A 115,343-nucleotide genomic window follows, 5' to 3' on the forward strand; every position below is an offset into this window, starting at 1 on the left:
GGTCGCAGGCTTGGGTGTTTTTTCCAGGGTCAGACGCGGCGTTGCCGGCGTGACGGTGGCTGGCGGCACCGAAGACTCAGGTTGCAGCGCAATGGGTTGCGGATCCGGTTCGACTGCCGGGGCGTCGCGATTGAGCACGTCTTCGTTGGGCGGCGAGAACAGCTTGCGGGCTTCTTCTTCCAGCGACAGGATGTGCTCGTTGTGCAGTTGCCGGCGAATCTCGTCGGCACCGATTTCACGTTCCACTTCCTGCTTGATGGCATTGAAGCTGCGCCGCAGACGACCTATCCACAGCCCGGCGGTACGCGCGGCTCCCGGCAGGCGCTCGGGACCCAGTACCAGCAGGGCCACCAGGCCGATCAGCAGCAGTTCGGAAAAGCTGATACCAAACATGGATCAGACCTGGTCCTTGCGCACCGGATCCTGCACCCTTTGCGCCTGGGCATCGATGGTGTGCGGCGGTTGGGGTTGCGGGTTATGCGCCGTGCTCTGGGCCGGCTGCGGTTGTGGCTGCGGCTGGGCCGTTGGGTTGGGCTCGGCCGGCTTTTCATCGTCGTGCATGGCCTTGCGAAAGCCCTTGATCGATTCGCCGACATCACTGCCCAGGCCCTTGAGCTTCTTGGTGCCGAATACCAGCACCACGACGATCAGGATAACGAGCCAGTGTTTCCAGTCAAAAATACCCATGGAGCAATCCTCTTGAAGTTCGGGCGCGGACTCAGGCCTGGCCTGGGGTCCGGGCAGCTTTTTCCGCATGACCGGACAGGCCGAAGCGGCGGTCCAGTTCGTCGAGTACCGCCTGTGGGTGCTGGCCCAGGGCTGCGAGCATCACCAGGCTGTGGAACCACAGGTCGGCGGTTTCATAGATGACATCGCTGCAGTCACCACTGACAGCGGCGTCCTTGGCGGCAATGATGGTTTCGACCGACTCTTCGCCGACCTTTTCCAGGATCTTGTTCAGGCCCTTGTGATACAGGCTGGCCACATAGGAGCTGTCGGCTGCCGCGCCCTTGCGCGATTCAAGCACTTCGGCCAGTCGGGTCAGGGTATCGGTCATGTTCAGTGTCCTGAGGAGTAGATGGCGTCGGGGTCCTTGAGCACCGGGTCGACGGTTTTCCAGTCGCCGTTCTCGAAGACCCGGTAGAAGCAGCTTTGCCGGCCGGTGTGGCAGGCGATGCCGCCCAGTTGCTCGACCATCAGGATGACGACGTCGGCGTCGCAGTCCAGGCGCAATTCATGGAGCTTTTGCACATGGCCGGACTCTTCACCCTTGCGCCACAGCTTGCCGCGCGAGCGCGACCAGTAGATGGCGCGGTTTTCGGCTGCCGTCAGGGCCAGTGCCTCGCGGTTCATCCAGGCCATCATCAATACGCGGCCGGTCTTGTGGTCCTGAGCGATTGCAGGCACCAGACCGTCGCTGTTCCAGTGAATCTCGTCCAGCCAGTCTTTCATATCTACTCCGGCTGCCAGGGTTGTCGCCCGGCGGGTTGAATAGTGTGCCAGCGCCTCGGGCTGCTGGCTATCGACGAACGATCAGATACAGCCCTGCCACCAGCATGATGCCGGCCGGTACGCCGGTCAGTCCCGGCAGTGCCGTGCCGGCCGAACTCAGCGCCCAGGTCTGGATTGCGCCGCCGGTCAGCAAGGCCGCGCCCAGCAGGCGCAAGGCCCAGTTGTCGTTGCGGTCGTGCCAGGGCTTCGGCGGGTCGTTGGCGTGCGGTCGCGACATGCGCTCCAGCAGGTCACGGGTCATACCAGCAATATGCGGTAACTGTTCGACCTGCGATTGCAGGTTGCCCAGCAACGTTTTCGGGCTGACCCGCTCACGCATCCAGCGCTCCAGAAACGGCTGCGCCGTGCTCCACAGGTCCAGGTCGGGGTACAACTGGCGACCCAGGCCCTCGATGTTGAGCAGGGTCTTCTGCAACAGCACCAGTTGCGGCTGCACTTCCATGTTGAAGCGCCGTGCGGTCTGGAACAGGCGCATCAGCACCTGGCCGAAGGAAATGTCCTTGAGCGGCTTCTCGAAGATCGGCTCGCACACCGTGCGGATCGCTGCCTCGAACTCGTTGAGCTTGGTTTCTGCCGGCACCCAGCCTGAATCGATGTGCAACTGCGCCACCCGGCGATAATCGCGCTTGAAGAAGGCAAACAGGTTACGGGCCAGATAATCCTGGTCTTCGGGGGTCAGGCTGCCGACGATGCCGCAGTCGATGGCGATGTATTGCGGGGTCCAGGGGTTGACCGTGCTGACGAAGATATTGCCCGGGTGCATGTCGGCGTGGAAAAAGCTGTCGCGAAACACCTGGGTGAAGAAGATCTCCACACCGCGCTCGGCCAGCAGCTTCATGTCGGTGCGCTGATCGGCCAGGGTCGCAAGATCGGTGACCTGGACGCCGTAGATGCGCTCCATCACCAGCACCTTGGGCCGGCACCAGTCCCAGTAGACCTGCGGCACGTACAAAAGGTCGGACCCTTCGAAGTTGCGCCGCAACTGGCTGGAGTTGGCCGCCTCGCGCAGCAGGTCCAGCTCGTCGTAGATGGTCTTTTCGTAGTCGCTGACCACTTGCACCGGGTGCAGCAGGCGCGCGTCGGCCGACAGCCGCTCGGCGATGCGCGCCAGAATGAACAGCCAGGCCATGTCCTGGGTGATGATCGGCCGCAGGCCCGGCCGTACCACCTTGACCACCACTTCTTCGCCGGTCTTGAGGCGTGCGGCATGCACCTGGGCCACCGAGGCCGAAGCCAGTGGCTCGACGTCGAAGCGGCTGAACACCTCGCTGATGCGTGCGCCCAGCTGTGATTCGATCAGTTGCACCGACAGTTTCGGGTCGAACGGCGGTACCCGGTCCTGCAGCAGCATCAGCGCGTCGGCGATGTCTTCGGGCAGCAGGTCGCGGCGGGTCGAGAGCAACTGGCCGAACTTGATGAAGATCGGTCCCAGGTCCTGCAACGCCAGGCGCAGGCGCGTGCCGCGGTCCAGTTCCGAGGGCTTGCGCGGCAGCCAGCGCCACGGCAGCACGAAGCGTACCGCCAGCAGCCACCAGGGCAGCGGCAGGGCGAACAGCAGGTCATCGAGGCGGTAACGGATTACGACACGCTGGATGCGAAACAGGCGGCGGACGGCAAGCAACTTCATTCGAGATCGCTATGGCTTGGGGTCAGGGAGGAAGAGAGGCGGGCAACCCGGGCTTCGAGGCGTTCCAGATCGAGCTTGATCCGGTCCAGCTCGCTGAACTGCGCCTCGGCTTCGTGTGTGCCGACCAGGGTGCGGGACTCTTCACTCAGGTAGTCGGCCAGGTTCTGGCCCAGGCTGGCCAGCGCGCCCCGGGTCCAGCGTGCGCGGCTGCGCAGGTGGCTGCCCAGCAACTGGCTGGCCACAGGGCCCAGCCAGCGCGACAGTTCGTATTCCCAGTCCAGCTCGAGGTCTTGCAGGATGCCACTCAGCGCCAGCAGCACGCCACTGTCGCCGTCCAGCTCGACGTCCGGGCCGTGCAGCACGGCACTCTTGTCCTGGCTCAGGGCCAGGCGCACCAGTGTGGCGGCCGGGGCGCGCAGCGTACAGTCGGCATCGGCGGCCCAGTCGGCGGCCAGGAACAGGCCTTCATCACCGGGAAGGATGAACAGCTTCAGGGCCGGATCCCGGCAGTCGATGGCGATCACGGTCCCGGCCAGCGCACTCAGGCGCGGCAGGGCCGTGGCGTCCAGGCGCAGCACCCGGTTGATGCCATGCTCGACGCTGGCCAGCAAGCCTCGCAGCAGCATCAGGGCTTGATGCCCCGGTGCAGGGCCACGATACCGCTGGTCATGTTGTGATAGGTCACGCGGTCGAAACCGGCCTGCACCATCATCGACTTCAGGGTTTCCTGATTGGGGTGCATGCGGATCGATTCGGCCAGGTAGCGGTAGCTTTCCGAATCGTTGGTCACCAGCTTGCCCATCAACGGCATGAAGGCGAACGAATAGGCGTCATAGGCCTTGGACATCAGCGCGTTGGTCGGCTTGGAGAACTCCAGCACCAGCAGGCGACCACCAGGCTTGAGCACGCGCAGCATCGAGCGCAGGGCGTCTTCCTTGTTGGTCACGTTGCGCAAGCCGAAGGCGATGGTCACGCAGTCGAAGTGGTTGTCCGGGAACGGCAGCTTCTCGGCGTCGGCCTGGACGAATTCGATGTTGCCCGACACGCCTTTATCGAGCAGGCGGTCGCGGCCGACCTTGAGCATCGAGGCGTTGATGTCGGCCAGGACCACATGCCCGGTCGGGCCGACCAGTTGCGAGAACTTGCGCGCCAGGTCGCCTGTGCCGCCGGCGATGTCCAGCACCCGGTTGCCGGGGCGCACGCCCGACAGCTCGATGGTGAAGCGCTTCCAGAGCCGGTGCATGCCACCGGACAGCAGGTCGTTCATCAGGTCGTATTTGGCGGCTACCGAGTGAAACACCTCAGCAACCTTTTCCGCCTTCTGGCTTTGCGGCACATTCTTGTAGCCGAAGTGGGTGGTGGGTTCGGCATCGCTGCCTTTGCGCTGATCGGTCATATCGCTGTCACCGGAATAGAATGCTGCCATTCTAATCATCAGGGCTGACTTTGTCTTGACAACGCGCATGGCCGGTACGGCCCGCTGTTATAGTTCGGCCACGATTCACCTTTTAACGAGGACCATTGGCATGTCGAAAATCATCGTTGAACGCCCGCACGAACTGGGCCACGAGCAGGCTCGCGCCAAGGCCGAGCACCTGGTGCAAAAGCTGTCGACCAAGTACGGCCTGGCGCATGAGTGGGACGGCGACAGCGTGTCGCTGCACGGCAAGGGCGCCAAGGGCCGGGTCGACGTCGAAGCGGCGCTGATCCGCATCAGCATCGAACTCAGCTTCTTTCTCTCGGCGATGAGCGGCACGATCAAGAGCGAAATCGAACGGGTGCTGGACCGCGAGCTGGCGGCCTGACCTGCAGGACCCTCTCATCAAATACAAAATAAATGACTGGCTCTGCCAGGTTTTAAATTCGCCGCTGTAGGAGCGCGCTTGCCCGCGACCGGCTGCGTTAGCAGTCGTAAATTTGTGGCGTTTCATAGATCCCGGACTGGGTAGCAGTCGTAAATGTGTGGCGTTTCGCAGATTTCTGAATGCGTTCACTATGAGTGTGTGGCGTTTCATCAATTTTGCGAGCGCTACGCACTCGGTCGCGGGCAAGCGCGCTCCTACCCGGCAGGTGTGTTGTTAGGGTGTCGATTCTAATTTTTCTGCTTACTTTGGCCTGACTGTCCCTGAAGGGGGCGTTCCCTTCAACCTTCAAGCGTGAGGTGAACCATGGCCAAAGTCAGTGTAAGAAGAAAAATCGAAGTCGACCTCGAACAGGACGGCAAGCTTGCCGACGTCAAGCATTACGCCCGCAAGATCTGGCTGGCGGGCCTGGGCGTCTATACCCGGGTCAATGAAGAAGGCAGCGAGTACGTCAAGGAGCTGATCCGCGCCGGTGAGCGGGCCGAGAAGGAAGCGAAAAAGACCATCGACCAGAAGGTTGAAGCCGCCAACAGTGAGATCGACTCGATCAAGGGCGAGGCCACCGAAGTCAAGAATCGCTTCGAAGCCCAACTGGACAAAATCGAAGGCCTGTTAGACCGGCGCATCGCCAAGGGCCTGCATCGTATCGGCATTCCGTCGCGCCATGACGTCGAGGCGCTCTCTGCTAAGCTCGATGAACTGACCGCCTTGCTGGAGCGTGTCGGCAATCGCAAGCTTGACCGTCCTGAGCCCAAGAAGCTTGAACGCGTCGAGTCGGATCAATAAGGAGAGCGGGATGGCAGGCAAGAAAAAAACCGAAAAGCAAGGCAGCTCCTGGATTGGCGAGATCGAGAAGTACTCGCGCCAGATCTGGCTGGCGGGTCTGGGGGCTTACTCCAAGATCAGCAATGACGGCAGCAAGCTGTTCGAAACTTTGGTAAAGGATGGCGAGCAGGCCGAGAAGCAGACGCAGGCCCAGGCCGAGCAAAAGCTTGAAGAGGTCAAGGACGGTGTCAGGGCCGGCAAGTCCCGGGTGGGCGATGTGAAGGACCTGGCGCTTGGCAAGTGGAGCGAACTCGAAGGCGCCTTCGACAAACGCCTCAATAGCGCCATTTCGCGCCTGGGCGTGCCCAGCCGCAGTGAAGTCGAGTCGTTGCACGACAAGGTTGACCGGTTGACCCGGCAGATCGAGCAGTTGACCGGCGAGCAGGTCCAGCCGGTGACCACCACCCGCGCCGCCTCTCGGCCGGCCTCCGGCAGTACCGCCAAGCCATTGATCAAGTCGGCTGCCAAAACGGTCGCCAAGACCGCCGACAAGGTGGCCAGCAAGGCAGATGCGGCCAAGCCGGCAGTGAAGAAGGCGGCGGCCAAACCGGTCGATGCGGCCAGCAAGGCCGCGTCGGCGACTGCCAGCAGCGCACGCTCAGCGGCGGCGTCGGCCGACACCAAGCCGGCCAAAAAGCCGGCACCCCGCAAGCGTGTTGCCAAACCGGCGGCCAAGCCTGCGGCAGAAAAAGAGCCGGCAAGCGCGGCTCCCGCCAGCCCGGCGACCGAGGCCGACACCGGCGCTTCCGCCAGCCAGTCCTGACCGGACCGCAAGGCCCGATCGGCTCCGGCAGATCGGGCAGGCTTTGAACGGCCCTGTCCTGTTCAGCGCTCCAGGTAATGCAGGGCCAGTTGCTCCACGCTCTGGCGCGAGGGCGCGACCAGGTGCGGGGCGACCAGCATCATGATCTGGTAGACCACCACCCGTACCTCGCCTTCGCGGCCGAGGATGCGCTGGTAATCCAGCGAAAACAGCAACGTCAATGTCACCTGCTCGACCAGATGCCCCAGGGCCTGGGTGTCGCTGACCAGTTGCTCCCGGGATTTGAGGTGCGCCAGCAATGACGCCAGGGTGCGCTTGAGCACATTGAGCAGGTTGCGAATGCCACGCGCCAGCTTGGGCAGGCGCCCGGCCAGGTTCGACAGGTCCTGGAACAGAAAGCGGTAACAGGCCAGTCGCTCGACGATCAGGTGCAGGAACAGCCAGTAGTCCTCGGCATCCAGCCGCGCATGGGCCGGCGGGTCCAGCAGGGGCGCAAGCTCGGCCTGAAAGCGCTCGAACAGGTTCAGTACCAGCGGCTCCTTGCCGTGGAAGTGGTAGTACAGGTTGCCCGGGCTGATGCCCAGTTCATTGGCGATTTCCAGAGTCGAGACATTGGGCTCGCCGTGTCGATTGAACAGTTCCAGGGCACATTCGAGTATTCGGTCGCGGGTTTTCATCCAGTCCTCTTGCCGGGTGCATGGGCACAGGTGCCGGTGTCAGCCAGGTATTCAACGCACATGCACATAGGTGCCCGGCGCCGCCTCCATGGGCGGGTAAGCGTCATTGCCCAGGCTCATGCGGGTTTCGTGCAGGGCGCCCGAGCGTGCCTGGATCCAGGCCAGCCAGGTCGGCCACCAACTGCCTTGCTGGACCTTGGCGTCGTAATACCAGGCGCGCGGGTCACTGCTGAGCTGGCTGCTCTCGACGAAGGTGGCCTTGAGGTTGCCCGGCGGGTTGAGAATGCTCTGCACATGACCGCTGCTGGACAGCACAAAACGCCGCTCGCCGCCCAGCAGCAGGGTCGAGCGATACACCGCATCCCAGGGCGTGATGTGGTCGTTGATGCCGGCAATGCTGAAACTGTCGACCGTGACCTTTTGCAGGTCGATGGGCGTGCCGCACACTTCGAGGCCGCCAGGATGCGTCAGCGGGTTGTGCTTGAAGAAATCCAGCAGGTCGCCGTGCAAGGCCGCCGGCAGGCGTGTGGTGTCGTTGTTCCAGTACAGAATGTCGAAGGCCGGCGGCGCCTTGCCCAGCAGGTAATTGTTGATCCAGTAGTTCCAGATCAGGTCGTTGGGCCGCATCCAGGCAAACACCCGGCCCATCTCGCTGCCTTCGAGCACGCCGCGCTGGTAGGAGCGGCGCTTGGCCGCCTCCAGCGCTTCTTCATCGATGAACAGCGTGGCCGGGCTTTCGATCTGACTGTCGAGCAGGCTGACCATGTAGGTGGCGCTGGCCACCCGGCGTAGCTGGCGCTTGGCCTGCAAGTGACCCTGCAGGGCGGCAATGGTCAGGCCGCCGGCGCAGGCGCCCAGCAGGTTGACCTCCCGGGCTCCGCTGATGGTCCGGCAGATGTTCAGGGCCTGTTCGGTGGCTTCGACGTAACTGGACAGCCCCCACTCGCGATGCCGTACATCCGGGTTGCGCCAACTGATGGCAAAGGTCTGCAAGCCGTTTTTCAAGGCGTATTGCACAAAGCTGTTGGTCGGGCTCAGGTCGAAGACATAAAACTTGTTGATTTGCGGCGGGACGATCAGTACGGGCCGGCTGTACTGCTTTTCGCTCATGGGCTTGTACTGGATCAGCTCCAGCAGTTCATTGCGAAACACCACTGCGCCCGAGGTGGTGGCCAGGGTGCGGCCGATCTCGAACGCATCCTTGGTGGTCTGGCTGGGCAGGCCATTGTTGTGCAGCAGGTCATTGGCCATGTGGCTCAGGCCCTTGATCAGGCTGGTGCCGCCGGAATTGAACAGCTCCTTGACCGCCATCGGGTTGAGCAGGGTGTTGGTCGGCGACAGTGCGTCGTTGATCAGGCTGAACAGAAAGTGCGCCCGGGCCCGGTCATCGCCGCTCAGGTCGCTTTCATCGATCCACTGCTTGAGCTGGTGCTGCCAGCTCAGGTACGCCTGCAGGCCGCGCCGGTACAGCGGGTTGAGGCTCCAGGTCGGGTCGTCGAAACGGCTGTCGCGCGGGTTGGGGCTGTGCGGCGTTTCGCCCAGGATGATCACCCGGCCCAACTGATTGCCCAGGGCCAGGGCGTGGCGGGCGCTGCGCAGCGGGTGCCGCCAGCTCTGGCTGGCGACATTGCGCAAGGTGGCAAGCAGGTCACGTCCGCGCAGGCCGGTGATGGCGCTCTGCGCGTTGATGTAGGTGGCCGGGAGGGTCTCGGCACGCTTCACGGGTTTTTCTCGCATCAGGCAACACTCCTTCGTCAAGCCATCAGTCACTACTCGGGCGCAGGTGTACTGCGTCGTTCTGCGCGGTTCGACGGTCCTGTCAGGGCGCACAGCAAGGTCAAGCGGATTTACAACGCAAGCGTTCCCGGCCGCTGGCGGCCAGGCTCAATGCGTGTTGGATGTGGGGTGCGGATGCATGACTGCACGCTGACGTTCCTGCTGCAGGAAACTCATGATGATGGGCGCCACGGCTTCGGCCCGGGTAATCAGGAACAAATGACCGTCATCAATTATGTGTAGCTGGGCATTGGGTATACGCCAGGCCAACAGGCGCATATTGACCAGGGGAATCAGCGGGTCGTCGTCGCCGGCCAGCACCAGGGTCGGCTGGCGGATCTTGTGCAGCCAGTGGATGCTGGTCCAGCCCATGCCGGCAAACAGTTGCCAGTAGTAACCCAGCTTGCCTGAAGAACGCACCTTGGCCGCATGACTGGCGGCCAGGTACGGGTCGCGGCGAAACGCCCCGCCGTAGATTTCCGGCGCGATGCGGATCACGTGCGAGGGCTGGATATAACGCCTCGGGCTGGCCATCAGCATCAGCACCCGGGGTTTGCCCGGGACCATGGCCATGCCCGCTGCAGTCGCCGCCAGCACCAGTTTCTTGCAGCGCTCGGGGTAGTCGTGGGCAAACTGCTGGGCCAGCGCCCCGCCCCAGGACACGCCAATGGCATTGACCTGCCCGTAGTCCAGGTAATCGAGCATGCGCGCGGCCAGTCTGGCCAGCCCCGGAAAGCGGTACGGGCGCCTGGGGGTCGACGACCCGCCGACGCCCGGCACATCGAAGGCAATGACCTCCATGTCCGGGTCCAGGGCGTCGACGAACGGAAACACCAGCTCCAGGTTGGCCCCGATACCGTTGAAGATCAGCAGCGGCGTCATATGGCTTTTGCCGGGCCGTACGGCGGTGCGAATGGTGTGGCCGTCCAGGTCAATGGTACGAAATACAAACGGATGCGGCATGCCGGAGCCCTGTTGGTTAATACGCTGGAAAGCGGTCCTGTGCCTTTTCCAGAAAGACCGAGGCATGGCCTCTTGCATGATCAATTGCCCAGCGATCGCTGCCAGTACGTCCCTGATGCCCTGGCCGCACTGTCATACAGCTTAGCGTTCATGCACATAGGTGCCCGGTGAGGCCTCGGCGGCCGGGTAGGCCTTGTTGCCCAGGTTGGCCGGGGCTTTTTTCAGTGTTCCAGAGCGTTCGCCCAGCCAGGCCTGCCAGTGCAGCCACCAGGAATCGGTGTGCTTGGTGGCGTTTTCCTGCCAGACGGTCGGGTCGGCTGGCAGTTCGCTATTGGTCATGTAGCGCGCCTTGGGGTTGCCCGGCGGGTTGAGGATGCTCTGGATGTGGCCGCTGTTCGACAGCACGAACTCGGTCTTGCCGCCGAACAGGCGCGCCGACTTGTAGCACGACAGCCAGGGGGTGATGTGGTCGTTGGTGCCGGCCAGGCAGAACACGTCATTGGTGACCTGCTTGAGGTCGATCGAAGTGCCGCACACTTCCAGGGCATTGGGACGGGTCAACGGGTTGTTCTTGAACATTTCGATCAGGTCGCCATGAAAAGCGGCCGGCAGGCGCGTGGTGTCGTTGTTCCAGAACAGGATGTCGAACGCTGGCGGCTCGTTGCCCAGCAGGTAGTTATTGACCCAGTAGTTCCAGATCAGGTCGTTGGGCCGCATCCAGGCGAACACCTTGGCCATGTCGCGGCCTTCGAGCACGCCAGACTGATAGGAATGGCGCTTGGCCGACTCCAGGGTCTGCTCGTCGACGAACAGCGCCACTTCGTTGTCCAGGGTGGTGTCGAGCACGCTGACCATCAGGGTCATGGCGTTGATCTTGCTCTCGCCCAGGGCCGCATAGTGGCCCAGCAGCGCGGTGCAGGTGATGCCGCCGGAACAGGCGCCGAGGATGTTGAGGTCCTTGCTGCCGGTGATGGCGCAGACCACATCCACCGCTTCCTTGAGCGCCTCGATGTAGGTCGACAGGCCCCACTCGCGCTGGGCCTTGGTGGGGTTGCGCCAGCTGACGATGAAGGTCTGCACCTTGCTGTTCAGGCAAAAGCGCGCCAGGCTCTTTTCCGGGCTCAGGTCGAAGACATAGAACTTGTTGATCTGCGGCGGGATCACCAGCAACGGCCGCTGGTAGGTCTGCTCGGTAATGGGCTTGTACTGGATCAGCTCCAGCACCTCGTTGCGAAACACCACCGCGCCTTCGGTGATGCCCAGGTTCTTGCCGACCTCGAAGGCGTCCATATTCACCTGGCTGGGCATGCCGCCGTTGTGCACCAGATCCTTGGCCAGGTGCGACAGGCCGTCGAGCAGGCTCTTGCCACCGGTTTCGAAGAAGCGTTTGACCGCGGCCGGATTGGCGGCACTGTTGGTCGGCGCCATGGCCTCGGTCATCAGGTTGATGACGAAGTGGCCGCGGCTGATGTCCAGCGGGGTCAGGTGGCTGCCGTCGAGCCAGTCGTGCAGCTCCTTGCGCCAGGCCAGGTACACGCCCAGGTAGCGTCGGTACAGTGGGTTCTGGCTCCAGGCCGGGTCCTGGAAGCGGCGGTCGTCGCCGGCCGGCTGCAATTGCGAGCGGCCCAGCATCACGTTTTTCAGTTCAAGGCCCAGGTGCGCGACATGCTTGAGGCTGTGGATCGGGTGCCTGACTGCCAGGCGCATGACCATGCGCGCCGTGGTCAGTAAATCCTTGCGACGCAGGCCTACCACCGGGTTCAGCCCCAGTGTGTGTTCAGACGCCTGGCGCGGCAATTCATCGTTGTTCTTGCTACTCATTTACGACGCTCCGTTGTCTTGAGGCTCGTGTGACCGATGATGGCGGGTTGGCCGATTCCCAAGGAATGCCCGATGGCACGAAGGCGTCTGAACTGCTGCGCTTGAGCCACGGTTGACTGGCATTGCCCATTTGCTGCTGCACCTGAACGATGCAGTTAACTTGCCAGAATCATTGGCTGCACGAGATTGCAAAAATATGGCAGGCAGCATCATGCACAGGCCGCTGCGCGGCACATTGAAACAAAACGAATTAGAAACCGCTTACTAAAACGGCAAGCGGTGGGAGGGAGGATAGCTGCTGTTTGTGAAGGTGCGAGGAGGGTGGATCAGTTCAGAGCATCAGGCGCACGATTTGCTCGTTCGGGTCGCGGCTCTTGCCGGCTTTTTTCAGTTCCTGCAGGTAGTCATCCCACAGGTCGGGCTGGCGCTGGCACAACTGGTACAGGTAGTCCCAGGTGAACAGGCCGCTGTCGTGACCGTCGTCGAAGGTCAGCTTCAAGGCGTACTGACCGGCGGCCTCGACCTTGCTCAGGCCGACGCCCAGCTTGCCGAATTGCAGGATCGGCTTGCCATGGCCCTGAACCTCGGCCGAAGGCGAATGCACACGCAGGAACTCGGCGGGCAAATCATACTGCTCACCGGGTGCATACGTGAGCGTCAGGGTTTTCGAGGCTTTGTGCAGCTCGATGGCAGTCGGTAGCTTGGTCATGGTCCGCACTATAACGTAGGCCGGTGGTGTAGGAGCGCGCTTGCCGGGATGCCGGACCACCGCGACCGAGTGCGCAGCGCTCGCAAAATTTGTGCAACGCCACAAATGCTGGACAGTGGACGCCTTCAAGATCTATGAAACGCCACCATTTTACGACTGCTAACGCAGCCGGTCGCGGGCAAGCGCGCTCCTACCGATTACAGAATGTAGCGCGACAGGTCTTCGTCGTTGGCCAGTTCGCCCAGGTGGCTGTTGACGTAGTCGGTGTCGATGCTGATCGGTTGCGCATCCGGGCTGCCGGCCAGGTCGCCGGCGCTGAACGACACTTCCTCAAGCAGGCGCTCAAGCAGGGTGTGCAGGCGACGGGCACCGATGTTCTCGGTCTTTTCGTTGACCTGCCAGGCGATCTCGGCCAGGCGCTTGATGCCGTCGGGCTTGAACTCGATGGCCAGGCCCTCGGTCTTGAGCAACTCGCGGTACTGCTCGGTCAGCGACGCGTGCGGCTCGCTCAGGATACGCTCGAAGTCCTGCGGCGACAGGGCCTTGAGTTCCACGCGGATCGGCAGGCGGCCTTGCAGCTCCGGCACCAGGTCGCTCGGCTTGCTCAGGTGGAAGGCACCGGAGGCAATGAACAGGATGTGGTCGGTCTTGACCATGCCCAGCTTGGTGTTGACCGTGCAGCCTTCGATCAGCGGCAGCAGGTCGCGCTGCACGCCTTCACGCGAGACATCGGCGCCGCCGACATTGCCGCGCTTGGCGACCTTGTCGATTTCGTCGATGAACACGATACCGTGCTGTTCGACCGCTTCCAGGGCCTTGGCCTTGAGCTCGTCGTCATTGACCAGGCGGCCGGCTTCTTCCTCGCGAACCATCTTCAGCGCGTCCTTGACCTTGAGCTTGCGCGCCTTGCGCCGGCCCTTGCCCATGTTGGCGAACAGGTTCTGCAACTGGCTGGTCATTTCTTCCATGCCCGGTGGCGCGGCAATGTCGACGCCCACGGTTTCGTTGACCTCGATCTCGATTTCCTTGTCGTCGAGCTGGCCTTCGCGCAGGCGCTTGCGAAACAGCTGGCGGGTATTGGAATCGCTGGTCGACACCGGTTCTTCGTTGAAACCGCTGCGTGCCGGTGGCAGCAGGGCATCGAGGATGCGGTCTTCGGCGGCGTCTTCGGCGCGATGACGCACCTTGACGATCTCCTGCTCGCGCAGCAGCTTCATGGCGGCATCGGCCAGATCACGGATGATCGACTCGACGTCGCGGCCCACATAGCCCACTTCAGTGAACTTGGTCGCCTCGACCTTGATGAACGGGGCATTGGCCAGCTTGGCCAGGCGCCGGGCGATTTCGGTCTTGCCGACGCCGGTCGGGCCGATCATCAGGATATTCTTGGGCGTGACCTCGACGCGCAGCTCTTCGGGCAGTTGCATGCGCCGCCAGCGGTTACGCAGGGCGATGGCGACGGCGCGCTTGGCGTCGTCCTGGCCGATGATGTGGCGGTTGAGTTCGTGGACGATTTCGCGGGGAGTCATGGACATGGTGATCAACGGTCCTCAGGTCGAATAGCCGCAAGCGGCTTACTCGGCGAGGTCCTGCTCCTCAATGGTGATGTTGTGGTTGGTGAACACGCAGATGTCGCCCGCGATGTGCAATGCGGTCTCGGCGATCTCGCGTGCCGACAGGTCGGTCTTCTGCAACAGGGCGCGCGCAGCGGCCTGGGCGAAGGCACCGCCGGAACCCATGGCGATCAGGCCGTCCTCGGGCTCCACGACATCGCCGTTACCAGTGATGATCAGGGAGGCGTCCTTGTTGGCGACCGCCAGCATGGCCTCAAGGCGGCTCAGGGAGCGGTCGGTGCGCCAGTCCTTGGCCAGCTCGACGGCGGCGCGGACCAGGTGCCCCTGGTGTTTTTCCAGTTGCGCTTCGAAGCGTTCGAACAGCGTGAAGGCGTCGGCGGTGGCGCCGGCAAAGCCTGCGATGACTTGACCGTGGTACAGGCGGCGCACTTTCTTGGCGTTGCCTTTCATCACGGTGTTGCCCAGGGAAACCTGGCCGTCACCGGCCATGACGACTTTGCCGTGGCGGCGGACTGAAACGATGGTGGTCAAGGGAAGAGTCTCCACGCAGCGGGGCGAAAATGCCCAATGGAGACAGATATGGGGATGGCGGAACCGATTTCAACCTTGGTTGATAAATGCCGCAGGACCGGCCGGGCGGCCGGTCCTGCGCGGGAAGGCCGCACAGCGGTGGTGCGGTCTGTCAGCGTTTCTGGCGCTGTTGCAGCAACAGGTTGCTGAAGCCGCCGCCCGACAGTTGCTTCTGGGCGATGGTCAACTGGTCACGGTTGCTGAACGGGCCGACCAGCACGCGGTACCAGGTTTCTTCCTTGACGGTTCCTGACTCCACGGTGGCAGCCTGGCCCAACAGGATGATCTGCGCACGGACCTTCTCGGCGTCGGCCTGCTTGCGGAACGAACCCGCCTGCAGGAAGAACTGCGTCACCGGCGCAGGCTTGGTCGGCGTGGCCGCGACCGGGGGCGCGGGTGGCGGGGTCATGCCACTCAGGGCGGCCTGGGCGCGGGCGGTATCGATCTTCGCCGCCTGCTCGGCCGTCACCGGTGCCACCGGGGCGACAGGCGCAACGGCAGGCGCTGGCGGGGTCTTCTCCGGTACGGCTTCCTTGGGCACGATGACTTCCGATTCCGGCAGCAGCGTGTAGAAGTCGTACTTGGGCTTGACCACGGCCGGACTGGGCGGTGTCTTGTTCGCCTCGACGATCTTGGCGGCGGCCTTGGCATCAGCCTTTTCACGCTTGATGTCGTCGCCGCCGGGCTCCAGTTTCATCAGAAAGACAATGAAGGCGCCGACCGTCAGGCCGACCGCCAGCCATACCCATCCTGGGATCGGCTTCTTCGCCGGTGCCTGATAACGGCTGGCACCACGCTTGGGAGCCGCTTTCTTTTTCGCAACTGCCAACTTACATGCGCTCCAGAGTGTCCAGGCCCAGCAAATCCAGGCCTTGCTTGAGGGTACGGCCGGTCAGCGCGGTCAGGCGCAGGCGGCTCTGTTGCTGATCGGGGGTTTCGGCCCCCAGGATCGGGCAGTTTTCGTAGAAGCTGGAAAACAGGCCCGCCAGATCATAGACATAGGCGCACAGTACGTGCGGCGTGCCTTTTTCGGCAACCGTGTTGAGGACTTCGCCGAACTGCGCCAGGCGTGCGGCCAGCTCCTGCTCCTGCGCGGCCTCCAGCACGATGCGGCCCTGGCTGGCGTCGAAGGGGGTGCCCAGCTTGCGGAACACCCCGGCAATGCGCGTGTAGGCGTACAGCAGGTACGGCGCGGTATTGCCCTCGAAGCTGATCATCTGGTCGAAGTTGAAGCTGTAGTCGCTGGTGCGGTGCTTGGACAGGTCGGCGTATTTCACCGCACTGATGCCCACGGCCTTGGCGATGCTGCGCAGCTCGGCCTCTTCCAGGGTCGGGTTCTTTTCCTTGACCAGGCTGTAGGCGCGCGCTTCGGCCTCATCGAGCAGGTCGATCAGCTTGACGGTGCCGCCGTCGCGGGTCTTGAACGGACGGCCGTCGGGGCCGTTCATGGTGCCGAAGCCCATGTGCTCCAGTTGCATGCCGGCATGGGTGAAGCCGGCGCGACGGGCCACTTCGAACACCTGTTGGAAGTGCAGGGCCTGGCGCTGGTCAACGAAGTACAGCACGCGGTCGGCGTGCAGCACCTTGCTGCGGTAGCGGATGGCGGCCAGGTCGGTGGTGGCGTACAGGTAGCCGCCACCGGCTTTCTGCACGATCACCGGCAGCGGGGTGTCGTCGGCGGTGCGGAATTCTTCGAGGAACACGCACTGGGCGCCTTCGCTTTCGACCAGCAGGCCGCTGCCTTTCAGGTCGCTGACCACATTGGCCAGGTCGTCGTTGTAGGCACTCTCGCCCTTGACGTCGGCCGGGGTCAGGTTGACGTTGAGGCGCTCGTAGGTCTTCTGGCAGTGCGACAGCGAGATGTCGTTGAACCGCTGCCACAGTGCCAGGCATTCGGCATCGCCGGCCTGCAGCTTGACCACCAGGCTGCGGGCGCGGTCGGCAAACTCGGGCGATTCGTCGAAGCGCTGCTTGGCGGCGCGGTAGAAATGCTCAAGGTCCGACAGCTCGTCGCTGGTGGTGGGCTTTTCCTGCAGGTAGGCCAGCAGCATGCCGAACTGGGTGCCCCAGTCGCCGACGTGGTTCTGGCGGATCACGGTGTCGCCCAGCCAGGTCAAGACATTGGCCACCGCATCGCCAATGATGGTCGAGCGCAGGTGGCCGACGTGCATTTCCTTGGCCAGGTTGGGGGCCGACAGGTCGACCACCACGCGCTGGGCCGGGCCGCCGCGTTGTACGGATAACCGTTCGTCGGCCAGTGCCGCGTCGAGGCGTGCGGCCAGGGCCTGGGTGTTCTGGAAGAAGTTGAGAAAGCCGGGACCGGCAATCTCGACCTTGCTGACCTGAGCGTCGGCCGGCAGGGCGGCAATCAGTTTTTCGGCCAGGTCGCGCGGCTTCATGCCGGCCGGCTTGGCCAGCATCATGGCAATGTTGCTGGCGAAGTCGCCGTGGGTCTTATCCCGGGCGTTCTCGACCTGGATCGCCGGCGTCAGCCCTGGCGGCAAGACGCCCTCGGTCTCGAGGCGGGTCAGGGCGTGTTGAATCAGCTGGCGGATCGTGTCTTTCATGGGGTTCTCTTCAACCGCAAGCGCGGTGGCGCCTGGATGCGCGGGTGGAAAAACTGCACATTATCCGTGGCCGGGGCGAGCTTGCCAACCTTGACGGCCATGGGTGTCGGTATCGCGTCAATACAGGTCGACCGGGTCGACATCCAGCGACCAGCGCACCTGACGGCCGCTGGGCAGTTGCTCGATGACCAGCAGCCAGGCGCTCAGCAGGCGGTGCAACGGTGCCCGGGCGCTGGCCTGCAGCAGCAGTTGCGCCCGGTAGCGGCCGGCGCGCCGTTCCATGGGAGCCGGGACCGGGCCCAGAAGTTCGATGCCGCCCTGGCCGAGTTGCTCCAGGAGGATGTCCGCCTCGGCGCAGGCCTCGTCCAGAAACTGCTCGGCCTGGCCCGGCTTGTGCGCTTCGGCCCGCAGCAGCGCCAAGTGCGCAAAGGGTGGCAGGCCCGCCGCCCGGCGCTCGCTCAGGGCTTGTTCGGCAAAGGCGAAGTAGCCCTGTTCGGTCAACTGGATCAGCAACGGATGGTCGGCCAGGTGGGTCTGGATGATCACCCGCCCGGGTTCTTCGGCGCGTCCGGCACGGCCGGCGACCTGCACGATCAACTGGGCCATGCGCTCGCTGGCGCGAAAGTCGCCGGAAAACAGCCCGCCATCGGCATCCAGGATCGACACCAGGGTCACCCGTGGAAAGTGGTGACCCTTGGCCAGCATCTGGGTGCCGACCAGAATGCACGGCTGGCCGCGCTGGATGGTGGCGAACAACTGATTCATGGCGTCCTTGCGCGAGGTGCTGTCCCGGTCGACGCGCAGCACCGGAAAGTCCGGAAACAGAATCCCCAGGCGCTCTTCGGCGCGCTCGGTGCCCGCGCCGACCGGACGCAGGTCAACCTGCCCGCACGACGGGCACTGACGCGGCACGCGCTCGACATGCCCGCAGTGATGGCAGCGCAGTTCGCCCGAGCGCTGGTGCACGGTCATGCGCGCATCGCAGCGCACGCAGCCCGACATCCAGCCGCAGTCATGGCACAACAGGGTCGGGGCAAAGCCGCGACGGTTGAGAAATACCAGCACCTGCTGGCCGGCGGCCAGGGTCTGGGCGATGGCCTGTTGCATCGGCCCGGAAATACCGCTGTCCAGTGGCCGACTCTTGACGTCCAGGCGCAGAAAGCGCGGTTGCTGGGCACCGCCGGCGCGCTGGGTCAGGCGCAGCAGGCCGTAGCGGCCGGTGTAGGCGTTGTGCAGGCTTTCCAGCGAGGGCGTGGCCGAGCCCAGCACGATCGGCACGTTTTCCTGGCGGGCGCGCACGATGGCCAGGTCGCGGGCGTGGTAGCGCAAGCCTTCCTGCTGTTTATAGGAGCCGTCATGTTCTTCGTCGATGATGATCAGGCCAGGGTTTTTCATCGGCGTGAACAGCGCCGAGCGCGTGCCGATGATGATGTCGGCATCGCCGTCGCGGGCCGCCAGCCAGTGGTCGAGGCGTTCGCGGTCGTTGACCGCCGAGTGCAGCAGGGCGATACGGGCATTGAAGCGCTGCTCGAAGCGCGCCAGGGTCTGTGGGCCCAGGTTGATTTCCGGGATCAGCACCAGCGCCTGCTTGCCGGCTTCGAGCACCTGGCGAATCAGTTGCAGGTAGACCTCGGTCTTGCCACTGCCGGTCACCCCGGCCAGCAGAAAGGCATGAAAGCTGCCCAGGCCCGCCTGGATCGCCTCGCAGGCGGCGCGTTGCTCGCTGTTGAGTGGCAGCTCGGGCTGGGCCAGCCAGTGCTCGTGGCGGGCGCCCGGCGCCTGGCTGCGCACTTCGACCTGCACCAGCTCCTTGGCCAGCAGCAGGTTGAGGCTGTCCTTGTTGAGCATCAGCTTGCTCAGCACCTGGTGGGCCACCCCGTGCGGGTGCTGGGCCAGGGTGGCCAGCGCCTCGCGCTGCTTGGGCGCGCGGGCGATGCGCGGGTCTTGCAGGCTGGCGCCGGGCGTCACCTGCCAGAAGCGCTCCTGACGCGGCTCGGCCAGCTCGCCCTGGCGCAACAGCACCGGCAAGGCCCAGCTCAAGGTGTCACCCAGACTGTGCTGATAATACTGGGCCGTCCACAGGCACAGCTTGAACAGCGCAGGCGGCAGGGGCGTATGGCTGTCGAGCAGGGCAATGGCCGGTCGCAGTTTGTCGGCCGGCACCTCGCTGTGGTCGCAGACTTCGATCAGGATGCCGATCATTTCCCGGCGTCCGAACGGCACCCTCAGGCGCATGCCGGGTTGCAGTGCATGGCGCGGCACGCCGGCCGGGACGCGGTAGTCGAACAGGCGACGCAGTGGCGAGGGCAGCGCAAGGCGCAAAATGACATCAGACACGCGGTGGCTTTCCCTGTAAGGCGAGCAGGATAACGAGCGGCGATCTTAGCAGACCCCTTGTCCGGGCAGACGACCGGCATGCGGGTGCATTTGCGTAATGGCAATTGTCTGGTAACATCCGCCGCCTATTTCGCGTGCGGTATCCGACAATAGTGTCGGGTGGCGGCTCGCAAGCCTGAGGAAGTTCCCATGAAAGCCGATATCCATCCAGTTTACGAGCCAATCGACGCCACCTGCAGCTGCGGTAACGTCATCAAGACCCGTTCCACTCTGACCAAGCCTCTGAGCCTGGACGTGTGCAACGAATGCCACCCGTTCTACACGGGCAAGCAGAAGACTCTGGACATCGGTGGTCGTGTTGACCGCTTCAAGTCCCGCTTTGGTGCTTTCGGCGCGCCGAAAACCAAGTAAGACAGGTTGCTGCGGGCTGCCCTTTCGGGCATCCCCAGGCTGCTGGAAAAAGGCGTCCCTCGTGGGCGCCTTTTTCGTTTCTGCGCTACGCTCTCCTGCGCCAGGCCTCACGCAAGCAGGCTATTGTGTCTGCCTTTTGCACGGGTGCGACATTAAGTATCCCGTAATTGCAATCCAACCATCCGCCCCCTTGACAGCTGTGACTACCCAGTCTTGTTAGGATTCTGCATCTTGCGTATCCTCGGCGGTCCGTCTGTCCATAGAAAAAAGCGGAATCCTATAAAATGTCCGATCTGAAAACCGCTGCGCTCGAATACCATGCCAATCCTCGTCCAGGGAAGCTGAGTGTCGAGCTCACCAAGCCGACTGCCACTGCCCGTGACCTGTCCCTGGCCTATAGCCCGGGTGTTGCTGAACCGGTGCGTGAAATTGCCCGCGATCCTGAACTGGCCTACAAGTACACCGGCAAGGGCAATCTGGTAGCAGTCATTTCCGACGGTACCGCCATCCTGGGTCTGGGCGACCTGGGTCCTCTGGCCTCCAAGCCGGTCATGGAAGGTAAAGGGGTTCTGTTCAAGCGTTTCGCCGGCATCGACGTGTTCGATATCGAAGTCGACTCCGAAAGCCCGCAGGCCTTCATCGACACCGTCAAGCGCATCTCCATCACCTTCGGTGGCATCAACCTGGAAGACATCAAGGCACCCGAGTGCTTCGAGATCGAAAAGGCCCTGATCGAGCAGTGCGACATCCCGGTGTTCCACGATGACCAGCACGGCACCGCCATCGTGACCGCCGCCGGCATGATCAACGCCCTGGAAATCGTCGGCAAAAGCCTCTACACCGCAAAAATCGTCTGCCTGGGTGCCGGCGCTGCCGCCATCTCGTGCATGAAGCTGCTGGTGAGCATGGGCGCGAAGATCGAAAACATTTTCATGATCGACCGCACCGGCGTTGTCCATTCCGGCCGTACCGACCTGAACCAGTACAAGGCCGTGTTCGCCCACGCCACTGAAAAGCGCACCCTGAGCGACGCGCTGGAAGGTGCCGATGTGTTCGTCGGCCTGTCCGGCCCGAACCTGCTGAGCGCCGAAAACCTCAAGCTGATGGCCAAGGACCCGATCGTGTTCGCCTGCTCGAACCCGGACCCGGAAATCGCCCCTGAACTGGCTCACGCCACGCGCAACGACGTGATCATGGCCACCGGCCGTTCGGACTACCCGAACCAGGTCAACAACGTCCTGGGCTTCCCGTTCATTTTCCGTGGTGCCCTGGACGTACGTGCCAAGCGCATCAACGAAGAGATGAAAATTGCCGCCGCCAACGCCCTGAGCGAACTGGCCAAGCTGCCTGTGCCTCAGGAAGTCTGCGACGCCTATGGCGGTATCGAGCTGAAGTACGGCCGCGAGTACATCATTCCGAAACCCCTGGACACCCGCCTGCTGGGCGTCATCTCGGAAGCGGTGGCCAAGGCGGCCATCGAGAGCGGCGTGGCGACCCTGCCGTATCCGAAGCACTACCCGCTCACCAGCGTTGATGAAGTCTTCAACGGTTAAACGCCGCGGCAAGACCCCATAAAAAACCCCGGCCAATTGGCCGGGGTTTTTTATGGGGTAAATCATGGTGCAGTAGGCGCGACCAACGGTCGCGAATCCTGGTCAGAACAGGTCGATCGGTGCCGATTCATCGGCTGGCAACGGGCTGCCCGGTACGCTGCCGCCCAGTTCATTGACGCTCGGCGGCGTGTCTTCGCTCTTGAACAGCTCGAAGAACGCGTTGGGCGTGCTCGGGGTGGCGGCGCGGCCGCTGATCGGGTCGACCCGCAGGCTGAGGATGCCCGGCGGTTCGGCTTGCTGGTGCGGTGGCTTGTCCTTGAGCGCAGCGCTCATGTAGTCCATCCAGATCGGCAACGACACCGTGCCACCGAACTCATGGCGACCCAGGCTTTCCGGTTGGTCAAAGCCACTCCACACCGTGGTCACGTAGTCGGCGTTGTAGCCGGAGAACCAGGCGTCCTTGGACTCGTTGGTGGTCCCGGTCTTGCCGGCGATGTCCGGGCGCTTCATCGACAGGGCGCGGCGGGCAGTGCCGCGCTTGATGACGTCCTGCAGCATGCTGTTGAGGATGTAGGTGGTGCGGCTGTCGACAATGCGCTCGGCCACTGCCGGTGCCTGCGGTTCGCCGCCTGCGCCTGCGCTGACCGGGCTCAGCGCCGGGGTGTCGTGCACGGCAAAGGTGGCCGTGTTCGGCGCGGCCTGGACTTCGTTGGCCGGCACGGTCGGCGGGTTGGCGGCAAACAGCACCTGGCTGTCGCGGTTCTCGATGCTCTGGATCAGGTACGGGGTGATCTTGTAGCCGGCATTGGCGAAGGTGCCCCAGCCGGTGGCGATCTCCATCGGCGTCAGGGTCGCGGTGCCCAGGGCCAGCGACAGGTTGCGCGGCAGGTCCTGCTTGGCGAAGCCGAAGCGGGTGATGTAGTCGATGGAGGTGTCGATGCCCAGTTGCTGCATCAGGCGGATCGACACCAGGTTGCGCGACTTGTACAGCGCTTCGCGCAGGCGGATCGGACCCAGGAAGGTGCCGTTGTCGTTCTTCGGACGCCAGACCTTGTCGACGTATTCGTCGACGAACACGATCGGGGCGTCGTTGACCAGGCTGGAGGCGGTATAGCCGTTGTCCAGCGCGGCGCTGTACAGGAACGGCTTGAAGCTCGATCCCGGCTGACGCTTGGCCTGCATGGCGCGGTTGTAGTTGCTCTGCTCGAACGAGAAACCGCCGACCAGGGCGCGGATGGCCCCGTTGCGCGGATCAAGCGAGACCAGCGCACTCTGCGCGGCAGGCACCTGGGTGAATTTCAGGCTGCCGTCGTCGTTGCGCAGCACCCGGATCAGGTCGCCGACGTGGGCTACATCACCCGGCTGGCGCGGCGAGGCCCCCATGCTGTTGGTGTTCTGGTAGGGCCGGGCCCACTTCATGGTCGCCCACTCGACGGTTTCTTCCTTTTCGCCGTTGCGGGTCAGCACGCGCAGGCCGGTCTTGTCGACCTGGGTCACGATGGCCGGCTCCAGGCCGTTGATCGGGCGCTGTTTGCCCAGCTCCTGGATCCAGGCGGCGCGGGTTACACCCGGGAAGCGGCTTTCCGGCCCGCGGTAGCCATGGCGCTGGTCGTAGTCGATCAGGCCCTGGCGCACGGCGTTGTTGGCGTGTTCCTGCAGGTCGCTGGGCACGGTCGTGGTCACCCGGAAGCCTTCGGTGTAGGCCTCGCTGCCATAGCGGCCGACCATCTCGGCACGGGCCATTTCTGCAATATACGGCGCGTACACTTCCGGGCTCTGGACGTGATAGCTGGCGTTCATCGGCTCGACAATCGCGGCCTGGTAGGCGGCCTGGTTGATCTTGCCCAGGTGGTACATGCGTCCCAGAATCCAGTCGCGGCGCTCTTTGGCGCGCACCGGGTTGGCCAGCGGGTTGAAGCGCGACGGCGCCTTGGGCAGGCCGGCGATGGTGGCCATCTGTGCAAGGCTGACGTCACGGATCGACTTGCCATAGTAGACTTGCGCGGCGGCCTCGATACCGTAGGCGCGGTTGCCCAGGTAGATCTTGTTGACGTACAGCTCCAGGATCTCGTCCTTGGTCAATTGCCGTTCGATCTGCAGGGCCAGGAGGATTTCGGTGGTCTTGCGCGAGAAGCTGCGCTCGCTGGTCAGGAAGAAGTTTTTCGCGACCTGCATGGTGATGGTGCTGCCGCCGGACTGGATATGCCCGCTCTTGACCAGTTCGCTGGCGGCGCGCATCAGGCCGGTGGGGTCGACGCCGTAATGGTTGGCGAAGTTGTCGTCCTCGGCGGCCAGCAGGGCGTTGATGAAGTCAGTGGGAATGTCGGCAAAGCGCACCGGGGTACGGCGCATTTCACCGAATTCGGCGATCAGCTTGCCGTCGCTGCTGTAGACCCGCAGCGGGATCTGCAACTGGATGCTGCGCAGCGCTTCTACCGAGGGCAGGTTGGGGCTCAGGTAGAGGAAGGCGCCGCTCAGGCCCAGCACGAGGGCGCAGATTACCGCGACAATGGACCACCAGAAAAACTTCAGCAGGCGTATCAAGGCTTTTGGATTTCCAGAAAAAGAATGGGTGAGGGCCCCGTCAGGCGCCGGCTTCAACAATTGAATACAGGTGTAAGCCTTTGGTGTTTAAAAAAGCGCCGGGCATTATAAGCATTTTTCGTGTCCGGGCGGGATTTGCGCTACTGTCAAGGCGGTCGACAGCGCTGCTGGCCGCAAAACACTTCGTTAGTGACGCAAAGGCATAGGGAACAGGTTGTGTTCGAACTCTTCAGTAAGAAGGCCAACGCCCTTCTAGGGATCGATATTAGCTCCACGTCGGTAAAACTCCTCGAATTGAGTCGTTCCGGAAACCGCTACAAGGTCGAGTCCTATGCGGTCGAGCCGCTGCCTGCCAATGCCGTGGTCGAAAAGAACATTGCCGAGCTCGAAGGCGTCGGCCAGGCCCTGACGCGGGTGCTGGTCAAGGCCCGCACGTCGGTCAAGAGCGCAGCCGTGGCGGTGGCGGGTTCGGCGGTGATCACCAAGATCATCGAGATGGACGCCGGCCTGTCGGATGACGACATGGAGAACCAGCTCAAGCTGGAGGCCGACCAGTACATTCCCTACCCGCTCGAGGAAGTGGCCATCGATTTCGAGGTGCAGGGCTATTCGGCGCGCAACCCCGAGCGGGTCGATGTGCTGCTGGCCGCGTGCCGCAAGGAAAACGTCGAGGTCCGCGAGGCCGCCCTGGCCCTGGCCGGGCTGACGGCCCGCGTGGTCGATGTCGAGGCGTACGCGCTGGAGCGCTCGTTCGGCCTGCTGTCGGCGCAACTGGGCAAGGGCCATGAAATGCTCACCGTCGCGGTGGTCGACATCGGCGCGACCATGACCACGCTTTCGGTGCTGCACCAGGGGCGCATCATCTATACCCGCGAGCAACTGTTCGGCGGCAAACAGCTGACCGAGGAAATCCAGCGGCGCTACGGGCTGTCGGTGGGCGAGGCGGGCCTGGCCAAGAAGCAGGGCGGCCTGCCCGACGATTACATCAGCGAAGTCCTCGACCCCTTCAAGGATGCCCTGGTGCAGCAGGTGTCACGCTCGCTGCAGTTCTTCTTCGCCGCCGGCCAGTACAACGCGGTGGACTACATCATGCTGGCCGGTGGTTCGGCCTCGATTGCAGGGCTTGAGCACTTGATCCAGAAACGCCTCGGCATGCCGACCCTGGTGGCCAACCCCTTCGCCGACATGGCGCTCAGCGCCAAGGTCAACGCCGGCGCCCTGGCCAGCGATGCCCCGGCACTGATGCTTGCCTGTGGGCTGGCGCTGAGGAGTTTCGACTGATGGCGCGGATCAACCTTCTTCCCTGGCGCGAGCAGCAGCGCGAGGAGCGCAAGAAGCGCTTCCTGACCGCACTGGTCGGCGTACTGGTCGTGGCCGTGGGCATTGTCCTGCTGATCGACCAGGCCCTGAGCCAGGCCATCACCCGACAAACGGCACGCAATACCTTCCTGCAGGGCGAACTGGTGCAGCTCGATGCGCGCATCAAGGAAATCAGCGAATTGAAGGCGCGCCGCAAGCAGTTGCTCGAACGCATGAAGATCATTCAGGACCTGCAAGGCAACCGGCCCATCATTGGCCGGGTGTTCGACCAGCTGGTGCGCACGTTGCCAGACGGCGTCTACTTCACCGATATCAAGATGCTCGACAATGTGATCGCCATCAACGGCATTGCCGAGTCCAACAACCGGGTCTCGGACCTGATGCGCAACCTTGAGGCATCCGACTGGCTGGAAGGGCCGGTGCTCAACGAGGTCAAGGCCAGCGCTGCGCCCGACCAGGCCAATGCCTTCCAGTTGACCGTGCGCCAGACCCAGCCCGCCGCAGAGGGAGTCCGCCCATGAATGCGCCACAATGGCTGGACAGCCTGCGCAAGGTCGACCTGGGCGATCTGGACATGAACAACCTGGGCTCATGGCCGGCCGCCGTCAAGGCCGTGGCCTGCGTCCTGTTGATGGTTATAGTGCTGGCCTTCGGCTACTTCTTTCATGTGCAGGACCTGGAAACCCGGCTCGACGGCGCCCGCGCCAGTGAAACGCAGCTCAAGGAGCAATACACCAACAAGGCCTTCCAGGCGGCCAACCTGGAGCCATACAAGAAGCAGATGGCCGAGATGGAAGACACCTTCGGTGCCCTGTTGCGGCAGTTGCCCAGCGACACCGAAGTGCCGGGCCTGCTTGAAGACATTACCCGCACCGGGCTGGGCAGCGGCCTTGAGTTCGAAGAGATCAAGCTGTTGCCTGAAGCCGCACAGCAGTTCTACATCGAGCTGCCGATACAGATCACGGTGCAGGGCAGTTATCACGACCTGGCCACGTTCGTCAGTGGCGTGGCCAGCCTGCCGCGCATCGTCACGCTGCACAACTTCGAGATCAAGCCGGTCGACAAGAGCCCGGCAAAGCTGCGCATGAGCATTCTGGCCAAGACTTACCGCTACAACGATGAAGGGTTGAAGAAATGAGCGCGGCGCGTCTGATGAGCATCAGCCTGGTGCTGCTGGGGCTGGCCGGTTGCGGTGGCAGTGACGATTTCAGCGACCTGAACACGTTTGTCGAGCAGGCCCGCGCGCGGCCGACCGGCACCATCGAGCCCCTGCCCAGGTTCAGGCCCTACGAGGCGTTTACCTACAATGCCGCCGGGATGCGCAGCCCGTTCCAGCCGCCGGTCAGGATCGACCCGCTCAACCGTCAGAAGGGCTCGCGGCAGGTCCGGCCTGACGAAACCCGTGTCAGGCAGTTCCTGGAAGGCTTCAATATCGAGTCATTCGAGATGGTCGGTACGCTGGGCAACGATTCGGGTACATTTGCGCTCTTGCGTGGGGCCGGGGGGGTGTATCGCGTCAAGACAGGCGATTACCTGGGGCGCAACCACGGGCGGGTCGTGTCGGTCGGCGACCTGCAGGTCGATGTCATTGAAATAGTTCCGGATGGTGAGGGAGGCTGGCTGGAAAGGCCGCGTACGATCTCCCTCAATGAACGCTCATGAAGTGGGCAAGGCCAAGCATGCAAAGCACCGCACAACGGAAATTGAACATGACCCGGATTGTTTCGATCATCAGCGTATCGCTATGGATGGCGATGGTCTCGCCGATTCTCCAGGCAGCCAATCTCAAGACCCTGGATGTCGCGACCCTGCCCGGTGATCGTATCGAGTTGAAGCTGGCGTTCGACGCGCCGGTGCCTGCGCCGCGTGGCTACACCACCGAGCAGCCGGCGCGCATTGCCCTTGACCTGCCGGGGGTGAACAGCCAGCTGGCCAGCCGCAGCCGTGACCTGGGTTCGGGCAACGCCCGCAGCCTGGTGGTGGTCCAGGCCCAGGACCGCACGCGGGTGATCGTCAACCTGACCACGCTGGCGCCCTACAGCTCGCGGGTCGAAGGCAACAACCTGTTCGTGGTGATCGGGCAAGGCGCGGGCGCGGTCCAGGCCTCGCAGCCGACCACCGCACAAGGCGCGCCACGCGTCGCGACGCCTGTACCGGCAGCCGCCGCCGCACCACGCGTCGCCACCCCGGTGCCTGCACCGGCTGCCACCCCGCGCGTGGCCATACCGCCCGGGGTCAAGGCGGTGCGCAATATCGATTTCCAGCGTGGCGAGCTGGGCGAGGGCAACATTCTCATCGACCTGAGCAACGCCAGCATTGCCCCTGACATCCAGGAGCAGGGCGGCAAGATTCGCGTCGAGTTCGCCAAGACCCAGTTGCCCGAGCCGCTGCGCGTGCGCCTGGACGTCAAGGATTTCGCGACGCCTGTGCAGTTCGTCAACGCCACCACCTCCGGCGACAAGGCCAGCATCAGTATCGAGGCGTCGGGCGCCTACGATTACTCGGCCTACCAGACCGAAAACCGCCTGACCATCAGCGTACGGCCCCTGACCAACACCGACCTGGAACGCCGCGCCGCCGACAAGCCGGTGTACACCGGCGAAAAGCTCTCGCTCAACTTCCAGGACATCGATGTGCGTTCGGTGCTGCAACTGATCGCCGACTTCACCAACCTCAACCTGGTCGCCAGTGACACGGTGCAAGGCGGCATTACCTTGCGCCTGCAGAACGTGCCCTGGGACCAGGCGCTGGACCTGGTGCTCAAGACCAAGGGCCTGGCCCAGCGCAAGATCGGCAACGTGCTGCTGGTCGCGCCCGCCGATGAAATCGCCGCCCGCGAGCGCCAGGAGATGGAGTCGCAAAAGCAGATTGCCGAACTGGCACCCCTGCGGCGCGAGCTGCTGCAGGTCAACTACGCCAAGGCGGCCGACATCGCCAAGCTGTTCCAGTCGGTGACCAGCGCCGAAGCCCAGACCGAAGAACGCGGCTCGATCACCGTCGACGAGCGCACCAACAACATCATTGCCTACCAGACCCAGGACCGCCTGGACGAGCTGCGACGCATCGTTTCGCAACTGGACATCCCGGTGCGCCAGGTGATGATCGAGGCGCGTATCGTCGAGGCCAACGTCGACTACGACAAATCGCTGGGCGTGCGCTGGGGCGGCAGTCGCACCAGCGGCAGTGGCAAGTGGACCACCTATGGCCTGGATGACAACGGCGACGAGGCGGGCAACACCGGCACCGACCTGACCCGCAACATACCGTTCGTCGACCTGGGTGCAGCCGATGCGACCTCCGGTATCGGTCTGGGCTTTGTCACCAACAACGCCCTGATCGACCTTGAGCTCAGCGCCATGGAGAAAACCGGCAACGGCGAGATCGTGTCCCAGCCCAAGGTGGTGACGTCCGACAAGGAGACCGCGAAGATTCTCAAAGGCACCGAGATTCCCTACCAGGAAGCCAGCTCCAGCGGTGCCACCAGCGTCAGTTTCAAGGAGGCATCGCTGTCGCTTGAGGTGACTCCGCAGATCACCCCGGACAACCGCATCATCATGGAGGTCAAGGTCACCAAAGATGAGCCCGACTACCTCAATGCCATCGCCGGCATCCCGCCGATCAAGAAAAACGAGGTCAACGCCAAGGTGCTGATTTCCGATGGCGAGACTATTGTTATTGGCGGCGTGTTTTCCAATACACAAAGTAAAGTTGTAGAAAAAGTGCCATTTCTTGGCGATGTACCGTATGTTGGCCGCCTTTTTCGGCGTGACGTGGTGTCCGAGGCCAAGTCCGAACTGCTGGTCTTCCTCACACCGCGCATCATGAACAACCAGGCGATTGCTGTGAGTCGTTGATTCTGTGCGAAATCTAATACTTGTGGGGCCGATGGGCGCGGGTAAGAGCACTATCGGACGTTTGCTGGCCAAAGAACTACGGCTTCCTTTCAAGGATTCCGACAAGGAAATCGAGCAGCGCACCGGTGCCAATATCCCGTGGATTTTCGACCGGGAAGGCGAGCCCGGCTTTCGTGATCGCGAGCAGGCGGTGATCGCCGAACTGTGCACGTCCGACGGCCTGGTGCTGGCAACGGGCGGCGGTGCGGTCATGCGCGACGAAAACCGCAAGGCGCTGCATGACGGCGGACGTGTGGTATATCTGCATGCTTCGGTCGAGCAGCAGGTCAGCCGCACGGCACGCGATCGCAATCGCCCGTTGCTGCGCACCGCCAACCCGGCCAAGGTGCTGTCCGACCTGCTGACGTTGCGTGACCCGCTGTACCGGGAAATTGCCGATGTGATCATCGAAACCGATGAACGGCCACCACGAATGGTGGTGCTGGAGATCCTGGCCCGTCTGGCGGAGCTTCCTCCCCGTTAAAGCAGCGCGCAAAATGCGCTATCCTCGGCAACCTGCGAAACAGTGGCAGTGTGGGCTGTGCCCGGTGCACGCACACTGTCCAAACGGTAATCAATGTGGGGACACATGCAGACACTTAAGGTCGAGCTTGGCGAGCGTAGTTATCCGATTCACATTGGCGAGGGCCTGCTGGACCGGCCTGAACTGCTGACGCCGCACATCGTCGGGCGCCAGGTGGCGATCGTGACCAATACGACGGTCGCTCCGCTTTACCTCGAACGCCTGACCCGGACCCTGGCCGGCTACACCGTGCTGCCGATCGTGCTGCCCGACGGCGAGGCGTTCAAGAATTTCGAAACCCTGCAGCTGATTTTCGATGGCCTGCTCGGCGCCCGGCATGACCGGCGCACCACGGTGATCGCCCTGGGCGGTGGCGTGATCGGCGACATGGCCGGTTTTGCGGCCGCCTGTTACCAGCGCGGGGTGAACTTCATCCAGATCCCGACGACCCTGCTGTCACAGGTCGACTCCTCGGTCGGCGGCAAGACCGGCATCAATCATCCGCTGGGCAAAAACATGATTGGGGCCTTCTACCAGCCCTCGGTGGTTTTGATCGATACTTGCTCGCTGGCCACGCTGCCGGCGCGCGAGCTGTCGGCGGGCCTGGCCGAGGTGATCAAGTACGGCCTGATCTGCGACGAGCCGTTCCTGACCTGGCTGGAAGAGCACATCGAAGCCCTGCGTGATCTGGACCAGACCGCCCTGACAGCCGCCATCGAACGCTCCTGCGCCGCCAAGGCGCGTGTGGTGGGCGCCGATGAGCGTGAGTCGGGCATTCGCGCCACGCTCAACCTGGGCCACACCTTCGGGCATGCCATCGAAACCGAAATGGGCTATGGCGTCTGGCTGCATGGCGAGGCCGTATCGGCCGGCATGGTCATGGCCCTGGACATGTCTGCACGCCTGGGCTGGATCACCGCCCAGGCCCGCGATCGCGGTATTCGCCTGCTGCTGCGTGCCGGCTTGCCGGTGGTGCCGCCGGCGCAAATGACCGAAGCACAGTTCATGGCGCACATGGCGGTCGACAAGAAAGTGATCGATGGCCGCCTGCGTCTGGTGCTGTTGCGTCAATTGGGCGAAGCTGTGATCACCGACGACTATCCACGTGAAGTACTACAGGCCACCCTGGTTGCGGACTACAGCGCCCTGGTGGATCAGCTTAGAGGTTAATGGAAAGCCGATGAACAGTTTGCACGCCGACGAGGCCTTTCTCGGCCACTACCAGTTGAGCCATGACCCCTTTGCCGCACGGGTGCCAGGCTTCAAGTTCTTTCCGGCCCAGCGCAAGCCGGTGCTGGGGCAGCTTCATCATCTGGCCCGCTACAGCCAGCTGCTGCTGGCAGTGACCGGGCCTCAGGGCAGTGGCAAGACCTTGTTGCGCCAGGCGCTGGTCGCCAGCACCAACAAGCAGTCGGTGCAAAGCGTGGTGATTTCGGCCCGCGGTGCCGGCGATGCCGCAGGCGTACTGCAGCAGATGGCCCAGGCGCTTGGCCTTATGCGTGTCGACCTGCAGACGATCCTCAACCAGGTGGTGCAGCTGGCCCTCACCGGTCAGGAAGTCTATGTTCTGGTCGACGATGCGGAACAACTGGACAATTCTGCGCTCGAAGCCCTGCTGGGGTTGTCTGTGGGCGTGCCGGAAGGTCATCCCCATGTATTTCTGTTCGGTGAGGCCTCGTTGCTCGATCGTCTCGATCAGGTCTGCGGCCAGTTGCCTGTCGGTGCCGAAGGCGAGCGCTATCACGTCATCGAATTGCAGCCCTACAACGAAGATGAAACCCGTGAATACCTGGCACAACGCCTGGACGGTGCGGGGCAGGGCATTGCCCTGCTGAGCGCCGCACAGATCGCCGATATTCATGAACAGTCCGATGGCTGGCCTGGGATCATCAACCAGGTGGCCCGTGATTCAATGATCGAGGCGATGATCGCGAGTCGCTCCGCGGTCAAGCGCCCTAGTGCAGGGTTCAACATGCCGAAAAAACACATACTTGCCCTTGGGGCCGTAGTGATCGCGGCGGTAGCGGCTGCGGTCCTCATCCCCGGTGGCAGCAAGACGCCGACGCCCGGCCAGGAGCCGGCCACGGCCCAGGCCCAGTTGCCGCTGGGGCAGGGCACGCCGGCTACCCAGCAGTCCAATAACGGTGGCCCGGCCATCGAGTTCGCCGGCAATTCCCAGCCCATGCCGCTGCCCATGAATGGCAATTCCCAGCCGGTGATGCGTGGTCCGCTGGCCGAGGCGGCCGGCGCCGGAGAGGGTGACGAGGACAGCGTGCCGTCCACTTCGCCAGCCAATCCGCCAACCGTGACCGCCGGCACTTCGGCCAGCCAGCCAGTGGCACAGGTGCCACGCTCCTCGATCCAGCCGCCAGCATCGGCTACCCCGGCGCCCGCCCCGGCCCAGCCGGCTCGTCCGACGCCCGCACCTGCACCCCAGGCACCGGTCGCGGCAGCCAAGCCTGCGCCGACGCCTGCACCCGCGCCGCAGACCCAGGTCGCCACGGCCAAGCCGGCCCCTGCGCCTGCACCGGCAGCACCTGCCAAGCCGGTCGAAAAACCGGTCGCCGCTGCCAAGCCCGCCACCGGTGGGACCTGGTACGGCAGCCAGGCGCCAGGTCGCTATGTCGTGCAGATCCTGGGCACCAGCTCCGAAGCCACGGCCCAGGCCTACATTGCCGAACAGGGCGGTGAGTACCGTTATTTCAAGAAAACCCTGCAGGGCAAGCCGCTGTACGTGGTGACCTACGGTAACTTCTCCGACCGTACGGCCGCTCAGGAAGCCATCAAAAACTTGCCAGCCAAGGTCCAGGCTGGTAAACCTTGGCCTCGCACCGTGGCCAGCATCCAGCAAGAGCTGGGCGCCAGTCGCTGAGTCTGTCGCGCAGCGGCCCTGTGCGGGCCGCTGACGCCGCTCCGGCAACCCTGTTTCTCCCGCGCAAGGCGCACCACTTCCTGTGGCGCGCCTTTCGGTGTCTGTACCCCTTTGCTCCCTTCCTGACGCCTTCCTGGCCTCTGCCCTGCGGTCAAACAGCAGAATATGTTTGACTAGCACACAAGCTCGCTTTAAAACCTTCATAAATGCGACATGCTATTTCACTTAATAGTCATTAAATTTGTGAGCACTTAAGTCGCTGTGTACAATGGCCTCCGTTTTGCCTCTCCAAAGCCGGCGTGCGTTCGGCGTGAAAGGTGGTTGGTTGATCAAGAATTTGCCTCTAACCCAGGCAGCCTGGTGAGAAAGTGTCTATGAAAGCAGGTCTGTACCATCCGGATGAATACAAGGCTAACTGTGGTTTCGGCCTGATCGCCCATATGCAGGGCGAGGCCAGTCATCACCTGTTGCAGACGGCCATGCAAGCCCTGACCTGCATGACCCACCGTGGCGGCATCAATGCCGACGGCAAGACCGGTGACGGCTGCGGCCTGCTGATCCAGAAGCCCGACCTGTTCCTGCGTGCCGTGGCCACCGAGCAGTTCGGCGTCGACCTGCCACGCCAGTACGCCGTGGGCATGGTGTTCTTCAACCAGGATGGCGAAAAGGCCGAGATCGCCCGCGAGCACATGAATCGCGAGATCCTCGCCGAAGGCCTGCAACTGGTCGGCTGGCGCCCGGTGCCAATCGACACCAGCGTGCTGGGCCGCCTGGCCCTGGAGCGCCTGCCACGCATCGAGCAGGTGTTCATCGGTGGCGAAGGCCTCAGCGACCAGGAATTCGCAGTCAAGCTGTTCAGCGCCCGTCGCCGTTCGTCGGTGGCCAATGCCCAGGACACCGAGCACTACATCTGCAGCTTCTCGCACAAGACCATCATTTATAAGGGCCTGATGATGCCTGCCGACCTGGCAGCCTTCTATCCGGACCTGGGCGACGAGCGCCTGCAGACCGCGATCTGCGTGTTCCACCAGCGTTTCTCGACCAACACCATGCCCAAGTGGCCACTGGCCCAGCCGTTCCGCCTGCTGGCGCATAACGGCGAGATCAACACCATCACCGGCAACCGCAACTGGGCCCAGGCGCGGCGCACCAAGTTCGCCAACGACCTGATGGACCTGGAAGAACTCGGCCCGCTGGTCAACCGCGTCGGCTCCGACTCCTCGAGCATGGACAACATGCTCGAACTGATGGTCACCGGCGGCATCGACCTGTTCCGTGGCGTGCGCATGATCATTCCGCCCGCGTGGCAGAACGTCGACACCATGGACTCGGACCTGCGTGCCTTCTACGAATACAACTCCATGCACATGGAACCGTGGGACGGCCCGGCCGGGGTGGTGATGACCGAAGGTCGCCACGCGGTCTGCCTGCTCGACCGCAACGGCCTGCGCCCGGCGCGCTGGGTCATGACCAAGAACGGCTACATCACCCTGGCGTCGGAAATCGGCGTGTGGGACTACACCCCTGAAGACGTGATCGCCAAGGGCCGCGTAGGGCCTGGCCAGATTTTCGCCGTCGACACCGAGACCGGCCAGGTGCTGGACACCGACGCCATCGACAACCGCCTGAAATCGCGCCACCCGTACAAGCAATGGCTGCGCAAGAACGCCCTGCGCATCCAGGCGACCATGGAAGACAACGACCACGGTTCGGCCTTCTACAACCAGGACCAGCTCAAGCAGTACATGAAGATGTACCAGGTCACCTTCGAAGAGCGTGACCAGGTGCTGCGCCCGCTGGGCGAGCAGGGCCAGGAAGCGGTCGGCTCGATGGGTGACGACACGCCGATGGCCGTGCTGTCACGTCGTGTGCGCTCGCCTTACGATTACTTCCGCCAGCAGTTTGCGCAGGTTACCAACCCGCCGATCGACCCGCTGCGCGAAGCCATCGTCATGTCCCTGGAAATCTGCCTGGGCGCCGAGCGCAACATCTTCCAGGAATCGCCCGAGCACGCCTCGCGGGTGATCCTCAGCTCGCCGGTCATTTCCCCGGCCAAGTGGCGCTCGCTGATGAACCTGGACCGCCCGGGCTTCGAGCGCCAGATCATCGACCTGAACTATGACGAGAGCCTGGGGCTGGAAGCGGCGGTGCGCAACATCGCCGACCAGGCCGAAGAAGCCGTCCGCGCCGGCCGCACCCTGCTGGTACTGACCGACCGTCACATCGCCCCGGGCAAGCTGCCGGTCCACGCTTCGCTGGCCACCGGTGCCGTGCACCACCGCCTGACCGAGCAGGGCCTGCGCTGTGACAGCAACATCCTGGTCGAGACCGCCACCGCCCGCGACCCGCACCACTATGCGGTGCTGCTGGGCTTCGGTGCCTCGGCGATCTACCCGTTCCTGGCCTACGAAGTGCTGGGCGACCTGATCCGGACCGGTGAAGTGCTGGGCGACCTCTACGAGGTGTTCAAGAACTACCGCAAGGGCATCACCAAGGGCCTGCTCAAGATCCTGTCGAAGATGGGCATCTCGACTGTCGCCTCGTACCGTGGCGCGCAATTGTTCGAAGCCATCGGCCTGTCCGAGGAAGTCTGCAACCTCAGCTTCCGCGGTGTGCCGAGCCGCCTGAAAGGCGCACGCTTCATCGACCTGGAGTCCGACCAGAAGCTGCTGGCCACCGAAGCCTGGAGCGCGCGCAAGCCGATCCAGCAGGGCGGCCTGCTCAAGTTCGTCTACGGCGGCGAGTACCACGCCTACAACCCGGACGTGGTCAACACCCTGCAGGCCGCAGTGCAGCAGGGCAACTACGAGAAATTCAAGGAATACACGGCCCTGGTCGACAAGCGCCCGGTGTCGATGCTGCGCGATCTGCTCAAGGTCAAGACCCTGGAGCAACCGCTGAGCCTGGACGAAATCGAGCCGCTGGAGGCCATCCTCAAGCGCTTCGACTCGGCCGGCATCTCGCTGGGCGCCTTGTCGCCCGAGGCCCATGAAGCCCTGGCCGAAGCCATGAACCGCCTGGGGGCGCGTTCCAACTCCGGCGAAGGCGGCGAAGACCCGGCGCGCTACGGCACCATCCGCAGCTCCAAGATCAAGCAGATCGCCACCGGCCGCTTTGGCGTGACCCCCGAGTACCTGGTCAACGCCGACGTGCTGCAGATCAAGGTCGCCCAGGGCGCCAAGCCCGGTGAAGGCGGGCAGTTGCCAGGCGGCAAGGTCAACGGCCTGATCGCCAAGCTGCGCTATGCGGTGCCGGGCGTGACCCTGATCTCGCCCCCGCCGCACCACGACATCTACTCGATCGAAGACTTGTCGCAGCTGATTTTCGACCTCAAGCAGGTCAACCCGGCCGCCCTGGTCTCGGTCAAGCTGGTGGCCGAAGCCGGCGTGGGCACCATTGCGGCCGGCGTGGCCAAGGCCTATGCCGACCTGATCACCATTTCCGGCTATGACGGCGGCACCGGGGCTTCCCCGCTGACCTCGATCAAGTACGCCGGCTCCCCGTGGGAGCTGGGCCTGGCCGAAACTCACCAGACCCTGCGCGGCAACGACCTGCGCGGCAAGGTCAAGGTGCAGACCGACGGCGGCCTGAAAACCGGCCTGGACGTGATCAAGGCGGCCATTCTGGGCGCCGAGAGCTTCGGTTTCGGCACTGCGCCGATGATCGCCCTGGGCTGCAAGTACCTGCGCATCTGCCACCTGAACAACTGCGCCACCGGCGTGGCGACCCAGAACGACAAGCTGCGCAAGGATCACTACATCGGCACGGTCGACATGGTGATCAACTTCTTCACCTACATCGCTGAAGAAACCCGCGAGTGGCTGGCCCGCCTGGGCGTGCGTTCGCTGGAAGAGCTGATCGGTCGCACCGACCTGCTCGACATCCTGCCGGGCGAGACCGAGCGCCAGCAGCACCTGGACATGACGCCATTGCTGGGCAGCGATTACGTACCGGCCGACAAGCCACAGTTCAGCCTGGTGGACCGCAACCCACCGTTCGACAAGGGCCTGCTGGCCGAGAAAATGGTCGAGATGGCCAAGCCGGCCATCGAGTCGCTCAGCGGCGGTGAATACGCGCTGAACATCTGCAACTGCGACCGCTCCATCGGTGCGCGCATTTCTGGTGAAATCGCCAAGCTGCACGGCAACCAAGGCATGAACAAGGCGCCGATCACCTTCCGCTTCAAGGGCACGGCCGGGCAGAGCTTCGGCGTCTGGAACGCCGGTGGCCTGAACATGTACCTCGAAGGCGACGCCAACGACTACGTGGGCAAGGGCATGACCGCCGGCAAGCTGGTAATCGTGCCGCCCAAGGGCAGCCCGTTCAAGAGCCAGGAAAGCGCGATCATCGGCAACACCTGCCTGTACGGCGCCACCGGTGGCAAGCTGTTCGCCGCCGGCACCGCCGGCGAGCGTTTTGCGGTGCGCAACTCCGGTGCCCACACCGTGGTTGAAGGCACGGGCGACCACTGCTGCGAATACATGACCGGCGGTTTCGTCTGCGTCCTGGGTCGCACCGGCTACAACTTCGGCTCGGGCATGACCGGGGGCTTCGCCTACGTGCTGGACCAGGACAACACTTTCGTTGACCGGGTCAACCACGAACTGGTCGAGATCCAGCGCATCAGCGGCGAAGCGATGGAGGCCTACCGCACCCATCTGCAGAGCGTGCTGAACGAGTACGTGGCCGAGACCGACAGCGAGTGGGGCCGCAACCTGGCCGAGAACCTGGACGACTACCTGCGCCGCTTCTGGCTGGTAAAACCCAAGGCCGCCAGCCTCAAGTCGCTGCTGTCCAGCACCCGCGCCAACCCACAATAAGCAGCTCTAAGCTGCAAGCTTGAAGCTACAGGCTTGCAGCCGATTGCACTTGATTAGAACGTGATTCTTGCAGCTCCAGGCCCATCGCTTGAAGCTGCCCTGAGGGGCAAAAAATGGCTGAACGTCTGAGTAACGACTTCCAGTTCCTTGATGTCGGACGTAAAGATCCGAAGAAGAAGCTGCTGCGTCAGCGCAAGAAAGAGTTCGTGGAAATCTACGAACCCTTCAAGCCCCAGCAGTCCGTCGACCAGGCCCACCGCTGCCTGGGTTGCGGCAACCCGTATTGCGAATGGAAGTGCCCGGTGCACAACTTCATTCCCAACTGGCTCAAGCTGGTCTCCGAAGGCAACATCCTGGCCGCCGCCGAGCTGTCGCACCAGACCAACACCCTGCCGGAAGTCTGCGGCCGCGTCTGCCCGCAAGACCGCCTGTGCGAGGGTGCCTGCACCCTGAACGACGGTTTTGGCGCGGTGACCATCGGTTCGGTCGAGAAGTACATCACCGACACCGCTTTCGCCATGGGCTGGCGTCCGGACATGTCGCGCGTGGTGCCCACCGGCAAACGCGTGGCCATCATCGGTGCGGGCCCGGCGGGCCTGGGCTGCGCTGACGTGCTGGTGCGCAGCGGCGTGACCCCGGTGGTGTTCGACAAGAACCCGGAAATCGGTGGCCTGCTGACCTTCGGCATCCCTGAGTTCAAGCTGGAAAAGAGCGTGCTCAGCCATCGCCGTGAAGTGTTCACCGGCATGGGCATCGAGTTCCGCCTCAACACCGAAGTCGGCAAGGACGTCACAGTTGACCAGTTGCTGGCCGAATACGACGCCGTGTTCATGGGCATGGGCACCTACACCTACATGAAGGGCGGCTTTGCCGGCGAAGACCTGCCGGGCGTGTATGACGCGCTGGATTTCCTGATCGCCAACGTCAACCGCAACCTGGGCTTTGAAAAGGCCCCGGAAGACTTCATCGACATGAAGGGCAAGAAGGTTGTGGTCCTGGGCGGCGGCGACACCGCGATGGACTGCAACCGCACCTCGATTCGCCAGGGCGCCAAGGCGGTGACCTGTGCCTATCGCCGTGACGAAGAGAACATGCCCGGCTCGCGCAAGGAAGTGAAGAACGCCAAGGAAGAGGGCGTGAAGTTCCTCTACAACCGCCAGCCGATCGCCATTGTCGGCGAGGACAAGGTCGAAGGCGTCAAGGTGGTCGAAACCCGCCTGGGCGAGCCTGATGCCCGTGGCCGTCGCAGCCCCGAGCCGATCCCCGGTTCCGAAGAGATCATCCCGGCCGACGCCGTGGTCATCGCGTTCGGCTTCCGCCCGAGCCCGGCGCCGTGGTTCGAGCAGTTCCAGATCCAGACCGACAGCCAGGGCCGCGTCGTGGCCCCGGAGCAGGGCCAGTTCAAGCACCAGACCAGCAACCCGAAGATCTTCGCCGGTGGCGACATGGTGCGCGGTTCGGACCTGGTGGTGACGGCGATCTTCGAAGGCCGCAACGCCGCCGAAGGGATCCTGGACTACCTGGGCCTGTAAGCGGACGACGCGGTTGTCCGGTGTCTCACTGCGACAAAACGCCACGATAGACAAAAGGCATGGCTCTCGCCGTGCCTTTTGCGTCCCGCTCTGAGAAAATGCCGGCACTTTTATCGCGGATGCCGACATGACTGCCCTGAAGAACGACCGTTTCCTTCGTGCCCTGCTCAAGCAACCCGTGGATGTGACCCCGGTCTGGATGATGCGCCAGGCCGGCCGCTACCTGCCGGAGTACCGCGCCAGCCGCGCCAGGGCCGGCGACTTCATGAGCCTGTGCATGAACCCTGCGTTCGCCTGCGAAGTCACCCTGCAACCGCTGGAACGCTACCCGCTGGACGCGGCGATCCTGTTCTCCGACATCCTGACCATCCCCGATGCCATGGGCCTGGGCCTGTATTTCGAGACCGGCGAAGGCCCGCGCTTCAAGAAGACCGTCAGCACCCTGGCCGACATCGAGGCCCTGCCGATTCCCGATGCGCACCAGGACCTGGGCTACGTGATGGACGCGGTCAGCACCATCCGCCGCGAACTCAATGGCCGTGTGCCGCTGATCGGCTTTTCCGGCAGCCCGTGGACACTGGCGACCTACATGGTCGAAGGCGGTTCTTCCAAGGACTTCCGCAAGTCCAAGGCCATGCTCTACGACAACCCGCAGGCCATGCACCTGCTGCTCGACAAGCTGGCCCAGTCGGTCACCGCCTACCTCAACGGCCAGATCCGCGCCGGCGCCCAGGCCGTGCAGATTTTCGACAGCTGGGGCGGCAGCCTGTCGTCGGCGGCCTACCAGGAATTCTCCCTGGCCTACATGCGCAAGATCGTCAGCGGCCTGATCCGCGAGCACGACGGTCGCCAGGTGCCGGTCATCCTGTTCACCAAGGGCGGCGGCCTGTGGCTGGAAAGCATCGCCGACGCCGGTGCCGACGCCCTGGGCCTGGACTGGACCTGCGACATCGGCCAGGCCCGCGCCCGGGTCGGCGACAAGGTCGCGCTGCAAGGCAACATGGACCCCACCGTGCTCTACGCCAACCCGACGGCCATTCGCCAGGAAGTGGCACGCATCCTGGCCAGCTATGGCCACGGCACCGGCCACGTGTTCAACCTCGGCCACGGCATCACCCCGGAAGTGGACCCGGCCAACGCCGGTGCCTTCATCGAAGCGGTGCACGAACTGTCGGCGCAATACCACGGCTGATCAGCGACCGATCCTGTAAAAACGCCCGGCTTTTGCCGGGCGTTTTTGTCTGCGTCATGGCCGTCCTGGCGTCAGGGCTTTCAGGATTGGGCACCGCCCAACGGCTGCAACCGCGCCAGCCGCAATGCCACGACCAGTGCCGCGAGCAACAGCAAGCCGATGAACAACCCGATGCCGTTCCACCCGGCGTAGTGCCAGAACACCCCGCCGCCGGTGCCGGCCACGCTGGAGCCGGCGTAGTAGCAGAACAGGTACAGCGAGGCGGCCTGGCCGCGGGCGCGGGTGGCGCGGCGGCCGACCCAGCTGCTGGCCACCGAGTGGGCGCCGAAAAAGCCGAAGGTGAAGATCAGCACGCCGACGATCACCACCGCCAGCGGCTCGAACAGGGTCAGGCCCAGGCCGGCCAGCATCAGCACGATGACCGCCCACAGCACCTTGCGCCGACCCAGGGTATCGGCCAGGGCGCCGATCTTCGCCGAGCTGTAGATGCCCGACAGGTAGACCACCGAAAACAGCCCGACCACGGCCTGGCTGAGGTGGTAGGGCGCTTCCAGGAAGCGGTAGGCGATGTAGTTGAACAAGGTCACCGAGGCGCCCATGATCAGGAAACCCACCAGAAACAACAGCGGCAGGCCGGTGTCGCGAAACTGCACGACAAAGCCTTCGAGCAGGCTGCGCGGGTGCAGCGAGCGCGGGCGGAAGTTGCGCGACTCAGGCAGCAGGCGCCAGAACGCCGCCGCCGCCATCAGCGCCAGGCCACCGATGATCAGCAGGGCGACGTGCCAGTTCACGTAGTCGATCAACACCCCCAGGATCAACCGCCCGGACATGCCACCCACCGCGCTGCCGGCAATGTACAGGCCCATCGCCAGCCCGAGGTGCGTGGGGTGGATTTCTTCGCTCAGGTAGGTCATCGCCACCGCCGCCAGGCCGCTCAATGACAGGCCGACCAGGGCGCGGGTCACCAGCAGGGTGTCCCAGCTGGGCATCAGCGCGCTGGCCAGGGTGGCCACGGCCGCGCACAGCAGCGCCAGCACCATCACCGACTTGCGCCCCAAGCGGTCGGAGATGGGTCCGGTGATCAGCAGGCCAAAGGCGAGCATGACGGTCGAGATCGACAGCACCAGGCTGGTCTGGGTCGGGCTGATCGCGAACTCCTGCGACAACCTCGGCATCATCGGCTGCACGCAATACAGCAGGGCAAAGGTGGCAAAGCCGCCGGCAAACATCGCCAGCACCGTGCGTTTGAACGCCGCTGTGCCCTTTTCGATATAGGTCGTGGGCTCGGCAACGCTTGCCGGTGTGGCATGCGGTACAGATTGGGTTGAGAGCGGCGCGGGAGCAGGTTTCACGATGGACCTCGGGGTGCGACAAACTGGCATGCAAAAAAGCATATAGCCCGCTAATCATTCCATCCAATATATTGTTCGACCTGTTTGATAGTTTTTACGACTCAATTAGAGGTTCCATGGAACTGCGTCATCTGCGTTACTTCATTGCCGTGGCCGAAGAGTTGCATTTCGGCCGTGCCGCCCAGGCCCTGGGCATTTCTCAGCCGCCCTTGAGCCAGCAGATCCAGGCGCTGGAGCAGGAACTGGGGGCCCGGCTGTTCGAACGCACCAACCGCCGGGTCGAGTTGAGCGAGGCCGGCCGGCTGTTTCTCGACGAGGCCCGCCTGGTAATGGCACAGGTCGACAAGGCCGCCGATGTGGCGCGGCGTGCGCAGTTGGGCGAAATAGGTGAACTGAAGATCGGCTTTACCGCCTCGGCGCCGTTCATTTCCAGTATTCCCAAGGCGATTTTCAACTTCCGCCAGGCGTACCCGGCGGTGCACCTGTCGTTGCAGGAAATGATCAGCCAGGACGTGGTCGAGCAGCTTGAACACGGCCGCCTGCATGTGGGCATCATGCGTCCGCTGCCATTGCCGGACACGCTGCTGGCCATCGAGATCCTGCGCGACCCGCTGGTGGCGTTCCTGCGTGCCGACCATCCGCTGGTGGTGCGCGGCGAGCATGGCGTGTACATGGCGGAACTGGCGCTTGAACCCTTCGTGTTCTTCCCGCGCACCTATGGCAGCGGCTTGTATGCCCAGGTGATGGGTCTGGCACGGGCGGCGGGTTACAACCCGTTGGTGACCCAGGAAGCAGGGGAGCCGATGACCATCATCGGCCTGGTGGCGGCGGGGCTGGGGGTGACCATATTGCCGGCGTCCTACCAGCGGGTGCGGATCGAAGGCGTGGCCTTCCGCCCCCTGCTCGACCCCGGCGCCACCAGCCCGATCTGGCTGGTGCAGCGCAAGGACGAACAATCACCGATGGCCCGGGCTTTCGCCGCCCTGGCCACCGTTCGCCCGAACACCCTATAGGCAATCACCTGCGGTCTTGGCGCGTGTAGGAGCGCGCTTGCCCGCGACCGAGTGCGYAGCGCTCGCAAAATCKCGGAAACGCTGCAATTTACGACTTTAAATCTGCAAAACGCTGCAAATTTACGACTGCTGGCGCAGCCGGTCGCGGGCAGAGCGCGCTCCTACAACACCAGTTGCAAACAGGTACGGCGGGTGTCAACGGCGTGATGGCGTTTCCACGGAAGGCCTCAATTCACCTTGCTGAGGTCGCCCTTGAGTGCTACGCCGGCAATGATCGCGCCCACGTGGCATTCGAAGTTCACCGGGTCCTTGCGCTCGATCTTCTTGTAGTAGCTGGCGATATTGGTCACCGCATTGGCCCCGGCGCCCTTGGCGGCTTCGTTCAGTTGCAGGATGGCCGATTGCAGCACCCATTCGCAGGCTTCGGGGTCGGTCTTGTTGAAGGCATTGGTCTTCTTGTTGGTAACGGCATTGGCGCTCAGCACCGTGACCTTGCCGCGTGGCTGCACACCGGCCAGGTAGAACCTGACGCTGCCGTCCAGCTTGCCTTCCTGGGTCATCTGCTGGACGACCTTGTCGAAGGGCAGCAGCATCATGGTGTCACGTGCCTGGCTGACGGCTGGCAAAACGCTCAATGCGATGGCAGCGCCTGCGATCCAGGATTTCATGTGCATGGTTCATCTCCTTGAAAATGGGCTTCAGGCCCAGCGACGGAAAATCAACGACGTGTTGACCCCGCCAAAAGCGAAATTGTTGTTCATCACGTATTCGTGGCTCATGACCCGTGGCGCGCCGCTCAGGTAATCCAGCGCACCGCACTGCGGGTCGACCGTCTGCAGGTTCAGCGTGTGAATGTAGCGGTCGCGGTTGAGCATTTCGATGCTGAACCACGACTCAAGTGCCCCACAGGCCCCCAATGTATGGCCCAGAAAGCTTTTCTGTGAACTGATCGGCATGCGCGGGCCGAACAGTTCGCTGGTTGCCAGGGTCTCGGCGATGTCGCCCTGTTCGGTGGCGGTGCCGTGGCCGTTGACGTAGCCGATCGCCTCGGGCGGCAGGCCGGCATCCTGCAGGGCCAGCTCCATGGCGCGGCGCATGGTCACCTGCTCGGGACGGGTGCTGTGGGCGCCGTCGGCGTTGCTGCCAAAGCCGACGATCTCGGCATGGATGTGTGCGCCACGGGCCAGGGCGTGTTCGAGTTCTTCAAGCACCAGCATGCCGGCGCCTTCGCCGATCACAAGGCCATCGCGGCCGGCGTCGTAGGGGCTGGGGCTGGTGTGCGGTGCGTCGTTTTTCAGGCTGGTGGCATACAGCGCGTCAAAGACCATGGCCTCGGTCGGGCACAACTCTTCGGCGCCGCCGGCCAGCATCAGGGGCAGGCGACCGAACTTGATCGACTCGTAGGCATAGCCGATGCCCTGGCTGCCGCTGGTGCAGGCGCTGGACGTCGGGATCAGGCGCCCGGTCAGGCCGAAGAAAATGCTGATATTGGCCGCGGTGGTGTGCGGCATCATGCGCACATACGAATTGGCATTGAGGCCCTCGGCCACCGAGTTGAGCAGCATGTTGCCGAACGCCTTGATGTCCTCGGTACTGCCGGTGGACGAGCCGCAGGCGGTGCCCATGCGCCCGTCGCGGATGATCGGGTCACCCAGCAGCCCGGCATCGCGCAGGGCCTGCTCGGAAGCCGCCACGGCCATGCGTGACACCCGGCCCATGCTGCGCAACTGCTTGCGCGTCCAGTGCCCGGGCACGGCGAAATCATCCACGGGGCCGGCCAGGCGGGTGTTGAGTTCGCCGAAGCGGTCCCATTCGCTCATGTAGCGGATGCCACTGCGGCTGGCGCTGAAACTGGCCTCGATGCTGGTCCAGTCGCTGCCCAGGGAGGTGATACCGGCCATGCCGGTGACGACCACGCGTTTCATCAGCACAACCCCCCATTGACGGCCAGGACCTGGCGGGTGATGTAGGCGGCTTCGGCCGACATCAGGAAATTCACCGCGCCGGCGACTTCTTCCGGGGTGCCCATGCGCTGTGCCGGGATCATCTTCATCAGTTCTTCCACCGGCACGTTCTCGTCGAGCATCGCCGTGTCGATCAATCCCGGGGCCACGCAGTTGACCGTGATCCTGCGCTTGGCCAGCTCGATGGCCAGGGCCTTGGCCGCGCCGATCAGGCCGGCCTTGGAGGCGCTGTAGTTGACCTGACCACGGTTGCCGATCAGCCCCGACACCGAAGTGATGCAGACAATGCGCCCGGCTGCGCGGCGGCGGATCATCGGCATGGTCAGCGGATGCAGCACGTTATAGAAACCGTCCAGGTTGGTGCGCAGTACCGTGTCCCAGTCGTCTTCGCTGAGCGCCGGAAAGGCGCCGTCGCGGGTCAGCCCGGCATTGAGCACCACACCGTAATAGGCGCCGTGGGCCTCGACGTCCTGTTCCAGCGCCGTGCGACACGCTTCTCGATCAGACACATCGAATTGCAGCACCCGGGCCTGGCGGCCCAGGGCGAGTATTTCGGCCTGCACGGCGTCGGCGTCCTGCCGGCCGCTGCGGCAGTGCAGGACCAGGTCAAAGCCGGCCTGCGCCAGGCGCAGGGCGATGGCCCGGCCGATGCCACGGCTGGAGCCGGTGACCAGGATCGATTCAGTCATGTGCGGCGTCCTCATTCAGATAATCGGCGGCGTTGGGCGGGCAATACACGCTCAGGCGGGCAAAGGCCTCAAGGTCCGGGCCGCTGAGGCGGCACTCGAACACCCCCATGCCGTTGTCGTCCTGCAAGGTGCGCAGGGCGTGGAGTGTCAGTTCACTGCCGGCCGGAAAGTGATCGACCGTGCATTCGTATTTGCGCGTACCGAGCAGAAAGCCCAGTTGCACCGGTTCGCCGCGCTGGCGCGCCTGGCAGCCGGCAAAGGCGGCCACGCTCTGGGCCATCAGCTCGATGCCGACCCAAGCCGGCAGGTGGCCGTCGGCGGTATTGAGCAGGCCATCGGCGCGCACGGTCACGCGGGTCTGGATACTGTCGTCATCGAAGGCCAGCACCTGATCGATCAGGATCATGTCGGCCGCGTGGGGCAGGAGTTCGGCAACCGGCCAGGCGATCATGCGGCGTCTCCGATAATCAGGCTGATGTTATTGCCACCGAAGGCAAACGAGTTGCTCATCAGGCGGCGCGGGGTGGCAACGGGCAGGCGGGCCTGCGGCCCGGCCCAGTGCAGGGCGGGCAGCTGCGGGTCGGCCTGACCGTCCCAGATATGCGGCGGCAAAGCGCCGTCCGGGTTGTCGGCGCTCAGGCTCAGCCAGCAGAAGGCCGCCTCCAGTGCCCCGGCGGCGCCCAAGGTGTGGCCGCTCAACGGCTTGGTGGATGAGCAGGGCACACCGTGCGGGAACAACGCCTGCACCGCCAGGCTTTCCATGGCGTCGTTGTGCTGGGTGGCGGTGCCGTGCAGGTTCAGGTAATCGATCTGGCCAGCGTTGAGGCCGGCGCTGTCCAGGGCCCGTTGCATGGCTTCGCGGGCGCCACGGCCGCTGGGTTCGGGGGCGGAAATATGGTGCGCATCGCTGCTGGCGCCGGCGCCCAGCAAGGCAATCGAGTGGCTGGCGCTCGGCTCGCGGGTCATCAGGAACACCACGGCGGCTTCACCGATATTGATGCCGTCGCGGTTGACCGAGAACGGGTTGCAACGCTGCCCGGAGACCGCCTCAAGGGCATTGAAGCCATTGAGCGTCAGCTTGCACAGGCTGTCGACGCCGCCGCACAGCACCGCATCGCACAGGCCCAGGTCCAGGGCGCGGCGGGCGCTGAGCAAGGCCCGGGCGCTGGAGGTGCAGGCCGTGGAGATCACGTAGGCGGGGCCACTGAGGTCCAGCCATTGCGCCAGGAAGCTGGCCGGTGCGCCGAGTTCCTGCTGGCGGTAGTCGTAATGCGCCGGGAAGCTCTGGTCACGCAGCCAGGTGCCCATGCTGCGGCTGGCTTCGTCGATGCCCGAGGTGCTGGTGCCCAGAATGACGCCGACACGCCCGGCGCCGTAGCGCGTGATGGCGGTGCGAACCGGCGCTTCGATCTGCAAGGCCGCGGCCAGCAACAGCTGGTTATTGCGGCTTTGCGCGCCCAGCGCTTCAGGCATCGGCGGCAGGTCACAATGGATGGCGCCGACCGGCAACGGCTGCCCGGTGACCCAGTCACCTTGCACCTGCATGCCGCTACAGTCGCCGGCAAACAGCTTGCGCGCCACCTCGGCGCAGTCATTGCCCAGCGCGCAGACCAGGCCCAGGTCATTGAGGTAGGCGGTCATGGCGTGTTTCCGTCGTTCAAGGGGGTGATGTGATAGCGCAGGCCCTGGGCCAGGCTCAGGGTAAACACCCGTGGCGAGCGGTAATCGACGACCCAGCGCCCGTCCAGGCGTCGCTGCATGCCCTGGCGGCTGGCGGCCGGGTAGCGGGCGGCCAGTTCGCGGTCGGGGGTCAGGGCGAACAACAGCGCCGCGAACAGCTCACGGGCCTCGGCATTGGGCGGCAACAGCCCGTCGGCTTGCCACTGGCCATCGACCAGGCGCTGACGGGCCTGCGGGATACCCAGCGGGTCCATCATCGACCAGCGCAGTGCGGTGCCTTCCTGCTGCACGATCAACAGCCAGTCCTGCTGCTCGGCGGCCAGCTCGCGCTGCACATGCCATTGCTGCGGCAGCGCCAGGGTCGGCAGGCCTTCGGGCAACGGCGCCTGGCGGGCGCAACCGGCCAGCAGCAACAGGCTCAGCCATACAAGGCGCATCATGCGGCGCCTCGCGTCAGCGGTTTGCGCGCCACCACGTTGACCAGGGTTTCTTCACGCTGGCCAAAGGGCTTGGGCTTGCGCAGTTTCAGGCGCTCCAGCAGGCCGAAGTCCTGGCTGCGGCTCCACCACAGGTACGGGTAGGAGACGTTGGCCGGTCCGAACTGCAAGCCCTGGGTGCGCAGCATATCCAGGTACTGCGCCGCGCTTTTCTGCACATGCATGGGATGGCGGAACAGCCAGCGGATCACCCAGGTGTCGATATAGGCCTCGGTGGACTCGGCAAACAGCAAATAACCACCGGGCTTGAGCACCCGGTAGAACTCGGCCAGGGCCTGTTCCTGCTCCACCAGATGGTGAAAGGTCTGGTGGCAGAACAGCAAGTCGACGCTGGCATCGGGGAGGTTCAGGGACGCGCAGTCGCTGCCGATCAACTCCACCTGCAAGCCCAGGCGCTCGGCCTCTTCACGGCTCTGCGTCAGGCTGTGCGGGTCGGCATCGACGCCGATGATCCGGGCCGGCTTGAACACCTCATTCAGGTAACGAAACGATTTACCCTGGCCGCAGCCGGCATCGAGCAATACCGCGTTGGCCGGCAGGGGCTCACTGAACAGCCCGCGCAAATCATGAATGGCCACGCGCAGCACCCGGTACTGCCAGGTGTGGCTGCGCAGGAACCACAGGCCGAAGCGGGTTTCCTCGACGTAGCTGTCGCTCAGGAACGGCCCGTTCATGCCACCGGGCTCGCGCAGATTTCAGCCAGCATGCGCAGGCGGCGCTTGGGCTCGTTGACGAACGGGTTGCGCACATCCCAGGCGTAGCCGGCCAGGATCGAGCAGATCATGGCGCGAATGTCCGGTTGCGCGTCCTTGTAGAAGATCACGTCCTGGAAGCTGCTGTCGTACCAGCCTTCGACATAGGCGCGGAAGGTGTCGACGCCACGCTTGAGCGGCACGGCAAAATCAGCCTCCCAGTCCACGGTCTCGCCGCGCAACTGCCGGTCGAGCAGGCCGGCGGCCATGCTTGCCGAGCGCATGGCGATGGTCACGCCCGAGGAAAACACCGGGTCCAGGAACTCGGCGGCATTGCCCAGCAGCGCAAAGCCCGGGCCGTGCAGGGATTTGACGTTGGCCGCGTAGCCGCCGATGGTGCGCGCCGGGGTGTCCCACACGGCGTGTTGCAGCACCTTGGCCAGGCTCGGGGTCTCGGCGACGAAGGCTTGCAGGCAGGCGTCCAGATCCTCGGGCTTGCCTTCGAAACGCGCGGCGCTGGCGACCACGCCGATCGAGCAACGGCCGTTGCTGAACGGGATCGACCAGAACCACACGTCGCGGTACTCGGGATGAATCGTGACCAGAATCTTGTTGCGATCAAACGGCGGGCTCTGGATGTGATCTTCGATGTGGGTGAACACCGCCTGGCGCAGCGGGAAGTCCGACGGTGCCTCAAGGTCCAGCAGGCGCGGCAGCACCCGGCCATAACCGCTGGCATCGAGCACGAAGCCGGCCTGCACCTGATACTCGCTGCCGTCTTCGCGGCGCACGACCAGGTGCGGTTGTACGGCGTCGAAGTCGACGCTGACGATCTCATGCCGGTAGCGGATCTCGACGCCCTGCAAGGCGGCCTGGTCGGCCAGCAACTGGTCGAAGCTGGCGCGCTGCACCTGGAAGGTGGTGGGCTTGCCCTGGGTGAAGGTGTCGCCGAAATCGAAGTCGCTGTACTGCTCGCCGAAGGCAAAGGCGGCGCCGTTCTTCAACTGAAAGCCCGCCGCCTGCACCGCCTCGAGCATGCCGGCTTCCTCGACGAAGTCCAGGCAGTGGGCCAGCAGGCTTTCGCCGATGGAAAAGCGCGGGAAGGCCTGGCGCTCAAGCACCAGCACGTCATGGCCGCGGCGCTTGAGCAGGGCGGCGGCAATCGCGCCGGCAGGGCCGGCGCCGATGACCACGACCGCGCGATGTTCCTTATCAGTGATTGGCACAGGAGTTCCTTACCGGTTGTTCGGTAGCAGTGACGAATGAAAGAGGCTTGCGACCCAGCCCGACCAGGGCCGGCATCAGGGTCGCCAGCAGGCTCATCAGCATCAGCGCCAGGTACAGCGCGCTGCCGATCAGTTGCTGTTGCAGCAGCAGGTTGAGAAACACGATCTCGCTCAGCCCGCGAATATTGAGCAGCACGCTTTCGCGCCAGCGGCTGGCACCGGGAAACGACGGCGGCGCCCAGCACAGGCCCAGCCAGTTGCCCAGCAGCTTGGCGCCGATCGGCACGGCGATCAGCGCCGCCACCTGCCAGGCGCTCAGCTCGCCCAGGGCGGTGTGCAGGTTGATCTGCACCAGGCCGAAGGTCAGCAGCAGCGGCACGGCCAGGTGATTCTGCAGCGCGCTCAGCACCTGTGGCTTGATCGGCAGCACCCAGGCCTGCTTGAGCCGCGCCATGCACAGCAGATAGCCGATGCCGAAGATCAGCGCATTGAGCCGGTAATGCTCGGCCACCACCAGCAAGGCAAAGAAACCCAGGCTGTAGACCAGCGGCTGGCGGATGCCCAGCCCCCGCAGCAGCAAAGGGACGCAGGCCATCAGCAGCGGCCACAACAGGCTGCTGAGGTGCAGGCTGCCCTGGGCCAGGGCGAACAGGCTCCAGCAGGTCAGGTCGATGAGAATCGCCGCCTGCACCAGCCGGTGCGTGGCCGCCAGCGGGTAGCCGATGTGCTTGAGGTACAGGTACAGCACCGGAATGGCGGTGATCGCAAACACCAGCCCCACGGCCAGGTCGCTGAGCCAGGACTGCGCCGGCAGCAGCCAAACGGCGCAGGCCAGGCCTGCGGCAAAGGGCACCAGAAAGCTGGGCACGGCAATCTTCAGGCTCTGGCGGTCCAGGCGCACCTCGATCACATCGCTGAGGATATGCCCCAGCACCAGCGCGAAGGCCAGGCTGTACAGGGTCTTGAGCCAGACCGGTGCGATCAGTTGCGCGCCACTGAGCTGCCAGTGCGGCTCGATCCACAGCAGCATCAACAGCGGCACGCCGAGGGTGGCCAGCAGCAACTGGCTGACGATGGGAATCAGCCCCACGCGGTGGCCAAGCCAGGTGGCGGCGGCAAAGGCCGGCAGGGCCATGAGCCAGAACAGCACGATCATCATGGATGCTTCTCCACGGCCTGGCGTGCGCTGGCCCACGGTGCCAGCACAAAGCTGAACACCAGCCCCAGGCTCACCGACAGACCGAAATTGCTGATGGCCGGGGTCTGCGACAGCGCCAGCAGGCCGAACGACAGCCAAGTGGTGATGGCCGCCAGCAAGGTGCCGAGCAGACTGACCGCCGCCCCGCCGACCTGCTCGCGCATCAGTATGGCGTAGTCGACGCTGATGGCGGTCACCAGCAACAGGCCGAACAGGCTGAACAGGGTCAGTGGCTGGCCCAGCCAGCCCAGGCTGGCCAGGCTGCACAGCGCGGCGAGCAACGGCAGGGTGACGATGCGCAGTGCACCGCCCAGGCCGAAGGGCGCGATCAGCAGCACCACGATCAGCCCGCACGACAGCAGCTTGAGTTCGGCGGCGCTGATTTGCGTCTGGGCGAACACGCCATTGAGCGCGCCCAGCCGGTCGACCAGGTTCACACCCGGCAGGCCCTCGGCCTGGGCGTGCAGCATGGCGGGGTTGCCCAGCCCTTGCAGGCTGACGATGGCGGCCACACCGTCATCGGTATGCCCCAGCCACAAGGTGCGCCAGGGTTCGCTGACCGGTCCTGCCAGGGCCTGATCGATGGTCTGCTCGGGCAGCGCCTGCAACTGGCGCAGTTCGTTGTGCAAGGCGTCGGCCGTGACGCCCAGCGCCAGCAGCGGTTGCCAGTACTCAGGCAGGCGGCCCAGTGCGGTGCGCAGCGCTTGTTGATCTGCCGGGGCCGCCAGCAATTGATTGAGGGCCATGTAACCGCGCAGCGAATGCTCGCTGACCAGCCCGTCGAGGCGTTGGGTCAGGGCGTCCTGGCGCGCCAGCAGTTGCTGTTCATCGGCTGCGCGCACCAGAAAGAACTGGCTGGTCGGCTGGAAGCCGGTGATGCGGGCAATGGCCTGGGCTTCATCGGTCAGGGCCTGGGGGGCCGAGACCCACTGGCGAATGTCGTTGTGGGTGGTCAACTGCCACAGGCCAGTGGCGCAGAACACCAGCAGCAGGGCCAGCAACAGCGGCGTACCGGTCCTGGCCAGCAGCGCTTCGCGCCCGTCCAGCAGGCGTTGGGCCAATTGCAGCGGCCACTGCGCCGGGCGCAGTTCGACCCTGGCGAGCAGCGCCGGCAACAGGCACACCGCCGCCAGCCACGCACCGAACAGCCCGGCGGCGGAGAACACCGCGATCTGGGTCAGGGCCGGGAACGGCGTCCAGGCCAGGGCCAGGTAGCCGATGCAACTGGTGATCAGGCTCAGGGTCAGGCCCGGCAGGGTCAGGCGCAAGGCCGGCCAACTGCGCCAGGGGTTCAGCGTCCAGCTTTTGGATAAATAATGCAGCGGGTAATCCACCGCCACGCCGATCAGGCTCGACCCCAGCACCAGCGTCATCACATGCATCTTGCCAAACAGCGCCACACAGGCCACTGCACCAAACAGCATGCCCACCAGCACCGGCACAAAGGCCAGCAGCACCCGCCAGCGGCGGAAGGCCAGCAGCAACAGCAGCAAAATGCCCAGCGTGGCACCGCCGCCGACCCAGGTGATTTCCTGGCTGGCCTGGTGCTGGCCGGCGGCGGCGTACAGCAGGCCGCTGGCGGCCAGCAGCCGGCCGCCGTCCTGGGCCGCTTGCGTGCGCGCCTCGGCCAGCAGGGCGGCGACCTGGGTCGGCAGCTGCATGTCGAAGGCATCGTTGCCGGTCTGCACGCGCAGCAGCACCCAGTACAGTCCATCGGCCTGGGCCACCAGCGCGCCGCTGGCCAGGTCCGGTTCCACCGCGCCGCCACGGGGCAGTGCGTTCTGGATGCGCCCGGTCAGGCCCAGCCAGTCGTCCTGGCCGGGCACCAGGCTGAAGCCGGTAAAAGGGTCGAACAGGTTCTGCACGCGCTGCTCGATAAACGCCTGGGGCTGTTCGATCAACTGCTGGCGGTCGGCCGCCGGCAGCATCGCCAGCCGGCCTTGCAGCAGTTGCGTACGCAAGGCCGGCAGGTCGGCCTGCAGGTTCCATTGCACCTTGGCGAACAACCCGCTGGCCTGCCATTGCCCGGCCAGGCGCTGGGTCAGGGCAATCGCCTGCTGGCGCTCGGCATGGCCGACCAGCACCAGCATTTCGCGGTTCAGCGGCGCCTGCATGCGCTGTTCGGCGCGCAGCTCCAGCGGGTCAGGACGGCTGCCGGGCACCAGTTCCATGAGGTTGGCCGACAGCGGCGGGCCGTCACGCCATTGCCAGCCGGCCAGCGCCACCACGGCGAGCAGGATCAGCAGGAACAGGCGCGGCAGGCGGCGCTCAGGATTTGAAATCATTGCGCCGCGCATCGCTGAGCGCAGGTGCGCTGTGGCTGTCGATCAGGTTCAGCACGGTGCGGTCGCCCTGGGTTTCCAGCAGCTCGATGCGGTGCACCAGCTCGCCGCCGTCGATATTGATCTGGCGAAACACCTGTTGCAGCAGCAGCGAACGCGGGATCAGGGTCAGCTTCCAGGCTTGAGCGTCGCCGCTCAGTTGCAGCTCGAAATCGCGTTGCAACCCGCTGCTGTCGCCTTGCAGCACGGCCAGGAACAGACGGTTCTGCTCGGCACCGGCACTCTTGCCCGGCAGCAACTGCCAGGTCTGCCCTTGACGGCGGGCAATGCCGGCCTGGTCGATGCGGTAGTCCTGCTTGAGCGGCGTTTCCAGCAGCCACAGCAGGCCGAAGTCCCGGGCCAGTACGAAGTTGCCGGTGCTGACCAGCGGCTGGGGCAGGGCGCGCAGGTGTTTCTCCTGGCTGAAACGGCCCTCGACCACGGCGGGCTTGCCCAACTGGGCGCTGAGTTGTTGCAAGTCAAAGGCGTGCGCCAGTGACGAGGCGCACAGCAAGGCCAGGCTGAATAGCAGACGCTGCATGGCTGTCCTCATGGCAAGGCCCTCTGCACGGCATCGATGAACACCTTGGGCGAGGCCAGTTGCATCTCGCGGGTGGCGACATCGACGGCCACCTGCACGGTGCTGGCGCGGGTCATGCGTTCGCCGGTCACCGCGTCGCTGATCAGGTAGTTGATCTTCAGGCGGTTTTCCCATTCCACCAGGCTGGCGCGCACCGTCAGCTTCTGGCCGAACACCGCCGCCCGCACATAGCGCAGTTGCAGGTCGATCACCGGCCAGCCGTAGCCCGACTCAAGCATCTGCATGTAGTTGTGGTCGATGTGGTCCAGCAGCGCGCAGCGCGCCACTTCGAGGTATTTGACGTAGTGGCCGTGCCAGACGATGTTCATCATGTCGACATCGAAAAACGGCACCACCACGTCGGTGTCGACGTCGATCAGTCCTTTAATGCGCATGCAGCCTCCAGTGGCGTTCGGCAATGCGTTGCAGGCACAGGCGCAGTTCGCCTTCCAGGCCGCGATCATCGATGACCGGCGGGAAATCCTCGGCCAGTTGTGTGTGCATGGCGGCCAGCGCCGGCGGCAGCGGACGCGCATCGGCTTGCCGGCTGCGCAGCCACAGGCCCTGGTTGGCGGCGATCAGGGTGGCGGCGGCGACCTGCTCGGTCAGCTCCAGCACACGGATCGCATCGCGGGCGGCGATGGTGCCCATGCTCACCTTGTCCTGGTTGTGGCATTCGGTGGAGCGCGAGAACACACTGGCCGGCATGGTGTTTTTCAGGGCTTCGGCGGTCCAGGCGCTGGCACCGATCTGCACCGCCTTGAAACCGTGGTTGATCATTGCCCGCTCGGCGCTGGCGCCGGACAGGTTGCTCGGCAGGCCGTGGTTGTAGCGCACGTCCACCAGCAGGGCGAGCTGGCGGTCGAGCAGGTCGGCGACGTTGGCCACCAGGGTCTTGAGGCTGTCCATGGCAAAGGCGATGTGCCCGCCGTAGAAGTGCCCGCCGTGCAGCACGCGCTCCTGGTCGCCGTCGATGATCGGGTTGTCGTTGGCGCTGTTCAGCTCGGTCTCGATGAACGAGCGCAGCCAGCCCAGGCTGTCGGCCAGTACGCCCAGCACATGCGGGGCACAGCGCAGCGAGTAGCGGTCCTGCAAGCGGTGCAGCGGTGCGGTCGGGGCGTCGATGGCCAGGTCCTGGCGCAGCCAGGCGGCCACCTGCATCTGGCCGGGGTGCGGCTTGGCGGCGAACAGGCGCTCGTCGAAGTGTTCCGGGTTGCCTTGCAGCGCCACCACATTCATGGCGGTGATGCGCGTGGCCAGTTGCAGCAGATAGTCGGCGCGGGCGAAGGCCAGGCAGGCAATGCCGGTCATCACTGCGGTGCCGTTCATCAGCGCCAGGGCTTCCTTGGGCCGCAGCACCAAAGGTTCCCAGCCCAGTTCGCGATGCACGTCCAGGGCCGGGCGGCGCTGGCCGCGATACAGCACTTCGCGCTCGCCGGACAGGGTCGCAGCCACATAGGACAACGGCGTCAGGTCGCCGCTGGCGCCCACCGAGCCCTCTTCGGGGATCAGCGGCAGCACGTCGTGTTCGAGGAACGCCTGCAACCGCTCCAGCAGCTCGACCCGCACCCCCGACACGCCGTGGCACAGCGACTGCAAGCGTGCCGCCAGCACCGCACGGGTGGCGCGTTCGTCGAGCAGTTTGCCCAGGCCGCAGCCGTGGAAGGTGTACAGGTGCCGTGGCAAGGCCTCGACATGCTGCAAGGGCACGGCCACCACGCACGAATCACCGTAGCCGGTGGTGACGCCGTAGATCACGCCTTCCTTGTCCAGCAGCGAGTCGAGAAACTGCGCGCCCCGGGCAATGCGGGCGCGGTAGTCAGCGTCGTCCTGCAAGGCCGCAGGCGCCTGGCGGTTGGCCACGGCCAGCACCTGCTCGATGCTCAGCGCCAAGGCGCCGAAGGTCACGGTGTCGGGAACTTGATGGGTCATCGCTGCTTCCAGAAAGGGTAGAAATTGAACCACTGCTGCGGGGCTTGCAGGCAGTAGTGCGCCAGGCGCTCGGCGTAGCGCGCCGCCCAGTGGGCGATGACCTCGGCGCGGTCGCTGCGCTTCCATTGCACCGCCTCGGTGAACGGCTCCAGGATCACCCGGTAGCCCTGGGCGTCCTTGAGGCAGAAAAACAGGTTGACCGGACACTTGAGCAACCCGGCCAGCAGCCACGGCCCTTGCGGAAAGGCCGCCGGTGCGCCGAGAAAGTCCGCCTGCACATGGCGCCCGCCATGCAAGGGCACGCGGTCGCCGGCAATTGCCAGCCACTCGCCGTCGTCCAGGCGCTGGCTCAGTTGCAGCATGATCGCCGGATCCAGCTCGCTGACCTGCACCAGGCGCAGGTTGGTGGCGCCGGCCTCGCCCAGCAGGCGATTGAAGCGCTCGGCATGCTTGGTGTGCACCAGCACGTTCATGGTGACCTTCTCGCCCAGTTCGGCCAGCGCCCGGCACACCTCAAGGTTGCCCAAGTGCGCGCCGACCAGCATCTGCCCGCGCGCGCCGCGCAACTGGGTACGCAACGACGCCGGGTCGACGATGCGGATCTGTTCGATGCGCAGCTTGCCGTTCCACACGTCGAGCTTGTCGAGCAGGGCTTCGGCAAACGCCATGAACTGACGGAACACCCGTGCGGTGGTGGGGCGCAGTTCGGGCTGGCCGCTCCAGTGCGCCAGGCGCTGCTGGTACTCGTGGATGCTGCGCCGGGCGGTGCGGCCGAAAATGAAGAAGTACAGCACGATGCCATACAGCACGGGGCTGAGCAGGCGTCGGCCGAGTACGCGCACGCCCCAGGCGGTAAGTTTCATCAGCACGAAGCTGCCGCGCTCCTGGCGGTCGGCCCAGTGCTTTTCGTCGGGCGGCAGGCTCATGCGCGGGCCTTGTGGAGCAGCGGGAGCTTGCGCCACAGCAGCACCGGCAGGCGCAACAACATGCCGAAGAACAGCTTGGTGTGCATGCCGGAGATCAGTGCGTTGTCATGGAACAGGCGAAAGTGCGACAGGCCGTCCTGCGGGTAATGCACCTTGGTCGGCAACCAGTGCATCGGCTGGCCACGCCACGACAGGCGCACCAGGATCTCGGTGTCGAAATCCATGCGCCGGCCCAGATTGACCGCCTTGATCAGCTGGAGCACCGGTGCCAGCGGGTAGACGCGAAAACCGCACATCGAGTCGCGAATGTGCAGCGACAAGGTGTTGATCCACACCCAGACATGGGTCAGGTAACGCGCATACAGCCGGCCCTTGGGCACGCTGGCATCGTATTGCGGGTAGCCGCAGATCAGCGCCTGCGGGTGCTGGCGTGACTGTTCGAGAAAGCGGCCGATGTCGCCGAGGTCGTGCTGGCCATCGGCGTCGACCTGCAACGCATGGCTGAACCCCAGGTGTGCGGCCTCATGAAAGCCGGCCATCACCGCGCCGCCCTTGCCCTGGTTGACCGGCAGGCGGATCAGGTACACGCATTCCTGGGTGGCCAGTTGTTGCAACACCTGCGCACAGGCCGGGCTGCTGGCGTCGTCGACCAGCACACAGGGCAGGCCGGCGTCGCGCAGGGCCTTGACCACATGCGGCACGGCGTGCTCGTGGTCGAACACCGGGATCACCGCACAGGGCTTATGCATGGTCGTGCTCCAGCAGGAGCCTGCCACTGGAGCAGGGCGCCTGTTCCTGGTTGTGGTAGGCAAAATACAGTTTGCCGCGCACGGCATCGAAGCGCAGGGTCAGGTTCAGGCGGTCGCCGGGGCGCACCAGTTGCTGGAACTTGAGCACTTCCATGCCGGCAAAGCGTGGCGGCAGCGCCAGCAGGCGCTGGCCCAGCTGCATGGCCCAGTCGACCTGGACCACACCGGGCAGCACCGGCACTTTCGGGAAGTGCCCGGTGAAATACGCCAGGTCCGGCGGCACTTGCAGCGCCAGGTGCAAGGTGTCGTCCAGCGTCTGTTGGCCCAGCACCTCCGGGCCCTTGCCGCGCGGTGCCGCCAGCAAGGCCTCAACGTGCGCCTGGGGCAGCTTGCCCTGGGCGTTGAGCGGCAATTGCAACAGCAGGCGCCAGCGCCGTGGCAGGGCCAGGGGCTCGCAATGGCCGCCCAGGTGCTGGCGCAGGGTCTCGGTCAGGGCGCGCCGGCCGTGGTTGCGCAAGGCATGCAGGCCGCTGTCGCTGAGCACCACCAGCGCGCCCAGCGAGGCACGGCGCTCCTGCACCACGCCCAGGCGCGCTTCGCTGACGAACGGGTGGCCGGCCAGCGCCTGTTCCAGGGCCGGCAGGGCAATTCGTTTTTCTTCCAGTTTGACAATGCGGTCCAGCCGGCCGAGCAAGGCAAAGCGGCCATCGGCCTCGAAGCGTGCGGCGTCGGCTGTCGGTTCGACATGGCCGGCCGGCAGATAGGATGAACGCACCTGCAAGGCACCGTCGCTGTCCTGCGACAATTGCACGCCCTCGAAGGCCTGCCACAGCGGCTGGCCCTGGCGCCAGGCAATGCCGCCGGTCTCGGAGCTGCCGAAAATTTCGGTCGGCCACTGGCCCAGGCGCTGCTGCAGGCTTGCGGCGGCCTCTTCAGGCAGGGTACCGCCAGAGGAAAACACCCGGCGCACCGCGCCCAGTGCCGGCCAGTCGAGGTTGTCGCCCATGCGCTTGAGCAGCGCGGGACTGGCCACCCAGGCAAAGGCGCGGTGCTCGGCGCTGGCGCGTTGCAGGTCCTCGGGGAACGGCAGTTGCCGGCGCACCCACGGCCGCCCGGCGCACAACGGCCACAGCACCCGGAACAGCAAGCCGTAGATATGCTGGGCCGCGACGCTGCCGATGATGCAGGCATCGCCCAGTCCGGCGCCCCACAGGCGTTCCAGGCCGCGCACTTCGTTGTCCAGCTGGCGCAGGCGCTTGTCGATGCGCTTGGGTTCGCCGCTGGAACCGGAGGTACACAGGCTCAGTTGGCAGGCGTCCAGGTCCAATGCCGCCGGGGCCAGGGGCGCCTGCAGCAGGTCGGCCAGGCGTGCATCGCCCGGCTGCTCGCTGAGCCACAGGTCGACCTGCGGGTTCCAGCGCTCGCGGGTCTGGTCTTGCAGGTCCGATGGCAGCAGCACGCTGACGCCGGCGCGCCAGGCCGCGAACAGCGCAATGGCCAGGTCGCCGGCATCGTCCAGGTGCACGGCCAGGCGCTGCACGCCCCGCGCTTGCAGGCCGGCGGCGGCGCTCAGGGCCTGGGCGCAGAACTGCGCATGGCTCAGCGCCGGCTGCGGGCACAGCAGGCGGTCGGGTCGAGGGTCAAGCAGCAGGTGTTCAAGATTCAACCAGTTCATGTCATTCATTTTTTATGCGCCGCCTCTGACACGCCGGCGGACCGTCCATTCGCCTGCGAACAGCAGGCCCATCAATCCATAGGAAATCAGCCCGGTGTACAGCGCCCACCAGTGCAGCGGTGCCCACAGGGTCAGGCTGGCGGCGATCAGGCCGTTGCCGAGGAAAAACGCACACCACACCCCGGTCACCTGGCGCGTGTAACGCACCGCGACCTCGGGCAGGTCGGGCTCGCTCAGCCGTGCCAGGCGCTCGACGATCGGCATGCCGCGCATCAGGCTGGCGCCGAACAGACACAGCATGAAGGCGCTGATCAGCACCGGGTACCAGCGCAGCAGCGCCGGGCTGTCGAGCAGTGCCAGCAGCAGGCAGAAGCCCAGGGCCACCAGGGCCATCGCCAGGCTGCCGGGGCGGCGCTCGCCGGTCAGGGCGCGGGCCAGCCACAGGCTGCCGAGCAGCAATGCGAACTGCCAGGGGGCGAAATGCTCAAGGCCTGCGTACACGGCAAACGGGTAGAGCACGCCTGCCAGCACCAGCAGCAGGCCGATCAGCCGCTTCATGCGGCGGCGTTGACCAGCCGGTAGACTGCTTCGACCACGTCATTGACCGTGCGCACCGACTTGAACTCATCGGCGGCGATCTTTTTCCCGGTCTTGCGCTTGATGTGGTCGATCAGGTCCACCGCATCGATGCTGTCGATTTCCAGGTCCTGGTACAGGTTGGCGTCCAGGGTGACGCGCTCCGGTTCGATTTCGAACAGCTCGACCAGGGCGCTGCGCAGGGTTTCGAAGATGTCTTCACGGGTTTGCATGATCAGTTCTCAGGCCGGTTGTCGGGCGCTGACGAAGGCCGCGAGGCTGTCGACGCTGGTGAAGTGCGAACGGGTGTCCTTGGCGTCGGCGTCGATCTTGATGCCGTAGCGCTTCTGGATGGCCAGGCCCAGCTCCAGGGCGTCGACCGAGTCCAGGCCCAGGCCTTCGCCGAACAGGATCTGGTCGTTGCCGATGTCCTGGGTGCTGATGTCTTCCAGCCCCAGCGCGTCGATGATCAGTTGCTTAATGTCCCGGTGTAGATCGCTCATCTGCGGCGAGCTCCTTGATGAAATAGTCATGCAGGTAATCGTTGAGTTTGCGCGACGCCAGAGGCGCCGGGCCAAGCACGGCAAAGGTCTGTGGGTCGATGTCGGCGCCCACGGTCAGGCTGAAATGTACGCGGCGCTGCGGTATGCGGTACCAGGGTTCGGCCTTGGTCAGCGTGGTGGGGCTGACCTTGATGGTCACCGGCGTGATCATGCGTGCCCCGCGCAGGGCAATGGCGGCCGCGCCCCGGTGAAAGGCCGGTGCCTGGCCTGGCGTGGTGCGGGTGCCTTCGGGAAAGATGATCAGCGTCTGGCCTGCCTGCAGGCCTGCCACGGTAAGGTCGAGCATGTCCATGCTGCCGTCGTTGCTGACATAACCTGCGGTGCGCACCGGGCCGCGGGTGCAGGGGTTGTCCCAGAGGCTGCGCTTGACCACGCAATTGGCGTCGCGCACCAGCCCGATGAGAAACACCACGTCGATCAGCGAAGGATGGTTGGCGATGATCATCTGCCCCGGGCGGCCGAGTTTTTCGGCGCCGCGCACGTCATAGGTGAGCACGCCCATGCGCGCCATCAGGCGGATGAACCGCCAGAACAGCCAACTGATGGTGCGCCGGCCACGGCGCTGGTGGCAGGCCTGGTCGCCCGGCAGGCAGGCCAGCAACGGGAATACCAGCAGGCGCAGGCACAGGCCGCCTATACCGAACAGGACAAAGCTGATCGCGGTGGCCAGCAACCGCCAGTAATAGGCGTCACGGCCCTTGTTCAGTGCTTGCGTTGCCAGTTCCATAAACGCTTGTTCCACGGATGTTGGCAGGCGGATTGCCCGGTATTGAGCGCTTGCAGCAGGTTCAGCGCGTGCGGCCAGCGCGGGGCTGCCACGGACTGTGCGTCGGCGTTCAAGGTCAGTTGCCAGTCGTTGCCGGGCGTGAGCAACAGGCCGACGGCGTAAGGAAAGGGCACGTCGTCGATCCACTGGGCATAGGCCACCGGTGGCTGTTCCTCGGTGACCACCAGCAGCACGGCGGGGGCGCCCTCGGCCAGCAGAGTCGCGGCTTCGAACACGCCATGCTCCAGACCGTCACCGGCGGCCGCCAGGGCGGTCATTTCAGCGGTGGAACCGCGCATGATCGACCACAGGCCGATGACGGCGTTATGCACCGACAGGCTGAACTGGGTCGGTGACAGCGGCTCGTCGGCGGCCAGGTCGCGCAGGATGTCGAAGGTTCGCGGTGTCTCGCCATGCCGGGACACGAACACCAGCGGCAACGGCTCGTAGCCTTCTGCCAGCGGCCAGCCCACGGCAAAGGCCATGCGCGCCATGCGCCCCAGGCGGCGCCGTTGCATGGCCGGCAGGAACGAGACGTCGGGGGCCTCGTCGCTGGCCGGCAGCAAGGTCGGATTCCGGCTCCACTGGTGCCAGTCATCCGCGCTTGCCAGGCCTGGAGCCCAGGCACGCCATTGTGCGATGTTGAACGTGATCAAAGATTTTCTTCCCGCCCCTGCGGGCTGACTTTCGTTACCGAGACACCGGAACGACACCGACCCTGGCGCGACTTTTGACCGAGTGCGCGCATTATCCTGATGGGGGTGGCCGGTAGCAAATTTGTTACACATTATCTGTGCGCCGCTTCGCTGTTTCCGACTGAAGGGCACCTCAGGACAGCACTGTTCGCGTGTGATTGCAGTCATATCGCTGCAACCGCACCCTGTTCTTGCGTGTTCATGAACTTGTCACATACATCGCCTAGACTTGATCGGTTTGTCTGGCCAAACTGGCCTGTTACAGCTTTTTACCTATCAGGGAGGTCAATCCATGCGTCGCGTGGTGTTCAATCAGAAAGGCGGTGTGGGTAAATCCAGCATCGCTTGCAATCTGGCAGCAGTCAGCGCCAACGAGGGCTATAGGACACTGCTGATCGATCTTGATTCCCAGGCCAACTCGACTCAGTACCTCACCGGCCTGACCGGCGACGATATTCCGATGGGCATTGCCGAGTTTTTCAAGAACACGCTGTCCTCGGCGCCGTTCGCCCGCAAGAACCATGTGGACATCCATGAAACGCCGTATGACAACCTGCATGTGATCACGGCCACGGCCGAACTGGCCGAGCTGCAACCCAAGCTCGAGGCCAAGCACAAGATCAACAAACTGCGCAAACTGCTCGACGCGCTGGATGAGGATTACGAGCGGATCTACATCGATACGCCGCCGGCGCTGAACTTCTATGCGGTCTCGGCCCTGATTGCCGCCCACAAGGTGTTGATCCCGTTCGATTGCGACAGCTTTTCACGCCAGGCCCTGTATGGCCTGATCCGCGAGCTGGAAGACCTCAAGGAGGATCATAACGAGGACCTTCAGGTCGAAGGCATCATCGTCAACCAGTTCCAGCCCCGTGCCAGCCTGCCCAGGCAGATGCTTGACGAACTGATTGCCGAGGGCCTGCCGGTGCTGCCGGTGTACCTGAGCGCCTCGGTCAAGATGCGTGAGTCGCACCAGGTCAACCTGCCCCTGGTGCACATGGACCCGCGGCACAAGCTGACGCAGCAGTTCGTGGAGCTGCATCATTACCTGGAGACCCACGCGCAGGACTGACAGGCCCTGCGCCAGGCCAGTCAGGCGATAGGGCGGAACAGCCGTGAGTTGAACGTGCCGTCCTTGATCGAAAGGGTCAGTTGCTCGGCCTGGACACGTGCCGCCTCGGCCATGTCGTCGGGAATGGCGATGCTCGCCTCCATGTCGGCCTGGAAATGCTCCTGGGAGGCCTGCACGCTGTGAGTGCCCGGCTTGCAGCCGCATTGCACCTGATGCCCGTGGGTGGCCACGGCGACCTGCTCGTCGATCCAGGTCGGATTGCCCTGGGCGATGAACCCGACGCGTTTGCACGCCGGGCACCATACCGGGTCCCCCATGCGCGCGACCCGGCGCAGGTCGATGACCTCCGTGGCGGAGGCGACCAGCACAAAACCGCCGGTGGTGGTGGAATCGCCTTCCCTGACTAAAAATGGCATGGGCACTGCTCCTTTGTGGGTTGGAGCAGCGAATGCTAGGTGGAAATAGCCGGGTCGGGGATGCACCTGGATGTTTAAGGAAAGGTCCTACGGAAGAATCAGACAACCCTTGTGAGCGGTGGACCCGCCGCCCGCTGACGAACCTTGAAGACACCCCCCGTAGGAGCGCGCTTGCCCGCGACCGGCTGCGTTAGCAGTCGTAAATTTTCAGCGTTTCCGAGATTTTTAGCGTGTTAGCAATCACAAATTTGTGGCGTTGCACAAATTTTGCGAGCGCTGCGCACTCGGTCGCGGGCAAGCGCGCTCCTACCGGTGTCCGGCCGTTACGATGAGCAGCTGATTTCCAGGTGCTTGCCCCAGTCCGGTGGCCGTTGGGCGTATTGCGCCATGCCGGCCTGTTCATTGAACGGGTCGCTCAGCACCCGGTGCAAACGGCGCACCTCTTCGTAATCGCCTTTCTCGGCGGCTTCAATGGCGTTTTGTGCCAGGTAGTTGCGCAGCACGTACAGCGGATTGACGGCGTGCATGCGTTCGCGGCGTTGCTGTTCGCTGCCGTCGTCCTGGCGGGCGATGCGCGTCAGATAGCGTTCGCCCCAGGCATCGAAACCCTTGATGTCGATGAAGTCGTCGCGCACGTGGCGCAAGGCTTCGGCGGCCGGGCGGTCACCCAGTTGGCGGAAGAACAGGTGGTAATCCACGCCCCCGGTCTGCATCAGTTGCAGCAACTGGCTGACCAGTTGCGCATCGTCGTCCTCGGCGCAGGTCAGGCCCAGGCGGCGGCGCATCAGGTCGTCATAGTGGGCCTGGTACAACGGCAGGAACAGGCCGATGGCCTCGCGCAGGGCTTCGACGCTGATGAACGGCGTCAGGGCCTGGGCCAGGGCGCTGAGGTTCCACTGCGCGATCGGCACCTGGTTGCTATAGGAGTAGCGGCCTTCATGATCGGAGTGGTTGCAGATGAAGTTCTGGTCAAAGTCATCGAGAAAGGCGAACGGGCCGAAATCGAAGGTGATGCCCAGGATCGACATGTTGTCGGTGTTCATCACCCCGTGACAGAAGCCATAGGCCTGCCACTGGGCGATCAGTCCGGCGTTGCGCTCGACGATCTCGGTAAACATGGCCAGCCACGGCTCGGCCTGTTCCAGGCAATGCGGGTAGTGGTTGGCCAGCACGTACTCGCCCAGTTGCTTGAGCTGCTCGGGCTGCTTGGTGTAGTAGAAGTACTCGAAGCTGCCAAAGCGTACATGGCTCTGTGCCAGGCGCAGGACCATGGCCGCACGCTCCTGGGTTTCGCGCCATACCGGGGTGCTGGAACCGATCACGCAGGCGGCCCGGCTGGTGGGGACGCCCAGTGCATGCAGGGCTTCGGAGGCCAGGAACTCGCGGATCGACGAACGCAGCACCGCACGGCCGTCACCCATGCGCGAAAACGGCGTGGGGCCGGCGCCCTTGAGGTGCAGGTCCCAGACCTCGCCGGCCTGGTTGCGCACTTCGCCCAGCAGCAGCCCGCGTCCGTCGCCCAGGCGCGGCGTGTAGCCGCCGAACTGATGGCCGGAATAGACCATGGCCCGCGGGTCGGCATCGGCCCACAACTTGTGGCCGCTGAACACTTCGACGAACAACGGCTGTTCAGCCTGCGCCGGGTCCAGGTCGAGCAGCGCCAGGGCCGACTCGCTGGCCACCACCAGGCGCGGTTCGTCGATCGGCTCGGGCAGGACCGAGGTGGAAAACGCATCGCCCAGGCGGGCAAAGCGGTTGTCGAAATCAAGTTCGTCCAGGGCGCTCACAGGGTGCGGCCTCCAGTTAGCGGTTCAGGCTGCGCTCGAAGGCGGCCAGCACGGTACGTTCCGATTGCACCAGGTAGGCTTCGAGCAGGGTGCTGGCCTCGTCTGCCCGACCCTCTTCCAGGGTGCGCAGGATGGCCGCATTCATGTCGACATAGGGCGAATGCAAAAATTCGGGGTTTTTCAGCCGGCCGAAGGCCAGGCGCAGTTCGGCCGAGATCTGTCCGTAGAACGCGACCAGCCGCGAGCTGTCGGCCAGTTCGACGATGGCGCGATGAAAACGCATGTTGGCGGTGCCGACGGCGGTCCAGTCCTTGTTCTCGCGGGCCCGCATGCCGGCTTCGACCGCTTCGCGCATGTGCACCGTGCCGGGGTGCTGGGGGCTGCCCTGGCTGATGGCCTGGCACTCGATGAAGCGGCGGATGCGGTAGATGTCGATGATCGAGGCCATGTCGGGCACCGCCACGCTCACGCCGCGATTGGGCTCGTGCTTGAGCAGCCCTTCCTGGGTCAGGACCCGGAACGCTTCGCGCAAGGTATTGCGCGAAATCTGCAGGCTTTCGGCCAGGGCGGCTTCGGACAGGCGCTGGCCGGGCACCAGCTCGCCCTCGACCAGCATCCTGCGCATTTCCTGAGTGATGGATTCTCCAAGCGTTCGGGGCAATGGAGAAGAAGCGTCGTTCATTAGGGATCCAGAAATAAGAAAAGCTGTGCTGATGTTCCCTGAGCGCTTGGCCAGTAGCAAGCAGCGTGCTTCATTAAGTAGCATGCCTGAGTTAAAGGGTAACAATATGGTGCAGATAGCCATGCTATCCAATATTAATTGTTCAACAATATTGTCAGTATTTTCCTACGTTTGAGCTGCGGTGGTAGAGTAATGGCACGCTCATTGCTGAGGTGAGTCATCACCCACACAGGACGAATGCTGTGACACAGACCACCCGTGAGTTCACAAAGGCGCGCAGAGCTTCTCTGATCGCGGCCATGTTCATGATGGCCACTTCGGCCATCGGCCCGGGTTTCCTGACCCAGACAGCCACCTTTACCGCCACCCTCGGGGCGGCCTTTGCCTTTGGTATCCTGGCGTCGATCCTGATCGACTTCGTGGTGCAACTGAACGTCTGGCGCATCGTCACCCTGACCCGGATGCGCGCCTCGGACCTGGCCAACGCCGCCATTCCCGGCAGTGGTTACCTGCTGGCCGTACTGGTAATCGCTGGCGGCCTGGTGTTCAGCGTGGGCAACATGGCCGGTGCCGGTCTTGGCCTGAACGCGCTGACCGGTCTTGATCCGATGTGGGGCGGTGCGCTGAGCGCGCTGCTGGCGATCGGTATCTTCTCCTCGCACCGCGCCGGTATCGCGATGGACCGCATCATGATCGTGCTGGGGGTACTGAAGATTTCCCTGATCATGTTCGCCGCCTTTGCTTCCCACCCGCCGCTGGGTGAAGCCCTGCGCCAGTCGGTGTGGCCGGACTTCATCGACTTTGCCGCCATCACCACCATCGTCGGTGGTACCGTCGGGGGCTACATCACCTACGCCGGCGCCCATCGCCTGCTCGACCGCGGCACCGTCGGGGTGGAAAACATCGACGCGGTCACCAAGGCCGCCCTCAGCGGGATCCTGGTCACCGGCATTGCCCGCTACGTGCTGTTCCTGGCCATCCTGGGCGTTGTCGCCAGCGGCGTGGTCATCGATGTGTCCGGCAAGGGTGCCAATCCGGCCGGCCAGGCCTTCGGCGCCGCCGCCGGCCAGTTCGGCATGATGATGTTCGGCCTGGTGCTGTGGGCGGCCGGGATCAGCAGCATGATCGGCGCGTCCTACACCTCGATGTCGTTCATCACCGTGTTCTCGAAAAAGATCACCGAGCGGGCGCGCAACCTGGCCACCGTCGGCTTCATCATCGCCGCGCTGGTGCTCTACCTGATCCTCGGCAAGCCGCCCGCAGCGCTGCTGGTCTTCGCCGGTGGTTTCAACGGCCTGATCCTGCCACTGGGCCTGAGCATCTTCATGTACGTCGGCTGGCGCCGTTCGGACCTGATGGGCGGCTACCACTACCCGCGCTGGCTGCTGGTGCTGGGCGTGCTGACCTGCCTGTTGTCGTGGTTCATGGCGTTCAAGTCAGTACGCCCTATCTTTGCCTTCATCGGCGCCGCCTGATTCCAACGGAGACCTGACCATGCAAACCATCGATCTCAACAGTGACCTGGGCGAGAGTTTCGGCGCCTGGAGCATGGGCGACGATACGGCGATCCTCGAACTCGTCAGCAGTGCCAACGTGGCCTGCGGCTTTCATGCCGGCGACCCTGCCGGGATCCTGCGCACCCTCAAGGCCGCTGCCGCCCGCGGCGTGGCCATCGGTGCCCATGTCGCCTACCCGGACCTGGTCGGCTTCGGCCGGCGCAACATGGACATCCCGGCCGAACAGCTGACGGCCGATGTGATCTACCAGATTGGCGCCCTGCAAGGGCTGGTCCGCAGCGTCGGGGCGCGGGTGAGCTATGTAAAGCCGCACGGCGCGCTGTACAACACCATCGCCAGCGACCCGGTCCAGGCGGCGGCGGTGATCGAGGCGCTGCTGCGCCTTGATCCTGCGCTCAAACTGGTGGGCCTGGCCAATTCGCCGCTGCTCGGCTGGGCCCGTGAGGCCGGTCTGTCATGCGTGGCCGAGGCCTTCGCGGACCGTGCCTACACCGACGAAGGCGCGCTGGTGTCGCGCTCGCGGCCAGGGGCGGTACTGCACGACGCTGACCTGATTGCGCAACGCATGCTGCGCCTGGTCAACGAGGGTGTGATCGAATCGGTGGACGGGCGTGTGATCGCGCTGCAGGCCGACTCGATCTGCGTGCACGGCGACAGCCCTTATGCAGTGGCCATCGCCCGTACCCTGAAAGACTGCCTGCACAACGCAGGCGTGAAGATCCGTGCATTTGGCCAGAGGCAACCTGCATGAGCGTACTCTTTGCCATTATTCACGCGCCGGGGCCTGTATCGGGCCCCGACAGCGATTACCTCAAATAGGAGAGGATCATGCGTTTCTATCCGGCCGGCCTGGACGCACTTCTGGTTGAACTGGCGAACCTGGACGAGACCCTCGCCCTGTTCGATTCCCTGCAGCAGACGCCGGTGGCCGGTGTGCAGGAGATCGTTCCGGCGGCGCGGACCTTGCTGGTGAGCTTTCGCCCGGGTGCGATCAGTCGCGAGGCGCTGGCCGCACAGATCGCGGCACGCGACCTCACCGGCAAGGTCCGTCAGGCGGGCAAGCTGATCGAAATCCCGGTGCATTACAACGGTGAAGACCTGGATGATGTCGCCCGCGAGCTGGGTATCAGCGTCAAGGAAGTCATCGCGCGCCACACCGGCAGTGACTACGACGTCGCCTTCTGCGGCTTTGCGCCGGGCTTTGCCTACCTCAGCGGCGGCGCAGGCTTCGTGGTGCCACGGCGCAGCACCCCGCGCACGCGCATTCCGGCCGGTGCCGTGGCGCTGGCCGGCGGCTTCAGCGGTGTTTATCCACAGGCCAGCCCCGGCGGCTGGCAGATCATCGGCGTAACGCCCTTGAAGATGTGGGACCTGGCACGCGAAGAGCCGGCGCTGTTCCAGCCCGGCTACCGCGTGCGCTTTTGCGACGCCGGGCCGTTGCCGGCCGGCGGCCTGTCGGTAACGGTGGCAGAGCGCTTGCCCGTGTCCGAGGTGACGCAGGATTACCTTGAGATCATCGCGCCGGGCCTGCAAACCCTGCTGCAGGACCTGGGCCGCCCAGGCCGGGCGGGCGAGGGCGTGTCGGCCTCCGGCGCGATGGACCGCAGCGCCCTGCGCGCCGCCAACCGGGCGGTGGGCAACGCGCCGGGCACCGGCGGCCTGGAAGTGCTGATGGGTGGCCTGAGCCTGACCTGCCGCGGTCATGCCGTAGTGGCCATTACCGGCGCCCAGGTGCCGGTCGAGGTGCGTACCGCCAGCGGCCATTGCCTGCAACTGGCGCTGTACGCGCCGTTCAGCCTGCACGATGGCGATCAACTGACCCTTGGTGCACCCACCGCCGGCCTGCGCAGTTACCTGGCCGTGCGCGGCGGCTTTGCCGTGACGCCGGTGCTGGGCAGCCTGTCCACCGACACCCTGGCCCAGGTAGGACCTGCGCCTCTGGCCGCCGGCGACCGCCTGGGCCTGCAACACACGGCGGGCGGCCCGGCCGTGTCGCTGGACGAACAACCGGCGTTTGCCATGCCGCACCGTGATGAAGTCATCACCCTGGACGTGATCATGGGGCCGCGCAGTGACTGGTTCACGCCGGCTGCACAAGCCTTGCTGACGCAACAGACCTGGCAGGTGACGCCACAGTCGAACCGCATCGGCATTCGCCTGGCCGGCGAGCAGGCGCTGGAGCGCGCCATCCAGGGCGAGCTGCCCAGCGAGGGCACCGTGGTCGGCGCCCTGCAAGTGCCGCCCAGCGGCCAGCCGGTGCTGTTCCTGGCTGACCACCCGTTGACCGGCGGTTATCCGGTGATCGGTGTGGTCGCCCCGTACCACATCGACCTGGCCGGGCAGATTCCGGTCAATGCGCGAATTCGCTTCAATCCGCTGAGTGCCTTCGAGCCGGTGCTGCCAGCCTCTTCAGACGAGATCGAGAAAAAATGAAAAAGGTCCTGATTGCCAACCGTGGTGAAATCGCTGTTCGAATTGCCCGTGCCTGCCGCGACTACGGCGTGGCCTCGGTGGCGGTGTATGCCGATGGCGACATCGACGCCCTGCATGTGCAGGTGGCCGATGAAGCCTGGGCCTTGCAAGGCGAGCGCTCCAGCGACACCTACCTGAACATCGAAAAACTGCTGGCCGTGGCCGCCCGCGCCGGCGCCGATGCCGTGCACCCAGGCTATGGCTTTCTGTCCGAGCGCGCCGACTTTGCCCGCGCCGTGCTTGACGCCGGCCTGACCTGGATCGGCCCGGACCCGGCGACCATCGATGCCCTGGGCGACAAGGTCCAGGCCCGGCACATCGCCCTGAAGGTCGGCGCGCCGCTGGTGGCCGGCACCGCCAACCCGGTCAGTGACGCGGCCGAGGTGATCGCCTTTGCCGAGCAGCATGGCTTGCCGATTGCCATCAAGGCGGCGTTCGGTGGCGGCGGCCGTGGCCTGAAAGTGGTCTGGCAGATGGACGACATCACCGAGTTGTACGAGTCGGCGGTGCGCGAAGCCGTCGCTGCCTTCGGCCGTGGCGAGTGCTTCCTGGAGCGCTTCCTGCACCGCCCGCGGCATATCGAGGCGCAGATCATCGCTGACCGTCATGGCCGCGTGGTCGTGGTCGGCACCCGCGATTGCTCGCTGCAACGCCGCAACCAGAAGCTGATCGAGGAAGCACCGGCACCGTTCCTGAGCGATGAATTGCGCCAGCGCATTCATGACTCGGCCCGGGCCATCTGCGCCGAGGCCGGCTACGTGGGCGCCGGCACCGTGGAGTTCCTGCTCAGCGGCGATGGCACCTTGTCGTTCCTGGAGGTGAACACCCGCCTGCAGGTCGAACACCCGGTGACCGAGGAAACCAGCGGCATCGATCTGGTGATCGAGCAGTTGCGCGTGGCCGAAGGCTTGCCGCTGTCGTTCCAGGACACCCCGGTGCCACGCGGCCACAGCTTCGAGTTCCGCATCAACGCCGAGGATGCCGGTAACGGCTTCCTGCCTACGCCGGGCGTCATCGAGCGCTTCCGTGCGCCGTCCGGCCCCGGCGTGCGGCTGGACACCGGCGTGGTCGAAGGTTCGCGTGTGTCGCCCAACTTCGATTCGATGATCGCCAAGCTGATCGTCACCGGCGCCACCCGCGAACAGGCGATCAGCCGGGCGCGCCGCGCGCTGGCCGAGTTCAAGGTCGAAGGCGTGGCCACCGTGCTGCCGTTTCATCAGGCGGTCATGGCCCACGGCGACTTCACCGCCCCCGATACCTTTGCGGTGCACACCCGCTGGATCGAGACCGACTTTGCCGAGCAGGTCACCATCGCTTCGCGCAGCAGCACGGCGGCAGACGCTGAAGTGCTGCGCACCTTTATCGAAATCGACGGCAAGCGCCACGATCTGGGCCTGCCGGCCGCGCTATTGCGTGGCCTGAGCCTGAACCAGGCCGCCAGCGACCGCGACCACAGCGTGCCGGCCGAAGCGCTCGACCCGCAGGCGGTGGTCAGCCCGGTGGCCGGCAACCTGCACGCCTGGGTCGTCGAAGACGGCGCCGCCGTCGAGGCCGGGCAGGTGATTGCGGTCATGGAGTCGATGAAGATGGAAACCTCGATCCTGGCGCCGTGTGCCGGGCGGTTGGTCATCAAGGAACAACCGGGTCGTTACGTTGAAGCCAAGACGCTCATTGGCCGTATTGAAACCGTTTAAACCGCTGTTGTTTTAATGCCTGCGCGCTGTCGGACTTCCTGTCCGGCGGCCGCCGGCTGCTGCAAGAACGTGTCGAGTTGCAAGCGTTACTTATAAATAAAAAAGCGTTTCGATTGAATCTGCCCCTTCTCAGGAGTTAATCAAATGTCGATGACCAAGACGGTTGCGATCGCGTGTGCGTGTGTGTCCCTGTTGCCACTGGAGGCGTCGGCGGACTTTATGGCCGATAGCAAGGCCAGTGTGGAGTTGCGCAACTTCTACTTTAACCGCGACTTTCGCAACGGCCCGCCCACGGCCCAGCGCGATCACGCTGCCGAATGGGCGCAAGGCGCCTTGTTGCGTTTCGAGTCGGGCTACACCGCCGGCACCGTGGGGCTGGGGCTCGATGCGCTGGGGATGGTCGGGTTCAAGCTCGATGGCGGCGATGGCTCCGGTGGCACGGGCCTCTTGCCGGCGGACCTGAGCTCGCGCAATGGCCGTGGCTCGCAGGACGAATACGCCAAGCTGGGCCTGACGGCCAAGGCGAAGATTTCCGAAACCGTGCTCAAGGTCGGCTCGCTGGCGTTTCGCACCCCGGTGGTGTCGAGCAACGACACGCGCCTGCTGCCGGCCACCTTCGAAGGGGCATTACTCAACTCAAAGGACATCGACAACCTGACGCTGCAAGGCGGCAAGTTGACCCAGATCAAGTTCAACAGTTCGTCAAACTACCAGGACTTTACCGGTAACCGCGTGGGCGGGGTCAGTGATGAGTTTGTCTTTGGCGGCGGCACCTATGCGTTTAACAAGGCCCTGAGTGTCAGTGCCTATTACGGCAATCTGGAAGATGTTTATCGGCAGTACTTCGGTGGCGTGGTGTATGAGATTCCCCTGGCCGATAAACAGTCATTGAAGTTTGATTTGCGTTATTCGAAAAGTACCGAAGATGGCAACTTTCGTGAGCTGGACAACCGCGCAGCCAACGGCCTGGTGGCCTACACCCTGGGCGCCAGCGTGTTCACCGCCGCCTACCAGCGCATGAGCGGTGACGACCCGTTTCCGTACATCGCCAACAGTGACCCGTACCTGGTCAACTTTGTGCAGATCAATGACTTTGCCAATAGCGAGGAGCGCTCCTGGCAAGTGCGTTACGACTACAACTTTGCCGCCCTGGGCGTCCCCGGCCTGACCTTCATGACCCGCTATGTCAGCGGCGACAACGTGCGCGTGGCCGGCAGCAATACCGGCAAGGAATGGGAGCGCAACACCGACCTGGGCTACGTGGTGCAAAGCGGGCCGCTGAAGAATGTCGGCCTCAAGGTGCGCAATGCCACGGTGCGCTCCACCTTCGGCAATGACCTGGACGAAACCCGCCTGATCCTGAGCTACACCCTGGCGCTCTGGTAACCCGTAGGAGCGCGCTCTGCCGGAATGCCGTCACCCGTCCTAAAATTGCAGCGTTTCGCAGATTTCTGCGAGCGCTGCGCACTCGGTCGCCGGCAAGCTGTGTCACTGACACAACGCTGTCTTGCAGCAAACATGGGACCCGGTAGGAGCGCGTTTACCCGCGACCGGCTGCGCAGCAGTCGTAAATTTGCAGCGTTTCGCAGATTTCTGCGAGCGCTGCGCACTCGGTCGCCGGCAAGCGGGCTCCTACAAGTCATGCGGCGATGTGAACGCCATCACGAGGAAATAACCGATGAAGCCTCTCGGGTTCAACCAGAAAGTCCTGCTGAGCGCCTCGCTGGTGATCATGCTGGTGTTCGGGGTGTTCTGTGCCCTGAACGATATGCGCCTGCGCCATGACACCCTGCAGCGCCTCGAGCACAGCACGCGCAACCTGGCCGGTGCCATGGCCCACGATATCCAGAGCTGGCTGGACGGCCGGCTGTTGCTGGTCAAGGGCATGGCCGAGCAGCTCGGCCGCGATCCCGAGCCTGCCCGCCTGCTGGAAACACTGCGCACACCGGTGTTGCAGGAGACCTTCGTGGCCAGTTACGTCGGCACCCGCGAGGGCGCTTTTCATATCGAGCCGCCCCGGCAGATGCCCGCCGACTACGACAGCCGCCAGCGGCCCTGGTACAAGGACGCCATCGCATCAGGCGCGGTGATGACCGAGCCCTATGTCGGGGTCGGCATCGATTACCGGGTCATCAGCCAGGCGGTGCCGATTCGCGCAGGCGCACAGGTGCTGGGCGTGTTTGGCGTCAACCTGAGCATCGAGACCATTGCCCGCACCCTCAATGCGCAAGCGTTCGAAGGCCGTGGCTATGCCTTCATGGTCAACAAGGACGGCAAGATCCTGGTGCACCCGGACAAGGCCATGATCGGCAAGACCCTGGCTGACCTGTTCATGGGCCAGGCCCCGGCATTGACCGATCAACTGAGCGAGGCCACGGCGGCCGATGGCGAAAAACTGACCCTGTTTGCACCCATCAAGGGTGTGCCGTCACAGGACTGGTACATCGGCATCGCCCTCGACCGCCCCGTGGTGCTGGCCAGCCTGGCAGCGTTTCGTCAGGCGGCGATCATTGCCACCGTGATTGCGGTGCTGGTCACCTTGCTGCTGCTGGGGCTGGCGCTGCGTGTGCTGATGAAACCCTTGCGCCAGATCAGCCAGGCCATGCAGGACATCGCCCAGGGCGAGGGCGACCTGACCCGGCGCCTCGCGATTGCCTCGCAGGATGAGTTCGGCTTGCTGGCGCAGGGGTTCAATCGTTTTGTCGACCGCCTGCATGCGTCGATCAGCGAGGTCTCATCGACCACCCAGACCCTGAAGCAGGCAACCCGGAGTGTGCTGGGCGCCTCCAATTCGTCGGTGGAAAAGGCCCGCAGCCAGGCCGGCTACACCACCAGCATTGCCGCCGCCATCGAGGAGCTGGGCGCCACGGCGCAGAACATCGCCGGCAGTGCCTCGGCGGCTTCCCGGGAGGCGTCCGAGGCGCGCACGCAGGTCAGCTCCAGCTGCACGCTGGTCGAGGATACGGTGAGCACGATGCGCCGCCTGCAAGGCAATATCGAAACCACCCGCGCGCAGATCGAGGACCTCAATGCGCGCAGCTCGAACATCGGCAAGGTGCTGGAAGTGATCTCGGCGGTGTCGGCCAAGACCAACCTGCTGGCGCTGAACGCGGCCATCGAGGCAGCCCGGGCCGGGGATGCCGGGCGCGGCTTTGCCGTGGTGGCCGATGAAGTCAGGAGCCTGGCGCATCACACCCAGCAAGCCACCGAGGAAATCCGCGGGGTGATCGAGGCGCTGCAACAAGGTGCCACCCAGGCGGCGCAGACCATGCTGGTCAGCCATGACATGGGCAGCCGCAGCGTGGCGGTGGCCACCGAGGCCGGCGCCAGCCTGCAGGCGGTGGTGGCGCGCATCGGTCAGATCGATGACGTCAACCTCACCGTGGCGGCTGCGACCGAGCAGCAGTCGACGGCCGTGGAGCAGCTCAACCGCGACGTGCATGAAATCAGCCGCCTGAACGAACACAGTACCGACAACCTGGCTGCGACCTTGCAGGCATGCGCCCAACTGGACAACGAGGCCGGCCGCCTGAGCGCCATCGTCGCGACGTTCAGGTTATGACCCGCCACAGTAGGAGCGCGCTTGCCCGCGACCGAGCGCAAAGCGCTCGCAAAATTTCGAAAACGCTGCAAATTTCCGACTGTAAATCTGCGAAACGCTACAAATTTACGACTGCTGACGCAGCCGGTCGCGGTGGTCCGGCATTCCGGCAAGCGCGCTCCTACAGGGGCTGCATAGGGTTCAATCCAGTTTGGCCTCGGGTGGTTCGGGCACGTCCTTGGGGGTGACCGGGGATTTGTCGACACTCAGGGGCGTGGTGGCCTTGGCGGGCGGGACCGGTTGTCCGGTCGCGTCGAGGGGCACCAGCTTGAGTTCGCCGCCGTGGATGTTCTTCAGGTAGACCTCCATCTGCCGGAACGAGATGTTGATCTTCTGCTTCTTGAACTCGCGGTTGATGAAGCGGTTGATCTCGTCCAGCACCGGGTTGCGGTCGCCCAGGTCGCGCACGTGCATGCGCAGTTCGTGGTCCAGGGTGCTTTCGCCGAAGTTGAGGAAGTACACGATCGGCTCCGGCTCCTTGAGCACCCGCGGGTTCTCGCGGGCGGCCTGCAGCAACAGGTTGCGCACCAGGTCCAGGTCCGAGCCGTAGTCGACACCCAGCTTGAGGGTCACACGCGTCACGGTGTCGGTCAGCGACCAGTTGATCAACTGGCCGGTGATGAAGGTCTTGTTCGGGACAATGATGTCCTTGCGGTCAAAGTCGGTGATGGTCGTGGCGCGGATACGGATCTTGCTGACCGTGCCCGACAGGTTGCCGATGGTGATGGTGTCGCCAATGCGCACCGGACGCTCGAACAGGATCATGATCCCGGAAATGAAGTTGGCGAAGATTTCCTGCATGCCGAAGCCCAGGCCCACCGACAGCGCAGCCACCAGCCATTGCAGCTTGTCCCAGCTGACCCCGAGGGTCGACAGGGTGGTCACGAAGCCCACGCCGGCAATGGTGTAGGACAGCAGCGTGGTGGTGGCATAGGCGCTGCCCTGGGCCAGGCTCAGGCGTGACAGCACGAAGACTTCCAACAGGCCGGGCAGGTTGCGTGCCAGCACGAAGGTGATGACGATGATCACCAGGGCGCCGAGCATGTCGCCCAGGCTGATTGGCACCATGCTCATGTTGGCGCCGGTGCCGCTGGTGTATTCGTACAGGGTGACGTTGTCCAGGTAGGAGAACACGGTGATCAGGTCGGCCCAGACCCAGTACATCGCACCGATGAACAACGCCATCAGCGCCAGGCGGATCAGGCGCAGCGACTGTTGGTTGACCTGCTCGATGTCCAGCTTGGGCTCTTCGATGGGCACGTCGCTGTCGCCGTTCTCCCGGGCCGCCTGGCGCTTGGCCAGGGCACGCTGGTAGGCCAGGCGCCGGGCCGCAACGTTGAGGCCGCGGATGAACGTGGCCTCGACCACCAGCCACAGCAGCAACAGGTACAGCGTGTCGATCAGCCGGTCGGTCAGCTTGAGCGCGGTGTAGTAGTAGCCAAAGCACACGGCGATGAACAGCGCCGCTGGCAGGGCGGTGAAGGCCAGTCCCAGTGCCTTGCGAAACAGCGAGGCGTTGTGGTGCGTGGGGCTGGCCAGCAGCAGGCGGCCCAGCAGCAGGGTCATCAGCGCGTAGCAACTGAGTACCACGCCGATGCCCAGCACATCGTCGGCCAGCGCCGCCGGTTGATGCTCGGCCACGGCGACCACCGCCACCAGCGCCAGCACCACCAGGCCCAGGCGCCGGATCCAGCGACGCAGGAACTCGACCTGCACCGGCTCCCAGCGAAAATGCAGCTGCGCCACGCCGCCGGGCGCCAGCACCCGGTAGGCGGTGTAGAACACCAGCCAGGTCAAGGCCACTTCCTGCAGGGCCAGGCCCAGGTTGGCGTTCTGCCCGCGGGCATCGATCTGCAGGGCGTAGCCGCACGAGGCCAGGCCCAGCGCCACGGGCAGGGCCAGGAGGATATTGATCAGCAGTGCCAGCGGCGTCTTCCACTGGTTATCGCGGCGGAAGTGGCCGATGTCGGCATGCAGCTGGTTGAGCTTGGCGTACAGGGCATTGCGCCGCCAGGTCAACACGCCGATCAGCAGCAGCAGCGGCACGAACAGCAGCGGGTGCTGGGTCAGGCCTTCGAACAGTTCGCTGATGCTCGAGGTCCAGGGCAGGGTGGTGATCTGTTTGTGCAGGCGCGGGCCGATGCCCTGGAACCACTCCACATCCAGCGGTTTGTTGCTGGGGATCCAGAACATCTGCTCGTCGAGGGTGGCGCGCAGGCTGATGGCCGTGCTGATCAGCTGCTTCTGGTTCAGTTGCAGGGTGATCGACTCATTGAGCATCGAGGCCAGCAGGCGGTTGAGGCGTTCGAGCAGGTCGTTGCGGGTGACCGCCAGGTCCATCAGCGTGCGGCGCAGCGCCGGAGTGATCTCCTCCTGCGGTTGGGTGGCGAGCAGTTTTTCAACGTACGCCAGCGGTGTGCTCATCTGTTCGCGTTGCTGGTTGAGCTCGAACTGGTACAGGCGGATGTCGGCGATTTCATCGGCCAGGTTACGGTCCAGTTGCAGGTGCGGCAGCGCCTGCTTTTGCCGGTAGAGAATCTTCGACAGCAGCAGGCTGCCGCTGAGCACATTGATCTGCTCGTCCAGCGCCTGGTCGGTCTGGGTCAGGTTGTCCAGTTGTTGCTTGGTCTTGAGGTTGGTCTGGTTCAGTTCGTTGAGCCGGTCGGTGCCGCGCAGCAGGTAGTCGGAGAGCTTGAGGTTGGCCGCGCTTTCGGTGGCCAGCAGGCTGCTGCCGCCGGATTTCTGTGCTTCCAGGGCCAGTTCTTCAACGGTCTTCTGCGACTGGGTACGACGCTTGTCGTTGATCAGGGTCTGCAGGTCCTGGATTTCCTGGTCCTGGCGCTGGACCTTTTCGCTCAGCAGGTCGTGCTGGCTGTTGCCCAGGTCTTGCAACTGGCTGTTGCCGGCCAGCTCCTGGCGGCGCAACAGGCTGACGGCGCTGAGCGAGGCCAGCTCGGCGTTGTACAGGTTGCGCTGGTCGGCGCTCAGGGTCTTGCCGCCTTCCTTGCCGGCCTTGAGGATGGCATTGATCTGCTGGGTGCGGGTCTGGTTGTTGCTGATTTCGGTCTGCGCGCGTTCCGGCCGGGTCTGGGCGGTGAGGATCAGGCTGTTGGCATCGTTCAGGGCCTTTTGCAGGTCGCTCTGCTGGGTGCTGCGCTCGCTGAGCAGTTGTTCAAGCTGCGGCACGTCAAGCCGGGCATAGCGCTGCGCCACCGGCGTTACCTGGCTGGCCTTGAGGCGCTCCAGCTCGCGCTGGTTTTCCAGCACCTGTTTGGGTGCCTGCTCCAGTTGCTGCTTGAGGGCGGTCAGCTTCTGCTGGCTGTCGTCCTGGCTGGAAAGAAAGGCCAGGGTCTGCTCGAGCACTTGCTGCAGCGCCTTCTGGTCGGCCTCCGGCAGCTTGCGGTCACCGATCTTGTCCAGGCTTTGCTGGACGCTGTCACGGCTGGGCGGGTCGGCGGCCAGCGCGATGGCAGAAGTGGAAAGGCACAGGCCGAGGATGGCGGCTACCAGGAACGCACGCAAGGAAGGCATAGACACCGGTCAGGGGGCAGTAACGGAAAGAGGCGCAGTTTAAAGCAATGCTTGCCAGCCGTCGCGCAGCAGACACGGAGGGCTCTCATCAAACAAAAAATAACTTATTGATTTTATTGGCTATAAAATTCACACCTGTAGGAGCCCGCTTGCCGGCGACCGAGTGCGAAGCGCTCGCAAAGTTTCAGAAACGCCACAAGTGTACGACTGCTAACCCATCAGGGATCTATGAAACGCTGAAAATTTACGACTGCTAACCCATCAGGGATCTATGAAACGCTGAAAATTTACGACTGCTAACGCAGCCGGTCGCGGGCAAGCGCGCTCCTACCGGGCATCCTGGGCCGCGCAGGTGGCGATCAGAGGAACAGCGCCGGTCCCGGGCGGGTGCCTTCGGGGAACTTGACCCCGACCTTGACGATGCGGTCGCCGTCGGTCACCGCCACGGTCCACAGGGTGCCGTTCCATTCGATCTGGTCGCCGACGATGGCCGGGCCGCGGTTTTTCTGCACGATGAACTGGCCCAACAGCATGTCCGGGCTCAGGCCGTCGAGCTTGAGACCATACAGGGCGGCGACGTCGCCCAGGTGCGCATCGCCTTCGAGCACAAAATCACCGAAGAAGCGCAGGTCCTGGCCGCGTTGCGGCGCCTGGCTGAACAGTTTGCCCAGCGCCGGCAGGTCGTGTTCGTGACCGATCACGCACAACAGGTCATCGACTTCCAGCGTGGTACTGCCTGAGGGGTGCAGCAGTTGCTGGCCACGGAACAGTGCTGCGATCCGTGTGCCTTCCGGCATCTTCAATTCGCGCAGGGCGGCGCCAATGCACCACTTCTCGGCGCCCAGGCGATAGACGAACAGCTCCCATTCGCTGGTGATGTGAACCTCCAGCGCCGAGCGCGAGATCGGCGCCGGGTCTGGCGGTACGGTGACCTTGAGCAGCTTGGCCATCCACGGCAGGCTGGTGCCTTGCAGCAGCAGCGACACCAGCACGATGAAGAACGCCAGGTTGAAGTACAGCTGGGCATTGGGCAGCTTGGCCATCAGCGGGAACACCGCGAGGATGATCGGCACCGCGCCGCGCAGGCCGACCCAGGCGATAAAGGCTTTCTCGCGGCCATGGAAGGCCTTGAACGGCAGCAGGCCGACCAGCACCGACAGCGGCCTGGCCACCAGGATCATCCACAGCGCCAGGCCCAGGGCCGGAATGGCAATGGGCAGCAGGTCGTGCGGGGTGACCAGCAGGCCCAGCACCAGGAACATGCCGATCTGGGCCAGCCAGGCCATGCCGTCGAGCATGTGCAGGATGCCGTGGCGGCTGCGGATCGGGCGGTTGCCCAGCACCAGGCCGAACAGGTAGATGGCCAGGAAACCACTGCCGTGGATGGCGTTGGTCAGGGCAAAGATCGCCAGGCCGCCGGCGATCACCAGGATCGGGTACAGGCCGGCGGCCAGGTTGATGCGGTTGACCAGTTGCAGCATCAGCCAGCCGCCGCCCAGGCCCATCAGCCCGCCAATACCGAACTCCTGGATCAGGTGGCCCAGCAGGCCCCAGTGCAGGCCGGTTTCGCCGCTGGCGAGCATGCCGATCAGGGTCACGGTGAGGAATACGGCCATCGGGTCGTTGCTGCCCGACTCGATTTCCAGGGTGGCGGTAACCCGTTCATTCAAGCCCTTGCCGCCCAGCAGCGAGAACACCGCCGCCGCATCGGTGGAACCGACGATGGCGCCGATCAGCAGGCCCTGCATCAGCGTCAGGCCGAACAGCCAGGCGGCGACCATGCCGGTCAGCACCGTGGTGATCAGTACCCCGACTGTGGCCAGCGACAGCGCCGGCCACAGTGCGACCCGGAAACTGCTGACCCGGGTGCGCAACCCGCCGTCGAGCAGGATCACCGCCAAAGCCAGGTTGCCGATCAGGTAGGCGGTGGCGTAATCGTTGAAGATGATCCCGCCGCCGTCGACGCCGGCGACCATGCCGACCGCCAGAATGATGACCAGGATCGGGATGCCCAGGCGCGAGGACAGCGAGCTGACCAGGATGCTCGCCCCGACCAACACCGCGCCGATCAGGAACAGGCTGTTGATGGTGGTGGCATCCAAGGGCGGTACTCCGGGGTCAGGCTGAAGAGAAAACATCGATGCTGGCCTTTGACCATGCACCGCGCGTGCCAAGGGATTTAACCTGTTGAATTGGTTGGCTGTCAAAGGCTTGTCTGTCGGGACGGTCCGAAAACGACTGTCTGGCCATCAATCTCGCCACGGGCTAAATAATTAACGCCGCACCCACCGGGCGATCTGATCAGGTGCCGGGTTTCTCACTCCAAGGAACCTGATCATGTCGCAACTCCACGAATTTCTGGCCGGCCCCGAGCAGACCCGGTATGTCTCCGAACAGGCGCGTTTCAAGCAAAAGGCGCAGCGTTTCATGCAGGACTACCCGGATGTTCACGGGCTGGCCTGGGCTGCCGCTCGCCAGGTGCTCAAGCAGCACACCGGCAAGGTGCTCGACCCGGACCGGGTCTGGTGGCACCGCTTTGCTACAGCGTCGAGCAGCCCGCTCACGTTCACGGGCTGGCAGCATAGCGGCGCGCCGGTCGAGTCGATGACGCTGGTCGAACTGGTGATGCGCCGTTTCAATGCCCAGGACCAGGACGGCCCGGACGATCTGCAGGTGTACGGCGGCTTTTATACCGACGGCCCGCAACACCGCGGCGCGTTCGATGAGCACAACGAAGTGGCCCTGCTGCCCGGCCAGGTCCTGCAGCAGCTCTGGGCGCTGGATTTTGCCAGCGACTTTCGCCGGCGAGTCGACGCCTTCTGGGTCCGCCATGGGGCTACGTTCTGCGAGCTGGCCCGGGCCCGCTTTCTGTCTGCTGCCGCCCTGGCGGTGCGCCGTGGGCAGTTGTCCGTTGCCGACGGGCGCGCACTTGTGCAGGCCGTTGCCCGTGAGCCTGCGCTGTCGCCTGGCAACCACACGCACAGCCTGGCGCTGCCTGTACAGGGTGAGGTCAGCGTGCGCAGCTTCGACATTGGCGGCCATGAGGCCAGCCAGATCATCCGCATGGTCGATGCCCGCGGGCGGCAAATCCTCTACTTGCCGGGGCAGGACCCGGCCTTTCAGGTCTGCGAGACCGAGCGCGACCTGTACGAGTGGGTGCAGCGCTGCATCAGCCAGCCTGCCTTGCGACAGCATTTCGAGACCCTGTTTCTGAATTCGCCACAGGCCTGGCAAGACCATGCCGAGGCCTTTGGCGCGCTGCTCGACCAGATCGGCCAGCAGCCGCTCGACGCTGACCACAACCGCGTCGAGGCTGTTGCCTTGCGGTTGCTCAACACGCATGAGCGGGTCATCGTTGGCGATGTCTTCGAGCATCTGCGCGAACAGGCCCGGCACCAGATGCACGCCGTGGCCGATGCGCTGACGTCCAATGCCAGCCTGCGCAAGCAGATGTGGATCGGCTACCTCAATGCCTTCATGCGGGTCTTCGGCCCGAGCGCCGTGGTGGCCTGGCCGCTGGCCTTGACGCTGGTGGGGGCGGGCCTGGCCAATGTCGGCCTGAACATCGACCTGGCCATCAACGGCAGCACGGCCCGGCAGCGCAAGGCCGGGGTGATCGGTGCGATCCTCAATTCGATCTTCGTGCTGTTCAACCTGCCTTTGCTGGTGGACGCACTGCCTGCCCTGCGTGCTTCGGCGTCGGCTGCGGCAGGTGCCCTGTCAGGCCCGGAGGGTGCCGGCCCCGAGTGGATCGCGCTGCAGAACCTCAACCGTGAGGCGCAACTGGCCGGCCAGGCACCGATGCAAGGCATCACGCGCAGCGAAACCGGTGAAACCTGGATCAGGCTGGGCAATACGCCGCAGCGGGTGCGCTACAGCCAGGCGCTCAACACCTGGCTGATCGTCGACCCGCTGAACCCGTTCGCCTTTGAGGGTGCCCGCGCCGTGCGCCTCAATGCCCATGACGAATGGGAAGCGCTGCCGGCCCTGCAGCTCAGCGGTGGCAGCCCGATGAACGAAGCGGGGCCCAGCGCGCTGGCAGGCAGCCCGCCTGAAGCGCCGGTCTACCCGACCATTCGTTCGACGTTCTGGGACACCTACATGCAGTTCAATGCCGACGAAGAGGACCGGTTGTCGGATCTGGCACTGGCGCGGCAAAAGGCGGTTGTCAGTGTGCATCAGTTGGCGGCCGAGGATGAGCTGAGCGTCGACAGTGAAGGTGATCAGGTGCTGCGCGATGCCTGGGGCGATGAATACCGCGTGTTCAAGGTCGACCACGATCACTATGTCGGCGGGCGGGTGACGCGGTATTCGGAGCGCGAGGAAGAATTCAACCAGTTCCTGCGCACCGGCAAGGCCGGGATCACCAATCAGGTGGAAATGATCGAGGAACTGGCCGACGACCTGCAGGCCATAGGCTATGACAACCACGCCACCCTGTACCGTGGTGGCAGTGGGGCCCGGGGCACGTCAGGCATGACCTTTCGCGCAGGCGTCATCAAGGCCGGCGATGTGCTGGTCAATACCGATTTTGCCTCGTTCAGCGAGAACCCGTACGTGGCCCGGTCCTTTGCCAGCAGCCAGGCCGGCGCACCGTCCTATGGCTTCAGCGGGCCGATCAGCTTCGATGAGACCTCGATCGTCTTCGAAATGCTGGCAGAGCAATACCTGGGCGCCACACCGATCGCCCTGTTCTCCAAGGAAGAGGAGGAGGCCGAGTCGCTGTTTGCGCCAGGGCACTATTTCGAGGTGCAGGACATCCGCGAAGTCGCCGGCACCCATTACAAATTCATCCGGGTGCGGATCAAGGAAGTGCCGCTGCCACCGGCCGGCAGCAAGGTCTATGAAATGCGCACCGGCGAGCCGTTCAGCCGCGAGCAGTATGCGGCGCGGCTGGGGGCTGAGGGCCAGAAGCTGGTCGAGCGGTTTTTCCCGTTGCCATCGACCGCCGTGCAGGGAAGCAGCCCACTACCGGCATCGTGAAACCTCGCAGTTCTGCCAGTTGCGGGTAACCACGCGTGGTTTGCACCATGAAGATGGGTAGACATGTTTGAACACGTTTTTGAACGCAATGTTGATTGGCGCGGGCGGCGTCTTGTGATTGCGTGCGAGCCATTCACATCCAGGGAGGATGATATGGAAAATCTGAAAGCAGGTGACCTGGACCCGGGTTTTGGGCAAGGGGGGCGGCTGGAGTTGGGTGAGGGTCGCTCCAGTATGAGGTTTCGTAAATTCAGCCTGGATCACCAGCACCGGATTCTGGGTGTCGGCACCAGCGAGAAGATCGGGGCTGGCACCCGATATGTGACTGTCGGAAGATTCACTGCTGACGGAGTACTGGATACCTCTTTTGATGATTCAGGCTATTGGCTGTCCTTGCCTGTAACAAACGGCATTGGTGGCATTGATGTGGGCTCGCAGACTGGGGAGGACTGTATTCTCACCGCTGTGCCGAGTGATCGGGTCATCTTGCTGTATCGCACGGCAGAAGGTCAGGTCAGAGAACGCCCGCTTACACGCGAGAATGTCTCGGTCGATGGAAATGGCGTTGTGGCCGTTCAAGGGCGTCTCAACGCATGGATCGCCTGTTCTTATCTGGAATCAGCACGGTACGGCAGGGTTCTGTTGATGCGCCTTCGGTCTGAAGGTCATCCGGACAACGGCTTCGCGCAGGACGGCATACTCATTCTGGGAGAGGGTACGCAGTCTTTGCAGTTGAGGGATATGACTGTGCGCCCGGCGGAGCACGATGTGATCCTGGCAATGGACGTCACTGACGATGCTGGCTCTGGCGCTTGGCTGTACTGTCTTGATTCAGACACCGGTGAGTTGAAAGAAACCTTTGCCAGTCAAGGTCGGTTCCCTTATAGCGTGTCTGGCTATCCGTCCACAGTCTTCAGTCGTGTCTTCCATGACAAGGAACGGCTTTGGCTGACAGGGTATGTCCGTGACCCCGGTCAAGGTGTCATGCGTGGCTTTTTCCTGTGCCTGACAAGCAGCGGTGAGATCGATAAAGGTTTCAATCAGGGTGAACCGATCATCATTCAGGCGCAGCAAGCCCATATCGGCGTACAGCGTGATGGCAAGGTGCTGCTCGTGGATTTGCAGGATGACTCATATACCTTGCGTCGATATCTGCCTGATGGTGAGCTGGATTTACAATTTGGCCAGGGCGGGCAGGTCGCTGTAGGGCGCAGTGACGAGTACATGGGGGGCTTGCTCGTTCAGCCTGATGAGGCAGGCGACAAGATTATCTTGAGCGCTTATGCCAGTGGCGATCGCTCGATTTCCGTCGCGTTATACCGTTTTCTGAGCTGACCTCCACAAAAAAGGCGGAGCGCTTGCGCGCTCCGCCTTTTTATTTACGCTGAAACCGGCAGCCGGTCAGGTCAGCCGATACTCATCAGGCTGGCGTTACCGCCGGCCGCTGCGGTATTGACGCTCAAGGCCCGCTCGATCACCAGGCGCTCCAGGGCAATGCCGGTGTCGCTGTACGGCAGGCCATGGACACCAACGATCGCGCCGCCCCGTTGAGCCACCTGCTCACACACGCCGCGCAGCTGGTCGCTGTCGCCGTGGTGCAGGACCGCATCAAACGCCACCTCGTCGCGGCTCCAGTCGGCCACCAGTTGCAGGCGCGCCTGGAGGTCGCGTGGCAGGCGGTTGCGCAGGGCACGGGTGGAATCGTTGTCGACCCACACCGCACGGCTGCCCACGGCCAGTACAGCGGCCAGTTGCGCCAGCAGGTCACCCTCGTCGTCGGCCAGGCACAGCACCTGGTCGCGCGGCAGGATGGTGTAGCTGTTGCGCTCACCGGTCGGGCCGGCCAGCATCCGGCTGATGCCGCTTTGCGACTGGGCGGCAAACTGCTCGCACAGCGTCACCAGCTCGGTGCGTTGCTGGCTGGCTGCCCAGGCCTTGAAGGCCTGCAACGGTTGCAGCAGGGCATCGCGCAGGCGCGTGTCCGGCGCCTGGCGGGCATCGGCGGCGCTGAACGACTGGGCGATGGCATCCTGCGGACGGGTGCTCAGCAGGCGGTACAGGTACAGCGGGCCACCGGCTTTCGGGCCGGTGCCCGACAGGCCTTCGCCACCGAACGGCTGCACGCCGACCACGGCACCGACGATGTTGCGGTTGACGTACAGGTTGCCGGCATGGGCCTTGTCGATGACCTTGGCGATGGTCTCGTCGATGCGGGTGTGCACGCCCAGGGTCAGGCCGTAGCCGGAGGCATTGATCTGGTCGATCAGCGCATCCAGGTCCTTGCGGGCATAGCGCACCACGTGCAGCACCGGGCCGAAGATCTCGCGTTGCAGTTCGTCGAAGCTTTCCAGCTCGATCAGGGTCGGCATCACGAAGGTGCCGCGCTTGATTTCCGGGGTGTCGGCCATCGCCATCTGGTACACGCTGCGGCCTTTGTCGCGCATGGCCTGGATATGTTTCTCGATACCGGCCTTGGCCTCGGCGTCGATCACCGGGCCAATGTCCACGTTCAGGCGCTCCGGGTTACCCAGGCGGCTTTCGGCCATGGCGCCCTTGAGCATTTCGATCACGCGGTCAGCCGAGTCTTCCTGCAGGCACAGCACGCGCAGGGCCGAGCAACGCTGGCCGGCGCTGTCGAAGGCCGAGGACACCACGTCGATGACCACTTGCTCGGTCAGCGCCGAGGAGTCGACGATCATGGCGTTCTGGCCGCCGGTTTCGGCGATCAGCGGGATTGGCCGGCCCTGGGTGTCCAGGCGCCCGGCGACATTGCGTTGCAGCAGGCGCGCCACTTCGGTGGAACCGGTGAACATCACGCCCTTGACGCGCTCGTCACCCACCAGCCCGGCACCGACGGTTTCGCCACGGCCCGGCAGCAGTTGCACCACGCCTTCAGGAATACCGGCTTCGAGCAGCAGGCGCACGGCCTGGGCGGCGATCAGCGGCGTCTGCTCGGCCGGCTTGGCCAGCACCGGGTTGCCGGCGGCGAGGGCCGCGGCCACCTGGCCGCTGAAAATCGCCAGCGGGAAGTTCCATGGGCTGATGCACACCACCGGCCCCAGCGGACGATGGGCGTCGTTGTTGAACTCGGTGCGGGCCTGCACGGCGTAGTAACGCAGGAAGTCCACCGCCTCGCGCACTTCGGCGATGGCGTTGAGGTAGGTCTTGCCGGCTTCGCGGACCAGCAGGCCCATCAGCGGCTGGATCTCGCCTTCCATCAGGTCGGCGGCACGCTCCAGGATCGCGGCGCGCTCGGCCGGCGGCGTGGCCTGCCAGATGGGGCCGGCGCTCATGGCGCACTGGATGGCATTGTTGACGTCGGCGACAGTGGCTTCCTGCACATGGCCGACCACGTCACGGTGATCGGACGGGTTGAGCACGGCCACCGGGGTTTCCTGGCTGCTTGGGCAGCCGAGCAACGGTACGGCTTTCCAGTCATGGTTGGCGCTGGCCAGCAAGGCCGAGGACAGCGACGCCAGGCGGTGTTCGTTGGCCATGTCGATGCCGCTGGAGTTGGCGCGTTCGCGGCCATACAGGTCGCGCGGCAGTGGAATGCGCGGGTGCGGCAAGCCGCAGCTGCCTTCCTGGGTGGCCATGCGCTCGATGCTGCTGACCGGATCAGCCACCAGCTCCTGGATCGAGATCGACTGGTCGGCGATGCGGTTGACGAACGAGGTGTTGGCGCCGTTCTCCAGCAGTCGGCGTACCAGGTAGGCCAGCAGGGTTTCATGGGTGCCGACCGGGGCATAGACGCGGCACGGACGGTTCAGCTTGCCATCGGCCACCTTGCCCACGACCTGCTCGTACAACGGTTCGCCCATGCCGTGCAGGCACTGGAATTCGTACTGGCCGGGGTAATAGTTCTGCCCGGCGATGTGGTAGATCGCCGACAGGGTGTGGGCGTTGTGGGTGGCGAACTGCGGGTAGATGACTTCCGGGGCCGCCAGCAGCTTGCGGGCGCAGGCAATGTAGGACACGTCGGTGTACACCTTGCGGGTGTAGACCGGGTAGCCTTCCAGGCCGTCGAGCTGGGCGCGCTTGATCTCGCTGTCCCAGTAGGCGCCTTTCACCAGGCGGATCATCAGGCGGTGACGGCTGCGGCGGGCCAGGTCGATCACGTAGTCGATCACGTACGGACAGCGCTTCTGGTAGGCCTGGATCACAAAGCCGATGCCGTTCCAGCCGGCCAGTTGCGGTTCGAAGCACAGGCGCTCGAGCAGGTCCAGCGACAGCTCCAGGCGGTCGGCTTCCTCGGCATCGATGTTCAGGCCGATGTCGTATTGCTTGGCCAGCAGGGTCAGCGACAGCAGGCGCGGGTAGAGTTCTTCCATCACGCGCTCGTACTGCGAGCGGCTGTAGCGCGGGTGCAGGGCCGAGAGCTTGATCGAGATACCCGGGCCTTCATAGATGCCACGGCCGTGCGAGGCCTTGCCGATCGAGTGGATCGCCTGCTCGTAGGAGGCCAGGTATTTCTGTGCGTCGTGTTCGGTCAGGGCCGCTTCGCCGAGCATGTCGTACGAGTAGCGGAAGCCCTTGCTTTCGAACTTGCTGGCGTTGGCCAGCGCTTCGCCGATGGTTTCGCCGGTGACGAACTGCTCGCCCATCAGGCGCATGGCCATGTCGACGCCCTTGCGGATCATCGGCTCGCCGCTCTTGCCGATGATGCGGCTGAGCGAGGAGGTCAGGCCGGTTTCGTTATGGGTCGAGACCAGCTTGCCGGTCAGCAGCAGGCCCCAGGTCGCGGCGTTGACGAACAGCGACGGACTGTTGCCCAGGTGCGGGTGCCAGTTGCCAGTGCTGATCTTGTCGCGAATCAAGGCATCGCGGGTGCCTTTGTCCGGGATGCGCAGCAGCGCTTCGGCCAGGCACATCAAGGCCACGCCTTCCTGCGACGACAGCGAGAACTCCTGCAACAGGCCCTGGACGATACCGGCACGACCGCCGGCACTCTTCTGGTGGCGCAGCTTGTCGGCAATCGAGGCGGCCAGCTTGTGAGTGGCATCGGCCATGGGAGCCGGCAGGCGCGCCTGCTCCAGCAGCATGGGCACCACTTCCTGTTCCGGGCGACGGTAGGCCGAGGTAATGGCCGCGCGCAGCACTGATTGCGGCAGGATGCTTTCGGCAAACTCCAGGAAGTTCTGGTGGCTGGCATCGACCGGCAGTTCGCCACGGTCGTCGCCTTCCTTGTCCTGGCCATTGAGCTCCGGCAGGGTTGCACCACTCTCGAGCTTCTCGAGGTAATTGAAGATCGCCTGCTTGATGACCCAGTGCGGGGTACGGTCAATCGTTTGTGCGGCTGCTTTCAATCGCTCGCGGGTCGGGTCGTCGAGTTTCACGCCCAGAGTGGTGGTGGCCATGTCTTGTCCTCTTTGTCGCCACGGTGAATGTGGCATTTGGCTGTGTGCGCAGATTATCCCTGCGTCCAGCCGGGTGCAACCTAGTGCAACCCATTTTCGTCGAAACTTTACACTCGCGATCCAACAGCCGAAGCCGATTTGTGCTAAGTGCCTGATTTTGGTGCGATTAGCTGTCAAATGCCTGTTTGGTGCCCGGAAAACGGGCTTTTTGCCAGGGTTGTGAGCGGGTCGATGGTCGGTGCAACTCGCCGGGTAAAAATGGTTGCACCTTGTTCAGAATGTTTAATAGGATGCCGGGCGTCGGTGCAACCTTAACGACGAAGGCTGCTTGCGAGGGTCTTCAGTCAGCGTAGCGCCCGGACATGAGCAAGCAACAGGCTGCATTTCAGTGGTCGACCGGGCTTGAGCGTCCGGGCGTTGAATAACAACAAATGCCAAGGCAGAACACATGAGTTTCACGAACCCCACCCTGATCACTTTCGTGATCTATATCGCGGCAATGGTGCTGATCGGCCTGATGGCCTATCGCTCGACCAATAACCTTTCCGATTACATCCTGGGCGGTCGCAGCCTGGGCAGTTTCGTCACGGCCCTGTCGGCCGGTGCCTCGGATATGAGCGGCTGGCTGTTGATGGGCCTGCCGGGCGCCATCTACATGTCAGGCCTGTCGGAAACCTGGATCGCCATCGGCCTGATCGTCGGCGCCTACCTCAACTGGCTGTTCGTGGCCGGTCGCCTGCGGGTGCAGACCGAGCACAACGGTGATGCCCTGACCCTGCCGGACTACTTCTCCAGCCGGTTCGAAGACAACAGCGGTCTGCTGCGCATCATCTCGGCCATCGTGATCCTCATCTTCTTCACCATCTACTGTGCCTCGGGCATCGTGGCCGGTGCACGCCTGTTCGAAAGCACCTTCGGCATGTCCTACGAGACCGCGCTGTGGGCCGGCGCCGCTGCCACCATCGCCTACACCTTCGTGGGCGGCTTCCTGGCGGTGAGCTGGACCGATACCGTGCAGGCCACGCTGATGATCTTCGCGCTGATCCTGACGCCGATCATCGTGCTGCTGGCCACCGGCGGTGTCGACACCACGTTCCTAGCCATCGAAGCCAAGGATCCGACCAGCTTCGACATGTTCAAGAACACCACCTTCATCGGCATCATCTCGCTGCTGGCCTGGGGCCTGGGCTACTTTGGCCAGCCGCACATTCTGGCACGCTTCATGGCCGCCGATTCGGTCAAGTCGATCGCCAAGGCGCGCCGCATCTCCATGACCTGGATGATCCTGTGCCTGGCCGGCACCTGCGCCGTGGGCTTCTTCGGTATCGCCTACTTCTCGGCCAACCCGGATCTCGCCGGTCCCGTGACCGAAAACCCTGAGCGGGTGTTCATCGAGCTGTCCAAGCTGCTGTTCAACCCCTGGATTACCGGTGTCCTGCTGTCGGCCATCCTGGCGGCGGTCATGAGCACCCTGAGCTGCCAGTTGCTGGTGTGCTCCAGTGCCCTGACCGAAGACTTCTACAAGGCGTACCTGCGCAAGGGGGCCTCGCAGGTCGAACTGGTGTGGGTCGGTCGTGCCATGGTGCTGCTGGTGGCAATCATCGCCATCTTCCTGGCCGCCAACCCGAACAACCGTGTGCTGGGCCTGGTGAGCTACGCCTGGGCCGGCTTCGGCGCCGCCTTCGGTCCGGTAGTGCTGATCTCGGTGCTGTGGAAGGGCATGACCCGCAATGGCGCTCTGGCCGGTGTGATCGTCGGTGCCGTGACCGTGGTGCTGTGGAAGCAGTTCACCAGCTTCGGCCTGTACGAAATCGTGCCGGGCTTCATCCTGGCAACCCTGGCCATCGTGGTGTTCAGCCTGATCGGCCAGAAGCCATCGGCGAGCATGCAGCAACGCTTCGAGCTGGCCGACAAGGCCTATAAGGACGCTGTGCGCTGATGCTTGCCTGACAGCTCTGCATGAAAATGGCCCGCCCGTCCTGTGACGCGCGGGCCATTTTTTTATGGGCGGTGTCCTACCGTTAGTCGGCTGGAACCGACTTTAAAGGTGGCAAAGCGCCTGCGTGCTTATCCTTTTTCTCAGGCAGGGCTAGAGTTGGTTGCATCCCGATGACAAGACCCCTCGCGTCCTGTCACGACTACAAGAGAAACGGCATGGAATGCGCGCAAGACAAGCCAGGTGATGGCGCTTCGGTGCTTCTGGTGGTCGACGATTACCCCGAAAACCTGGTGACGATGTGTGCGGTTCTGCAGCGTGCCGACCGTTGCATTGTCACGGCCAGCTCAGGGTTCGAGGCGCTCAGCGTGCTGCTCGAGCGTGATGTCGACCTGGTGCTGCTGGATGTACAGATGCCGGGCATGGATGGTTTCGAGGTGGCGCGGCTGATGCGGGGCAGCCAGCGCACCCGGCTGACCCCGATCATCTTTCTGACCGCCAACGAGCAAAGCCAGGAAGCGGTGCACAAGGGCTACGCCAGCGGCGCCACCGACTACCTGTTCAAGCCCTTCGATCCCAATATCCTCAAGCCCAAGGTCCAGGCCCTGCTGGAGCAGCAGCGCAATCGCCGTGCCTTGCAGACGCTGACCCAGGAGCTGGACGCGGCGCGGGCCTTCAATGCCTCGGTGCTGTCGAATGTCGCCGAGGGCATTCTGGTGGTCGACGAGGCCGGCATCGTGCGCTTTGCCAACCCGGCCATCTGCCGCCTGCTCGACAGCACCGAGCAACGGTTGTGTGGCTCGGCCCTGCTCGATCATGTCGGCCAGCCACAGGCCGCTCACTGGCTGGAGTCGGGGTTTCATGAGTGGTACCGGCGTGGCGAAACCTGGCGGGTGCACGATGCCACCCTGCGCACCCGTACCGGTGGCCAGTTGCCGGTGACCTTCTCCAGCGCACCGTTGCCTGCCGAACAGAAAGCCATGGTGCTGAGCATCCTCGACATGTCGGTCGAGCGCGACCTGTACCGGCAACTGGAGCAGCAGGCCGTGACCGATGCGCTGACCGGTCTGCTCAATCGGCGCGGCCTGCACAAGGCGGTGCCCAGCCTGTTGCAGCGCAACCTGCGCAGTGAAAAGTGCCTGGCGGTGCTGTACCTGGACCTGGACGGCTTCAAGCACGTCAACGATTCACTGGGTCATGAGGCCGGCGACCAGGTGCTGCTCTGGGTGGCCGGGCAGTTGCGCGAATGCATGCGCCCCTACGATGTGCTGGCGCGCATTGGGGGCGATGAGTTCGCCGTGGTGATCGAGGGGCTGGAGCATCCCGAGCAGGCGGCCAAGATCGCCGAAAAGATCATCGAGCGGGTGTCGGTGCGTCGACATGTCAATGGGGTGGATGCCACCCTGGGGGTGAGCATCGGCATCGCCATCCATCCCCACTGCGGCGCTGACCTCGATGCGCTGCTGCGCGTGGCCGACACTGCGATGTACGAGGCCAAGCGCGCCGGGCGCCAGCAATACCGCTTCTATGACCAGAACATGAACGGTCGGGCGCGTTCGCGGCTGATGCTTGAAGACAGCGTGCGCAGTGCCATCGACAACCATCAGTTCTCGGTGATCTACCAGCCGCAGGTGAACCTGGCCGAGAATCGCTTGCGCGGTTTCGAGGCCATCCTGCACTGGCAGCACCCGGTGGTGGGCGATGTACCGCGTGCGCTGTTCATGCCGTTGCTGGAAGAGTCGCGGCTGATCAACCGGCTTGGCGGCTGGATGTTCGATCAGGGCGCCCGGCAACGTCAGGCCTGGATCCCGGTGTTCGATGCCGACCTGGTCATCAGCGTGGCCATTGGCTCCGCACAGTTCTGCCTGCCGAACCTGGCCTGCGAGCTGCAGCACGTGCTGGCGCTTCATGACCTGTGTCCGGGGCAGCTCGAGGTCGAGATCAGCGAACGCTCGTTGATGCACAACCTGGCCCATAGCCGCAAACAGCTGCGCCAATTGCATGACATTGGCGTGCGCGTGGCCCTGGACGATTTCGGGGTGGGCGACTGTTCGCTGGCGCACCTGCGTGCCCTTGAGCTCGACACGTTGAAGATCGACCGGCATTTCGTTGCCACCTTGCTCGACTCGCCGCGTGATGCGGCGCTGGCGCACAGCATCATCGAGCTGGCACGCAACCTGGGCATGCAGGTCATGGCCGATGGCGTCAGCAGTCTCGAGCAATACCAGTGGCTGCTCGCCAATGGTTGCCAGTTGATCCAGGGCCCGCTGGTGGCGGCACCCATGAGTGTCGAACAGGCCACCGGCATGCCGCGTCAATGGTGCGGGCCGGGTTTGAAGGTGGTTTGAGTGGTGTAGACTGGCCGCTTTCCGGTTCGTGTGTGCCCCGATCGTGCCCAGCCCGTTTGCGCTCAAGTATCTGCAAGCCTATCCGCCCGCCCTGCAGGATCAGGTCCGTGACCTGATTGCCCAGGGTCGCCTGGGCGATTACCTGCAAAAACGCTACCCGCAGCGCCACGCCATCCAGAGCGACAAAGCGTTGTATGCCTTTGCCCAAGGGTTGAAAAACGACCACCTGCGCAATGCCCCGCCGATCGACAAGGTGCTGTTCGACAACCGCCTGGACCTGACCCACCGCGCACTGGGCCTGCACACCACGGTGTCGCGGGTACAGGGCGGCAAGCTCAAGGCCAAGAAAGAGATTCGCGTGGCTTCGCTGTTCAAGGAGGCGGCGCCCGAGTTCCTGAGCATGATCGTGGTCCACGAACTGGCGCACTTCAAGGAAAGCGACCATAACAAGGCGTTCTACAAGTTGTGCGAGCACATGCTGCCCGGCTACCACCAGCTGGAATTCGACTTGCGCGTCTACCTGACCTGGCGCGACATGCCGGGCAGCGCTACCACTGACTGATCAGCAACGACGCGCTTGTGGGAGGGGGCTCTGCCCGCGACGGGCCCGTGAAATCAGCCCATCGGCCAGGGTCAGGCTGGATCGCAAGGCGCTTAAGACAAAGGAATCAACCATGGACGTCAGCAAGACCAAAAGCAGCTTCTACCGCCGCCTGTACGTGGCCTGGCTGATCGACAGCGGGCAGGCCGGCACTGTGCCGGCGCTGGTCGAGGTGACCGGCATGCCACGGCGCACCGCGCAGGACACCATCGCCGCCCTGGCCGACCTGGACATCGTGTGTGAATTCGAGCAGCGCGAGGGCGCGCGCAACCAGGCCGGTGACTACCGGATCCATGACTGGGGCGCCATCGACAAGGCCTGGATCGAGCGCAATCTGGTGACGATCAGGCAGGTGCTGGCCTATCCATGACCACGGCAGGCAATCATTCCAGGTCGCGGCGCATGCCGATGTGCGGGATATTGTCTTCCAGGTAGAGCTCGCCCACCGGATCGAAGCCGTAGCGGCTGTAATAGCCTTGCAGGTGCGCCTGGGCCGACAGGTAGATGGGCTGGTCGGGCCACTTGCGCTCGGCATGCTCCAGGGCCTGGACCATCAGTTCGTGGCCCAGGCCCATCTTGCGGATCGACGGTGCCGTCACTACCCGACCGATGGTCACATCGCCCGCTTGCTGGATCGGGTCCAGCAGGCGCAGGTAGGCCACCAGTTGCTCGTTCTGCCAGCCCATCAGGTGGCAGGTGTCGCCGGTCATATCCAGTCCGTCGATATCCAGATACGCGCATTGCTGCTCGACCACGAACACCTCGGCCCGCAGGCGCAGAACGGCGTAAAGCTGTTCGATGCTCAGGTCGGTATGGTGTTTGCAGATCCATTTGATAGACATGTCGCTGACTCGGAGGGAAACCTGAGCGGATTCTAAACTCATCGGGCGGTATTCCCAATAAAACCCTGTTTCGCCTGCCATCGTGCAGGGCGCAAGGTGCGCTTGGTCTGTCAATGCGGCTGAGTGTATTGGTAGCATCGGTGAGCGTGGACCGAACGCTGTGTCGAGTATCCATGAGTTGATCGGAAGCATTCCGGGCAACGGGCCAGATCAGGAACGTGTGCATGCAGCGATGGATTCAGGTCATAGGGATGATGGGATGCCTGCTGATGGCCCATGGCAATGCAGCAGAGCGCTTGCGGCTGGTGGCCGACCCTTGGGCGCCATTCACCGATTCGGTACTGCTCAATGGCGGCCTGGCCACTGATATCGTCAGCACGGCGCTGGCCCGCGCCGGCTATGTGACGGTGTACCAGCAACTGCCTTGGGCGCGGGCGATGCTTGGCCTGTCCGAGGGGCGCCACGATGTGTTGATCAATGCCTGGTACAGCGAAGATCGCACCACGATCGGGCAATTCTCCGGGGGCTATCTGGTCAACCGGATTCTGTTTCTCAAGCGCAAGGATGAGCCCATCGAGGACTGGAGCCTGTCGTTGCTGCGTCAGTACAGCATCGGTGTGGTGCGCGGCTATGCCTATGCGCCGGCTTTCGACAGCAACACCCGGCTGCGCAAGGTGCCGGTACAGAATTTTTCCATGGCCGCCCGGATGCTGGCGGCAGGGCGCATCGACCTGACCCTTGAGGACGAACTGGTGGCGCGTCATCAACTGGCCCTGGAAGAGCCGCAGGTGCGCGATACACTCGAGTTCCTGCCCAACCCCTTGAGTGAGAACAACCTGCGTATCCTGGTCAGCCTCAAGCACCCCGAACATGCCTTGATCGTGGAGCGCTTCGACGCTGCCATTGCCGCCATGCGCGCCGATGGCAGCTATGAGGCGCTGTTCAGGCGGCATGGGTTTTAGAGGCAAGGGCTTAGGAAGTACGGGGGGGGTGGTGTGTCTTCGCAAGAGGGTCGGAACCCTTCTCACAGACCACCACGGCCAGCAGGAACAACCCCTTCAGAACAACCCGGCCCTTGCGTTTTTATCCCGGCGTCGTCAAGCCGGCTCCGGCTGCTTGATCAAGTGCGCCGCCAGCGTGCGCAAGGGCGCCAGTTGCCGGCAGATCAAGGCCAGTTGGGTCTGCACCAGGCGCTGGCTTTCCTCCAGCTCGTCAGGCACCTGTTCAAGTTCGGTGGCCAGGGCCTCCTCGGCGTCGCTCTGCACCGCCACCGGCTGGCGCTCGGCCAGGCAGCGGGCGATGTCTTCAAGGCTGGCCGCCAGCGTCGCGCCGGCACCGTCGATCAATTGCTCATGCACCGCAGGTGGCAACAGCGTATCGCGGTGCGCGCCCAGGCCCGACAGGTAGCTGAGCAGCGTGTGCGACAGCACCAGGAAGCGAAAGCCCACATCGGCTTCCTTGCGAAAGTGCCCGGGCTCCTTGAGCATGTTGGCCAGCGTGGTCGACAGTGCCGCGTCGGCGTTGTGAGCATTGCGCCGGGCCAGCCGGTAGGCGAGGTCGTCGCTCTTGCCCTTGGCGTACTGCTGCATGATCTGGCGCAGGTACAGGCTGTTGCATGCCAGGGTATTGGCCAGCACCTTGTTCAGGCGCCGGCCCTGCCAGTCGGGCAGGAACAGAAACACCGCCAGGCCCGCGATCAGACTGCCCAGCAGGGTGTCGAGCAGGCGTGGCAGCAGCAGCCCGTAGCCATCGCCGACCTGATTGAAACAGAACAGCACCATCACCGTGATCGCCGCCGTCGACAGCGTGTAGCGCGTGGTGCGGTTGACGAAGAACACCACGCCCGCCAGCACCGCACACATCGACTGCAGGATCGGGCTGGTCACCAGGCCGAACAGTGCCCAACCCGCCACCAGGCCGATGGACGTGCCGATGATCCGCTGGCCGAGCTTGATCCGGGTGGCCCCGTAGCTGGGCTGGCAGACAAATACCGTGGTCAGGATGATCCAGTAGCCATTGGTGGGATGAATCAGGTGCACCATCGCATAGCCGATCGACAGCGCCAGCGGCAGGCGCAGGGCATGGCGAAACAGCAATGAGGTCGGGGTCAGGTGCTGGCGCAGGCGGCTCCAGACATCCTTGAACGTGCGCGGCGAGCGGTCCAGCAGGCTGCTGTCGCTGGCATCGGCCAGGGCGTCGGGGTTGCTGGCATCCTTGATCAGCCGGTCGAGGGTTTCCAGGTTGGCCGCCAGTGCCCGCAGCGAGCGCAACAGGCTGCGCCAGGCCGGGTTGCTCTGCACGCGCAAGTGCTCCAGCGACGCCCGCAGGTCTTCCATGGCCTCGGCAAAATTGGCGTGGTAGATGAACGGCTGGCGCATCTGGATCGATTCGGACAGCGCCTGGCAGGCCGAGCCTTGCTGGCGCAACAGGCGCTGGCAGCGGAACAGCACGTCGCTGTGAAAGAACGCTTCGGTCAGCGAGTTATAGGGGTAGTGCGAGGAACTGGCGCGCTCGTGAATGTCCTGGGCGATGAAGTACAGCTTCAGGTAGCGACTGACCTTCGAGCCCGGCCGGCCGCTGCCGACCCGGTGCAGGATGATCTCCTTGGTGGCGTTGAGCGCCGCCACCACTTTGCCGTTCTGTTGCGCCAGTTCCAGGCGTCGCGCCTCGATATCCAGGGTGCGGATCGGCTCGAACAGGCTCGACTTGAGCTTCAGGTACAGCCCCAACTCACGAAACAGCCGCGCCAGGGCCTGCTGCACCGGCTGGTTGGAAAACAGCATCTGCCACAGCACTGACAGCAGCCCGTACCAGGCGGCGCCGGCCACCAGCAGCATCGGCTCATGCCAGAAGTCCAGCACCTCGCCGCCGCGCTGGTCGACGCCGATCATGGTGTACACCGACAGGATCAGCGTGGCATAGGCAATGGCGCCGTAGCGCTCGCCCAAGGCACCGAGCATGGTCAGGCAAAAGCTCGCCAGGGCCAGGGCAATGGCAAAGATCCAGGGGTAGGGAAACAGCAGCTCCACCGCCAGCGCCGCCACGCTGAAACACACCAGCGTCACGGCCAGCGAATTGAGGCGGCCCTGCCAGTTGTCGTCGGTTTCGGCCAGGGCGCAGGCGATGATGCCCAGAAACAGCGGGATCAGCAGGCCCATCTCGTTCTGGTACCAACACAAGGCCATGCTGCCGGTCAGGGCGATGAACACCCGGATGCTGTAGCTGAACTTGTCCTGGGCCCATAAGCGACGCAGCGTGTGACGCAAGGATTTAGATGCCATGAATGCGCTGACAGCCTTTTTCACGAATGATCATGCAGAGGGATATGTACAGCCCTACGCGTGGGCTGTACACCGGCATCAGCAAAAAATGTTCCGGCCGTCGCCAGGCGTTGCCGGCTGCGGCGTCATGTCACACGTATTGCGCCGCCGCGTAGCCCGAGGCCCAGGCCCACTGGAAATTGAAGCCGCCCAGGTGGCCGGTTACATCCAGCACTTCGCCGATGAAGTAAAGCCCAGGTGACTTCAGCGACTCCATGGTCTTGGACGACACCTCGCGGGTGTCGATGCCGCCCAGGGTCACTTCGGCGGTGCGGTAGCCTTCGGTGCCGGCCGGCACCACCTGCCAGTCGGCCAGTTTTTCCGCGAGGCTGGCCAGTTCCGCATGGGTGTACTGCTTGAGCGGCTTCGACGTGAACCAGTGCTCGGCCAGCAGGGTCGCCATCTTCTTGGTGAACAACTCGCCCAGCAGGGTTTTCAGTTCGCTGTTGGGACGCTCGGCCTGTTGCTGCTTGAGCCACTCGTGCGCGTCGTGGTCGGGCAAAAGGTTGATGTGCAGCGTGTCGCCCGGCTGCCAGAACGAAGAGATCTGCAGCATCGCCGGCCCGCTCAGGCCGCGATGGGTAAACAACAGGTTTTCGCGGAACGCCCTGTCGTTGCAGCTCACCAGGCAATCGACCGAGGTGCCCGACAGCTCGGTGCACAGCACCTTGAGCGCGTCGGTGATGGTGAACGGCACCAGGCCTGCGCGGGTCGGCAGCAGTGTGTGGCCGAACTGCTGGCCGACCTGATAGCCGAAGCCGGTCGCCCCCAGGGTTGGAATCGACAGGCCGCCGCTGGCGATCACCAGCGAGGTGCACTCGAGCGTTCCCAGCGTGGTCTGCAAGCGGTAGCCACTGTCGATCCTGTCGATGTTCTGCACCGAGGTATCCATGTGCAGGCTGGCGCCGGCGTCACGGCAGTGTTCCAGCAGCATCTCGAGGATGTCGCTGGCCTTGTTGTCGCAGAACAACTGGCCGAGCTTTTTCTCGTGATAAGGCACGCCATGCTTGGCGACCATCGCGATGAAGTCCCACTGCGTGTAGCGCGCCAGCGCCGACTTGCAGAAATGCGGGTTATGCGACAGGAAATTGGCCGGTTCCGTGTACATGTTGGTGAAATTGCAACGCCCGCCGCCGGACATCAGGATCTTCTTGCCGGGCTTGTTGGCATGGTCGATGACCATTACCCGCCGACCACGCGCCGCAGCGGTCAGCGCACACATCAAACCGGCCGCGCCGGCGCCGATGATGACAACGTCAGTAACAGGCACAACAGAATCCTCAGAGGCCATGGGGGGGGTGTAGGAGCGCGCTTGCCCGCGACCGGCTGCGTGAGCAGTCGTAAATTTGTGGCGTTTCACAAAAGTATCAGTCATGAACTTTCAGCGTTTCACAAAAGTATCAGTCATGAACTTTCAGCGTTTCCGAGATTTTGCGAGCGCTGCGCACTCGGTCGCGGGCAAGCGCGCTCCTACCAGGGGGAGTTCGATAGCCCGCCGAACGTCAGAGAATCCGCACGCGCAGCGACTTGCCCTTGATCTTGCCCTTGCTCAGGCGATCCAGGGCCTGCTGGGCGATGGCGTGTTCCACGGCCACGTACGACTGGAAGTCGAAGATCGCGATCTTGCCCACTTTCGCACCCGGAATGCCGGCGTCGCCGGTCAGGGCACCGAGGATATCGCCGGGGCGCAGTTTTTCCTTGCGGCCCGAGGCAATGCACAGCGTGGTCATGGCCGGTTGCAGGCGGGCGCCACCCTTGGTGGTCAGGTCGTCGTAGGGCTGCCAGTTCAGCGCGGCCTTCTGCAGCGACTCGATGGCGCGGGCGCGGGCGCTTTCCGGCGGCGCCACCAGGCTGATTGCCACGCCTTTCTCACCGGCGCGGCCGGTACGGCCTACGCGGTGTACATGGATTTCCGAATCACGCGCCAGTTCGACGTTGATCACCATGTCCAGGGCGTCGATATCCAGGCCGCGGGCCGCCACGTCGGTGGCCACCAGCACCGAGGTGCTGCGGTTGGCGAACATCGCCAGCACCTGGTCGCGGTCGCGCTGCTCCAGGTCGCCATGCAAGGCCACGGCCGACATGCCCTTGGCGGTCAGGTGATCGACCACTTCCTGGACCTGCTGCTTGGTAAAGCAGAACGCTACGGCCGAGGCCGGCTGGAAGTGATTGAGCACGCGCACCACGGCATCGAGGCGCTGCTCGGGGGCGATTTCATAGAAGATCTGCTGGATCTGGCTGTCGGCGTGCAGGGTCTGCACCTTGACCGTCTGCGGGTCACGCATGAATTTGGCCGCCAGTTGCTTGATGCCGGCCGGGTAGGTGGCCGAGAACAGCAGGGTCTGGCGCCGCTCGGGGGTCTGGCTGACGATGTCGGTGATGGCATCGACAAAGCCCATGTCGAGCATGCGGTCGGCTTCGTCGAGCACCAGGGTGTTGACACCATCGAGCACCAGCGAGCCTTTGCGCAGGTGCTGCTGGATGCGGCCCGGGGTGCCGACGATGATGTGCGCGCCGTGTTCCAGCGAGCCGATCTGCGGGCCGAACGGCACGCCGCCGCACAGGGTCAGCACCTTGATGTTGTCCTCGGCACGGGCCAGGCGGCGGATTTCCTTGGCCACCTGGTCGGCCAGCTCGCGGGTCGGGCACATGACCAGGGCCTGGCAGCCGAAGAAGCGCGGGTTGATCGGGTTGAGCAGGCCGATACCGAAGGCAGCGGTCTTGCCGCTGCCGGTCTGGGCCTGGGCAATCAGGTCCATGCCCTTGAGGATCACCGGCAGGCCTTGCGCCTGGATCGGCGTCATTTCGGCGTACCCCAGCGACTCAAGGTTGGCCAGCATGGCAGCGGACAGGGGCAAGGTGTTGAAAGCGGTTTGTGTCACGACGGTGAACCTGCAAGACAAAATGCTGCGCAGTGTATCAGGTCGTATGAATGTGTAGGACCGGCTTTAGCCGGGGATGGCGGCGCTGCATGCGTCATTCGCAGCTGTGGCTACCCTCGCCAAAAAGATGACTGCTGATTTTATTGGATATTAATTCATCCGTAGGAGCGCGCTTGCCCGCGACCGGCTGCGTTAGCAGTCGTAAATTTTCAGCGTTTCGCAAAAGTATCAGTCATGAACTTTCAGCGTTTCCGAAATTTTACGAGCGCTAACGCACTCGGTCGCGGGCAGAGCGCGCTCCTACCGCTCCGCAGGCTTTGCCGGTTCCCGTCCCGGCAACTGCAGAAAGATCCCCGCCGCCAGCACCGACATCACCCCGACACTCAGGAAGGTCAGCTGGAAGGCGCCCAGCACATCGCTGGCTTCGCCGGTCGCCGCATTGGTGCTGAACCCGCCCAGCAAGGCCGCCGCAGCCGCCACGCCCAGGCTCAGGGCCAGTTGCGCCACCACCGACAACAGGCTGTTGCCACTGGCGGCGCTGGCATCGCTGAGGTCGATCAGGGTCACGGTGTTCATCGCCGTGAACTGCAACGAGTTCACCGCGCCCAGCAGCGCCAGGTGCACCAGCAATACCCAGTACGGCGTCTGCGCATCGATCAGTGCCAGACTGGCCAGCAACAGACCCAGCAGCAAGGTATTGGCGGTCAGGATCACTCGATAGCCCAGCGCGTCGATCAGCCAGCGCGCCAGGCCCTTGGCGAGCATGCCGGCCGCCGCCAGTGGCAGCATGCTCATGCCCGCCTCGGACGGCGAGTAACCCAGCGCCACCTGCAGCAGCAGCGGCACCAGAAACGGCAGTGCGCCACTGCCCAGGCGTGAGAACAGATTGCCCAGAATGCCCACTGCAAAAGTGCGGGTGCGAAACAGGCTGGGCGAAAACAGCGGCGACTCGACGTGGCCGGCGCGCAGCCAGTAGGCCGCCAGGCAGCCCATGCCGGCGAACAGCAGCAGGACCACGCGAAACGGCGACAGGTGCAGTTCGCTCAGGCCCTCCAGGGCAATGGTGATCAACAGCATCGAGGCGCCAAACAGCAAAAAGCCCACGCTGTCGAAGCGCGTGCGCCCGCCACCGGGCAGGTCCGGGATAAAGCGATGCACCGCATAGCAACCGAGGATGCCCACCGGAATATTGAGCAGGAAGATCCAGTGCCAGCTCATGTACTCGACCATCCAGCCGCCCAGGGTCGGCCCCAGCAGCGGGCCGAGCAGACCGGGCACGGTGATGAAACCCATGATCCGCACCAGCTCCGAGCGCGGGTAGGCGCGCAGCACGATCAGCCGGCCGATCGGCAGCATCAGTGCGCCGCCCAGCCCCTGGATGATCCGTGCCCCGACCAGCATGTCGACCGACCAGGACACCGCGCACAACAACGAACCCAGGCTGAACAACAGGATCGCGCTGAAGAAGATCCGCTTGATGCCGAAGCGGTCGGCGATCCAGCCCGAGGCCGGGATCAGCAGCGCAATGGTCAGCATGTAGGCAATGACCACCGACTGCATGCGCAGCGGGTCTTCCTGCAGCGAGTGGGCCATCGACGGCAACGCCGTATTGAGGATGGTGCCGTCCAGGCTCTGCATGAAGAAGGCGATGGCAATCACCCAAGGCATCCAGCGCAGGGTCTTTTCGTCGAGCAAAGGTGTCGAGGTCGTCATGCGGTTGGCTACAACGTCAGGGTCAGGCGGTTGATCAGGGCGCCGGGCAGGTGCGTCGAGGATGTCTGGCGCTGTTCGTAGGTGCTGGTCGACAGGATCAGTTCGCGCTCGCGGGTCAAGGCTTCGAGCTGGTCGCCGAGCAGGCTGTAGGCGCTGTCGTCGAAACGCATGGTGCTGACGGGCGCAATAATCCGACCGTCCTCGACCCAGAAGGTTGCGAAACGGGTCATGCCGGTCATGCGCGCGGCCGGCATGTCGGAGAAGTTCAGGTACCAGAGGTTGCCGATGTACAAGCCGGTGCCGAGCCGGGCCAGGATCTGCGCCTGCTCCAGGTCGCCGCCGGCCATGCTCAGCGCGCTGGGCGACTCACCGGCATTGGCGCCGTTGGCCGGCAAGTTGTACTCGGCGGCGCTGCTCGAATCGACCAGTCGCTCGCCGGCCTTGCCATATGTGATCAGGGCGAGGTCGCGGCGCGGGTAGCCTTCACCGGAAAACGCCGGCGACAGCGAACCACTGACCTGTTCATCGAGCGACACTGCGGCATTGAAACGCGCCTCGCCGTCGTACAGGCGCTGCAACGGGCTGTGCTTGCTGGCGATGGCCTGGGCAGAAAAACCGCCCCAGGCGAGCATGCCGATGATTTCGTCCAGCGCCGCCGGGGCCAGGTAGGCGCGGTACTGACCCGGCGCCAGGGTGATGGCCGGGCGGCCCAGGTAGTCAAGTTGCTCGCGGGCCTGTTCGAACTGACGGTCAAAGGCTGCGCTGTCCCAGTCGTGACCGGCGTAATTGGCTTTTACCGCCTGGCCATTGGGGTGAAACAGGCTCCAGTCGAGGTTGAAGCTATTGGCCTGGTGCCAGCCCATTGCCCCCCATGAACTGGCAAAGCCGCGATAGATCGGACCGGCGGCGTAGATGCCGACCAGGTCCAGGCCATGGGCACGTTCGCTGATCCGGGCCACCACGTCCTGGGTGTCGGGCAACGGCGCGGCTTGCCGGTTTTCGCTGTGCCAGGCCTCGGTGTTGGGCAGCAGGTACGGGTCTGGCGGCAACAACGGCAGGGCCTGGCGCACCTGGGTCACGGCTTGCTCCAGGCGCCGGCGGTCCTCGTCGGAATCGTCGGCCAGGGTCAGGGTCAGGTCGGCATGCCGGCCCTCGTGGATCAGCTTGAGGCTGACACTGGCCTGCTGAACGCAGCCGGCCTGGCGCACCTGGCCGTGGTTGAAACGGATGAAATCGGACGCTTCGGCCTCATAGGCCAGGCTGAACTGCTCAGCAGGGTGCAGAGCGGCCCTGAGCACGGCAACCAGTGCCTCGAACTGTGTTTGCCGTTCCATCAGGCGTCTCCTCCGAATACATCCACATCATTGAATACACAGGCTGGCGAAGCATGCCCGACCCGCACCACCTGGTTGGGTTCGCCCTTGCCGCAATTGGGCGTGCCCAGCACTTCGACGGTGTCGGCATTGCCCACCGCGCAGAGGTTGCGCCAGAACTGCGCCGACACCGCCCGGTAGTTGGGGTTCTTGACCACGCCCTTGAGCTGGCCGTCTTCGATCAGCCGGCCCCATTCGCAGCCGAATTGGAACTTGTTGCGTGCATCGTCGATGGACCACGAACGGTTGGTCGACATCAGGATGCCGCGTTCAATGCCCGCCACCAGTTGTTCGAACGACTGATCACCCGCCTCGATATTGAGGTTGGCCATGCGGTCGATGGGCGCGCGGTTCCAGTTGCAGGCGCGGCTGTTGGCCACCCCCGGCAGGCCGCTGCGGTATTGCGACAGCGCGCCGCCCAGCGGGCGCTCCAGCAAACCGTTGCGGATCAGGAAATGCTTGCTGGCGGGGCTGGCGTCGTCGTCATGGCTGTAGCTGGCCAGTTGCTCCGGGATGTCCGGGTCGAAGGTCACGTTGAGCAGCGCCGAGCCGTATTGCAGGGTGCCGAAGTCCGCAGTCTTGACGAAGCTGGTGCCGGCGTAATTGCGTTCGTCGCCCAGGATGCGGTCCAGTTCCAGCGGGTGGCCGATGGACTCGTGAATCTGCAGGCTCATCTGGTCGGGCATCAACAGCAGGTCGCGCGGGCCGCTGGGGGTGTTGGGCGCCTGGATCAGTTGCAGGGCCTGATCGGCAATGCGCGGGGCCGCATTGATCAGGCCACAGCGCTCGATGACCTCGACGCCGCCTTGCTGGCCGAAGTTGCTGCCGCCCAGGCTGCGGGTCTGGCTGTCGTGGCCGTCATAGGCAGTGACGCTCAGGCCCGGATAGACAAAGCGTTGCGCCTGGCGAATCCGGGCGCCGGCGGTATTGAGGTAGATCTGTTCGACCGTCTCCAGCCCCAGGCTGGCTTGCCAGTCGACCAGGCGCTCGTCGCGGGGCACGGCCGCCGATTCGCTCTGCAGCAGCGCCAGGGCATCGCCCAGGGCCGGAAAAGCAGCGTCCAGGTGCGGTGACAGGTAGTCGGCACAGGCGCTGGACACCGGTTGTTCGGTCAGGTCCAGCAGCGCATGGGGCGCCAGCTGGCGGGCCAGTTGTTCGGCACATTCGAGTGCCGCCTGCAGGCCGCGCTGCGACAGGTCGTGGGTGGCGGCATAGGTCTCGACCCCGGCCAGGCGCACGGTGATCATCACCCCTTCATCCAGGCCCAGCGCCAGCGGCTGCGCCACGTTGCGGCGCACCGACAGGTGCTGGTGGGTACGGCGCACATGGCGCACGGAAAAGAACGGCGCCTGGCTGCGCAGGGCCGCAAAGCGCTGGGTGAGCGTGGCATGGAAATCGAACATGCGGGCGGGGCTCCTTGCCGGGTATCACGGCGGGTTGATCTGTTGCCGGACTGGCGCGGGGTGGGAGCGCGGGGGGCGGCATTGCGTCTTGCCGGAATGCCGGACCACCGCGACCGGCTGCGTTAGTCGTCGTGAAATTGTGGCGTTTCACAAATTTTGAAGGTGTTCACAGTCGTAAAATTGTGGCGTTTCCGAAATTTTACGAGCGCTAGCGCACTCGGTCGCGGGCAGAGCGCGCTCCTACTGCGGTGTATGCGGTATTCAGCCTTGTGCCTTGGCCAATTGCAAATCCACATACTCCAGGGCGATGCGCTGGGCCTGGTCGGTGTCGAATGCATCGCCCGACAAGGCGCCGCGCAGCCACAGGCCGTCGACCAGCGCGGCCAGACCGCGGGCGGCGCTGCGGGCCTGGTGTTCGGACAGGACGCGGCGGAACTGCCAGCACAGGTTCGAATACAGGCGATGGTCGTTGATGCGTTGCAGGCGGTGCAGGGACGGGTGGTGCATGCTGGTGGCCCAGAACGCCAGCCAGGTCTTCATCGCCGGGCCGTTGACCTGGCTGCTGTCGAAGTTGCCCTCGATGATGACCCGCAAGTGCGCGCGCGGGCTGTCGTCGGCCAGGGCCTGGCGACGGTTGGCGGTGTTGCTGCTCAAGGCGTGCATCAGGTGGCGCATGGTGGCCTCGATCAGGCCGTTCTTGTCCTTGAAGTAATGGCTGATGATGCCTGTGGACACACCGGCCAGACGGGCGATCAGGGCAATGCTGGCGTCGCCCATGCCCACTTGATCAATGGCACTCAAGGTGGCCTGGATCAATTGTTGGCGACGAATGGGTTGCATACCGACCTTGGGCATGAAGCGAAGTCTCCTGACACGCAATGGGCGAAAAACGGCCCGGCAGTCTAGGTTTTTTTGACGGCCCTATAAATCGATAAAAAGTCCCGGTTGACGGATAAGGATGGCTTGTAGGAGCGCGCTCTGCCCGCGACCGGCTGCGTTAGCAGTCGTAAATTTTCAGCGTTTCGCAGATTTTGGACGTGTTCACACTCAGAAATCTGTGGCGTTTCCGAAATTTTACGAGCGCTGCGCACTCGGTCGCGGGCAAGCGCGCTCCTACAGCAGCAGCAGCAGCAGCAGCCGCCGCCGCAGGCCAGGCCATGTCAGCCGTGGTTCTTGCCCAGCAGGGCGTGGTACAGCTCGGTGTCGCCAAGGATGCCGACCACCCGGTTACCGTCCTGCAGCACCAGCTTGTGGCCGGTCTGGTAGCGGATCTGCAGCGCATCGCGCATGCCGATGCCGGAGTCCACCAGGGTCGGGCGGCGCTCCAGGTGACTGACGCCTTCGCCGTGCTGCCAGTTCTGCAGCGCGATGGGGGCAACGCCCTGGCGGGCGCCCTTGATCACGTTGCCTTCGGCCAGGTCCAGCCAGGAGTCGCCGCCCGGGTCCAGGCACACCGAACCGTTGATGCGCTTGCAGTTGTCCAGGGTGCGCATCAGGCTGCGGCCGCACAACACGTTGAGCGGGTTGGTGTGGGCCACGAAGTTGCGCACGTATTCATCGGCCGGGTTGAGCACGATCTCTTCCGGCACGCTGTACTGGATGATTCGGCCATCCTTCATGATGGCAATGCGCGTGCCCAGCTTGAGGGCCTCGTCCAGGTCGTGGCTGACGAAGACGATGGTCTTGCTCAATTTCTTCTGCAGGCTCAGCAACTCATCCTGCAGGCCCTGGCGAATCAGCGGGTCAAGGGCCGAGAAGGGTTCGTCCATCAACAGGATGTCGGCGTCCATTGCCAGCGCACGGGCCAGGCCAACGCGCTGCTGCATACCGCCTGACAACTCGTCGGGCTTTTTATTGCGCCACTGGGTCAGGCCGACCAGTTCGAGCTTTTCATCGACCAGCTTGCGCCGTTCTTTCTCGGGGCGGCCCTGCATTTCCAGGCCGAAGCTGATGTTCTCGCGCACCGTCAGCCAGGGCATCAGGGCGAATTTCTGGAACACCATGGCGATGCGCTTGGTACGCATCATTTTCAGCTCGGCCGCTGTGCAGTGGGCAATGTCGATCTGTGTGCCTTCGTGCTCGACGAACAACGAGCCACGGCTGACGGTATTGAGGCCGTTGATGCAGCGCAGCAGGCTGGACTTGCCCGAACCGGACAGGCCCATCAGGACGCAGATTTCGCCCTTGTTGATGTCCAGGTTGGCTTTTTCGACGCCGACGATCTGGCCAAGGTCCTTGAGGATCTCGCCACGGGTCTTGCCCTGGTCCAGCAGCTTGAGCGCTTCACGCGGGTCCTTGCTGAAGATGACGTCTACGTTTTCGAACTTGATGATGCTCATGCGTCGGACCCTGCCTTGGCGTCAGGTTGTTTGCAGATACGGTCGAGCATGATTGCCAGCAACACGATTGCCAGACCGGCTTCGAAGCCCACCGAAATGTCGGCAGTGTTCAGTGCATTGACCACGGGTTTGCCCAGTCCGTCGGCACCGACCAGGGCGGCGATCACCACCATCGACAGCGACAGCATGATGCATTGGGTGATGCCGGCGGCGATGCTGGGCATGGCGTACGGCAGCTCGATACGGGTCAGCAACTGGCGCCGCGAAGAGCCGAAGGCCTTGCCGGCGTCGAGCAGTTCCTGGGGCACGTCGCGAATGCCCAGGTAGGTCAGGCGCACTGGCGCGGCAATGGCGAACACCACCGTGGAGATCAGGCCGGGCACTACGCCCAGGCCGAACAGCGTCAGGGTAGGGATCAGGTAGACGAAGGTCGGGACGGTCTGCATCAGGTCGAGGATCGGACGGATGCAGGTGTAGAACATGGGCTTGTGCGCCGCGATGATGCCCAGTGGCACACCGATGATCACGCACACCAGGGTGGCGAACAGTACCTGGGCCAGGGTTTCAAGGGTTTCCTGCCAGTAGTGCAGATTGAGAATCAGCAGAAACGACAGGATGACAAAAAGGGTGAGGCCCCATTTGCGCTGGATGAAGTGGGTCAGCGCGGCAATCAGGCCGATCAGGACGTAGGGGTTAAACCAGGCAAGGCCGGAAGTCAGGCCGTGGATCATCAATTCCAGGGAGTAGGCGATTGCGTCGAAATAATTGGCGCCATGGCGTATCAGCCAATCGACGAAGGCGGCAATGTAATCGCCCAAGGGGAGTTTGTGATCAGTGATCATGATGTCGGGTGTCCGCTTGCGGGGTAGGAAAGGACGGCAGGCGAGGGGTGCCCGCCTGCCATCAGTGTTACTGCGCCAGCTTGGCTTTGGCGGCTTCCAGGCCCGGCTTGCCGTCCACGGTAGTCACGCCGGCCAGCCAGGTGTCGAGCACCTGTGGGTTCTGCTTGAGCCAGGCGCGCGCGGCGGCGTCAGGCTTTTGCTTGTCGTCCAGCACCTTGCCCATCAGGGTGCTTTCCATTTCCAGGGTGAACGACAGGTTCTTGAGCAACTGGCCTACGTTGCTGCACTGCTCGCTGTAGCCCTTGCGGGTATTGGTGTAGATGGTGGCCTGGCCGAAGTTGGGGCCGAAGAAATCGTCGCCGCCGGTCAGGTACTGCAGCTTGAAGCGGGTGTTCATCGGGTGCGGTTCCCAGCCCAGGAACACCACGTCGGTGCCACGGCGGCTGGCGCGGTCGACCTGCGACAGCATGCCGGCCTCGCTGGACTCGACGACCTTGAAACCGGCGTCTTTGAGGCCGTAGGCGTTCTTGTCGATCATGCTCTGGATCAGGCGGTTGCCGTCGTTGCCAGGCTCGATGCCGTAGATCTTGCCGTCCAGCTCCTTCTTGAACTTGACGATGTCGGCGAAGTCTTTCAGGCCCTTGTCGTAGAGGCTCTGGGGCACGGCCAGGGTGTACTTGGCGTTCTCCAGGTTGGCGCGCACGGTTTCGACGGTGCCGGCCTCGCGGTAGGCCTTGATGTCGTTCTCCATGGTCGGCATCCAGTTGCCCAGGAACACGTCCATGTTCTTGCCTTCGGCCAGTGACTTGTAGGTCACCGGTACCGAGATCATCGTGGTTTTGGTCTTGTAGCCGAGGGAGTCGAGGACTGCGCTGGTCACTGCGGTGGTGACGGTGATGTCGGTCCAGCCGACGTCGGAGAAGTTGACGGTGTGGCATGCCTGGGGTTCTACGGCCTGAGCCAGCAACGGCAAGCCGAGCATGGCGGCCAACAACAATGACTGTGAACCTTTCATGGGTGAGCTCCTGTGATTTTTCTTCTCATCGCCATCGCTTGAGGGATGACGCGGCTATATCGGCGAGGCTTGGGTGAAGCCCATCACGGTGCCTTGCGAACTGTCAGTGAGCGACATGTATTCGATCATCTACCAGCCAAAATCAAACGCCTACAGGGGGAGTCGTATCCAGTACAGGAGGGGTCGCATCCAGTGTGCGCAAGGTCGTTTCCAGTTTCTTTTGCCCCCTGATGCGCCCGTTCGGGTAGTCGAAAGCGGCTCGATTCACCCGTTTACGGCATGCAAATGCCCATTACAGACGGCGGCGTTGCTGAGCATGACCGCGTCGGTGTGGGACGGCGCGTGGGGCCTGAAAACCCTGATGATGCCGGCATAACCGCGAACGGCGACGCACTGTTGAGTCCCGGCCTGTCCTGTTGCACAGGCGCAGGACAGCTCCAGCGTAGCAGTTATGCCCATAAAAGCGCTTTGGCGTGACACGACCCGATGATGGAGCTTCAACGATGGCAATCAGTGTGTTCGACCTGTTCAAGATTGGTGTCGGCCCCTCCAGCTCGCACACCGTCGGCCCGATGCGCGCCGCTGCGCTGTTCGTCCAGGGGCTGCGCGAGCATGGCCAGCTGGAAAGCATCGAACGCATCGAAGTGCGGCTGTACGGTTCGCTGTCGGCCACCGGCATCGGTCACGGCAGCGACAATGCGGTGATCATGGGCCTGATGGGCGAATGGCCCGATGCCATTGATCCAGCGAAGATCGAACCGACCATCAAGGCCTTGAAAACCGACGACACCTTGTTGCTCGACGGTCGCCTGCCGATCGCCTTCGTCTGGTCGCGGGACATGCTGCTGCTCGACGAGAACCTGCCGTTTCACCCCAATGCCATGACCCTGATTGCGCAGGGCAAGGGCGGCGAGGTGTTCCGTGAAACCTATTACTCGATCGGCGGCGGCTTTGTGGTCGATGAAACCCAGGCGCGCAGCGGTGAGCTGGACAGCGACAAGACCGTGCAGCCCTACGAGTTTTCCAGCGCCCGTGAACTGTTGCAGCTGTGCCGCCAGCATGGCCTGCGGGTCTCGCAACTGATGATGGCCAACGAAAAGGCCTGGCGCAGCGAAGCCGAGATCAACGCCGGCATCATGAAACTGTGGCGGGCGATGCAGGCGTGCGTCGAAAGCGGTCTCAAGCATGAAGGCATCCTGCCTGGCGGCCTCAATGTGCGGCGTCGTGCCGCCAGGCTGCATCGCAGCCTGCAGGAGCTGGGCAAGCCGAACGTCATCGGCTCGACCCTGAGCGCGATGGAGTGGGTCAACCTCTTTGCCCTGGCGGTCAACGAAGAAAACGCCGCCGGCGGGCGCATGGTCACGGCGCCGACCAATGGCGCGGCGGGGATTATCCCGGCGGTGCTGCACTACTTCGTCAAGTTCAGCCCCGATGTCAGCGAGGCCAACGTGGTCGATTATTTCCTGGCGGCCGCGGCGGTGGGCATCCTGTGCAAGAAGAACGCCTCGATCTCCGGCGCCGAAGTCGGTTGTCAGGGCGAGGTCGGTTCGGCGTGCGCCATGGCGGCAGCGGGCCTGGCCGATATTCTGGGGGCGACGCCCGAGCAACTGTGCAACGCTGCCGAGATTGGCCTGGAACACAACCTGGGCCTGACCTGCGATCCGGTCGGCGGGCTGGTGCAGGTGCCGTGCATCGAGCGCAACGCGATTGCCGCGGTAAAAGCCATCAACGCCGCGCAGATGGCCTTGCGCGGTGATGGCGAGCATTTCATTTCCCTGGACCGGGTGATCCGTACCATGCGCGACACCGGTGCTGACATGCACGACAAATACAAGGAAACCTCCCGCGGCGGCCTGGCCGTCAGCGCGGTGGAGTGCTGAGACACCGCCGTAACCGATTTGTAGGAGCGACCCCCGGTCGCGAATGCAGGCGTCACCGCCCGGTTTTTGCTCACACACGCCTCATTTCGCCTTCTTATGGCGCGCTCATCACCCCGGTCATCGTGCTTGCAGTGACACTGTTTTGTGCCGGGTTGTTTCTCGATCTGTCCGAGTGCTACCAAATTGCTCATCGTCGGCCCCGGGCGCGACGCTTTGTCGCATTTGAATATGAAGGTCGCAGTCGCGCATACGCTCAGCGACGTCGTTTTTGGTTCTTTTATGGGGGTGATCAATTTTCAGGCATGAGATTTGCGATGTAATGGGACAGCCCTACGATTTACAGGGCAATAAAAATAGAGCCGATTGCAGGCCACCCCCGCTCATGTGTGAGGAGATTCCGTGATGACATCGCTCAATGTAGGATCCACCCCCCAGAACCGCACGCCGCAGTCCATCGGCTTCCTGCTGCTCGATAACTTCACGCTCATTTCCCTCGCCTCGGCGGTCGAACCCCTGCGCATGGCCAACCAGTTGTCCGGCCGCGAGCTGTATCGCTGGACTACCTTGAGCCTGGACGGTAGCCAGGTCTGGGCCAGCGACGGTCTGCAGATCACCCCCGATGCCGCGATGCAAAAGGCGCCGGCCCTGGACACCGTGATCGTCTGCGGCGGTGTCGGTATCCAGCGCACCGTCACTCGCGAGCACGTCAGCTGGCTGCAGTCGCAGGCCCGCCAGTCGCGTCGCCTGGGTGCGGTGTGCACCGGCAGCTGGGCGCTGGCCTGTGCCGGGCTGCTCGACGGTTTCGATTGCAGCGTGCACTGGGAGTGCCTGGCCTCGATGCAGGAAGCCTTTCCACGGGTCAGCATGAGCACGCGCCTGTTCACCCTGGACCGCAACCGCTTCACCAGCTCCGGTGGCACCGCGCCGCTGGACATGATGTTGCACCTGATCAGCCGTGATCACGGCCGTGAGCTGTCGGCGGCGATCTCCGAGATGTTCGTCTACGAGCGCATTCGCAACGAACAGGACCACCAGCGTGTGCCGCTCAAGCACATGCTGGGCACCAACCAGCCCAAGCTGCAGGAAATCGTCGCGCTGATGGAGGCCAACCTCGAAGAGCCCATCGACCTCGACGAACTGGCCGTGTACGTCGCCGTTTCGCGGCGCCAACTGGAGCGGTTGTTCCAGAAGTACCTGCATTGCTCGCCGTCGCGCTATTACCTCAAGCTGCGCCTGATCCGCGCCCGGCAACTGCTCAAGCAGACCCCGATGTCGATCATCGAGGTGGCGTCGGTGTGCGGCTTTGTGTCGACGCCACACTTTTCCAAGTGCTACCGCGAATACTTCGGCATTCCGCCGCGCGATGAGCGCGTAGGTTCCAACACCGCCCAGCAGGTCGCGATGCTGCCGATTCCGCAGGCGATGGTGCTGGCGCCGCTGTCCGGGCCGATGTCGGCGCTCAACCAGGCACGCAACGAGTCGACGTTCGCCAGCGTCCGGGTCTGACTGCCCGCTTCACCTGCCCCTCTGCCATCGCCCCCATTCATGGGGGCGATGGCGTTTCAGGTATGGCTCTGCTTGTAGGCGGCCAGGGCCGGCAGCAGTTGCTGGTCGATGGCCTGGCGCACAGCCGGCAGAATGGTCGCGCTGCTGCCCAGGATGCTCACCACCATGCCTTTGAGGGCCATGGCGCGCGAATCATTGAGGCCGCGTACCGCGTGCGAGCAGGCTTGCTCGGGGGTGGCGCCCGACGGGGTCTCGAAGCCCAGGGCCCGGAGCTTGCCAATCAGGTCGTCCTGGTCGATCAGGTCTGCATGCATCATGACGGTGTTCCTTTGCAAGAGTGAGACGCAAGGGTGGGTCACCCGATTCTGTAAGCGCTTCAGCGCCTGGGCAAGCACTGTGGCGGGCAATGGCAGGATTACCTAAGAACAGGTCGTTTTCGGCTAACCGCCAAGGCTGTGGCACGGGCAGACTGCCCCGGCACACTGTGTTGCCAGGGTTTGGTCACCTTCGGTCGCACCGCTCTACAAGCCCCCGGTTTTGTGACGGCTTTGCCGGGGCTTTTCATCCGCACATTTTGTTAAACTGCGCAGCCTTCCAGGAGCTGCCATGAATTACCGTCACGCCTTCCATGCCGGCAACCACGCCGACGTCTTGAAACACATCGTCCTGACTCGCCTGCTCGCCTTGATGTCGCGCAAGGAGCAGCCGTTCGCCTACCTCGATACCCATGCCGGCATTGGTCTTTACGACCTGCGCGGCGACGAAGCCTCGCGCACCGGTGAGTGGATCGACGGCATCGGCCGCCTGTGGGACGCCACCGACCTGCCGCCGGCGGCTGCCGGTTACATGGAGGTGCTGCGCCACATGAACCGCAAGACCGGCGAGTTGCGCTACTACCCCGGTTCCCCGGAGCTGGCGCGGCGCCTGAGCCGTGAGCAGGACCGCGTGCTGCTCAACGAGAAACACCCCGATGACGGCGTGCTGCTCAAGGACAACATGAAGTTCGACCGCCGTGTGGCGGTGCATCTGGGCGAGGGCTGGCATGTGCCGCGTGCCCTGTTGCCGGTCAGCGAAAAGCGCGCGGTGATGCTGATCGACCCGCCGTTCGAACAGCTTGATGAACTCAAGCGCTGCAGCGTGGCGCTCAAGGAAACGTTCGGGCGCATGCGCCAGACAGTGGCGGCCCTCTGGTACCCGATCAAGGACCCGCGCCTGCTCCGGAGTTTCTACCAGGACCTGGCCGAAACCGGTGCGCCCAAGCTGCTGCGCGTGGAGCTGTACGTGCACCCGCTCGACACCCCGGCCAGCCTCAATGGCTCGGGCCTGGCCATCGCCAACCCGCCGTGGGGCCTGGAAGAAGAACTGCGCGAGCTGCTGCCGTACCTGGCCGAGAAGCTCGGCCAGACCAAGGGCGACTGGAAGATGGACTGGCTGATCGCCGAATAACCAGTCGCCGCAGGCCTCTCATAAAAAATAACTAACTGACTTTATTGGCTATAAAATTCACCGCTTGTAGGAGCGCGCTTGCCCGCGACCGAGTGCGGAGCGCTCGCAGAAATCTGTGAAACGCTGAAAATTTACGACTGCTAACGCAGCCGGTCGCGGGTAAACGNNNNCGCTTGCCCGCGACCGAGTGCGGAGCGCTCGCAGAAATCTGTGAAACGCTGAAAATTTACGACTGCTAACGCAGCCGGTCGCGGGTAAACGCGCTCCTACAGAKCAGGCTATTCGSGCAGGCAYCGACCGGTAGGAGCSCGCTTGCCCGCGACCGAGTGCGGAGCGCTCGCAGAAATCTGTGAAACGCTGAAAATTTACGACTGCTAACGCAGCCGGTCGCGGGTAAACGCGCTCCTACAGANCGCAGAAATCTGTGAAACGCTGAAAATTTACGACTGCTAACGCAGCCGGTCGCGGGTAAACGCGCTCCTACAGATCAGGCTATTCGGGCAGGCACCGACCGGTAGGAGCCCGCTTGCCGGCGACCGAGTGCGAAGCGCTCGCAGAAATCTTGAAAACGCTGAAAATTTACGACTGCTGCGCAGCCGGTCGCGGGTAAACGCGCTCCTACAGAACAGGCTATTCGGGCAGGCACCGACCGGTAGGAGCCCGCTTGCCGGCGACCGAGTGCGGAGCGCTCGCAGAAATCTGTGAAACGCTGCAATTTTACGGCTGCTGCGCAGCCGGTCGCGGGTAAACGCGCTCCTACAGATCAGGCTATTCGGGCAGGCACCGACCGGTAGGAGCCCGCTTGCCGGCGACCGAGTGCGGAGCGCTCGCAGAAATCTGTGAAACGCTGCAATTTTACGACTGCTGCGCAGCCGGTCGCGGTGGTCCGGCATTCCGGTAAACGCGCTCCTACAGTGCAGTGCAGTGCTGCATGCACTGCATCAGGCCGGCAGGCAGACGCCGGTGCCGCCCAGGCCGCAATAGCCTTGCGGGTTTTTGGCCAGGTATTGCTGGTGATAGGCCTCGGCAAAGTACACGGTCGGCGCCTGGGCGATTTCCGTGGTGATGGTGCCCAGGCCGGCCTTTTCCAGTTCGGCCTGGAACAGCGCCTGGCTGGCCTGGGCCGCCTCAAGCTGTTCAGGTGTGGTGCAGTAGATGGCCGAGCGGTACTGAGTGCCGATGTCATTGCCCTGGCGCATGCCCTGGGTCGGGTTGTGCGCTTCCCAGAACACCTTGAGCAGTTGCTCGTAGCTGATCTTTTCCGGCTCGTAGACCACCAGCACCACTTCGGTGTGGCCGGTCAGGCCCGAGCAGACTTCTTCATAGGTCGGGTGGGGGGTCAGGCCGCCGGCATAGCCGACCACCGTGCTGACCACGCCGTCCTGTTGCCAGAAGCGCCGCTCGGCACCCCAGAAGCAGCCCAGGCCGAAGATGGCGAACTCGACATT

Annotated in this window: 92 protein-coding genes and 1 pseudogene (2 of these 93 cut by a window edge); 34 read left to right on the forward strand and 59 right to left on the reverse strand. The window is 64.0% G+C overall.

The window, feature by feature from the left end; genetic code table 11:
- From tatB to ubiE, 7 genes are all read right to left on the reverse strand, one after another.
- Positions 1-393, reverse strand: partial view of a Sec-independent protein translocase protein TatB gene (tatB, locus tag ASF84_RS23680; protein WP_056841303.1) — the 5' portion only. It extends 66 nt beyond the left edge of the window; the window shows 393 of its 459 coding nt (coding positions 1-393); it begins with the start codon at positions 391-393; the stop codon falls past the left edge of the window.
- A 3-nt stretch (positions 394-396) separates the two neighbouring features.
- A complete protein-coding gene (locus ASF84_RS23685; protein ID WP_056841304.1) occupies positions 397-687 on the reverse strand; it encodes a twin-arginine translocase TatA/TatE family subunit in 291 nt (96 codons plus the stop codon).
- A gap of 31 nt (positions 688-718) precedes the next feature.
- Positions 719-1,057 carry a phosphoribosyl-ATP diphosphatase gene (locus ASF84_RS23690; RefSeq protein ID WP_056841305.1) on the reverse strand — a complete coding sequence of 113 codons (339 nt, stop codon included), beginning with the start codon at positions 1,055-1,057 and terminating at the stop codon, positions 719-721.
- Between the two features lie 2 nt (positions 1,058-1,059).
- Entirely contained in the window at positions 1,060-1,452 is a 393-nt protein-coding gene (gene hisI / locus ASF84_RS23695) for a phosphoribosyl-AMP cyclohydrolase (RefSeq protein ID WP_056841306.1), read from the reverse strand.
- 67 nt (positions 1,453-1,519) lie between these two features.
- Entirely contained in the window at positions 1,520-3,139 is a 1,620-nt protein-coding gene (gene ubiB / locus ASF84_RS23700; RefSeq protein ID WP_056841307.1) for a ubiquinone biosynthesis regulatory protein kinase UbiB, read from the reverse strand.
- A complete protein-coding gene (locus ASF84_RS23705) occupies positions 3,136-3,765 on the reverse strand; it encodes a ubiquinone biosynthesis accessory factor UbiJ (RefSeq protein WP_056841308.1) in 630 nt (209 codons plus the stop codon). The genes ubiB and ASF84_RS23705 overlap by 4 nt, the downstream gene beginning before the upstream one ends.
- A complete protein-coding gene (ubiE, locus tag ASF84_RS23710; protein WP_056841518.1) occupies positions 3,765-4,535 on the reverse strand; it encodes a bifunctional demethylmenaquinone methyltransferase/2-methoxy-6-polyprenyl-1,4-benzoquinol methylase UbiE in 771 nt (256 codons plus the stop codon). Before ubiE ends, ASF84_RS23705 begins: the two co-directional genes overlap by 1 nt.
- A 130-nt stretch (positions 4,536-4,665) precedes the next feature.
- Here ubiE and ASF84_RS23715 point away from each other — a divergent pair, with 130 nt between their 5' ends.
- From ASF84_RS23715 to ASF84_RS23725, 3 genes are all read left to right on the forward strand, one after another.
- The gene (locus ASF84_RS23715) at positions 4,666-4,944 is read left to right on the forward strand and encodes a polyhydroxyalkanoic acid system family protein (RefSeq protein ID WP_056841309.1); all 279 of its coding nucleotides are present in this window, start codon (positions 4,666-4,668) and stop codon (positions 4,942-4,944) included.
- A 363-nt stretch (positions 4,945-5,307) separates the two neighbouring features.
- Positions 5,308-5,787 carry a phasin family protein gene (locus tag ASF84_RS23720; protein ID WP_056841310.1) on the forward strand — a complete coding sequence of 160 codons (480 nt, stop codon included), beginning with the start codon at positions 5,308-5,310 and terminating at the stop codon, positions 5,785-5,787.
- A 10-nt stretch (positions 5,788-5,797) separates the two neighbouring features.
- Positions 5,798-6,589 (forward strand): phasin family protein, encoded by a 792-nt coding sequence (locus tag ASF84_RS23725; protein ID WP_056841311.1) that lies wholly within the window; start codon positions 5,798-5,800, stop codon positions 6,587-6,589.
- Between the two features lie 62 nt (positions 6,590-6,651).
- Here the strand turns inward: ASF84_RS23725 and ASF84_RS23730 are convergent, their stop codons facing one another.
- From ASF84_RS23730 to ASF84_RS23775, 10 genes are all read right to left on the reverse strand, one after another.
- Positions 6,652-7,266 (reverse strand): TetR/AcrR family transcriptional regulator, encoded by a 615-nt coding sequence (locus ASF84_RS23730; protein ID WP_056841312.1) that lies wholly within the window; start codon positions 7,264-7,266, stop codon positions 6,652-6,654.
- Between the two features lie 51 nt (positions 7,267-7,317).
- The gene (gene phaC, locus ASF84_RS23735; protein WP_056841313.1) at positions 7,318-9,003 is read right to left on the reverse strand and encodes a class II poly(R)-hydroxyalkanoic acid synthase; all 1,686 of its coding nucleotides are present in this window, start codon (positions 9,001-9,003) and stop codon (positions 7,318-7,320) included.
- A gap of 147 nt (positions 9,004-9,150) precedes the next feature.
- Positions 9,151-10,005, reverse strand: coding sequence for a poly(3-hydroxyalkanoate) depolymerase (gene phaZ / locus ASF84_RS23740; RefSeq protein WP_056841314.1), 855 nt, complete (start codon positions 10,003-10,005; stop codon positions 9,151-9,153).
- Positions 10,006-10,146: 141 nt separating this feature from the next.
- On the reverse strand, positions 10,147-11,826 hold the full coding sequence (phaC, locus tag ASF84_RS23745) for a class II poly(R)-hydroxyalkanoic acid synthase (RefSeq protein ID WP_056841315.1): 1,680 nt from the start codon (positions 11,824-11,826) through the stop codon (positions 10,147-10,149).
- Positions 11,827-12,157: 331 nt separating this feature from the next.
- Positions 12,158-12,535: a gamma-butyrobetaine hydroxylase-like domain-containing protein gene (locus ASF84_RS23750; RefSeq protein WP_056841316.1), complete on the reverse strand. Its 378-nt coding sequence runs from the start codon at positions 12,533-12,535 to the stop codon at positions 12,158-12,160.
- Between the two features lie 197 nt (positions 12,536-12,732).
- The gene (gene hslU / locus ASF84_RS23755) at positions 12,733-14,070 is read right to left on the reverse strand and encodes an ATP-dependent protease ATPase subunit HslU (RefSeq protein ID WP_056841519.1); all 1,338 of its coding nucleotides are present in this window, start codon (positions 14,068-14,070) and stop codon (positions 12,733-12,735) included.
- A gap of 39 nt (positions 14,071-14,109) precedes the next feature.
- Positions 14,110-14,640 (reverse strand): ATP-dependent protease subunit HslV, encoded by a 531-nt coding sequence (gene hslV / locus ASF84_RS23760; protein WP_056841317.1) that lies wholly within the window; start codon positions 14,638-14,640, stop codon positions 14,110-14,112.
- A 151-nt stretch (positions 14,641-14,791) separates the two neighbouring features.
- Positions 14,792-15,508, reverse strand: coding sequence for an SPOR domain-containing protein (locus ASF84_RS23765; protein WP_056841318.1), 717 nt, complete (start codon positions 15,506-15,508; stop codon positions 14,792-14,794).
- Position 15,509: 1 nt separating this feature from the next.
- Complete coding sequence (gene argS, locus ASF84_RS23770; protein WP_056841319.1) at positions 15,510-17,246, reverse strand: arginine--tRNA ligase; 1,737 nt, start codon at positions 17,244-17,246, stop codon at positions 15,510-15,512.
- A gap of 117 nt (positions 17,247-17,363) precedes the next feature.
- Positions 17,364-19,583, reverse strand: a complete 2,220-nt coding sequence (locus ASF84_RS23775; RefSeq protein WP_056841320.1) for a primosomal protein N' — start codon at positions 19,581-19,583, stop codon at positions 17,364-17,366.
- A 189-nt stretch (positions 19,584-19,772) separates the two neighbouring features.
- Here ASF84_RS23775 and rpmE point away from each other — a divergent pair, with 189 nt between their 5' ends.
- Together rpmE and ASF84_RS23785 are read left to right on the forward strand one after the other, a co-directional pair.
- On the forward strand, positions 19,773-19,994 hold the full coding sequence (gene rpmE / locus ASF84_RS23780; protein WP_056841321.1) for a 50S ribosomal protein L31: 222 nt from the start codon (positions 19,773-19,775) through the stop codon (positions 19,992-19,994).
- 284 nt (positions 19,995-20,278) lie between these two features.
- Positions 20,279-21,547 carry a malic enzyme-like NAD(P)-binding protein gene (locus tag ASF84_RS23785; protein WP_056841322.1) on the forward strand — a complete coding sequence of 423 codons (1,269 nt, stop codon included), beginning with the start codon at positions 20,279-20,281 and terminating at the stop codon, positions 21,545-21,547.
- A gap of 102 nt (positions 21,548-21,649) precedes the next feature.
- Here ASF84_RS23785 and ASF84_RS23790 read toward each other — a convergent pair whose 3' ends face one another.
- Entirely contained in the window at positions 21,650-24,091 is a 2,442-nt protein-coding gene (locus tag ASF84_RS23790; protein ID WP_056841323.1) for a penicillin-binding protein 1A, read from the reverse strand.
- Between the two features lie 216 nt (positions 24,092-24,307).
- On the opposite strand from ASF84_RS23790, the gene ASF84_RS23795 reads away from it, so the two are divergent.
- From ASF84_RS23795 to hemE, 11 genes are all read left to right on the forward strand, one after another.
- Positions 24,308-25,372: a pilus assembly protein PilM gene (locus tag ASF84_RS23795; protein WP_056841324.1), complete on the forward strand. Its 1,065-nt coding sequence runs from the start codon at positions 24,308-24,310 to the stop codon at positions 25,370-25,372.
- On the forward strand, positions 25,372-25,932 hold the full coding sequence (locus ASF84_RS23800; RefSeq protein ID WP_056841325.1) for a PilN domain-containing protein: 561 nt from the start codon (positions 25,372-25,374) through the stop codon (positions 25,930-25,932). Before ASF84_RS23795 ends, ASF84_RS23800 begins: the two co-directional genes overlap by 1 nt.
- Positions 25,929-26,549, forward strand: coding sequence for a type 4a pilus biogenesis protein PilO (pilO, locus tag ASF84_RS23805; protein WP_056841326.1), 621 nt, complete (start codon positions 25,929-25,931; stop codon positions 26,547-26,549). Before ASF84_RS23800 ends, pilO begins: the two co-directional genes overlap by 4 nt.
- Positions 26,546-27,073 carry a pilus assembly protein PilP gene (locus ASF84_RS23810; protein ID WP_056841327.1) on the forward strand — a complete coding sequence of 176 codons (528 nt, stop codon included), beginning with the start codon at positions 26,546-26,548 and terminating at the stop codon, positions 27,071-27,073. The genes pilO and ASF84_RS23810 overlap by 4 nt, the downstream gene beginning before the upstream one ends.
- A gap of 47 nt (positions 27,074-27,120) precedes the next feature.
- Positions 27,121-29,265: a type IV pilus secretin PilQ gene (gene pilQ, locus ASF84_RS23815; protein WP_056841328.1), complete on the forward strand. Its 2,145-nt coding sequence runs from the start codon at positions 27,121-27,123 to the stop codon at positions 29,263-29,265.
- A 4-nt stretch (positions 29,266-29,269) separates the two neighbouring features.
- On the forward strand, positions 29,270-29,788 hold the full coding sequence (gene aroK, locus ASF84_RS23820; RefSeq protein ID WP_056841329.1) for a shikimate kinase AroK: 519 nt from the start codon (positions 29,270-29,272) through the stop codon (positions 29,786-29,788).
- A gap of 105 nt (positions 29,789-29,893) precedes the next feature.
- Positions 29,894-30,997 carry a 3-dehydroquinate synthase gene (gene aroB / locus ASF84_RS23825; protein ID WP_056841330.1) on the forward strand — a complete coding sequence of 368 codons (1,104 nt, stop codon included), beginning with the start codon at positions 29,894-29,896 and terminating at the stop codon, positions 30,995-30,997.
- Between the two features lie 10 nt (positions 30,998-31,007).
- Positions 31,008-32,699 (forward strand): AAA family ATPase, encoded by a 1,692-nt coding sequence (locus ASF84_RS23830; RefSeq protein WP_056841331.1) that lies wholly within the window; start codon positions 31,008-31,010, stop codon positions 32,697-32,699.
- Between the two features lie 374 nt (positions 32,700-33,073).
- Positions 33,074-37,519 carry a glutamate synthase large subunit gene (gene gltB, locus ASF84_RS23835; protein ID WP_056841332.1) on the forward strand — a complete coding sequence of 1,482 codons (4,446 nt, stop codon included), beginning with the start codon at positions 33,074-33,076 and terminating at the stop codon, positions 37,517-37,519.
- 113 nt (positions 37,520-37,632) lie between these two features.
- The gene (locus ASF84_RS23840; RefSeq protein WP_056841333.1) at positions 37,633-39,051 is read left to right on the forward strand and encodes an FAD-dependent oxidoreductase; all 1,419 of its coding nucleotides are present in this window, start codon (positions 37,633-37,635) and stop codon (positions 39,049-39,051) included.
- A 127-nt stretch (positions 39,052-39,178) separates the two neighbouring features.
- Positions 39,179-40,243 carry a uroporphyrinogen decarboxylase gene (gene hemE, locus ASF84_RS23845; RefSeq protein ID WP_056841334.1) on the forward strand — a complete coding sequence of 355 codons (1,065 nt, stop codon included), beginning with the start codon at positions 39,179-39,181 and terminating at the stop codon, positions 40,241-40,243.
- A gap of 80 nt (positions 40,244-40,323) precedes the next feature.
- Here the strand turns inward: hemE and ASF84_RS23850 are convergent, their stop codons facing one another.
- Positions 40,324-41,595 (reverse strand): MFS transporter, encoded by a 1,272-nt coding sequence (locus ASF84_RS23850; RefSeq protein ID WP_056841335.1) that lies wholly within the window; start codon positions 41,593-41,595, stop codon positions 40,324-40,326.
- A 116-nt stretch (positions 41,596-41,711) separates the two neighbouring features.
- Here ASF84_RS23850 and ASF84_RS23855 point away from each other — a divergent pair, with 116 nt between their 5' ends.
- Entirely contained in the window at positions 41,712-42,608 is an 897-nt protein-coding gene (locus ASF84_RS23855; RefSeq protein WP_056841336.1) for a LysR family transcriptional regulator, read from the forward strand.
- Positions 42,609-42,835: 227 nt separating this feature from the next.
- On the opposite strand, the gene ASF84_RS23860 is transcribed toward ASF84_RS23855, so the two are convergent.
- From ASF84_RS23860 to ASF84_RS23960, 21 genes and pseudogenes are all read right to left on the reverse strand, one after another.
- Complete coding sequence (locus ASF84_RS23860; RefSeq protein ID WP_056841337.1) at positions 42,836-43,282, reverse strand: hypothetical protein; 447 nt, start codon at positions 43,280-43,282, stop codon at positions 42,836-42,838.
- 24 nt (positions 43,283-43,306) lie between these two features.
- Positions 43,307-44,533 carry a beta-ketoacyl-ACP synthase gene (locus tag ASF84_RS23865; protein ID WP_056841338.1) on the reverse strand — a complete coding sequence of 409 codons (1,227 nt, stop codon included), beginning with the start codon at positions 44,531-44,533 and terminating at the stop codon, positions 43,307-43,309.
- Positions 44,533-45,261, reverse strand: a complete 729-nt coding sequence (fabG, locus tag ASF84_RS23870; protein ID WP_056841339.1) for a 3-oxoacyl-ACP reductase FabG — start codon at positions 45,259-45,261, stop codon at positions 44,533-44,535. The genes ASF84_RS23865 and fabG overlap by 1 nt, the downstream gene beginning before the upstream one ends.
- Positions 45,254-45,712: an ApeP family dehydratase gene (locus tag ASF84_RS23875; RefSeq protein WP_056841340.1), complete on the reverse strand. Its 459-nt coding sequence runs from the start codon at positions 45,710-45,712 to the stop codon at positions 45,254-45,256. Before ASF84_RS23875 ends, fabG begins: the two co-directional genes overlap by 8 nt.
- Positions 45,709-46,902: a beta-ketoacyl-[acyl-carrier-protein] synthase family protein gene (locus tag ASF84_RS23880; RefSeq protein WP_056841341.1), complete on the reverse strand. Its 1,194-nt coding sequence runs from the start codon at positions 46,900-46,902 to the stop codon at positions 45,709-45,711. The genes ASF84_RS23875 and ASF84_RS23880 overlap by 4 nt, the downstream gene beginning before the upstream one ends.
- Positions 46,899-47,381 (reverse strand): hypothetical protein, encoded by a 483-nt coding sequence (locus ASF84_RS23885; protein ID WP_056841342.1) that lies wholly within the window; start codon positions 47,379-47,381, stop codon positions 46,899-46,901. Before ASF84_RS23885 ends, ASF84_RS23880 begins: the two co-directional genes overlap by 4 nt.
- Positions 47,378-48,112: a class I SAM-dependent methyltransferase gene (locus ASF84_RS23890; RefSeq protein ID WP_056841343.1), complete on the reverse strand. Its 735-nt coding sequence runs from the start codon at positions 48,110-48,112 to the stop codon at positions 47,378-47,380. The genes ASF84_RS23885 and ASF84_RS23890 overlap by 4 nt, the downstream gene beginning before the upstream one ends.
- On the reverse strand, positions 48,109-49,356 hold the full coding sequence (locus ASF84_RS23895; protein WP_056841344.1) for an NAD(P)/FAD-dependent oxidoreductase: 1,248 nt from the start codon (positions 49,354-49,356) through the stop codon (positions 48,109-48,111). Before ASF84_RS23895 ends, ASF84_RS23890 begins: the two co-directional genes overlap by 4 nt.
- Positions 49,343-50,515, reverse strand: coding sequence for a hypothetical protein (locus ASF84_RS23900; RefSeq protein WP_056841345.1), 1,173 nt, complete (start codon positions 50,513-50,515; stop codon positions 49,343-49,345). The genes ASF84_RS23895 and ASF84_RS23900 overlap by 14 nt, the downstream gene beginning before the upstream one ends.
- Positions 50,512-52,839 (reverse strand): MMPL family transporter, encoded by a 2,328-nt coding sequence (locus ASF84_RS23905; RefSeq protein ID WP_056841346.1) that lies wholly within the window; start codon positions 52,837-52,839, stop codon positions 50,512-50,514. Before ASF84_RS23905 ends, ASF84_RS23900 begins: the two co-directional genes overlap by 4 nt.
- Positions 52,823-53,416, reverse strand: coding sequence for an outer membrane lipoprotein carrier protein LolA (locus ASF84_RS23910; protein WP_122703042.1), 594 nt, complete (start codon positions 53,414-53,416; stop codon positions 52,823-52,825). The genes ASF84_RS23905 and ASF84_RS23910 overlap by 17 nt, the downstream gene beginning before the upstream one ends.
- Before the next feature lie 8 nt (positions 53,417-53,424).
- The gene (locus tag ASF84_RS23915; RefSeq protein WP_056841348.1) at positions 53,425-53,850 is read right to left on the reverse strand and encodes an acyl-CoA thioesterase; all 426 of its coding nucleotides are present in this window, start codon (positions 53,848-53,850) and stop codon (positions 53,425-53,427) included.
- The gene (locus ASF84_RS23920) at positions 53,840-55,387 is read right to left on the reverse strand and encodes an HAL/PAL/TAL family ammonia-lyase (protein ID WP_056841349.1); all 1,548 of its coding nucleotides are present in this window, start codon (positions 55,385-55,387) and stop codon (positions 53,840-53,842) included. The genes ASF84_RS23915 and ASF84_RS23920 overlap by 11 nt, the downstream gene beginning before the upstream one ends.
- Positions 55,371-56,313 (reverse strand): annotated as a pseudogene (locus ASF84_RS23925) (LpxL/LpxP family acyltransferase); the annotation flags it as partial. The gene ASF84_RS23920 and the pseudogene ASF84_RS23925, both read right to left, overlap by 17 nt.
- Positions 56,310-57,062, reverse strand: a complete 753-nt coding sequence (locus ASF84_RS23930) for a glycosyltransferase family 2 protein (RefSeq protein WP_056841351.1) — start codon at positions 57,060-57,062, stop codon at positions 56,310-56,312. The pseudogene ASF84_RS23925 and the gene ASF84_RS23930, both read right to left, overlap by 4 nt.
- Positions 57,055-58,737, reverse strand: a complete 1,683-nt coding sequence (locus ASF84_RS23935; RefSeq protein WP_056841352.1) for an acyl-CoA synthetase family protein — start codon at positions 58,735-58,737, stop codon at positions 57,055-57,057. The genes ASF84_RS23930 and ASF84_RS23935 overlap by 8 nt, the downstream gene beginning before the upstream one ends.
- A 12-nt stretch (positions 58,738-58,749) precedes the next feature.
- The gene (locus ASF84_RS23940) at positions 58,750-59,295 is read right to left on the reverse strand and encodes a hypothetical protein (protein WP_056841353.1); all 546 of its coding nucleotides are present in this window, start codon (positions 59,293-59,295) and stop codon (positions 58,750-58,752) included.
- On the reverse strand, positions 59,292-59,546 hold the full coding sequence (locus tag ASF84_RS23945; protein ID WP_056841354.1) for an acyl carrier protein: 255 nt from the start codon (positions 59,544-59,546) through the stop codon (positions 59,292-59,294). Before ASF84_RS23945 ends, ASF84_RS23940 begins: the two co-directional genes overlap by 4 nt.
- 9 nt (positions 59,547-59,555) lie before the next feature.
- Positions 59,556-59,816 carry a phosphopantetheine-binding protein gene (locus ASF84_RS23950; RefSeq protein WP_056841355.1) on the reverse strand — a complete coding sequence of 87 codons (261 nt, stop codon included), beginning with the start codon at positions 59,814-59,816 and terminating at the stop codon, positions 59,556-59,558.
- The gene (locus ASF84_RS23955; RefSeq protein WP_056841356.1) at positions 59,791-60,603 is read right to left on the reverse strand and encodes a lysophospholipid acyltransferase family protein; all 813 of its coding nucleotides are present in this window, start codon (positions 60,601-60,603) and stop codon (positions 59,791-59,793) included. Before ASF84_RS23955 ends, ASF84_RS23950 begins: the two co-directional genes overlap by 26 nt.
- Positions 60,579-61,298, reverse strand: a complete 720-nt coding sequence (locus ASF84_RS23960) for a beta-ketoacyl synthase chain length factor (RefSeq protein ID WP_056841357.1) — start codon at positions 61,296-61,298, stop codon at positions 60,579-60,581. Before ASF84_RS23960 ends, ASF84_RS23955 begins: the two co-directional genes overlap by 25 nt.
- A gap of 331 nt (positions 61,299-61,629) precedes the next feature.
- Between ASF84_RS23960 and ASF84_RS23965 the strand changes: the two genes are divergently transcribed.
- Positions 61,630-62,409: a ParA family protein gene (locus ASF84_RS23965; RefSeq protein WP_056841358.1), complete on the forward strand. Its 780-nt coding sequence runs from the start codon at positions 61,630-61,632 to the stop codon at positions 62,407-62,409.
- A 20-nt stretch (positions 62,410-62,429) separates the two neighbouring features.
- Here ASF84_RS23965 and ASF84_RS23970 read toward each other — a convergent pair whose 3' ends face one another.
- From ASF84_RS23970 to ASF84_RS23980, 3 genes are all read right to left on the reverse strand, one after another.
- Entirely contained in the window at positions 62,430-62,825 is a 396-nt protein-coding gene (locus ASF84_RS23970) for a PAAR domain-containing protein (RefSeq protein ID WP_056841359.1), read from the reverse strand.
- Positions 62,826-63,148: 323 nt separating this feature from the next.
- Positions 63,149-64,612: a protein adenylyltransferase SelO gene (gene selO / locus ASF84_RS23975; protein ID WP_056841360.1), complete on the reverse strand. Its 1,464-nt coding sequence runs from the start codon at positions 64,610-64,612 to the stop codon at positions 63,149-63,151.
- Between the two features lie 16 nt (positions 64,613-64,628).
- Entirely contained in the window at positions 64,629-65,294 is a 666-nt protein-coding gene (locus ASF84_RS23980; RefSeq protein ID WP_082481794.1) for a GntR family transcriptional regulator, read from the reverse strand.
- 242 nt (positions 65,295-65,536) lie between these two features.
- Between ASF84_RS23980 and ASF84_RS23985 the strand changes: the two genes are divergently transcribed.
- From ASF84_RS23985 to ASF84_RS24010, 6 genes are all read left to right on the forward strand, one after another.
- Complete coding sequence (locus ASF84_RS23985; protein WP_056841362.1) at positions 65,537-66,769, forward strand: NRAMP family divalent metal transporter; 1,233 nt, start codon at positions 65,537-65,539, stop codon at positions 66,767-66,769.
- Positions 66,770-66,788: 19 nt separating this feature from the next.
- On the forward strand, positions 66,789-67,562 hold the full coding sequence (locus ASF84_RS23990; RefSeq protein WP_056841363.1) for a LamB/YcsF family protein: 774 nt from the start codon (positions 66,789-66,791) through the stop codon (positions 67,560-67,562).
- A gap of 77 nt (positions 67,563-67,639) precedes the next feature.
- A complete protein-coding gene (locus tag ASF84_RS23995) occupies positions 67,640-69,244 on the forward strand; it encodes a 5-oxoprolinase/urea amidolyase family protein (protein ID WP_056841364.1) in 1,605 nt (534 codons plus the stop codon).
- Positions 69,241-70,977 carry an acetyl/propionyl/methylcrotonyl-CoA carboxylase subunit alpha gene (locus ASF84_RS24000; protein ID WP_056841365.1) on the forward strand — a complete coding sequence of 579 codons (1,737 nt, stop codon included), beginning with the start codon at positions 69,241-69,243 and terminating at the stop codon, positions 70,975-70,977. The genes ASF84_RS23995 and ASF84_RS24000 overlap by 4 nt, the downstream gene beginning before the upstream one ends.
- A 144-nt stretch (positions 70,978-71,121) precedes the next feature.
- A complete protein-coding gene (locus ASF84_RS24005) occupies positions 71,122-72,363 on the forward strand; it encodes an OprD family porin (protein ID WP_056841366.1) in 1,242 nt (413 codons plus the stop codon).
- Positions 72,364-72,655: 292 nt separating this feature from the next.
- Complete coding sequence (locus tag ASF84_RS24010) at positions 72,656-74,539, forward strand: methyl-accepting chemotaxis protein (RefSeq protein WP_056841367.1); 1,884 nt, start codon at positions 72,656-72,658, stop codon at positions 74,537-74,539.
- A gap of 180 nt (positions 74,540-74,719) precedes the next feature.
- On the opposite strand, the gene mscK is transcribed toward ASF84_RS24010, so the two are convergent.
- Both mscK and ASF84_RS24020 read right to left on the reverse strand, forming a co-directional pair.
- Positions 74,720-78,109: a mechanosensitive channel MscK gene (gene mscK / locus ASF84_RS24015; protein WP_056841368.1), complete on the reverse strand. Its 3,390-nt coding sequence runs from the start codon at positions 78,107-78,109 to the stop codon at positions 74,720-74,722.
- A gap of 359 nt (positions 78,110-78,468) precedes the next feature.
- The gene (locus ASF84_RS24020) at positions 78,469-80,211 is read right to left on the reverse strand and encodes a potassium/proton antiporter (protein WP_056841369.1); all 1,743 of its coding nucleotides are present in this window, start codon (positions 80,209-80,211) and stop codon (positions 78,469-78,471) included.
- A gap of 235 nt (positions 80,212-80,446) precedes the next feature.
- On the opposite strand from ASF84_RS24020, the gene ASF84_RS24025 reads away from it, so the two are divergent.
- Both ASF84_RS24025 and ASF84_RS24030 read left to right on the forward strand, forming a co-directional pair.
- A complete protein-coding gene (locus ASF84_RS24025) occupies positions 80,447-83,092 on the forward strand; it encodes a dermonecrotic toxin domain-containing protein (RefSeq protein WP_056841370.1) in 2,646 nt (881 codons plus the stop codon).
- Positions 83,093-83,245: 153 nt separating this feature from the next.
- Complete coding sequence (locus tag ASF84_RS24030) at positions 83,246-84,427, forward strand: hypothetical protein (RefSeq protein ID WP_156684357.1); 1,182 nt, start codon at positions 83,246-83,248, stop codon at positions 84,425-84,427.
- 71 nt (positions 84,428-84,498) lie between these two features.
- On the opposite strand, the gene putA is transcribed toward ASF84_RS24030, so the two are convergent.
- Positions 84,499-88,449, reverse strand: a complete 3,951-nt coding sequence (putA, locus tag ASF84_RS24035; protein WP_056841372.1) for a trifunctional transcriptional regulator/proline dehydrogenase/L-glutamate gamma-semialdehyde dehydrogenase — start codon at positions 88,447-88,449, stop codon at positions 84,499-84,501.
- A gap of 448 nt (positions 88,450-88,897) precedes the next feature.
- Here putA and putP point away from each other — a divergent pair, with 448 nt between their 5' ends.
- The 4 genes from putP (at position 88,898) to ASF84_RS24055 (ending at position 93,704) form a co-directional block, all read left to right on the forward strand.
- Positions 88,898-90,388, forward strand: coding sequence for a sodium/proline symporter PutP (putP, locus tag ASF84_RS24040; RefSeq protein ID WP_056841373.1), 1,491 nt, complete (start codon positions 88,898-88,900; stop codon positions 90,386-90,388).
- 215 nt (positions 90,389-90,603) lie between these two features.
- Positions 90,604-92,733: a two-component system response regulator gene (locus ASF84_RS24045; RefSeq protein ID WP_056841374.1), complete on the forward strand. Its 2,130-nt coding sequence runs from the start codon at positions 90,604-90,606 to the stop codon at positions 92,731-92,733.
- Positions 92,734-92,776: 43 nt separating this feature from the next.
- Positions 92,777-93,295 carry a M48 metallopeptidase family protein gene (locus ASF84_RS24050; RefSeq protein WP_056841520.1) on the forward strand — a complete coding sequence of 173 codons (519 nt, stop codon included), beginning with the start codon at positions 92,777-92,779 and terminating at the stop codon, positions 93,293-93,295.
- A 112-nt stretch (positions 93,296-93,407) separates the two neighbouring features.
- Positions 93,408-93,704, forward strand: a complete 297-nt coding sequence (locus ASF84_RS24055) for a winged helix-turn-helix domain-containing protein (RefSeq protein WP_056841375.1) — start codon at positions 93,408-93,410, stop codon at positions 93,702-93,704.
- A gap of 13 nt (positions 93,705-93,717) precedes the next feature.
- Here ASF84_RS24055 and ASF84_RS24060 read toward each other — a convergent pair whose 3' ends face one another.
- On the reverse strand, positions 93,718-94,176 hold the full coding sequence (locus tag ASF84_RS24060) for a GNAT family N-acetyltransferase (RefSeq protein ID WP_056841376.1): 459 nt from the start codon (positions 94,174-94,176) through the stop codon (positions 93,718-93,720).
- Between the two features lie 224 nt (positions 94,177-94,400).
- Between ASF84_RS24060 and ASF84_RS24065 the strand changes: the two genes are divergently transcribed.
- Positions 94,401-95,138 carry a substrate-binding periplasmic protein gene (locus ASF84_RS24065; RefSeq protein WP_056841377.1) on the forward strand — a complete coding sequence of 246 codons (738 nt, stop codon included), beginning with the start codon at positions 94,401-94,403 and terminating at the stop codon, positions 95,136-95,138.
- Between the two features lie 135 nt (positions 95,139-95,273).
- Here the strand turns inward: ASF84_RS24065 and yccS are convergent, their stop codons facing one another.
- From yccS to ASF84_RS24115, 10 genes are all read right to left on the reverse strand, one after another.
- Positions 95,274-97,457: a YccS family putative transporter gene (yccS, locus tag ASF84_RS24070; protein WP_056841521.1), complete on the reverse strand. Its 2,184-nt coding sequence runs from the start codon at positions 97,455-97,457 to the stop codon at positions 95,274-95,276.
- Between the two features lie 130 nt (positions 97,458-97,587).
- Entirely contained in the window at positions 97,588-98,766 is a 1,179-nt protein-coding gene (locus tag ASF84_RS24075; RefSeq protein ID WP_056841378.1) for an NAD(P)/FAD-dependent oxidoreductase, read from the reverse strand.
- Positions 98,767-98,998: 232 nt separating this feature from the next.
- Positions 98,999-100,378, reverse strand: a complete 1,380-nt coding sequence (gene dbpA, locus ASF84_RS24080) for an ATP-dependent RNA helicase DbpA (protein ID WP_056841379.1) — start codon at positions 100,376-100,378, stop codon at positions 98,999-99,001.
- A gap of 300 nt (positions 100,379-100,678) precedes the next feature.
- Entirely contained in the window at positions 100,679-102,091 is a 1,413-nt protein-coding gene (gene mdtD / locus ASF84_RS24085; RefSeq protein WP_056841380.1) for a multidrug transporter subunit MdtD, read from the reverse strand.
- An 8-nt stretch (positions 102,092-102,099) separates the two neighbouring features.
- A complete protein-coding gene (locus tag ASF84_RS24090) occupies positions 102,100-103,425 on the reverse strand; it encodes a TldD/PmbA family protein (protein ID WP_056841381.1) in 1,326 nt (441 codons plus the stop codon).
- On the reverse strand, positions 103,425-104,867 hold the full coding sequence (locus ASF84_RS24095; RefSeq protein ID WP_056841382.1) for a TldD/PmbA family protein: 1,443 nt from the start codon (positions 104,865-104,867) through the stop codon (positions 103,425-103,427). Before ASF84_RS24095 ends, ASF84_RS24090 begins: the two co-directional genes overlap by 1 nt.
- A 261-nt stretch (positions 104,868-105,128) precedes the next feature.
- The gene (betI, locus tag ASF84_RS24100) at positions 105,129-105,722 is read right to left on the reverse strand and encodes a transcriptional regulator BetI (protein ID WP_056841383.1); all 594 of its coding nucleotides are present in this window, start codon (positions 105,720-105,722) and stop codon (positions 105,129-105,131) included.
- A gap of 305 nt (positions 105,723-106,027) precedes the next feature.
- Entirely contained in the window at positions 106,028-107,206 is a 1,179-nt protein-coding gene (gene choV / locus ASF84_RS24105; protein ID WP_056841384.1) for a choline ABC transporter ATP-binding protein, read from the reverse strand.
- Positions 107,203-108,051, reverse strand: a complete 849-nt coding sequence (choW, locus tag ASF84_RS24110) for a choline ABC transporter permease subunit (protein ID WP_177339483.1) — start codon at positions 108,049-108,051, stop codon at positions 107,203-107,205. Before choW ends, choV begins: the two co-directional genes overlap by 4 nt.
- Positions 108,052-108,115: 64 nt before the next feature.
- Entirely contained in the window at positions 108,116-109,063 is a 948-nt protein-coding gene (locus ASF84_RS24115; RefSeq protein ID WP_056841386.1) for a choline ABC transporter substrate-binding protein, read from the reverse strand.
- 503 nt (positions 109,064-109,566) lie between these two features.
- Between ASF84_RS24115 and ASF84_RS24125 the strand changes: the two genes are divergently transcribed.
- Both ASF84_RS24125 and ASF84_RS24130 read left to right on the forward strand, forming a co-directional pair.
- Entirely contained in the window at positions 109,567-110,943 is a 1,377-nt protein-coding gene (locus ASF84_RS24125) for an L-serine ammonia-lyase (protein WP_056841388.1), read from the forward strand.
- Positions 110,944-111,345: 402 nt separating this feature from the next.
- Positions 111,346-112,449, forward strand: a complete 1,104-nt coding sequence (locus ASF84_RS24130) for a GlxA family transcriptional regulator (protein WP_056841389.1) — start codon at positions 111,346-111,348, stop codon at positions 112,447-112,449.
- A gap of 56 nt (positions 112,450-112,505) precedes the next feature.
- Here the strand turns inward: ASF84_RS24130 and ASF84_RS24135 are convergent, their stop codons facing one another.
- Positions 112,506-112,766, reverse strand: coding sequence for a hypothetical protein (locus tag ASF84_RS24135; RefSeq protein WP_056841390.1), 261 nt, complete (start codon positions 112,764-112,766; stop codon positions 112,506-112,508).
- A 289-nt stretch (positions 112,767-113,055) separates the two neighbouring features.
- On the opposite strand from ASF84_RS24135, the gene ASF84_RS24140 reads away from it, so the two are divergent.
- Entirely contained in the window at positions 113,056-113,895 is an 840-nt protein-coding gene (locus ASF84_RS24140) for a 23S rRNA (adenine(2030)-N(6))-methyltransferase RlmJ (RefSeq protein WP_056841391.1), read from the forward strand.
- 941 nt (positions 113,896-114,836) lie between these two features.
- Here the strand turns inward: ASF84_RS24140 and msrA are convergent.
- Positions 114,837-115,343, reverse strand: the 3' portion of a protein-coding gene (gene msrA, locus ASF84_RS24145) for a peptide-methionine (S)-S-oxide reductase MsrA (protein WP_056841392.1). It continues 141 nt past the right edge of the window; the window shows 507 of its 648 coding nt (coding positions 142-648); its start codon lies off the right edge, out of view — the gene reads right to left on this strand; it ends in the stop codon at positions 114,837-114,839.

The organism is Pseudomonas sp. Leaf127, from assembly GCF_001423155.1.
Taxonomy (GTDB): Bacteria; Pseudomonadota; Gammaproteobacteria; order Pseudomonadales; family Pseudomonadaceae; genus Aquipseudomonas; species Aquipseudomonas ovata.

What these genes read in the sequence shown, in the direction of transcription:
- aroB (WP_056841330.1), top strand. Translation starts at nt 29,894, where the DNA reads ATGCAGACACTTAAGGTCGAGCTTGGCGAGCGTAGTTATCCGATTCAC.
- ASF84_RS24010 (WP_056841367.1), top strand. Translation starts at nt 72,656, where the DNA reads ATGAAGCCTCTCGGGTTCAACCAGAAAGTCCTGCTGAGCGCCTCGCTG.
- ASF84_RS23885 (WP_056841342.1), bottom strand. Translation starts at nt 47,381, where the DNA reads ATGATGCGCCTTGTATGGCTGAGCCTGTTGCTGCTGGCCGGTTGCGCC.
- ASF84_RS23785 (WP_056841322.1), top strand. Translation starts at nt 20,279, where the DNA reads ATGTCCGATCTGAAAACCGCTGCGCTCGAATACCATGCCAATCCTCGT.
- ASF84_RS24030 (WP_156684357.1), top strand. Translation starts at nt 83,246, where the DNA reads ATGGAAAATCTGAAAGCAGGTGACCTGGACCCGGGTTTTGGGCAAGGG.
- ASF84_RS23800 (WP_056841325.1), top strand. Translation starts at nt 25,372, where the DNA reads ATGGCGCGGATCAACCTTCTTCCCTGGCGCGAGCAGCAGCGCGAGGAG.
- ASF84_RS24055 (WP_056841375.1), top strand. Translation starts at nt 93,408, where the DNA reads ATGGACGTCAGCAAGACCAAAAGCAGCTTCTACCGCCGCCTGTACGTG.
- mdtD (WP_056841380.1), bottom strand. Translation starts at nt 102,091, where the DNA reads ATGACGACCTCGACACCTTTGCTCGACGAAAAGACCCTGCGCTGGATG.
- ASF84_RS24005 (WP_056841366.1), top strand. Translation starts at nt 71,122, where the DNA reads ATGTCGATGACCAAGACGGTTGCGATCGCGTGTGCGTGTGTGTCCCTG.
- ASF84_RS23910 (WP_122703042.1), bottom strand. Translation starts at nt 53,416, where the DNA reads ATGCAGCGTCTGCTATTCAGCCTGGCCTTGCTGTGCGCCTCGTCACTG.
- ASF84_RS23905 (WP_056841346.1), bottom strand. Translation starts at nt 52,839, where the DNA reads ATGATTTCAAATCCTGAGCGCCGCCTGCCGCGCCTGTTCCTGCTGATC.
- hslU (WP_056841519.1), bottom strand. Translation starts at nt 14,070, where the DNA reads ATGTCCATGACTCCCCGCGAAATCGTCCACGAACTCAACCGCCACATC.
- mscK (WP_056841368.1), bottom strand. Translation starts at nt 78,109, where the DNA reads ATGCCTTCCTTGCGTGCGTTCCTGGTAGCCGCCATCCTCGGCCTGTGC.
- ubiB (WP_056841307.1), bottom strand. Translation starts at nt 3,139, where the DNA reads ATGAAGTTGCTTGCCGTCCGCCGCCTGTTTCGCATCCAGCGTGTCGTA.
- fabG (WP_056841339.1), bottom strand. Translation starts at nt 45,261, where the DNA reads ATGACTGAATCGATCCTGGTCACCGGCTCCAGCCGTGGCATCGGCCGG.
- ASF84_RS23810 (WP_056841327.1), top strand. Translation starts at nt 26,546, where the DNA reads ATGAGCGCGGCGCGTCTGATGAGCATCAGCCTGGTGCTGCTGGGGCTG.
- ASF84_RS23940 (WP_056841353.1), bottom strand. Translation starts at nt 59,295, where the DNA reads ATGAAGCGGCTGATCGGCCTGCTGCTGGTGCTGGCAGGCGTGCTCTAC.
- putA (WP_056841372.1), bottom strand. Translation starts at nt 88,449, where the DNA reads ATGGCCACCACCACTCTGGGCGTGAAACTCGACGACCCGACCCGCGAG.
- ASF84_RS24025 (WP_056841370.1), top strand. Translation starts at nt 80,447, where the DNA reads ATGTCGCAACTCCACGAATTTCTGGCCGGCCCCGAGCAGACCCGGTAT.
- ASF84_RS23725 (WP_056841311.1), top strand. Translation starts at nt 5,798, where the DNA reads ATGGCAGGCAAGAAAAAAACCGAAAAGCAAGGCAGCTCCTGGATTGGC.
- ASF84_RS24090 (WP_056841381.1), bottom strand. Translation starts at nt 103,425, where the DNA reads ATGGAACGGCAAACACAGTTCGAGGCACTGGTTGCCGTGCTCAGGGCC.
- ASF84_RS23720 (WP_056841310.1), top strand. Translation starts at nt 5,308, where the DNA reads ATGGCCAAAGTCAGTGTAAGAAGAAAAATCGAAGTCGACCTCGAACAG.
- pilO (WP_056841326.1), top strand. Translation starts at nt 25,929, where the DNA reads ATGAATGCGCCACAATGGCTGGACAGCCTGCGCAAGGTCGACCTGGGC.
- ASF84_RS23970 (WP_056841359.1), bottom strand. Translation starts at nt 62,825, where the DNA reads ATGCCATTTTTAGTCAGGGAAGGCGATTCCACCACCACCGGCGGTTTT.
- ASF84_RS23890 (WP_056841343.1), bottom strand. Translation starts at nt 48,112, where the DNA reads ATGAACGGGCCGTTCCTGAGCGACAGCTACGTCGAGGAAACCCGCTTC.
- ASF84_RS23915 (WP_056841348.1), bottom strand. Translation starts at nt 53,850, where the DNA reads ATGCGCATTAAAGGACTGATCGACGTCGACACCGACGTGGTGGTGCCG.
- ASF84_RS23840 (WP_056841333.1), top strand. Translation starts at nt 37,633, where the DNA reads ATGGCTGAACGTCTGAGTAACGACTTCCAGTTCCTTGATGTCGGACGT.
- ASF84_RS23730 (WP_056841312.1), bottom strand. Translation starts at nt 7,266, where the DNA reads ATGAAAACCCGCGACCGAATACTCGAATGTGCCCTGGAACTGTTCAAT.
- ASF84_RS24065 (WP_056841377.1), top strand. Translation starts at nt 94,401, where the DNA reads ATGCAGCGATGGATTCAGGTCATAGGGATGATGGGATGCCTGCTGATG.
- phaC (WP_056841313.1), bottom strand. Translation starts at nt 9,003, where the DNA reads ATGCGAGAAAAACCCGTGAAGCGTGCCGAGACCCTCCCGGCCACCTAC.
- ASF84_RS24140 (WP_056841391.1), top strand. Translation starts at nt 113,056, where the DNA reads ATGAATTACCGTCACGCCTTCCATGCCGGCAACCACGCCGACGTCTTG.
- phaZ (WP_056841314.1), bottom strand. Translation starts at nt 10,005, where the DNA reads ATGCCGCATCCGTTTGTATTTCGTACCATTGACCTGGACGGCCACACC.
- ASF84_RS24060 (WP_056841376.1), bottom strand. Translation starts at nt 94,176, where the DNA reads ATGTCTATCAAATGGATCTGCAAACACCATACCGACCTGAGCATCGAA.
- ASF84_RS23875 (WP_056841340.1), bottom strand. Translation starts at nt 45,712, where the DNA reads ATGATCGCCTGGCCGGTTGCCGAACTCCTGCCCCACGCGGCCGACATG.
- ASF84_RS23935 (WP_056841352.1), bottom strand. Translation starts at nt 58,737, where the DNA reads ATGAACTGGTTGAATCTTGAACACCTGCTGCTTGACCCTCGACCCGAC.
- pilQ (WP_056841328.1), top strand. Translation starts at nt 27,121, where the DNA reads ATGACCCGGATTGTTTCGATCATCAGCGTATCGCTATGGATGGCGATG.
- ASF84_RS23860 (WP_056841337.1), bottom strand. Translation starts at nt 43,282, where the DNA reads ATGCACATGAAATCCTGGATCGCAGGCGCTGCCATCGCATTGAGCGTT.
- gltB (WP_056841332.1), top strand. Translation starts at nt 33,074, where the DNA reads ATGAAAGCAGGTCTGTACCATCCGGATGAATACAAGGCTAACTGTGGT.
- ubiE (WP_056841518.1), bottom strand. Translation starts at nt 4,535, where the DNA reads ATGACCGATCAGCGCAAAGGCAGCGATGCCGAACCCACCACCCACTTC.
- ASF84_RS23990 (WP_056841363.1), top strand. Translation starts at nt 66,789, where the DNA reads ATGCAAACCATCGATCTCAACAGTGACCTGGGCGAGAGTTTCGGCGCC.
- ASF84_RS23855 (WP_056841336.1), top strand. Translation starts at nt 41,712, where the DNA reads ATGGAACTGCGTCATCTGCGTTACTTCATTGCCGTGGCCGAAGAGTTG.
- ASF84_RS24130 (WP_056841389.1), top strand. Translation starts at nt 111,346, where the DNA reads ATGACATCGCTCAATGTAGGATCCACCCCCCAGAACCGCACGCCGCAG.
- yccS (WP_056841521.1), bottom strand. Translation starts at nt 97,457, where the DNA reads ATGGCATCTAAATCCTTGCGTCACACGCTGCGTCGCTTATGGGCCCAG.
- ASF84_RS23690 (WP_056841305.1), bottom strand. Translation starts at nt 1,057, where the DNA reads ATGACCGATACCCTGACCCGACTGGCCGAAGTGCTTGAATCGCGCAAG.
- ASF84_RS23950 (WP_056841355.1), bottom strand. Translation starts at nt 59,816, where the DNA reads ATGAGCGATCTACACCGGGACATTAAGCAACTGATCATCGACGCGCTG.
- ASF84_RS23980 (WP_082481794.1), bottom strand. Translation starts at nt 65,294, where the DNA reads ATGAACGACGCTTCTTCTCCATTGCCCCGAACGCTTGGAGAATCCATC.
- ASF84_RS23955 (WP_056841356.1), bottom strand. Translation starts at nt 60,603, where the DNA reads ATGGAACTGGCAACGCAAGCACTGAACAAGGGCCGTGACGCCTATTAC.
- ASF84_RS23965 (WP_056841358.1), top strand. Translation starts at nt 61,630, where the DNA reads ATGCGTCGCGTGGTGTTCAATCAGAAAGGCGGTGTGGGTAAATCCAGC.
- argS (WP_056841319.1), bottom strand. Translation starts at nt 17,246, where the DNA reads ATGAAAGACACGATCCGCCAGCTGATTCAACACGCCCTGACCCGCCTC.
- hemE (WP_056841334.1), top strand. Translation starts at nt 39,179, where the DNA reads ATGACTGCCCTGAAGAACGACCGTTTCCTTCGTGCCCTGCTCAAGCAA.
- rpmE (WP_056841321.1), top strand. Translation starts at nt 19,773, where the DNA reads ATGAAAGCCGATATCCATCCAGTTTACGAGCCAATCGACGCCACCTGC.
- hisI (WP_056841306.1), bottom strand. Translation starts at nt 1,452, where the DNA reads ATGAAAGACTGGCTGGACGAGATTCACTGGAACAGCGACGGTCTGGTG.
- betI (WP_056841383.1), bottom strand. Translation starts at nt 105,722, where the DNA reads ATGCCCAAGGTCGGTATGCAACCCATTCGTCGCCAACAATTGATCCAG.
- ASF84_RS23920 (WP_056841349.1), bottom strand. Translation starts at nt 55,387, where the DNA reads ATGACCCATCAAGTTCCCGACACCGTGACCTTCGGCGCCTTGGCGCTG.
- ASF84_RS23865 (WP_056841338.1), bottom strand. Translation starts at nt 44,533, where the DNA reads ATGAAACGCGTGGTCGTCACCGGCATGGCCGGTATCACCTCCCTGGGC.
- ASF84_RS23715 (WP_056841309.1), top strand. Translation starts at nt 4,666, where the DNA reads ATGTCGAAAATCATCGTTGAACGCCCGCACGAACTGGGCCACGAGCAG.
- ASF84_RS23750 (WP_056841316.1), bottom strand. Translation starts at nt 12,535, where the DNA reads ATGACCAAGCTACCGACTGCCATCGAGCTGCACAAAGCCTCGAAAACC.
- ASF84_RS23705 (WP_056841308.1), bottom strand. Translation starts at nt 3,765, where the DNA reads ATGCTGCTGCGAGGCTTGCTGGCCAGCGTCGAGCATGGCATCAACCGG.
- ASF84_RS24045 (WP_056841374.1), top strand. Translation starts at nt 90,604, where the DNA reads ATGGAATGCGCGCAAGACAAGCCAGGTGATGGCGCTTCGGTGCTTCTG.
- ASF84_RS23945 (WP_056841354.1), bottom strand. Translation starts at nt 59,546, where the DNA reads ATGCAAACCCGTGAAGACATCTTCGAAACCCTGCGCAGCGCCCTGGTC.
- phaC (WP_056841315.1), bottom strand. Translation starts at nt 11,826, where the DNA reads ATGAGTAGCAAGAACAACGATGAATTGCCGCGCCAGGCGTCTGAACAC.
- ASF84_RS24115 (WP_056841386.1), bottom strand. Translation starts at nt 109,063, where the DNA reads ATGAAAGGTTCACAGTCATTGTTGTTGGCCGCCATGCTCGGCTTGCCG.
- putP (WP_056841373.1), top strand. Translation starts at nt 88,898, where the DNA reads ATGAGTTTCACGAACCCCACCCTGATCACTTTCGTGATCTATATCGCG.
- ASF84_RS24135 (WP_056841390.1), bottom strand. Translation starts at nt 112,766, where the DNA reads ATGATGCATGCAGACCTGATCGACCAGGACGACCTGATTGGCAAGCTC.
- ASF84_RS24125 (WP_056841388.1), top strand. Translation starts at nt 109,567, where the DNA reads ATGGCAATCAGTGTGTTCGACCTGTTCAAGATTGGTGTCGGCCCCTCC.
- ASF84_RS23880 (WP_056841341.1), bottom strand. Translation starts at nt 46,902, where the DNA reads ATGACCGCCTACCTCAATGACCTGGGCCTGGTCTGCGCGCTGGGCAAT.
- ASF84_RS24000 (WP_056841365.1), top strand. Translation starts at nt 69,241, where the DNA reads ATGAAAAAGGTCCTGATTGCCAACCGTGGTGAAATCGCTGTTCGAATT.
- choV (WP_056841384.1), bottom strand. Translation starts at nt 107,206, where the DNA reads ATGAGCATCATCAAGTTCGAAAACGTAGACGTCATCTTCAGCAAGGAC.
- ASF84_RS23995 (WP_056841364.1), top strand. Translation starts at nt 67,640, where the DNA reads ATGCGTTTCTATCCGGCCGGCCTGGACGCACTTCTGGTTGAACTGGCG.
- ASF84_RS23685 (WP_056841304.1), bottom strand. Translation starts at nt 687, where the DNA reads ATGGGTATTTTTGACTGGAAACACTGGCTCGTTATCCTGATCGTCGTG.
- ASF84_RS23900 (WP_056841345.1), bottom strand. Translation starts at nt 50,515, where the DNA reads ATGATGATCGTGCTGTTCTGGCTCATGGCCCTGCCGGCCTTTGCCGCC.
- ASF84_RS23830 (WP_056841331.1), top strand. Translation starts at nt 31,008, where the DNA reads ATGAACAGTTTGCACGCCGACGAGGCCTTTCTCGGCCACTACCAGTTG.
- ASF84_RS23930 (WP_056841351.1), bottom strand. Translation starts at nt 57,062, where the DNA reads ATGCATAAGCCCTGTGCGGTGATCCCGGTGTTCGACCACGAGCACGCC.
- ASF84_RS24095 (WP_056841382.1), bottom strand. Translation starts at nt 104,867, where the DNA reads ATGTTCGATTTCCATGCCACGCTCACCCAGCGCTTTGCGGCCCTGCGC.